General features: G+C 68.2%; 112 protein-coding genes and 1 tRNA gene (1 of these 113 cut by a window edge). 46 read left to right on the top strand and 67 right to left on the bottom strand.

Annotated elements, in window-relative coordinates; all coding sequences use genetic code 11:
* Nucleotides 1–148: 148 nt before the first annotated feature.
* Nucleotides 149–1675: an ABC transporter substrate-binding protein gene (locus tag AAFN88_RS05620; protein ID WP_347518884.1), complete on the bottom strand. Its 1527-nt coding sequence runs from the start codon at nt 1673–1675 to the stop codon at nt 149–151.
* 206 nt (nt 1676–1881) lie between these two features.
* Between AAFN88_RS05620 and AAFN88_RS05615 the strand changes: the two genes are divergently transcribed.
* Nucleotides 1882–2727 (top strand): IclR family transcriptional regulator C-terminal domain-containing protein, encoded by an 846-nt coding sequence (locus AAFN88_RS05615; protein WP_347518883.1) that lies wholly within the window; start codon nt 1882–1884, stop codon nt 2725–2727.
* Between the two features lie 7 nt (nt 2728–2734).
* Here AAFN88_RS05615 and AAFN88_RS05610 read toward each other — a convergent pair whose 3' ends face one another.
* From AAFN88_RS05610 to AAFN88_RS05585, 6 genes are all read right to left on the bottom strand, one after another.
* The gene (locus AAFN88_RS05610) at nt 2735–3808 is read right to left on the bottom strand and encodes an ABC transporter ATP-binding protein (protein ID WP_347518882.1); all 1074 of its coding nucleotides are present in this window, start codon (nt 3806–3808) and stop codon (nt 2735–2737) included.
* Nucleotides 3805–4782: an ABC transporter ATP-binding protein gene (locus AAFN88_RS05605; RefSeq protein ID WP_347518880.1), complete on the bottom strand. Its 978-nt coding sequence runs from the start codon at nt 4780–4782 to the stop codon at nt 3805–3807. The genes AAFN88_RS05610 and AAFN88_RS05605 overlap by 4 nt, the downstream gene beginning before the upstream one ends.
* Nucleotides 4779–5648: an ABC transporter permease gene (locus AAFN88_RS05600; protein ID WP_347518879.1), complete on the bottom strand. Its 870-nt coding sequence runs from the start codon at nt 5646–5648 to the stop codon at nt 4779–4781. The genes AAFN88_RS05605 and AAFN88_RS05600 overlap by 4 nt, the downstream gene beginning before the upstream one ends.
* Nucleotides 5645–6583, bottom strand: a complete 939-nt coding sequence (locus AAFN88_RS05595; RefSeq protein WP_347518877.1) for an ABC transporter permease — start codon at nt 6581–6583, stop codon at nt 5645–5647. The genes AAFN88_RS05600 and AAFN88_RS05595 overlap by 4 nt, the downstream gene beginning before the upstream one ends.
* Before the next feature lie 20 nt (nt 6584–6603).
* The gene (locus AAFN88_RS05590; protein ID WP_347518875.1) at nt 6604–7545 is read right to left on the bottom strand and encodes a proline iminopeptidase-family hydrolase; all 942 of its coding nucleotides are present in this window, start codon (nt 7543–7545) and stop codon (nt 6604–6606) included.
* A 290-nt stretch (nt 7546–7835) separates the two neighbouring features.
* Nucleotides 7836–7922: transfer RNA gene (locus AAFN88_RS05585), tRNA-Leu, on the bottom strand.
* Nucleotides 7923–8562: 640 nt separating this feature from the next.
* Here AAFN88_RS05585 and AAFN88_RS05580 point away from each other — a divergent pair.
* Nucleotides 8563–9069 (top strand): cold-shock protein, encoded by a 507-nt coding sequence (locus AAFN88_RS05580; protein ID WP_347518873.1) that lies wholly within the window; start codon nt 8563–8565, stop codon nt 9067–9069.
* A 38-nt stretch (nt 9070–9107) separates the two neighbouring features.
* Here the strand turns inward: AAFN88_RS05580 and AAFN88_RS05575 are convergent, their stop codons facing one another.
* On the bottom strand, nt 9108–9524 hold the full coding sequence (locus AAFN88_RS05575) for a nuclear transport factor 2 family protein (RefSeq protein ID WP_347518872.1): 417 nt from the start codon (nt 9522–9524) through the stop codon (nt 9108–9110).
* Between the two features lie 180 nt (nt 9525–9704).
* Between AAFN88_RS05575 and AAFN88_RS05570 the strand changes: the two genes are divergently transcribed.
* From AAFN88_RS05570 to AAFN88_RS05560, 3 genes are all read left to right on the top strand, one after another.
* The gene (locus AAFN88_RS05570; RefSeq protein WP_347518870.1) at nt 9705–10286 is read left to right on the top strand and encodes a YqaA family protein; all 582 of its coding nucleotides are present in this window, start codon (nt 9705–9707) and stop codon (nt 10284–10286) included.
* A 39-nt stretch (nt 10287–10325) separates the two neighbouring features.
* A complete protein-coding gene (locus tag AAFN88_RS05565; protein ID WP_347518868.1) occupies nt 10326–10835 on the top strand; it encodes a disulfide bond formation protein B in 510 nt (169 codons plus the stop codon).
* Between the two features lie 107 nt (nt 10836–10942).
* On the top strand, nt 10943–11431 hold the full coding sequence (locus tag AAFN88_RS05560; protein ID WP_347521637.1) for a demethoxyubiquinone hydroxylase family protein: 489 nt from the start codon (nt 10943–10945) through the stop codon (nt 11429–11431).
* 145 nt (nt 11432–11576) lie between these two features.
* Here the strand turns inward: AAFN88_RS05560 and AAFN88_RS05555 are convergent, their stop codons facing one another.
* Nucleotides 11577–12137 (bottom strand): HNH endonuclease, encoded by a 561-nt coding sequence (locus AAFN88_RS05555; protein WP_347518867.1) that lies wholly within the window; start codon nt 12135–12137, stop codon nt 11577–11579.
* Nucleotides 12138–12568: 431 nt separating this feature from the next.
* On the opposite strand from AAFN88_RS05555, the gene AAFN88_RS05550 reads away from it, so the two are divergent.
* A complete protein-coding gene (locus tag AAFN88_RS05550; protein ID WP_347518865.1) occupies nt 12569–14734 on the top strand; it encodes a methyl-accepting chemotaxis protein in 2166 nt (721 codons plus the stop codon).
* 112 nt (nt 14735–14846) lie between these two features.
* Here AAFN88_RS05550 and AAFN88_RS05545 read toward each other — a convergent pair whose 3' ends face one another.
* Both AAFN88_RS05545 and AAFN88_RS05540 read right to left on the bottom strand, forming a co-directional pair.
* Nucleotides 14847–15554, bottom strand: coding sequence for an alpha/beta fold hydrolase (locus tag AAFN88_RS05545; RefSeq protein WP_347518864.1), 708 nt, complete (start codon nt 15552–15554; stop codon nt 14847–14849).
* 30 nt (nt 15555–15584) lie between these two features.
* Complete coding sequence (locus AAFN88_RS05540) at nt 15585–16241, bottom strand: DNA-3-methyladenine glycosylase 2 family protein (protein WP_347518862.1); 657 nt, start codon at nt 16239–16241, stop codon at nt 15585–15587.
* Between the two features lie 39 nt (nt 16242–16280).
* On the opposite strand from AAFN88_RS05540, the gene gluQRS reads away from it, so the two are divergent.
* From gluQRS to AAFN88_RS05525, 3 genes are all read left to right on the top strand, one after another.
* Nucleotides 16281–17153 (top strand): tRNA glutamyl-Q(34) synthetase GluQRS, encoded by an 873-nt coding sequence (gene gluQRS, locus AAFN88_RS05535; protein WP_347518861.1) that lies wholly within the window; start codon nt 16281–16283, stop codon nt 17151–17153.
* Nucleotides 17150–18121: a DUF3137 domain-containing protein gene (locus AAFN88_RS05530; protein WP_347518860.1), complete on the top strand. Its 972-nt coding sequence runs from the start codon at nt 17150–17152 to the stop codon at nt 18119–18121. Before gluQRS ends, AAFN88_RS05530 begins: the two co-directional genes overlap by 4 nt.
* Before the next feature lie 118 nt (nt 18122–18239).
* Complete coding sequence (locus tag AAFN88_RS05525; RefSeq protein ID WP_347518858.1) at nt 18240–19700, top strand: alkaline phosphatase family protein; 1461 nt, start codon at nt 18240–18242, stop codon at nt 19698–19700.
* A gap of 25 nt (nt 19701–19725) precedes the next feature.
* Here AAFN88_RS05525 and AAFN88_RS05520 read toward each other — a convergent pair whose 3' ends face one another.
* The 4 genes from AAFN88_RS05520 to AAFN88_RS05505 all read right to left on the bottom strand — a co-directional run bounded on the left by AAFN88_RS05520 (nt 19726) and on the right by AAFN88_RS05505 (nt 23954).
* Nucleotides 19726–20517 carry an IclR family transcriptional regulator gene (locus tag AAFN88_RS05520; RefSeq protein ID WP_347518856.1) on the bottom strand — a complete coding sequence of 264 codons (792 nt, stop codon included), beginning with the start codon at nt 20515–20517 and terminating at the stop codon, nt 19726–19728.
* 83 nt (nt 20518–20600) lie between these two features.
* Complete coding sequence (locus tag AAFN88_RS05515) at nt 20601–21992, bottom strand: TRAP transporter large permease (protein WP_347518854.1); 1392 nt, start codon at nt 21990–21992, stop codon at nt 20601–20603.
* Between the two features lie 7 nt (nt 21993–21999).
* On the bottom strand, nt 22000–22518 hold the full coding sequence (locus AAFN88_RS05510) for a TRAP transporter small permease subunit (protein WP_347518853.1): 519 nt from the start codon (nt 22516–22518) through the stop codon (nt 22000–22002).
* 206 nt (nt 22519–22724) lie between these two features.
* Entirely contained in the window at nt 22725–23954 is a 1230-nt protein-coding gene (locus AAFN88_RS05505) for a TRAP transporter substrate-binding protein (protein ID WP_347518851.1), read from the bottom strand.
* A 205-nt stretch (nt 23955–24159) separates the two neighbouring features.
* On the opposite strand from AAFN88_RS05505, the gene AAFN88_RS05500 reads away from it, so the two are divergent.
* Nucleotides 24160–25875 carry a choline dehydrogenase gene (locus AAFN88_RS05500; protein WP_347518849.1) on the top strand — a complete coding sequence of 572 codons (1716 nt, stop codon included), beginning with the start codon at nt 24160–24162 and terminating at the stop codon, nt 25873–25875.
* A 120-nt stretch (nt 25876–25995) separates the two neighbouring features.
* Here the strand turns inward: AAFN88_RS05500 and AAFN88_RS05495 are convergent, their stop codons facing one another.
* The 3 genes from AAFN88_RS05495 to AAFN88_RS05485 form a co-directional block, all read right to left on the bottom strand.
* Complete coding sequence (locus AAFN88_RS05495; RefSeq protein ID WP_347518847.1) at nt 25996–26862, bottom strand: DUF4743 domain-containing protein; 867 nt, start codon at nt 26860–26862, stop codon at nt 25996–25998.
* A 71-nt stretch (nt 26863–26933) separates the two neighbouring features.
* Nucleotides 26934–27377: a VOC family protein gene (locus tag AAFN88_RS05490; RefSeq protein WP_347518845.1), complete on the bottom strand. Its 444-nt coding sequence runs from the start codon at nt 27375–27377 to the stop codon at nt 26934–26936.
* A 78-nt stretch (nt 27378–27455) separates the two neighbouring features.
* Nucleotides 27456–28268 (bottom strand): helix-turn-helix domain-containing protein, encoded by an 813-nt coding sequence (locus AAFN88_RS05485; RefSeq protein ID WP_347518844.1) that lies wholly within the window; start codon nt 28266–28268, stop codon nt 27456–27458.
* A gap of 406 nt (nt 28269–28674) precedes the next feature.
* Here AAFN88_RS05485 and AAFN88_RS05480 point away from each other — a divergent pair, with 406 nt between their 5' ends.
* Nucleotides 28675–29430: a GNAT family N-acetyltransferase gene (locus AAFN88_RS05480; protein ID WP_347518843.1), complete on the top strand. Its 756-nt coding sequence runs from the start codon at nt 28675–28677 to the stop codon at nt 29428–29430.
* 14 nt (nt 29431–29444) lie between these two features.
* On the opposite strand, the gene AAFN88_RS05475 is transcribed toward AAFN88_RS05480, so the two are convergent.
* From AAFN88_RS05475 to AAFN88_RS05465, 3 genes are all read right to left on the bottom strand, one after another.
* A complete protein-coding gene (locus AAFN88_RS05475; RefSeq protein WP_347518841.1) occupies nt 29445–29786 on the bottom strand; it encodes a hypothetical protein in 342 nt (113 codons plus the stop codon).
* 295 nt (nt 29787–30081) lie between these two features.
* A complete protein-coding gene (locus AAFN88_RS05470) occupies nt 30082–31179 on the bottom strand; it encodes a TRAP transporter substrate-binding protein (protein ID WP_347518840.1) in 1098 nt (365 codons plus the stop codon).
* Between the two features lie 290 nt (nt 31180–31469).
* Nucleotides 31470–33530, bottom strand: coding sequence for a protein meaA (locus tag AAFN88_RS05465; RefSeq protein WP_347518839.1), 2061 nt, complete (start codon nt 33528–33530; stop codon nt 31470–31472).
* A 443-nt stretch (nt 33531–33973) separates the two neighbouring features.
* Between AAFN88_RS05465 and ccrA the strand changes: the two genes are divergently transcribed.
* The 3 genes from ccrA to AAFN88_RS05450 are packed head-to-tail and all read left to right on the top strand — an operon-like array spanning nt 33974 to nt 37745.
* Nucleotides 33974–35272, top strand: a complete 1299-nt coding sequence (ccrA, locus tag AAFN88_RS05460; protein WP_347518837.1) for a crotonyl-CoA carboxylase/reductase — start codon at nt 33974–33976, stop codon at nt 35270–35272.
* Nucleotides 35273–35294: 22 nt separating this feature from the next.
* The gene (locus tag AAFN88_RS05455) at nt 35295–36020 is read left to right on the top strand and encodes a phytanoyl-CoA dioxygenase family protein (RefSeq protein ID WP_347518836.1); all 726 of its coding nucleotides are present in this window, start codon (nt 35295–35297) and stop codon (nt 36018–36020) included.
* Nucleotides 36021–36065: 45 nt separating this feature from the next.
* On the top strand, nt 36066–37745 hold the full coding sequence (locus tag AAFN88_RS05450; protein WP_347518834.1) for an acyl-CoA dehydrogenase family protein: 1680 nt from the start codon (nt 36066–36068) through the stop codon (nt 37743–37745).
* A gap of 16 nt (nt 37746–37761) precedes the next feature.
* On the opposite strand, the gene AAFN88_RS05445 is transcribed toward AAFN88_RS05450, so the two are convergent.
* The 3 genes from AAFN88_RS05445 to AAFN88_RS05435 all read right to left on the bottom strand — a co-directional run bounded on the left by AAFN88_RS05445 (nt 37762) and on the right by AAFN88_RS05435 (nt 39975).
* Nucleotides 37762–37962 carry a hypothetical protein gene (locus tag AAFN88_RS05445; protein ID WP_347518832.1) on the bottom strand — a complete coding sequence of 67 codons (201 nt, stop codon included), beginning with the start codon at nt 37960–37962 and terminating at the stop codon, nt 37762–37764.
* A gap of 146 nt (nt 37963–38108) precedes the next feature.
* Nucleotides 38109–38273: a Flp family type IVb pilin gene (locus AAFN88_RS05440; RefSeq protein ID WP_347518830.1), complete on the bottom strand. Its 165-nt coding sequence runs from the start codon at nt 38271–38273 to the stop codon at nt 38109–38111.
* Between the two features lie 196 nt (nt 38274–38469).
* On the bottom strand, nt 38470–39975 hold the full coding sequence (locus AAFN88_RS05435) for a transporter substrate-binding domain-containing protein (RefSeq protein ID WP_347518828.1): 1506 nt from the start codon (nt 39973–39975) through the stop codon (nt 38470–38472).
* A 166-nt stretch (nt 39976–40141) separates the two neighbouring features.
* On the opposite strand from AAFN88_RS05435, the gene AAFN88_RS05430 reads away from it, so the two are divergent.
* The 9 genes from AAFN88_RS05430 to AAFN88_RS05390 all read left to right on the top strand — a co-directional run bounded on the left by AAFN88_RS05430 (nt 40142) and on the right by AAFN88_RS05390 (nt 46600).
* Nucleotides 40142–40864 (top strand): RNA polymerase sigma factor, encoded by a 723-nt coding sequence (locus AAFN88_RS05430; RefSeq protein ID WP_347518826.1) that lies wholly within the window; start codon nt 40142–40144, stop codon nt 40862–40864.
* A 148-nt stretch (nt 40865–41012) separates the two neighbouring features.
* Nucleotides 41013–41576: a ferritin-like domain-containing protein gene (locus AAFN88_RS05425; protein WP_347518825.1), complete on the top strand. Its 564-nt coding sequence runs from the start codon at nt 41013–41015 to the stop codon at nt 41574–41576.
* A 10-nt stretch (nt 41577–41586) separates the two neighbouring features.
* Complete coding sequence (locus AAFN88_RS05420; protein ID WP_347518824.1) at nt 41587–41994, top strand: cytochrome c family protein; 408 nt, start codon at nt 41587–41589, stop codon at nt 41992–41994.
* A gap of 94 nt (nt 41995–42088) precedes the next feature.
* Nucleotides 42089–42718 (top strand): LysE family transporter, encoded by a 630-nt coding sequence (locus tag AAFN88_RS05415; RefSeq protein ID WP_347518823.1) that lies wholly within the window; start codon nt 42089–42091, stop codon nt 42716–42718.
* A gap of 148 nt (nt 42719–42866) precedes the next feature.
* The gene (locus AAFN88_RS05410) at nt 42867–43067 is read left to right on the top strand and encodes a twin transmembrane helix small protein (protein WP_347518822.1); all 201 of its coding nucleotides are present in this window, start codon (nt 42867–42869) and stop codon (nt 43065–43067) included.
* A 35-nt stretch (nt 43068–43102) separates the two neighbouring features.
* Nucleotides 43103–43759, top strand: a complete 657-nt coding sequence (locus AAFN88_RS05405) for a cob(I)yrinic acid a,c-diamide adenosyltransferase (protein ID WP_347518821.1) — start codon at nt 43103–43105, stop codon at nt 43757–43759.
* Nucleotides 43760–43939: 180 nt separating this feature from the next.
* The gene (locus AAFN88_RS05400; RefSeq protein ID WP_347518820.1) at nt 43940–44689 is read left to right on the top strand and encodes an electron transfer flavoprotein subunit beta/FixA family protein; all 750 of its coding nucleotides are present in this window, start codon (nt 43940–43942) and stop codon (nt 44687–44689) included.
* A complete protein-coding gene (locus AAFN88_RS05395) occupies nt 44689–45621 on the top strand; it encodes an FAD-binding protein (protein ID WP_347518818.1) in 933 nt (310 codons plus the stop codon). The genes AAFN88_RS05400 and AAFN88_RS05395 overlap by 1 nt, the downstream gene beginning before the upstream one ends.
* 70 nt (nt 45622–45691) lie before the next feature.
* Entirely contained in the window at nt 45692–46600 is a 909-nt protein-coding gene (locus AAFN88_RS05390; protein ID WP_347518816.1) for a 3-hydroxybutyryl-CoA dehydrogenase, read from the top strand.
* 38 nt (nt 46601–46638) lie between these two features.
* Here the strand turns inward: AAFN88_RS05390 and AAFN88_RS05385 are convergent, their stop codons facing one another.
* Nucleotides 46639–47322 carry a DUF6134 family protein gene (locus tag AAFN88_RS05385; protein ID WP_347518814.1) on the bottom strand — a complete coding sequence of 228 codons (684 nt, stop codon included), beginning with the start codon at nt 47320–47322 and terminating at the stop codon, nt 46639–46641.
* Between the two features lie 196 nt (nt 47323–47518).
* On the bottom strand, nt 47519–48223 hold the full coding sequence (locus tag AAFN88_RS05380) for a TlpA disulfide reductase family protein (RefSeq protein WP_347518812.1): 705 nt from the start codon (nt 48221–48223) through the stop codon (nt 47519–47521).
* A gap of 144 nt (nt 48224–48367) precedes the next feature.
* On the opposite strand from AAFN88_RS05380, the gene argH reads away from it, so the two are divergent.
* The 4 genes from argH to AAFN88_RS05360 all read left to right on the top strand — a co-directional run bounded on the left by argH (nt 48368) and on the right by AAFN88_RS05360 (nt 54128).
* Entirely contained in the window at nt 48368–49735 is a 1368-nt protein-coding gene (argH, locus tag AAFN88_RS05375; protein WP_347521636.1) for an argininosuccinate lyase, read from the top strand.
* Complete coding sequence (locus tag AAFN88_RS05370) at nt 49732–50004, top strand: hypothetical protein (protein ID WP_347518811.1); 273 nt, start codon at nt 49732–49734, stop codon at nt 50002–50004. The genes argH and AAFN88_RS05370 overlap by 4 nt, the downstream gene beginning before the upstream one ends.
* Before the next feature lie 41 nt (nt 50005–50045).
* On the top strand, nt 50046–51440 hold the full coding sequence (gene lysA / locus AAFN88_RS05365) for a diaminopimelate decarboxylase (RefSeq protein ID WP_347518809.1): 1395 nt from the start codon (nt 50046–50048) through the stop codon (nt 51438–51440).
* Nucleotides 51441–51581: 141 nt separating this feature from the next.
* Entirely contained in the window at nt 51582–54128 is a 2547-nt protein-coding gene (locus AAFN88_RS05360; RefSeq protein WP_347518807.1) for a TIGR02302 family protein, read from the top strand.
* Nucleotides 54129–54336: 208 nt separating this feature from the next.
* Here AAFN88_RS05360 and AAFN88_RS05355 read toward each other — a convergent pair whose 3' ends face one another.
* Complete coding sequence (locus tag AAFN88_RS05355; RefSeq protein ID WP_347518805.1) at nt 54337–54714, bottom strand: response regulator; 378 nt, start codon at nt 54712–54714, stop codon at nt 54337–54339.
* 217 nt (nt 54715–54931) lie between these two features.
* Nucleotides 54932–55576: a DUF3426 domain-containing protein gene (locus tag AAFN88_RS05350; protein ID WP_347518803.1), complete on the bottom strand. Its 645-nt coding sequence runs from the start codon at nt 55574–55576 to the stop codon at nt 54932–54934.
* Nucleotides 55577–55721: 145 nt separating this feature from the next.
* Between AAFN88_RS05350 and ftsE the strand changes: the two genes are divergently transcribed.
* The 6 genes from ftsE (at nt 55722) to AAFN88_RS05320 (ending at nt 62504) form a co-directional block, all read left to right on the top strand.
* Nucleotides 55722–56432, top strand: a complete 711-nt coding sequence (gene ftsE / locus AAFN88_RS05345; protein WP_347518801.1) for a cell division ATP-binding protein FtsE — start codon at nt 55722–55724, stop codon at nt 56430–56432.
* Between the two features lie 34 nt (nt 56433–56466).
* Nucleotides 56467–57339, top strand: coding sequence for an FtsX-like permease family protein (locus AAFN88_RS05340; RefSeq protein ID WP_347518799.1), 873 nt, complete (start codon nt 56467–56469; stop codon nt 57337–57339).
* 12 nt (nt 57340–57351) lie between these two features.
* The gene (locus AAFN88_RS05335; RefSeq protein WP_347518797.1) at nt 57352–58002 is read left to right on the top strand and encodes a YdcF family protein; all 651 of its coding nucleotides are present in this window, start codon (nt 57352–57354) and stop codon (nt 58000–58002) included.
* An 18-nt stretch (nt 58003–58020) separates the two neighbouring features.
* On the top strand, nt 58021–58800 hold the full coding sequence (locus tag AAFN88_RS05330) for a lysophospholipid acyltransferase family protein (protein ID WP_347518795.1): 780 nt from the start codon (nt 58021–58023) through the stop codon (nt 58798–58800).
* Nucleotides 58801–59016: 216 nt separating this feature from the next.
* A complete protein-coding gene (locus AAFN88_RS05325) occupies nt 59017–61371 on the top strand; it encodes an adenosylcobalamin-dependent ribonucleoside-diphosphate reductase (protein ID WP_347518793.1) in 2355 nt (784 codons plus the stop codon).
* A gap of 365 nt (nt 61372–61736) precedes the next feature.
* The gene (locus AAFN88_RS05320; protein ID WP_347518791.1) at nt 61737–62504 is read left to right on the top strand and encodes an SDR family oxidoreductase; all 768 of its coding nucleotides are present in this window, start codon (nt 61737–61739) and stop codon (nt 62502–62504) included.
* Between the two features lie 106 nt (nt 62505–62610).
* On the opposite strand, the gene AAFN88_RS05315 is transcribed toward AAFN88_RS05320, so the two are convergent.
* From AAFN88_RS05315 to AAFN88_RS05285, 7 genes are all read right to left on the bottom strand, one after another.
* Nucleotides 62611–63204, bottom strand: a complete 594-nt coding sequence (locus AAFN88_RS05315; protein ID WP_347518789.1) for a DoxX family protein — start codon at nt 63202–63204, stop codon at nt 62611–62613.
* Between the two features lie 10 nt (nt 63205–63214).
* Nucleotides 63215–64018 carry a DNA-binding domain-containing protein gene (locus tag AAFN88_RS05310; RefSeq protein ID WP_347518787.1) on the bottom strand — a complete coding sequence of 268 codons (804 nt, stop codon included), beginning with the start codon at nt 64016–64018 and terminating at the stop codon, nt 63215–63217.
* Nucleotides 64002–64910 carry a DUF692 domain-containing protein gene (locus tag AAFN88_RS05305; protein WP_347518785.1) on the bottom strand — a complete coding sequence of 303 codons (909 nt, stop codon included), beginning with the start codon at nt 64908–64910 and terminating at the stop codon, nt 64002–64004. The genes AAFN88_RS05310 and AAFN88_RS05305 overlap by 17 nt, the downstream gene beginning before the upstream one ends.
* A gap of 90 nt (nt 64911–65000) precedes the next feature.
* Nucleotides 65001–65330: a DUF2282 domain-containing protein gene (locus AAFN88_RS05300; protein ID WP_347518783.1), complete on the bottom strand. Its 330-nt coding sequence runs from the start codon at nt 65328–65330 to the stop codon at nt 65001–65003.
* 70 nt (nt 65331–65400) lie between these two features.
* Nucleotides 65401–65958, bottom strand: coding sequence for a YHS domain-containing (seleno)protein (locus AAFN88_RS05295; RefSeq protein WP_347518780.1), 558 nt, complete (start codon nt 65956–65958; stop codon nt 65401–65403).
* A gap of 213 nt (nt 65959–66171) precedes the next feature.
* A complete protein-coding gene (locus AAFN88_RS05290) occupies nt 66172–67119 on the bottom strand; it encodes a threonine/serine dehydratase (RefSeq protein WP_347518778.1) in 948 nt (315 codons plus the stop codon).
* The gene (locus tag AAFN88_RS05285; RefSeq protein ID WP_347518777.1) at nt 67116–67739 is read right to left on the bottom strand and encodes a gamma-glutamylcyclotransferase; all 624 of its coding nucleotides are present in this window, start codon (nt 67737–67739) and stop codon (nt 67116–67118) included. The genes AAFN88_RS05290 and AAFN88_RS05285 overlap by 4 nt, the downstream gene beginning before the upstream one ends.
* Before the next feature lie 110 nt (nt 67740–67849).
* On the opposite strand from AAFN88_RS05285, the gene AAFN88_RS05280 reads away from it, so the two are divergent.
* The gene (locus tag AAFN88_RS05280) at nt 67850–68929 is read left to right on the top strand and encodes a DUF2125 domain-containing protein (protein ID WP_347518774.1); all 1080 of its coding nucleotides are present in this window, start codon (nt 67850–67852) and stop codon (nt 68927–68929) included.
* Here the strand turns inward: AAFN88_RS05280 and AAFN88_RS05275 are convergent.
* The 3 genes from AAFN88_RS05275 to pheA are packed head-to-tail and all read right to left on the bottom strand — an operon-like array spanning nt 68862 to nt 71790.
* On the bottom strand, nt 68862–69836 hold the full coding sequence (locus tag AAFN88_RS05275; RefSeq protein WP_347518773.1) for a prephenate/arogenate dehydrogenase family protein: 975 nt from the start codon (nt 69834–69836) through the stop codon (nt 68862–68864). The two genes, AAFN88_RS05280 and AAFN88_RS05275, sit on opposite strands and share 68 nt — an antisense overlap.
* Nucleotides 69833–70915, bottom strand: coding sequence for a histidinol-phosphate transaminase (hisC, locus tag AAFN88_RS05270; RefSeq protein ID WP_347518770.1), 1083 nt, complete (start codon nt 70913–70915; stop codon nt 69833–69835). The genes AAFN88_RS05275 and hisC overlap by 4 nt, the downstream gene beginning before the upstream one ends.
* On the bottom strand, nt 70912–71790 hold the full coding sequence (gene pheA / locus AAFN88_RS05265; RefSeq protein WP_347518769.1) for a chorismate mutase: 879 nt from the start codon (nt 71788–71790) through the stop codon (nt 70912–70914). The genes hisC and pheA overlap by 4 nt, the downstream gene beginning before the upstream one ends.
* 425 nt (nt 71791–72215) lie before the next feature.
* On the opposite strand from pheA, the gene AAFN88_RS05260 reads away from it, so the two are divergent.
* The 3 genes from AAFN88_RS05260 (at nt 72216) to AAFN88_RS05250 (ending at nt 76038) form a co-directional block, all read left to right on the top strand.
* A complete protein-coding gene (locus AAFN88_RS05260; protein WP_347521634.1) occupies nt 72216–73325 on the top strand; it encodes a homoserine O-acetyltransferase in 1110 nt (369 codons plus the stop codon).
* A gap of 10 nt (nt 73326–73335) precedes the next feature.
* Nucleotides 73336–73992 (top strand): methionine biosynthesis protein MetW, encoded by a 657-nt coding sequence (gene metW, locus AAFN88_RS05255; protein WP_347518768.1) that lies wholly within the window; start codon nt 73336–73338, stop codon nt 73990–73992.
* A 225-nt stretch (nt 73993–74217) separates the two neighbouring features.
* The gene (locus tag AAFN88_RS05250) at nt 74218–76038 is read left to right on the top strand and encodes a hypothetical protein (protein ID WP_347518767.1); all 1821 of its coding nucleotides are present in this window, start codon (nt 74218–74220) and stop codon (nt 76036–76038) included.
* 20 nt (nt 76039–76058) lie between these two features.
* Here AAFN88_RS05250 and AAFN88_RS05245 read toward each other — a convergent pair whose 3' ends face one another.
* Nucleotides 76059–76817, bottom strand: a complete 759-nt coding sequence (locus AAFN88_RS05245; protein ID WP_347518765.1) for a methyltransferase domain-containing protein — start codon at nt 76815–76817, stop codon at nt 76059–76061.
* 89 nt (nt 76818–76906) lie between these two features.
* On the opposite strand from AAFN88_RS05245, the gene AAFN88_RS05240 reads away from it, so the two are divergent.
* Nucleotides 76907–77377 carry a cupin domain-containing protein gene (locus tag AAFN88_RS05240; RefSeq protein ID WP_347518763.1) on the top strand — a complete coding sequence of 157 codons (471 nt, stop codon included), beginning with the start codon at nt 76907–76909 and terminating at the stop codon, nt 77375–77377.
* Here AAFN88_RS05240 and AAFN88_RS05235 read toward each other — a convergent pair.
* From AAFN88_RS05235 to AAFN88_RS05195, 9 genes are all read right to left on the bottom strand, one after another.
* Nucleotides 77374–78279 (bottom strand): DMT family transporter, encoded by a 906-nt coding sequence (locus tag AAFN88_RS05235; RefSeq protein ID WP_347518761.1) that lies wholly within the window; start codon nt 78277–78279, stop codon nt 77374–77376. The two genes, AAFN88_RS05240 and AAFN88_RS05235, sit on opposite strands and share 4 nt — an antisense overlap.
* Before the next feature lie 49 nt (nt 78280–78328).
* Nucleotides 78329–78766: an NUDIX hydrolase gene (locus tag AAFN88_RS05230; protein ID WP_347518760.1), complete on the bottom strand. Its 438-nt coding sequence runs from the start codon at nt 78764–78766 to the stop codon at nt 78329–78331.
* A gap of 7 nt (nt 78767–78773) precedes the next feature.
* Nucleotides 78774–79190, bottom strand: coding sequence for a carboxymuconolactone decarboxylase family protein (locus AAFN88_RS05225; RefSeq protein WP_347518759.1), 417 nt, complete (start codon nt 79188–79190; stop codon nt 78774–78776).
* 33 nt (nt 79191–79223) lie between these two features.
* A complete protein-coding gene (locus AAFN88_RS05220) occupies nt 79224–79583 on the bottom strand; it encodes a hypothetical protein (protein WP_347518758.1) in 360 nt (119 codons plus the stop codon).
* 14 nt (nt 79584–79597) lie between these two features.
* Nucleotides 79598–80347 carry a DUF4336 domain-containing protein gene (locus AAFN88_RS05215; RefSeq protein WP_347518756.1) on the bottom strand — a complete coding sequence of 250 codons (750 nt, stop codon included), beginning with the start codon at nt 80345–80347 and terminating at the stop codon, nt 79598–79600.
* Nucleotides 80348–80370: 23 nt separating this feature from the next.
* Nucleotides 80371–81096: an acetoacetyl-CoA reductase gene (gene phbB / locus AAFN88_RS05210; protein WP_347518755.1), complete on the bottom strand. Its 726-nt coding sequence runs from the start codon at nt 81094–81096 to the stop codon at nt 80371–80373.
* Between the two features lie 317 nt (nt 81097–81413).
* Complete coding sequence (locus tag AAFN88_RS05205) at nt 81414–82589, bottom strand: acetyl-CoA C-acetyltransferase (protein ID WP_347518753.1); 1176 nt, start codon at nt 82587–82589, stop codon at nt 81414–81416.
* Nucleotides 82590–82779: 190 nt separating this feature from the next.
* Nucleotides 82780–83925 carry an alpha/beta fold hydrolase gene (locus AAFN88_RS05200; protein ID WP_347518752.1) on the bottom strand — a complete coding sequence of 382 codons (1146 nt, stop codon included), beginning with the start codon at nt 83923–83925 and terminating at the stop codon, nt 82780–82782.
* A complete protein-coding gene (locus AAFN88_RS05195; RefSeq protein ID WP_347518750.1) occupies nt 83861–84352 on the bottom strand; it encodes a hypothetical protein in 492 nt (163 codons plus the stop codon). The genes AAFN88_RS05200 and AAFN88_RS05195 overlap by 65 nt, the downstream gene beginning before the upstream one ends.
* A gap of 433 nt (nt 84353–84785) precedes the next feature.
* Between AAFN88_RS05195 and phaR the strand changes: the two genes are divergently transcribed.
* Complete coding sequence (gene phaR / locus AAFN88_RS05190) at nt 84786–85421, top strand: polyhydroxyalkanoate synthesis repressor PhaR (RefSeq protein ID WP_347518749.1); 636 nt, start codon at nt 84786–84788, stop codon at nt 85419–85421.
* 64 nt (nt 85422–85485) lie between these two features.
* Here the strand turns inward: phaR and AAFN88_RS05185 are convergent, their stop codons facing one another.
* Nucleotides 85486–87267, bottom strand: a complete 1782-nt coding sequence (locus AAFN88_RS05185) for an EAL domain-containing protein (RefSeq protein ID WP_347518747.1) — start codon at nt 87265–87267, stop codon at nt 85486–85488.
* Nucleotides 87268–87601: 334 nt separating this feature from the next.
* Here AAFN88_RS05185 and AAFN88_RS05180 point away from each other — a divergent pair, with 334 nt between their 5' ends.
* The gene (locus AAFN88_RS05180) at nt 87602–88102 is read left to right on the top strand and encodes a hypothetical protein (RefSeq protein WP_347518745.1); all 501 of its coding nucleotides are present in this window, start codon (nt 87602–87604) and stop codon (nt 88100–88102) included.
* 25 nt (nt 88103–88127) lie between these two features.
* Here the strand turns inward: AAFN88_RS05180 and AAFN88_RS05175 are convergent, their stop codons facing one another.
* The 3 genes from AAFN88_RS05175 to AAFN88_RS05165 all read right to left on the bottom strand — a co-directional run bounded on the left by AAFN88_RS05175 (nt 88128) and on the right by AAFN88_RS05165 (nt 90978).
* Nucleotides 88128–89159 (bottom strand): GlxA family transcriptional regulator, encoded by a 1032-nt coding sequence (locus AAFN88_RS05175; RefSeq protein ID WP_347518743.1) that lies wholly within the window; start codon nt 89157–89159, stop codon nt 88128–88130.
* A gap of 103 nt (nt 89160–89262) precedes the next feature.
* Nucleotides 89263–90042 carry a class I SAM-dependent methyltransferase gene (locus AAFN88_RS05170; RefSeq protein WP_347518741.1) on the bottom strand — a complete coding sequence of 260 codons (780 nt, stop codon included), beginning with the start codon at nt 90040–90042 and terminating at the stop codon, nt 89263–89265.
* A gap of 45 nt (nt 90043–90087) precedes the next feature.
* On the bottom strand, nt 90088–90978 hold the full coding sequence (locus AAFN88_RS05165; RefSeq protein WP_347518740.1) for a nitrilase-related carbon-nitrogen hydrolase: 891 nt from the start codon (nt 90976–90978) through the stop codon (nt 90088–90090).
* Between the two features lie 612 nt (nt 90979–91590).
* Between AAFN88_RS05165 and AAFN88_RS05160 the strand changes: the two genes are divergently transcribed.
* Both AAFN88_RS05160 and AAFN88_RS05155 read left to right on the top strand, forming a co-directional pair.
* Entirely contained in the window at nt 91591–91953 is a 363-nt protein-coding gene (locus AAFN88_RS05160; protein WP_347518738.1) for a helix-turn-helix transcriptional regulator, read from the top strand.
* A gap of 220 nt (nt 91954–92173) precedes the next feature.
* Complete coding sequence (locus tag AAFN88_RS05155) at nt 92174–92395, top strand: hypothetical protein (RefSeq protein WP_347518736.1); 222 nt, start codon at nt 92174–92176, stop codon at nt 92393–92395.
* On the opposite strand, the gene AAFN88_RS05150 is transcribed toward AAFN88_RS05155, so the two are convergent.
* Nucleotides 92392–92622: a hypothetical protein gene (locus AAFN88_RS05150; RefSeq protein ID WP_347518734.1), complete on the bottom strand. Its 231-nt coding sequence runs from the start codon at nt 92620–92622 to the stop codon at nt 92392–92394. The genes AAFN88_RS05155 and AAFN88_RS05150 overlap by 4 nt on opposite strands.
* A 53-nt stretch (nt 92623–92675) precedes the next feature.
* On the opposite strand from AAFN88_RS05150, the gene AAFN88_RS05145 reads away from it, so the two are divergent.
* On the top strand, nt 92676–93662 hold the full coding sequence (locus AAFN88_RS05145) for a GNAT family N-acetyltransferase (protein WP_347518732.1): 987 nt from the start codon (nt 92676–92678) through the stop codon (nt 93660–93662).
* Here AAFN88_RS05145 and AAFN88_RS05140 read toward each other — a convergent pair.
* A complete protein-coding gene (locus AAFN88_RS05140) occupies nt 93659–94273 on the bottom strand; it encodes a hypothetical protein (protein ID WP_347518731.1) in 615 nt (204 codons plus the stop codon). The genes AAFN88_RS05145 and AAFN88_RS05140 overlap by 4 nt on opposite strands.
* Nucleotides 94273–95619, bottom strand: coding sequence for an FAD-binding oxidoreductase (locus AAFN88_RS05135; protein WP_347518729.1), 1347 nt, complete (start codon nt 95617–95619; stop codon nt 94273–94275). Before AAFN88_RS05135 ends, AAFN88_RS05140 begins: the two co-directional genes overlap by 1 nt.
* Nucleotides 95620–95753: 134 nt before the next feature.
* Between AAFN88_RS05135 and AAFN88_RS05130 the strand changes: the two genes are divergently transcribed.
* On the top strand, nt 95754–96041 hold the full coding sequence (locus AAFN88_RS05130) for an HlyU family transcriptional regulator (protein ID WP_347518728.1): 288 nt from the start codon (nt 95754–95756) through the stop codon (nt 96039–96041).
* A gap of 17 nt (nt 96042–96058) precedes the next feature.
* Nucleotides 96059–96358 carry a hypothetical protein gene (locus AAFN88_RS05125; RefSeq protein WP_347518726.1) on the top strand — a complete coding sequence of 100 codons (300 nt, stop codon included), beginning with the start codon at nt 96059–96061 and terminating at the stop codon, nt 96356–96358.
* 5 nt (nt 96359–96363) lie between these two features.
* Here AAFN88_RS05125 and AAFN88_RS05120 read toward each other — a convergent pair whose 3' ends face one another.
* The 6 genes from AAFN88_RS05120 to AAFN88_RS05095 all read right to left on the bottom strand — a co-directional run bounded on the left by AAFN88_RS05120 (nt 96364) and on the right by AAFN88_RS05095 (nt 103007).
* Complete coding sequence (locus tag AAFN88_RS05120) at nt 96364–97182, bottom strand: ATP-binding cassette domain-containing protein (RefSeq protein WP_347518724.1); 819 nt, start codon at nt 97180–97182, stop codon at nt 96364–96366.
* Nucleotides 97179–98168, bottom strand: coding sequence for an ABC transporter ATP-binding protein (locus AAFN88_RS05115; protein WP_347518723.1), 990 nt, complete (start codon nt 98166–98168; stop codon nt 97179–97181). The genes AAFN88_RS05120 and AAFN88_RS05115 overlap by 4 nt, the downstream gene beginning before the upstream one ends.
* Nucleotides 98165–99028 carry an ABC transporter permease gene (locus AAFN88_RS05110; protein ID WP_347518721.1) on the bottom strand — a complete coding sequence of 288 codons (864 nt, stop codon included), beginning with the start codon at nt 99026–99028 and terminating at the stop codon, nt 98165–98167. Before AAFN88_RS05110 ends, AAFN88_RS05115 begins: the two co-directional genes overlap by 4 nt.
* The gene (locus tag AAFN88_RS05105) at nt 99021–99977 is read right to left on the bottom strand and encodes an ABC transporter permease (protein WP_347518720.1); all 957 of its coding nucleotides are present in this window, start codon (nt 99975–99977) and stop codon (nt 99021–99023) included. Before AAFN88_RS05105 ends, AAFN88_RS05110 begins: the two co-directional genes overlap by 8 nt.
* A gap of 187 nt (nt 99978–100164) precedes the next feature.
* Nucleotides 100165–101655, bottom strand: coding sequence for an ABC transporter substrate-binding protein (locus tag AAFN88_RS05100; RefSeq protein WP_347518719.1), 1491 nt, complete (start codon nt 101653–101655; stop codon nt 100165–100167).
* A gap of 74 nt (nt 101656–101729) precedes the next feature.
* The gene (locus tag AAFN88_RS05095) at nt 101730–103007 is read right to left on the bottom strand and encodes an acetylornithine deacetylase/succinyl-diaminopimelate desuccinylase family protein (RefSeq protein WP_347518718.1); all 1278 of its coding nucleotides are present in this window, start codon (nt 103005–103007) and stop codon (nt 101730–101732) included.
* Between the two features lie 153 nt (nt 103008–103160).
* Between AAFN88_RS05095 and AAFN88_RS05090 the strand changes: the two genes are divergently transcribed.
* Nucleotides 103161–103796, top strand: coding sequence for a hypothetical protein (locus AAFN88_RS05090; protein WP_347518716.1), 636 nt, complete (start codon nt 103161–103163; stop codon nt 103794–103796).
* 8 nt (nt 103797–103804) lie between these two features.
* Here AAFN88_RS05090 and AAFN88_RS05085 read toward each other — a convergent pair whose 3' ends face one another.
* The 6 genes from AAFN88_RS05085 to AAFN88_RS05060 all read right to left on the bottom strand — a co-directional run.
* Nucleotides 103805–104797 (bottom strand): hypothetical protein, encoded by a 993-nt coding sequence (locus AAFN88_RS05085; protein ID WP_347518714.1) that lies wholly within the window; start codon nt 104795–104797, stop codon nt 103805–103807.
* A gap of 2 nt (nt 104798–104799) precedes the next feature.
* Complete coding sequence (locus tag AAFN88_RS05080; protein WP_347518713.1) at nt 104800–105066, bottom strand: hypothetical protein; 267 nt, start codon at nt 105064–105066, stop codon at nt 104800–104802.
* Nucleotides 105059–105826, bottom strand: coding sequence for a DUF2589 domain-containing protein (locus AAFN88_RS05075; protein WP_347518712.1), 768 nt, complete (start codon nt 105824–105826; stop codon nt 105059–105061). Before AAFN88_RS05075 ends, AAFN88_RS05080 begins: the two co-directional genes overlap by 8 nt.
* Nucleotides 105827–105850: 24 nt before the next feature.
* Complete coding sequence (locus tag AAFN88_RS05070) at nt 105851–106672, bottom strand: hypothetical protein (RefSeq protein ID WP_347518711.1); 822 nt, start codon at nt 106670–106672, stop codon at nt 105851–105853.
* Nucleotides 106673–106860: 188 nt separating this feature from the next.
* Complete coding sequence (locus tag AAFN88_RS05065) at nt 106861–107463, bottom strand: DUF2589 domain-containing protein (RefSeq protein WP_347518709.1); 603 nt, start codon at nt 107461–107463, stop codon at nt 106861–106863.
* Nucleotides 107464–107841: 378 nt separating this feature from the next.
* Nucleotides 107842–108287, bottom strand: the 3' portion of a protein-coding gene (locus AAFN88_RS05060) for a C1 family peptidase (RefSeq protein WP_347518708.1). 1507 nt of this gene lie beyond the right edge of the window; only the last 446 of its 1953 coding nucleotides appear in the window; its start codon lies off the right edge, out of view; it ends in the stop codon at nt 107842–107844.

Below are 108287 nucleotides of genomic sequence, written 5' to 3'. Positions count from 1 at the left end.
CGCCAACTGACGGGTGAACACCGCGGCCAAAAAAATGGGCGGCACCGCAATGCCGCCCCGAGTTCGAAAACCGCCCGGCGTGAAGGGAGGGGGCTGCGCCGGGCGGCATTGCTGTGAGACCCGTAAAAGGCTTCAACAGCCTTCCACGTCAGTTGATGGAAATCTCCTGCAGCGGGATCACGCCCATGGGGTTCTGATAGAAGCCCGAAACGCCTTTCCTGGTGATGTTGCTGAAGGGGCTGTAGTAGAGATCCACCCAGTGCACGTCTTCCTTCACCTTTTCCTGGATCCGGTAGTACAGATCGCGCCGCTTTTCCGCATCCAGTTCCGTGCGGGCCTCATTGACCAGTTTGGTGACTTCCGGGTTCTCGTAGCGGGTGAAGTAGCTCTTGTTGTCGTCAGCCGAGACGCTGAAGGCGACCTTCTGATCGGGATCGAGAATATCGTAGGTCCAATAGGCCATGGAGAGGTCGTAGTCGCCATCGACGAAGGTGGACCAGACCTGACCGGGGTCGACCTTGCGGATGTCGACGTCGAGGCCGATGGCCTTGAGCTGTTCCTGGACGATAATTGCTGTCTGCTCGCGCACTTCGTTGCCGGCGGGCACCACGAACTCAAGTGTCTCGCCCTTGAAGCCGGCGTCCTCGATGAGCTTGGCCGCCGTCGCCACGTCATTGGGGTGGTTCTTGTTCGCGGCGTGATAATAGAGCGTCCCTTTGGGCACGAGAGAGTTGGCGACCTCGCCCCGGCCGAAGGTGACGACCTGAACGATGGCCTGCTCGTTGATCGCCATGTCGACGGCCAGACGCACGTCACGATTGGCGAGCAGCTTGTTCTCGTGGTTCAGCAGCAGCGAGTCTTCCCGTGTCGAAGGGTCGAGATGGACCTGGATATTGGGATCCCTCTCGATCGACGGCAGCATCGAGAAGGGAACCCCGAGTGCCACCTCCAGCTCGCCCGCCTGCACCTGCAGGACACGCGTGTTGTCATCCGGCACGACGTGCCACTCGACACGATCGACCTTTGACTGATTGCCGCCGTAGTAGTGCGGGTTCGGCTCCAGGGCCAGATACTCCCCGCGGCGCCATTCGGCCACGCGGTAGGCGCCGGCACTGACCGGCTGGGCGCCGAAGTCGTCGCCCAGGTTGGTGACCGCGCTCTCGGGGAGGATCGAGGCCGCGTACATGGCCAGCGTCGAGAGGAAAGCCGCCGAGGGCTGCGACAGCGTGACGGCCACATGCCGGTCGTCGATGGCCTCGATCGATTCCATCACCTGAAACAGCGAGCGCTGCGTCGACTCCTCGTTGTCCCGCAACCGCGTCAGGCTGAACACCACGTCTCCGACCGTCACCGGGCTGCCGTCGGAGAACTTGGCCTCGCGCAGCTTGAAGGTGAAGGTCAGCTTGTCGTCGGACACCGTCCAGCTCTCCGCCAGGTCGGCCTCGATATCGTTGCCTTCGCGGTTCGAGCGCACGAGGAAGGCATGGACGTTATTGATGACCCAGATATCGACGTTCTGCGTCGTCTTGATCGGATCCAAGGTCGTGCTGTCCTCATCGCGGCCGATCCGCAGCACGTCGGCTGCGAGGGCCGGGACGGACAACGGCGCGGCCACCGCGAATGCCCCAATGGCGAGGGCAGCGGCCGCGAGCGTTCTCGTTACATGTCTCCGCATTATCATTCCTCCTGTTCCGGTTCCGGGACGACCGCCCGGTTGGTCTCGTTCGTTCCCGCCCCTCTCGGGGGCGGTGCGTGCCAGAGCATTTATTCAAGGTACAGTATCGTATTTCAATACGTTGTACCGCTCATCGGTTCCGAGTATAACACCCGCATTTGAGAAAGGAATTGCTATTGTGCGGAGAGAATCAGTAAGGAAGAGCCATGGGATTGAGCACCGACACCTCTGAGCCGCCGCACCGGGCAAAGGGCTTCACGCTGCTTGAAGGCGGTGCGCGGGACCCACTTTTCGTGGAGTCTCTCGCCAAGGGATTGGCCGTTTTGGAAGCTTTCTATGACGAGAGCGATTCCCTCGGCCTGTCGGAGATCGCTGCGAAAACCGGCCTGGGAAAAAGTGCCGCACAGCGTTTTTGCCACACTCTCGGCAAGCTGGGCCTGCTGGAAAAGGACGAGCGCTCGCGCCGCCTGCGGCCGTCGCGCCGGCTGCTCGATTTCTCCTTCATGTTTCTGCACGGCAACCCCCTGGTCGCCATCGCCACGCCCTTCGTCGTGCGGTTGCATGAGGAAGTCGGCGAAGCGACGAACTTCGCCCTGCCGATCGACACCGACGTGATGTACGTGATCCGCCTGCCGAGCCCGGATTCTCCGGTCCCCAATCCGGCGATCGGCGGCCGCGCCCCGATGTTCTGCACCGCCTCGGGCCGGGCCTACCTCTCCGCCCTGGACGCTGCCGCGGCCATGGCGCTGATCGACGCCTCCGACCGCAAGAGCCTGACGCCGCGCACCATCACCGACCGCGAAGCCATTCTGCAGCGGGTCGCCGAGGGACGCGAGAGCGGCTACACCCTGGCCGACCAGGAGTGCATCACCGGCGAACTGACCGTGGCGGCGCCGGTACGGGGGCGCGATTCGATGCCCATGGGCGCCATCAATATCTGCGTGTCGACGCCGACATGGTCGATCGCCCAGGTGCGCAGCAAGCTTGCGCCTAAGGTCACCAGGGCCGCCTTGGACATCTCCCGGGCTCTAGGCGTCGGTACTGCAGGCTGAGCGTGCTTCAGTGCTCCGACGTGCCGGCCTTGAGCCGTGCCGCCGCAAGTTCGGACGGCATTTCCTGATCCGAAGCCGCGCCGTAGAGATGGCAGGCGACCGAGACCGCTCCGGACGGCTGCGCCCGTAGGGTACGCAACGCCGGTGACGGCGCCTCCCGGCAGGCGGCCATGACATGCGGGCAGCGGGGATGAAACGCGCAGCCCGGCGGGACCGAAAGCGGGCTCGGCGGCTCCCCCTGCAGCAGTTCCAGCTCGGCGAGGCTCGCCCCGCCGAGCTTGGGCTTGGCGGCCAGCAGGGCCTGGGTGTAGGGATGCTTCGGCTGCGCAAAGATCTCCTCGGCCGGCCCCTCCTCCACGATCCGGCCCAGGTACATCACGGCAACCCGCTGGCAAAGGTGCTGCACCACGGTCAGGTCGTGGCTGATGAAGATCAGCGCCATGTGGTGGCTGTGCTGCAGCTCCATCAAGAGATTGAGAATCTGCGCCTGCACCGACACATCGAGCGCCGAGACCGACTCGTCGGCCACGATCAGGTCCGGCTTCAAGGCCAGGGCGCGGGCAATGCCGACGCGCTGGCATTGGCCACCGCTGAGGGCACGGGGGCGCCGGTACATCAAGTCCGCCGGCATGCCCACCGTGTTGAGCAGGGCCGCCACGGCGTCCTCCAGGCGCCCCTCCGGCGCCAGGCGATGCACCTTGAGAACTTCCGCCAAGGTGTCGAAGACCGTCATCTTCGGATTGAGCGAGGCCGTGGGGTCCTGGAAGATCATCTGGGCGCGGCGGCGGAATTCGGGCGGCGAACGCGCCAGCAGATCGTCGAGGTCGCGGCCCTTGAACAGGATCTCGCCGGCCTTGCGCGGCGTCAGGCCGAGCAGCGTGCGGCCGAGCGTCGTCTTGCCGCAGCCGGACTCGCCGACAATGCCCAGGGTTTCGCCGGCCGCCAGGCGCAACCCGACCCCGTCGACGGCGCGCACCTCCCTGGCGGGACGCCGACGCAGCACATCGGCGAGGGAGCCGCCGCCGGAAAAGCTGACGACCACGTCGCGGGCGGTCAGCAGGTCGCCGTCCCGAGCTTTCATTGCAAGCGCACCTTACCGGCGAAGTGGCAGGCGCTGACATGCCCCTGCGCGAACTGGTGGGGCTCCGGCACCGTGACTTCGCAGAGCCGTTCGGCGCGAGCGCAGCGCGGTGCGAAGCGGCAGCCCGCCAGCTCCTCCTGCGGGCCCGGCGGCTGCCCGCCGATCGCCGGCAGGGCTTCGCCTGGCCGGGCACGCTCCGGCTGCGAGGCGATGAGGCTCGCGGTGTAGGGATGCGACGGGGCGGTCAGAATCTCCTGCACCGAAGCCGCCTCCATCAGCCGCCCCGCATACATCACCACGACGCGGTCGCAGGTCTGGGTCACCACGGAAAGATCGTGCGTGATGAGAATGATGCCGAGGCTCTTCTCGTCGCGCATCTGCAGCAGCAGCCGCAGGATCTGCGCCTGAATGGTGACGTCCAGCGCGGTGGTGGGTTCGTCCGCGATCAAGACCTTGGGGCGGCAGGCAATGGCGCCGGCGATCATCGCGCGCTGGCGCATGCCGCCGGAGAACTCGTGCGGAAAACTGCGCGCGCGGCTCGCCGGGTCGGGGATGCCGACCTGCCGCAGGATCTCCACCGCCTCGGCCAGCGCCTCGCGGCGGCTCGCCCCCATGTGGACGCGAACGGCCTCGGCGATCTGATCCCCCACGGTCATCACCGGGTCCAGAAAGGACGAAGGGTTTTGGAAGATCATGCCGATCTCGCGCCCGCGTACCTTGGTCATGTCCGCGTCCGACAAGTCCTGGATTTCGCGCCCGCCGAGCCGGATCTTGCCTTCGCTGCGGCGGATGTTGGGCGGCAGCAACTGGGTGATGGCGCGGCAGGTCAGCGACTTGCCGGATCCGCTCTCCCCGACGATGCCCAGGATCTCGCCGCGCTCCAGAGCGAAACTGACATCCTGCAACAAAGTGATCGGCGCGCGCTGGCCGAGCTGCAGGCCGAGGCCGCTGACCTCCAGCAGCGGGGCGCTCAATGCTCCACTCCCAGTTTCTCCGCCAGGCCGTCGGCCAGCAGGCTGAAGCCCAAAGCCATGATGACGATCGCCAGCCCCGGGAAGGCGGCGATCCACCAGGCGGTCGTGATGAAGGTCTGCCCTTCGGCGATCATGACGCCCCACTCCGCGGTCGGCGGCTGGACGCCCATGCCCAAGTAGCTGATCGATGCGCCGGCCAGCAGCACCAGGACCACGTCGGACATCGCGAAGACGATGGAAGAGGCCAAGGCATTGGGCAGGATATGGCGGCACATGATGCGCAGGTGCCCATAGCCGAGATTGCGCGCGGCGAGCACGAACTCGCTGCTCTTCAGCACCAGGACCCGGCTGCGGATCAGGCGCGCGTAGGACACCCAGCCAACGCAGGTGATGGCGATGTAGAAGCTGTGGATGCCCGGCTCCAGCACCGCGATGATCGCCATGAGCAGCACCAGCCAGGGAAAGGCCAGCATGATGTCCAGCAGGCGCATCAGCGCGATATCGGCCAGCCCGCCGAAATAGCCGGCGAAGAGCCCGATGGCGGTGCCGAGCAGGAAGGGCAGCAAGACGCCCAGCACGCCGATCTGCAGGTCGACGACGGTGCCGTGCAGGATGCGCGAAAGGATGTCGCGCCCGAAATTGTCGGTGCCCAGCCAGTGGGCCGGGCTGGGCCCCTGCAGCACCGCCGCATAGTCGTGGGCGTTGGGGTCGTAGGGGCTGATGGCGCCGGCGCCGGCGGCAATCGCGAGCCAGAAGCCGACGATGGCGAGCCCGGCGAGCAGCGCCAGCGGCTGGCCCCGCCAGGCGGGCAAGGCCGGCGGGCGCGCGAAGCGGTGCCGGGCGAGCGGCGGCGTCTGGTTCGTCACATCCGGATCCTCGGGTCCAGGGCCACGGTGATGACATCGACCGTGAAGCTGACGATCACGGTGGCGCCGGCGAAGATCAGCGTCAGGGACTGCACGACGAAGTAATCGCGCGCGAAGATCGACTGCACCATGAACTGCCCGAGACCGGGGACGGAGAAGACCGACTCGATGACCACGGTGCCGCCGATCAGCCAGCCGATGTTCACCCCCAGCAGATTGATCGCGGGGATTACGGAGTTCCTCAGGACGTGGCGGTAGAAGATCCAACGCTTGGGCAGGCCTTTGGAGCGCGCGGCGACGATGAAATCCGCTCCCAGGGTCTCCAGCAGGCTGGCGCGCAGCGTGCGGGTCAGGATCGCCGAGAGCGCCAGGGCGATGGTCAGGGCCGGCAGAAAGAGGTGGTGCAGATGGCCGGTGAAGCCCTCGCCGTAGCCGGCAACCGGAAACCAGCCGACCCAGACGCTGAGCACGATGATCAGCATGATGCCCAGCCAGAAGGGCGGAAAGCCGAGGCCAAGGGTGGAGAAGGTCCGCACCAGTTGGTCCGGCCAGCGCCCCTTGTTGACGGCGGAGACGATGGCGAGGGGCAGCGTGATGGCGACCGCCATAACGGTGCCGTAGGCCAACAGGAAAAGGGTCGCTTCGATGCGCCGGCCCATGAGCTTTGAGATGTCGGTTTTGTAGACGATCGACTGGCCGAGATCTCCCTGCATCAGGTTCTTCAGGTAGATGAAGTATTGAACGATGGCCGGCTGGTCGAGGCCATAGCGCGCCCGCAGGGAGGCCACCACCTCGGCCGAGGCCTTCTCGCCCAGCATGGTGCGGATCGGGTCTCCGGGCACCGCCTGCAGGATCATGAAGGTGATGATGCTGATCCCCAGCAGCACGGGGATCAGTTGAAGCGGCCGGTAGAGAACGAAACCGAAGCGTCCCATGGGTCCGTCTCCGCCGGGTTTCAGGCCGCTCGCTCGGCTCGGCCCGTGACGCCGTCGAGAAAGCCGGTCAATCGCGCAAGGAAGGCGTCCGGCTCCTCGTAGAACGGCACATGCGCGCTGTTCGGGAAGACCGCCACCTCTGCGGAGGACAGCGCTTTGCGCATGTGCAGCGCGCAGCCGGGGGTGATCTCGTCGTGAGCGCCGACCAGGATCAGGACCGGCACCTTGACCTCCGCCAGGTCGTCCAGGCGGGACCAGTCGCGCAGGTTGCCCGTGTAGAGGAACTCGTTCGGCCCCTGCATGATATTGTAGATCTCGCGGTTGCTGTCGCCGATCGACCGGGTGAACGGCTCGGGCCAATGGTCCAGCCGGCAGACGTGGCGGTAGTTCAGCACCGTGATCGCGCCCTTGTAGGCGGGGTGCTCGAAATCTCCGGCGGCCTCGTGCGCCAGCATCATGGCCCCGGTTTCCGGACCCAGGGCATCGCGCAGCCGGCCCAGTTCGCTGACCAGGTGGGGAATATCGGCGCAGGTATTCTGCAGGATGAGGCTTTTCAGGTTCTCGCCGTAGCGCGCCGCGTATTCGATTGCCAGCCAGCCGCCCCAGGAATGCCCGGCGAGATGCACGCGGCCGAGGTTCATCGCCTCGCGCACCGCCTCGACTTCCCGGGCATAGCGCTCGATGGTCCAGAGGCCGCGATCGCGCGGCCGATCCGAAGCGCCGGTGCCGAGCTGGTCGAAACTCACCACCCGATAGCCGCGCCCCGCCAACGGCGCGTGCGGCACCCGCATGTACTCGCAAGGCAGCCCCGGTCCGCCGTTGAGCAGCAGCAGCACCTCTTCACCTTCGCCGTAGCTGTAGGTGACGATCCGGTGGCCCATGACGGTAATCGTCTCGACGACCGGATCCGGCACCTTCGACCAGCGTCCAGCGTCACCCATCTCCACCGGCTCGAGACCCATGCAACCTTCTCCCTGAAAGCATCATCTAAGTATCGATATACAATACATACAATTGCATATCCATACGTGAACTTTGCCTTCATCCACCGGCGAGCGTCAAGCGGCTTAATCGATGGTGCCGCGCCGACGCCGGGAGGATCCGACGAAAGGCCATCCGAAACCGCTGGTGTCAGGTCTTGCACGCGCGCTGGAGGCGCAGGAACCAAGCGGCCCCGGCGGATCGGCCGAGAAGCGTCCAACTCGTCTTATTTTACTTGGAAGGGCCGCGCGCCAAGCGCTCACGTCCGAAATGGTGCCCCTGGCCTGACTCGAACAGGCACTCCCTTGCGGGAAACAGATTTTGAGTCTGTCGCGTCTACCAATTCCGCCACAGGGGCCCCGAGACCGGGGAAAGGGCCGTGGGCGGCGGAGTGGGTCCCGGCGCCCGGCCGGAGCGCATCATAGCCAGGGCCGCGCGCTTGGCAACCGGTGACTTCGCTGCCGGTCCGGTCTGCGGCAAAGCCGCGGAAAACCGCGCCTGCGGCGCCGCCCGCAGGAGGCCGCGCCGGGGCTGCGCGGCGCCACCGACGGCCGCCTCCGCAAGGGTCTCCCTCGCTTTTCTATGGCACTGATCTGACAGACACGTTTAAATGCAACGCGCATATGCTACGTTCAGGACGTATCGCTCAGCGAAAAACTGTCCTTTTTGAGTAGGAAAAGCTGAATGGAACGAACGCTTACAGGGGCGTTGAGCGTGGTACATGAGGGCTAGGTAGAGCTTGGAGTGGGGAACTTTAATGGTGGATGGGCGTGTGGGCCTCACCCCCGCGCCGTAAAGGGAAGAACCTGGCATCGCGACTGCGGGACAAAGACGGTGGGTCCCGCCGGTTTGCCTTCACCGGGCACGAGAGGCGTCTCTCAAGCAATGAGGTTCGGAGATCGCGGACAGGGCGTGGAACGCCGCCGGCTTCCCCGGCGCTGCGATGGCTGCAGGACGTAGGAAGGGGCTCCCCTGCTTGTCTTGGAGTGGCCGTTGTAATGACGAATGATCACGATTTCGATCGAGAAGAAATCACCCACCGTAACGTAAAGGCCGTGGTCAAGTGGTTCAATTCGACCAAGGGCTTTGGTTTCGTCCAGTTGAGCGAAGGCGCGCCCGACGCCTTCCTGCATATTTCGGTGGTGGAGCGCTCGGGCAATCGCGAACTCTATGAAGGCACTACGATCGTCTGCGACCTGATGCAGGGCCGCAAGGGCCTGCAGGTGGCGGAAATCCATACCGTCGAAGCCTCCGCCGCGCCGCCGCCGGGCGCCGCGGCCGGAGACCAGGGTGCCACCGAGACGGTCGAGGGCACGGTCAAGTTCTTCAATGTCGAAAAGGGCTTCGGCTTCGTCATCCCGGACAACGGCGGCAAGGACGTCTTCGTCTCCGGCCGCACGCTGGAGCGTTTCGGCCTGCCGGCGCTGCAGCCGAACCAGCGCGTCCGGCTGCAGACCCGCATGGGCCAGAAGGGCCCGATGGCCGAGCACGTGGAACTGATTTAGCCCGACGGCAAGCGAGCCTACAGACGCCCGGGCGCGGCCTACTGCAGCCGCCCGGCCTCCTCTTCCTCGTCGTCCTCGCCCAGTTCGGGCGGCGTCACATGGCAGGGCCCGGCCTGATGATGCACCATCCTCCAAGCCCCCTCCTCGCGGACGAAAACGTTGGTCGCCGCCAGCAGATTTTCCCCGATAACCTCGTAGCAGGTGACAAAGGCGGTATCGCCGTAGCGGCGCGCCTTGGCGGCCCGGCAGGTGACGGCCACGGCATCGGGATTCTCGAAGATCGCCCGCCAGCTCTTCAGCACCTGCTCGCGCCCGTTCAGGCAGGGCCAGCCGGGGTGCGTGCAGGCCACCGGCGCCGCCTGCGCCCAGAGCCCCTCCATGGCCTCCAGATCCTTCATCTGGAAGGCGACGTAGAAGGCCTCGTTGGCGAAGATGATATCGGCGTGCTCCTGCATGCGCTCCCTTGGGGGTCAGCCGCTGGCCAATGCCGCCAGCCTAGCACCTTCCCAGGGCCGTTGCCCGCAACCTAATTGTCTACAGGCCCTTGCCCTGCTAAAGGAGACGTTCGCCTGCCCCAGCGGTCTGCCGGGGCGGAAGAATCCGGACCGAAACGCACCAGAGGGGTCTGATCGGGCGTGCTGCGGCGACTCTACGATTGGACCATGGACCTGGCCGGGCGCCCCTATGCCCTCTGGGCCCTGGCCGTCATCTCTTTCGTCGAGTCCTCCATCTTTCCCATCCCGCCCGACGTGCTGCTGATCCCCATGATCCTGGCGGCGCGCCAGCGCGCCTGGGTCATCGCCGGGGTCTGCACCCTGGCCTCGGTGGCCGGCGGCGTCGCGGGCTACGCCATCGGCGCCCTGCTGTTCGACACGCTCGGCCAGCCGATCGTCGAGTTCTACGGCTATGTCGACCGCTTCCAGGAGTTCCAGGCCGGCTACGAGGAATGGGGCGCCTGGATCGTCGCCGGCGCCGGCTTCACCCCTTTCCCCTACAAGGTCATCACCATCACCTCCGGCGTCATGGACCTGAACTTCGGCGTCTTCATGATTGCCTCGGTGATCTCCCGCGGCGCGCGCTTCTTCCTGCTCGCGGCGCTGTTGTGGCACTTCGGCCCGCCGATCCGCGGCTTCATCGAACGCTACCTGCCGCAGTTGACCATCCTCTTCTTCGTCCTGCTGTTCGGCGGCTTCATCGCCCTGCGCTATCTGTTTTAGCCTGCAAAGCCCACAAAGAAAGAGAAGCGACACCGGCCCATGGACCTTCTGCTGCGCAACCCCCGCACCCTGCCGGCGCTGCTGGCCGCCGCCTGTCTCGGCGCGCTGGGCGCCGCCTTCGCTTCGCAGTACTGGGGCGGCCTCTACCCCTGCGTCCTCTGCGTCTACCAGCGCTATGCCTACGGCATCGCCCTGGGTTTCGCCGTGCTCGCCTTCCTGCCGGCCGGCAGCGCAGCGGGGCGGCGTCTCGCTCTTCTCGGCAGCGGCCTCGCCTTCCTCGGCGGTGCCGCCATCGCGGTCTTCCACGTCGGCGTCGAGCAGAAGTGGTGGCAGGGCACGGCCGAGTGCCACGCCCCGGCGCTGCCGGAGAATGCCACCGTCGAGCAGCTGCGCGAGATCCTGCTGAACCAGCCCTTCGCGCCCTGCGACAAGATCCCCTGGGAGATCTTCGGCATCTCCATGGCCGGCTTCAACGTCCTGGCCTACGTCCTGCTGGCCGCGCTATCCTTCTGGGCAGCCTTTTCCACCAGCAAGGGAGCCCAGACATGACGGACGCTCCTAAGACAGACGAAGACCGAACCGACACCCTGCCCAATGACTACCTGCCCGGCGACTACTTACCAGGTGACTTGGCGCCGCAGGAACGCCTGGCCCGCATGATCCGCGTCGATCACGCCGGGGAATACGGCGCCCGGCGCATCTACGAAGGCCAGCTCGCGGTGCTGGGCAAGAGCGCCTGCGCGCCGACGCTGAAGCACATGCACGAGCAGGAGCTGCACCACCTGCGCACCTTCGAGAAGCTGATGGTGGAGAACCGCGTGCGCCCCACGGCCCTGCAGCCGGTCTGGCACATCGCCGGCTTCGCGCTGGGCGCGGCCACCGCCATGCTGGGCGAGAAAGCGGCCATGGCCTGCACGGTCGCGGTCGAGGAAGTCATCGACGAGCACTACGCCGGCCAGAACGCCCAGTTGGGCGACGACCAGGCGGCGCTGAAGGACACCATCGAGACCTTCCGCCAGGAAGAGCTGGAGCACCGCGACATCGGCCTGCAGCACGGTGCCGAGGAGACGCCCGGCTACGAACTGCTGAGCGGCGCGGTGAAGGCCGGCTCGCGTCTCGCCATCTGGCTGTCGGAACGCTTCTAGCTAGCGCCGATTCCGACCTCCCATCCTTCGAGACGCGATCCTGGCGGATCGCTCCTCAGGATGAGGCCGAGCCACCTTCCCTCATGCTGAGGAGCGCGCGAAAGCGCGCGTCTCGAAGCATGGCAAAATCGCGAAGCAAGCCGCCTCAGGACTCCAGTTCGCTGTCCCAGTAAAGAAAATCCCGCCAACTTTCGTGAAGAAAATTTGGCGGGAAGCAGCGGCCGTTGTCCTGCAGCTGGTAGGTGGTAGGCTCCTCCACCGGCCTCAAGAGACGCATGCCGGACTCGCCCAGCATTCGGTTCCCTTTCGCCAAGTTGCAGTCCTGGCAGGCGGTGACGACGTTGTCCCACGAAGTCCGCCCGCCGCGCGAACGCGGGATGATGTGATCGAAGGTCAGATCCTCCGCCGGCAGGTCATCGCCGCAGTACTGGCATTCGAAGCTGTCGCGCAGGAACACGTTGAAACGGGTGAAAGCGGGCCGGCGGTCCAGGCTGACGTACTGCTTCAACGAAATGACGCTGGGTAGCTTCATCTCGAAACTGGGCGAGCGCACCACCTCGTCGTATTCCGAGACGATGTTCACGCGGTCGAGGAAGACGGCCTTGATGGAATCCTGCCAAGACCACAGGGACAAGGGGAAGTAACTCAACGGACGGAAGTCGGCGTTGAGGACGAGCGCTGGATAGGTCTGTGCAGCACCGGTCATGTCCGGTCCATCCTTCCTCGGCGTCGTCATCTAGGTCTGGGATGCCAGGCCCTTCGACCCGCTATAAATACTAAATGCCGCCCCCCCATACAAGATATTGGGATTCGCCGGCCTGGAGACTTCACAAAACCGCAACACCGGCGGACCGCCGCCGCGAAAGCCCGCAAGACCCGGATAGATTATCTTCCAAACAACACTACACTTATTGCAAGAAAAATGATCGATAAGATACACGCCACCAAAGATTGTCCGGTTCTATACAATAATCGCTTAAATCATTTCAGTTAAATTTAACAATAAATCTGTAGCTTCCCCTAGGCAGCCGATTGTCGGCTCCAGATGTATCGATCCTTTACTGGGCGCCGGCCCCGGCCGGGAACCAAATGCCGGGTTGATCGATGCTCGCAGGAATCACTTGGGGAACCGGTCACATGGTCAAAGGCACGTCCAATTTGTTTTCGGGGCTGCGCCTCAGCCGCAAGATCCCGGCGGTCATTGTCGCAAGCGCCCTCGTCGCGGCCCTCTCCGTAGGCGTCGCCAGTTACTTCAAGGCAGCCAGCACCATCCGCGAAGAAGCCGAACGGAAACTGACGGCGCTCGCTCAAGTGCGTGCTTCGGCACTGGAGGATTACCTGGCAACCATCCGCCAGGATCTACGCATTCTCTCCACCAACGAGTCCGTGCTGGAAGCCGCCGCCGCCTTCACCGCCGCCTGGGACGAACTGGGCGCGGGCGCCAGCGATCGCCTGCGCCAGCTCTACATCACCGAAAACCCCAATCCGACCGGGCAGAAGGACAATCTCGACCTGGCCCAGGACGGTTCGCGCTACAGCCAGGTGCACGGCAAGTACCATCCCTGGCTGCGCCGCTTCCTGCGCGAACGCGGATACTACGACATCTTCCTGTTCGATACGCGGGGCAACCTGATCTACACGGTCTTCAAGGAACTGGACTACGCCACCAACCTGATGGAAGGCGAATACAAGGACACCGACCTTGGTAAGGCCTACAGGGCGGCGATGGCCGACCCGCAGGCCGGATTCCAGGCCTTCTTCGACTTCCAGCCCTATGCGCCGAGCAACGACTCGCCGGCCAGCTTCATCTCGACCCCGCTGCTTGACCACGCGGGCCAGCCGCTCGGCGTGCTGGTGTTCCAGATGCCGATCGACAACATCAACGCCGTGATGCAGAACACCGCCGGACTGGGCGAAACCGGCGAAACCTACATCGTCGGCGCCGATCTGCTGATGCGCAGCGACTCGCGCTTTCAGGACGAGTCGACGATCCTGAAACAGCGGATCGACAACGATGCCGTCGCCCAGGCGCTCAGCGGCCAGCAAGGCATGGTCCAGCAGCTCGACTACCGCGGCGAACCCGTGGTATCGGCGTTCACCTTCGTGGAGTTCCTCGATGTGCGCTGGGCCATCCTGGCCGACGCCGACCAGTCCGAGGTCTTCGCCGGCGTGACCGAGATGCGCAACAGCTCGCTGATCCTGGCCGCCTTCATCCTGACCTTCTTCACCGTCGCCGGCATCTTCATCGCCCGCGGCATCGTCCGTCCGATCTCCGCCATGACTTTGGCCATGGGCGAACTGGCGGCCGGCAACAAGGCCATCGACATCCCGGCGCGCGAGCGCAACGACGAGATCGGCGAGATGGCCAAGGCCGTCGAGGTGTTCAAGCAGAACGCCATCGAGGCCGAGCGCCTGGCCAAGGAGCAGGCCGCCGAGGCCGAAGCCAAGGCCAAGCGGGCGCAGCAGGTCGAGGACCTGAGCAAGCGCTTCGACGAGAAAGTCACCGTGGTGCTGAACTCCGTGGCCTCGGCGACGGTCGAGATGCGCAGCACAGCGGAGACCATGTCCAGCACGGCCGACCGCACCAACGACCGCTCGGGCGTCGTGTCCCGGGCCGCGGACGACGCCGCCACCAACGTCCGTACGGTCGCCTCCGCCGCCGAGGAACTGTCGAGCTCGATCGGCGAGATCAGCGCCCAGGTGACCCAGTCGACCCAGGTCGCCAACCGGGCCACCGAAGAGTCGACCAAGGCGAGCGAGACCGTGCGGGGCCTGGCCGGCGCCGCCCAGAAGATCGGCGACGTGGTGAACCTGATCCAGGACATCGCCGAGCAGACCAACCTGCTGGCCCTGAACGCCACCATCGAGGCGGCGCGCGCCGGCGAATCCGGCAAGGGCTTCGCGGTGGTCGCCAACGAGGTGAAGTCCCTGGCCAACCAGACGGCCAAGGCCACCGAGGAGATCGCCCAGCAGATCACCGGCATGCAGAGCGCGACCAACGAAACGGTGAGTGTGATCGACACGGTTCAGAAGATCATCACCGAGATCAGCGAGAACGCCACGGCCATCGCTTCCGCAGTGGAAGAGCAGAACGCGGCGACTCTGGAAATCTCGCGCAACACCCAGCAGGTCGCGGCCGGCATGCAGGAGGTGACGAGCAACATCGGCGACGTTTCCGAAGCCACCAAGGAAACCAGCGAGTCCGCCTCGAATGTCCTGGAGGCCTCCGACGAGCTCTCCAAGCAGTCGGAGCTGCTGAGGACCGAAGTCAATACCTTCCTGGAAGGCCTGCGGAGCGCCTGATCCGGGGCCTCGGCGCGCCCTTCGCCCGACCGGGGGCGATCAGAAAAGAAGCGGGCCGGGATGCCAATACCGGCCCGCTTCGTTTCTTTTGCCGGCGGCGGAACGCCGGCCGCTAGCCGTCCTCCGCGCTTCCCCCAGACGGCACCGTCTCCGGAAAGAGATGCTCGATCAGGGCCGCGGCACAGAGCTGCAAGCCCTCCTGATCGATCCCGTGTTGCAGGCCTGGGCGCGGATAGGCGGCGACTGGAACCCCGTTCAGATCCAGCGCCTGCCGGGCGGCGGCCAGGGCCTCGAAAGGCACCACCGGGTCGGCGTCGCCGTGCACCAGCAGCACCGGCGGCCGGCTGACGATTTTCTCGCCCAGTATCTCCGGCGCCAGGAGCGCGCCGGAAAAGCCGACGATGACGGCGCAGGCCTTGGGCCGGCGCAGCATCGTATGCAGCGCCGTCATGGTGCCTTGCGAGAACCCCACCAGGGCCAAGCGGTCGTCGCTCAGGCCATGCCTTTCCAGCTCCGCATCCAAAAAGGCGTTGAGGCTGGGCGCAACGTCGCGCACCCCGGCCAGCAGCACCTCGGGGTCGCGGTCCTGCAGGCTGAACCACTGGCGGCCCATGGGCGCCATGTCGCAGGGATAGGGCGCATGCGGCGACACGAAGGCGGTGTCCGGCAGCAGCGGCTCCAACAGCGGCGCCAGAGAGATGAGGTCGTTGCCGTCCGCCCCCAGGCCGTGCAGGAAGACCACCAGGGCCCGTGCCTGCGCCTGCGGCCCATCGCCCTTGGTCCCATGCCTGGGGCCGTCCAGTTCCATCACGTCGCTCACTGCTGACCAATCCTTCCTGTCGGGGAAATTCTAGGCTGTCTTCTTGACGCCGCGCCCAAGCGCGACGCCGGGATGGCGGTAGAGGTGCCAGAGGAAGCGCGCCGCGGCGCTGCGGTGGGGCCGCCAGGCCTCGCCCAGGGCCAGCATCGCCTTGGGGCCGGGCCGCGCCTCCAGTTTCTTCAGGTGCTGCGCGGCGACGCAGAGCGCAAGGTCGCCCACCGGCCAGACGTCGGGACGCTTGAGGGCAAAGAGCAGGTAGATCTCCGCCGTCCACTGGCCGATGCCCTTGACGCGGGTGAGCGCCGCGACGGCTTCCGCGTCGTCCAGGGCCTCGAGGCCCTGGATATCCAGTGCCCCAGCGGCGATCTCCCCGGCCAGGATGCGCCCGTAGCGCATCTTGGGACGGCTGAGGCCCACGGCCTTCAGATCCGCGTCGCTGGCCTTGAGGAACTGCTCGGCGGTCAGGGGGTCGACGCGCTCTTCCAGGCGCGCGACGATGGCACGGGCCGACTGGACGGAGACCTGCTGGCCGGCGATCATGCGCATCAGCCCGGCGAAGCCCGGCTCGCTGCCGCGCTGCGGCGGCAGGCCGCAGCGCGCATAGGCTTCGGCGATATCTGGGTCCGCCGCCGCCAGGGCGTCCATGGCCGGCCGGAGACATTCGTCGGGCTGCGCGTCGGGGATCATGACTGGACTTTAACGCGGGAGTAGCTTAGGGCCAATCGCATGTCGGCACCCGAAGTCACCCGCTTCGCCCCCTCGCCCAGCGGCTACCTGCACCTGGGCCACGCCTATTCGGCGCTCTTCGCCGCCCGCCAGGCCGGACAAGGCGGGCGTTTCCTGCTGCGCATCGAGGACATCGACGGCGGGCGGGCGCGCCCGGAGTTCGAGGCCGCGATCTTCGAGGACCTGGCCTGGCTGGGCCTGGCCTGGGAGACCCCGGTGCGCCGCCAGTCCGACTGGATGGCCGCCTACGCCGAGGCCCTGGCCGATCTGGAAGCGCGCGATCTGGTCTACCCCTGCTTCTGCACCAGAAAAGAGATCGCCGCCGAGATCTCCCGCGCCTCCGCCGCGCCGCACGGGCCTGCCGGCGACCTCTACCCCGGCACCTGCCGCGGCCTGAGCCCGGCCGAGCGCCAGGACCGCAAGGCAAGGGGGACGCTCTACGCCCTGCGCCTGGACATGGAACGCGCCCTGGCCGAAGCCGTGGCGGACCACGGCGCCCCCCTCACCTGGCACGACCGCGCCCGCGGCAGCCAGGCCTGCGATCCACGGCCCCAAGGAGACGTGGTGCTGGCCCGCAAGGACATTGCCACCAGCTATCACCTCTCGGTGGTGGTGGACGACGCCGCCCAGGGCGTGACCCTGGTGACCCGCGGCGCCGACCTCTTCGAGGCGAGCCACGTCCACCGCCTGCTGCAACAACTGCTCGGCCTGCCGGTGCCCGACTACCACCACCATCGCCTGATTGCCGACGACAAGGGCGAGCGCCTGGCCAAGCGCAGCGACGCCCTGGCGATCCGCGCCCTGCGCGCGGCCGGCCGCAGCCCGGCGGAGGTCATCGCCATGACGGGAATTGCGGAAGAGGCCGTGTCGTGACCGAAACGCAAACAGGGGCGCAAGCGAGCCTGGCGGAGGTCTTCGCCGCGGAGATCGCGCCCCACCTGCCGGCCCTGGAGGCGGCGCGCAAGGGCCGCCTGCGCACGGCCCGGCTGCGCGCCGCCGGCGCCGGCGGCGCCGTCATCCTGGCCGCGGTCGTCATCTGGCTGCAGGAAGTTCCGGCGGCGGCCATCGCCGTTCTGATCCTCGGCGGCGCGGCCGGCGGCTGGTGGGCCTTGGGCCCGGCGCGGCGCCACAAGGAAGCGGTGCGCGCCCTCTTCATCCCGCCGCTGCTGCGCTTTCTGGGCGAGACCGAACATCACCGCGATCCTGGCGGAAACTTCGATCTGTCACGGGTCGAGCGCGCCGGTATCACAGGCGCCTTCAACCGGTCCAAGCTGGAGGACCTCTTCATCGGCCGCCATCGCGGCACCGACTTCCGCATGGTGGAGGCACGTCTGAGGAGACGCAGCGGCGGCCGCCGCAAACGCCAGACAACGGTCTTCAAAGGACTGCTCTGCGAAGTCGGCGTGCCGGTCGCCTTCGAGGGCGTGGTGCTGCTGGTCGGCGACAAGGGCGCGCTGGGCAACTGGGTGGCCGACAAGATCCGCGGCGCCTTCGACGGCGTCGAGGCGGTGACGCTGACTCACGATGCTTTCGAGGCACGCTTCCAGGTCTACAGCGACGCCCCCGAAGACGCGCGCCGCCTGCTGCAGCCCGGCCTTTGCGACACTCTTGTGGCCCTGGCCGACGAGTTGGGCCGGGACGCGGTGAACTGCGCCTTCATCGAGGGCCGCTTCCTCGTCGCCCTGCCGCAGAAGCAGAACCTCTTCGAGATCGGCCGCCTCCACCGCTCCCTGGCGCACGGCGAGGAGGACCTGCGGCGCCTGGCCGGCGAATTCACCATTCCCCAACGGCTGATCGACACCCTGCACGGCGAGCGCAAGCAGGTCTTGCCGGAGAGCTGAGCCGCATCAGTTCGCCCCCTCCTTAAGTGCAGTTGTCCAGCCGCCGGCGAAGTGCGACCTTAGGTGGCAACAAACACGCCCCGAAACTCGGAGGTGTGGCCGCGAAAGGGAGGCCGCCATGGCAGCGACGCGGATCATGGACCAGATCAGCCACGTCGTTCTGGTCATGCTGGAGAACCGTTCCCTCGACAACCTGCTGGGCTGGCTCTACGACGCCGGGAAGCCGCAGCGCATCGTGCCGCCTGGCAGCGGCGATGCTTTCGACGGCCTTTCCGGCGGCGCCTACTACAACGACTACAAAGGCACCAAGCTGCCGGTGGTCCACGGCACCGAGAAGGCCGCGCAGCCGCTGCGCGTGCCGCGGCTGGACCCCAACGAGCCTTTCGAGCATGTGACGGTGCAGCTCTTCGCCGACGGCAACGGCAAGATGCCCGACATAAAGCCGGGCACCCCGGCCCGCATGAAGGGCTTCGCCTACGACTTCGACTCCGTCTACGAAAGCTGGGCCGAGTTGGGCGAGGTCATGGGCGCCTACGATCTGTCGCAGCTGCCCGCGCTCAGCGGGCTGGCGGGCGCCTATGCCGTCAGCGACCGCTGGTTCTCCTCGGTGCCGACCCAGACCAACCCCAACCGCGCCTTCAGCCTCTGCGGCACGTCGCTGGGACGGGTGAAGAACCTGCACCTCTCGGCGGTCGAGCAGTTCAAGACCAAGACCATCTGGAACGCTCTGCCCAAGAACGTGAGCTGGGGGATCTACTACAAGGACATCTGGCACGACAAGAAGTGCTACACCGAGTACAGCTTCCCCTTCATCGACGACGCGAAGAAGGCCGCCGGCTGGGCGGAGATCGCGACGATGGACACCTTCTTCAAGCGCGCCGAAGCGGCCATCTTGCCCGCCTTCACCTACATCGAGCCCGCCTGGGGCTACGGCAAGGGCCTGCCCGACACCTTCATCGGCAAGCAGGGCGACGACTATCATCCGCCGACCTGGGTGGGGCCCGGGGAAGCCTTCCTGAACGACATCTACAACGCGCTGACCGCCAATCCCAAGGCCTGGGCCAACACGCTGCTGGTCGTCACCTTCGACGAACACGGCGGCACCTACGATCATGTCGACCCCGGCTGGGGCGCGGTGAAGCCGGACCAGCACAGCGGCCCCAACGGGTTCCAGTTCGACCGCTACGGCGTGCGCGTGCCGACGGTCCTTGCTTCGCCCTGGATCCCCGCCGGGACGGTGTTCCGCGCGCCGGCCGGCAGCAAGCACCCCTACGACCACACCTCGCTGATCGCCAGCATCCTGAAGTGGCAGGGTGTCGACCCCGCCGGCGCGGGCCTCGGCAAGCGGGTGGCCGTGGCGCCGACCTTCGAGAGCGTGTTGAGCGACAAGGCGCGCAGCGACGTGCCACGCTTCAAGGTGCCGCCGGACTACGCCAAGCAGGGCGGCGGCGCGACGGACTTCGAGGCCGCCGAGGGCGTGCCCATCCCGGTCATCCGCCAGGCCGTCGACGACGGCGGCAGCGTCGAGGAGATCGAGGCGCGCCTGCGCGCCTGGAAGGCGGAACACGGCGGCGGGTGAAGCGCCGCCGGATGATTCGGGAAAGCTAGCTCGCCTCCGTCTCGGCGAGCTTGACGCCGGCGGCAAGGTTGGAGAGCTCGGCCGCCGCTTCCTGCAGCACCGGCACGTGGGTCATGGCCTCTTCCAGGTTCATGCGCATCACCGGGGCGTGGACCGCCAGGGCGGCGAAGAAGCGGCCGCCGCCGTCGGTGACCGGCACCGCCACCGCGACCATGCCCTCCAGGAACTCCTCGTTGTCGACGCCGACACCGGTCTTGCGTATCTCGTCCAACGCCGCGTTCAGGGCTTCTGGATCGGTGACGGAGTTGGGGGTGCGCGCCTCCAGAGTCAGGCTGCGCAGCAGCGCGGCACGCGGCGACGGCGAAAGGCTCGAGAGGTAGAGCTTGCCGGCGGCGGTGCAGTGCAGCGGCACCCTGGTCCCAACCGGCAACTGCAGGCGCAGCGGCCACTCCGCCTCGACGCGGTCCAGGTAGACCATCTCGCCGTCCTGGGGCATGGAGAGGTTGCAGGTCTCGCCGATGCGCCTGGCCGCGACCGAGAGCACCGCATGGCGCGCCGTGGCCAGGCCGGAGCCGCCGATGAGGTTGCGCGCCAGGCTGAGGAGACGCGGGCCCGCCACCAGGCCGCGTCCGCCGAACTCCTTGCGCAGATAGCCGTCGCTCTCCAGGGTCGCGCAGATGCGGTAGGCCGTCGCCTTGGGCAGGCCGCTCAACTCGGTGATTTCCTGCACCGAAGCAGGACGGTCCATGCGCGCCACCAGCTCCAAGAGCTGCAACACGCGGGCCGATCGTGATTTCGCGGCTTGCGGCTTTGCCAAGACTACAGCACCTCCTACGCGACTGTGTTGCTACACTGCCGCCCACGGCGGCGCAACTCTCCCCTCCGCCGGCGGCCCGCCCGCTACTGCAGCTGGTAAACCCCGGCGCCTTTATTCACCAGCAGGATGGTCGAGAGCTCCGGAATGAAGGCGATCAGCAGCCAGGCGGCGACCAGCGCCCCCAGGTAAGGCAGGGTGTATTTCAGCAGCCGGAAGTAGGGAATCCCGGTGATGCCGCTGGCGACATAGAGGTTCAGCCCGTAAGGCGGCGTGATGAAGCCGATGGCGTCGCCGACCAGAAAGATCACCGCGAAGTGGATCGGATCGACGCCGATGCTGGCGGCGATCGGCGCCAGGATCGGCGCCAGGATGATGGTGTTGGGCAGCGACTCCAGCACCGTGCCGGCGACCAGCACGATGGCCATGCAGGCGAAGAGCACCGCGTAGTAGCCGCCCAGGGCGTTCAACATCTCGGTGACGAAGGCGTCGGCCCCCAGCAGCGAGAGGATCTGCTGCATCACCACCGAGACCGCGATCAGGGGCGCCAGCAGGCCGGTGATCTGGCCGGAACGCATGATGATCGCCGGCAGTTCGGGAAGACTGAAACCGGGAATCACCAGGCGCTGGAGGAAGCCGGCGTCGTCCGGCAGCGCCCCCGGCGTCTCCTCCCCCGGCGCATCATGCAGCCGGCGTGCGATGGGATGCATGACGAGGCCGACGATCAGGCAGAAGCCGGCGGTCACGCCCGCCGCTTCGGTGGGCGAGAAGGCGCCGGTGTAGATCCCCCAGATGACCAGCAGGATGGCGAAGAACCCGAGCCAGGCCCCCAGCGCCGTCTTCAGGCTGCGCAGCAGGCGGAATTGGATCAGATGGCCCCACCCGTTCCTGTGGCAGATGATCCAGCAGGCGCCCTGCATGGCGATCACCATCAGACAGCCGGGAATGAGGCCGCCGATGAAGAGATCGCTGATCGACAGGTTCATGAGGAACCCGTAGACGATGAAGATGATCGACGGCGGGATGATGATGCCGACGGTGCCGCCCGCCGCCGCCGTGGCCGCGGCGAAGGTCTCCTCGTAACCGCCCTTCTTCATTTCCGGATGCATGATCGAGCCGATGGTGGCCGTGGTCGCCGAGTTGGAACCGGAAATCGCGGCGAAGAGGCCGCAGGCGCCCAAGGAGGCCATCGCGAGGCCACCGCGCAACCAGCCCAGCACCGAATAGGCGAAGTCGGAGAGCCGCTTGGCGATTCCGGCCGACTTGATGAGGTCGCCGGTCATAATGAACAGCGGCAGCGCCAGCAGGCCGAAGAAATTCAGCCCCTCGTAGAGAGTGACGCCGATGTTGGCCAGGGTGAAGTCGATGACCAGACTGACGCCCACCACCCAATAGCCGATGACCAGGAAGATCGGCACGCCCAGCGCGAAAAGCGCGGTGACGCCCAGCGAGATGAGAAAGATCCAAAGTCCGTCCATGGCGCCGTCAGTCCCCGAAGATGCTGGTTTTGAGATGGAACGGTTCGCCGCGGCGGAACAGCGTCAGGTCGTGATGGAAATTCTGCAGCACGCGGATCACCAGCACGCTCCAGGCGAAAGGCGTGGCCATGTAGAACCACCACTGCATGACGTCGTCGGTGCCCTGGACGATGGCGAAGTTGTCGTAGGACAGCCAGACCTGCTCGCTGGTGTAAACGATGACGATGACAGCGAAGGCGATCCACAGCAGCGCGTCGAGGCAGAGGCAGAGGAACTGCCCGGCGTAAGGCAGGCGCAGCCGCAGTTCGTCGAAGCGCAGGTGGGCGCGGATCTTCACGTTGTAGGCGCAGCCCAGCCAGACGATCCATAGAAAGAGATAGACCGGCACCGTCGTGCTCCAGGCAACCTGCTCGTTGAACAGGAAGCGCCGGATCACCTCTACGAAGATGATCCCGGCCATGACCACATAGCAAACCAGAATGATGATTTTCTCGACGTTCGCGTCGAGCCAGCGCAAGACCGCCATGATCCTCTCGTCAGAATCCCTTGAGCCCGCTGTGGGCCAGCCAGAAAAGAAAAGCGATTCGGGCCCGCCCGCGGCGCGTCGTCGGAACCGCGGCGGGAGCCCGAATCGAGTCTACGGCAAGGGCTGTTGCCCGGGGAGGGCCAGCGGGGGATCGGAAAGCCGGAATCCCCCCGCCGTGGGGTACGCGCCCCTGCCGTAAGAGGGCCTTAGGCCTTCCACCAGCGCCGGGGCTCGACGTTCTCCGGCAGCGTGTCCTTGGGGATCTCGCGGGCGATGTCGTAGATGAACTTGTAGGTGTCCATGCCACCGGCCCAGCCGTTGAGCCGCTCGCGCCACTGCTCCCAGGCCGCCGGCTGGAACTCCGGCGAACACATCTCCTCTGCCTCGCGCCGCGCCTCGTCGCTCATCATGGAGACCCGCGTGCCGTTCTGGTCGAAGATCGTGCCCGGCATCTGCGGGTCCGAGAAGCCGACGGTTTTCACCAGCGCCGCCTCGTTGGCCGCCTGAACGTGAACCTGCGTCAGATAGGCGGATTCGCGCACCGCGTCCTGCAGCTCGCTGCCCAGCTTGTCGAAGACCTTGGTGCTCATGGCCGTATGCTCGGTGCCGCAGAAGAACTCCAGGTTCACCACCTGGGAGACCACCGGCGACATGTTGGCGTAAGCCACGGCGGAGGCCCAGGTCTCGGCGCCGTCGATGAGGCCCTGCTTCAGGCCGTCGAGCGTCTCTTCCCAGGCGATCGGCGTCGGGTTGAGGTTCATCAGCTCCATGGCGATGCGCCCGAGCTGCGTGCCGGTGACGCGGTTCTTGGTGCCGGCCAACTGTCCGATGTTGGTGACCAGCGGCTTGTCCTTCCACTTGAGGCCCAGTTGGATGCCCCGCAGTTCGGCGTGGCTGAACAGGAACTCCACGTTATGGCGCTGGCGCAGCGGCTCACGCAGCACCTTCTCGCTGCCCGGGTGGTAGAGGAAGTAGTACTGCGCGGCGCGGCTGGGGAACATGTAGGCGTAGTCGAGGACGTTGAGATAAGGCGCGCCGCCGGCCGAGTTCTGGGTCGAGGCGGCGAAGATGTCGACGATGCCCTGCTGCGTCTTCTTCACGCAGTTGAGCTGGCCGCAGATCTGGTTGGAGCCGATGAACTCGATGCGGATGGCGCCGTCGGTGCGCTCCTCCAGGTCGGCGGCGAACTGCAGGCAGCCGGCGCGCTCGATCAGCAGGTTGCGTTCGTTGAACCCCGCCGCGCCGAACTTCAGCGTGAACTTCGGTTCGGTCTTGAAGCGCTTTTCGTAAGTCGAGTTGGCGGCTTCGGCCAGGCGCGTGGCGGTGATGAGACCGGTCATGGAGCCGGCCGCCAGCAAGGTGGACGAAATACCGTACCGCTTGGTCAGGCGCAGCAGGTCGCGGCGCGATAGGTGCTTCAGTTTTTCACTCAGCATGAGTTCCTCCCATTTCCCCGATGGCTCCGGCCTGCGGCCGCCAACAATCTTATTTATTCTCATTTAACGAGACTTATAGTTTCATTATTGCGATTGCTTGAGCGGAAATCAAGCGATATGTAATATTCGTGCCCGACGGGCAGCACCATTGATCGAAAGTTGTTCACCCGGAAAGGGCAGGCCCGGGGGACCGCGCGAGGGAGGAATGCACCAGGTGATCGCCGAGGATCAGAGCAGCGCCACGCCCGAGACACCCGGCCGCGGCGCCGCGCCACACGGCAAGGACGGCAGCGGGAGCTACGACTACATCGTCGTCGGCGGCGGCTCGGCCGGCTGCGTGCTGGCCAACCGTCTCTCCGCCGACCCGGCGAACCGGGTGCTGCTGCTGGAGGCCGGCGGACGGGACTGGAACCCCTGGATCCACGTCCCGGTCGGCTACTTCAAGACCATGCACAACCCCAGGACCGACTGGTGCTACAAGACCGAGCCGGACAAGGGCCTGAACGGACGGCGGCTCGACTGGCCGCGCGGCCGCGTGCTGGGCGGCTCCTCCTCCATCAACGGCCTGCTCTACATCCGCGGCCAGAAGGAGGACTACGACCACTGGCGCCAGCTCGGCAACGTCGGCTGGTCCTATGAAGACGTGCTCCCCTACTTCATCCGCGCCGAGGACCAGGAGCGCGGCGCCGACGACTATCACGGCGCCGGCGGGCCGCTGGCGGTCTCCGACATGCGCATCCGGCGCGAGCTCTGCGACAAGTTCATCACGGCGGCGGAAGAGCTTGGAATCCCCCCGCGCGACGATTTCAACGGCGCCGAACAGGAAGGCGCCGGCTACTTCCAGCTCACCTCACGCGACGGGCGGCGCTGCAGCACCGCCGTCGGCTACCTGAACCCGGCGCGCAGCCGCGCCAACCTGACGATCGTCACCCACGCGCAGACCGAACGGGTGCTCTTCCAGGGCCGCCGCGCCGTCGGCGTCGCCTACCGCCGAAGCGGCCGTCACGGGGGCGCGCTGCGCGAGGCGCGCTGCCGCGGCGAGGTGATCCTCTCCGCCGGCGCCATCGGCTCGCCGCAGATCCTGCTGCTCTCGGGCGTCGGCCCCGGCGCGCAACTGCAAAGCTTCGACATTCCTGTGGTGCACGACCTGGCCGGCGTCGGCCGCAACCTGCAGGACCATCTGCAGGTCCGCATGGTCTTCAAGACCAAGCACCCGATCACCATGAACGACCAGGTGCATAACCCCTTCAAGAAGATGCTGATGGGCTTGGACTACATCTTCTTCCGCCGCGGGCCGCTGACCATGGGCGCCAGCCAGGTCTGCGTCTTCGCGCGCACCTCTCCGGAGGTGGCGACGCCGGACATCCAGTTCCACCTGCAGCCGCTCTCCGCCGACAAGCCGGGCGAGGGCCTGCACAAGTTCTCCGCCTTTACCTCATCGACCTGCCAGTTGCGCCCGGAAAGCCGCGGCGTCATCGAGCTGCGCAGCCCCTTCGCCCAGGACCACCCGGCGATCCATCCCAACTATCTCGCCACGGTGAAGGACCAGCAGGTGACGGTGGCCGGCATGCGCCTGTCGCGCGCCTTCGCCGCCACCTCGGTGATGGCGCCGCTGATCGCCAGCGAAATGACGCCGGGCGCCCAGGCGCAGAGCGACGCGGAGCTTCTGGAGGCGGCGCGCAACATCAGCCAGACCATCTACCACCCCACCAGCACCTGCAAGATGGGCCGCGACGAGTCTTCGGTGGTGGACGAGCGCCTGCGCGTCCATGGGATGGAGGGTCTGCGCGTGGTCGATGCCTCGGTCATGCCCTGCGTGGTCTCCGGCAACACCAACGCGCCGACCATCATGATCGCCGAAAAGGCCAGCGACCTGATCCTCTCCGACGGCCGCGAGCGGCGCCTGGCGGCGAGCGTGTAAAGTCAACCGTCACCCTCGGGCTTGACCCGAGGGTCCATTGGGCCGCTGTTCGAGAAGTTGCAGAATGGATGCTCGGATCAAGTCCGAGCATGACAGCAGTGTCGTGTCCGACGGCAGGTTCTAGCCCGTGAGACGCCCCTGCAGACCCTCGGCGATAGCCTGGTACCCGGGCTCCGCGTCGGGCGTCAGCACGCCGTGGCGCAGGGCGAAATCGAGGTTCACCAGGGCGACGTTGAACTTGAAGTCGTCGCTGTCCTTCAGACGCTCCAGGATCTTCTCCATCGGCCAGAGGAAGAATTCCTCCACCTCGTCGTCGTTGGGCGTCGGCACGAAGTCGGCGGGCAGTTCCAGGTCGTAGACGAAGAGCACGTCGTTGCGTTGGCCCTCGGGCCGCGCGCAGAGATAGCCGAGCGCCCCCACCGGGCGGGCGCGGCGGGCGAGGTCTTCGGGCACGCTGGCCTCCTCCGCCGCTTCCTTGACGACGTTCTCCATCAAACTCAAACCATAGGGCTGCCCGCCGGCGACCAGGTGATCCAGTTTGCCCGGCGCCAGCGCCTTGTGGCGCGAGCGGCGTCCGACCCAGAGCCGCGGGCCCTCGGGGGTGCGCACAAAGCCGTTCACGTGGATGCCGTAGGCCGGCACCCCGAAGAGCGGCACCGCGCCGCGCTCCATCTTGAAGATCACCTCATCGTCCCAGCGCCGGCAGATGCCGTAGTCCTCGCCGCGCCAGGCGGGTATCTCGCCGGCGCCGTGCAGTTGTTCCAGCACCGCCTTCAACGCCGCCGAGCGCGACTCGAAATCGCCGAGGCGCGGCGCCAGGCAAACGGCCGCCTCGGTGACGTCGAAGACCTCCGGAAAATCACGCAGCCGGGCGGCGAAGGCCGGCGTCACCCAGCCCAAGGGCCGGGGATCGCCGTCCAACAGGAAGGGAAGATAGTCGTCCGCCCGCCAGCGGTGGCAGGCGCGGATGCGGTCAAGGAAGCTCATGGCGCGGAAGGTACGTCCTCGCGCCGGCGAAGGCCATGGGTTTCGCCGCCGCCGCGTCGCTCAGCCGTCGTTCAGTCGCCGCTCAGCATAGCGGTGTAACGGCGCTGCATCTCCTCCGGCGACACCTCTTCGATGGAGCTGCCGATCAGCCAGTCGTAGCCGAAGGGATCGCGCAGCGCGCCCGAGCGTTCGCCATAGAAGTGGTCCGCCGCCGGCCGGATGACCTCCGCCCCCGCGGCGACGGCTTGCGTCATCACAGCATCGGCGTCATCGACGTGAAGATGGATCGAGACCAGCGCCGGGCTTTGCGGAGAAGGCGCAGAGATGCCGCACTCGGGAAACTCGTCGGAGAGCATGATGGTGGTGCCTCCAAGCACCAGTTCCACATGTCCGATGCGGCCGCCGGGTTCGGTGAGGCGGAACTTCTCCGTCGCCCCGAAGGCTTCCTTGTAGAAGGCGACCGCCTGCTCCGCCGATTTGGCGCGCAGATAGATGAAAACCTCATGAATGGCCACGGGACCTCTCCTTGCCGTAGAAAGCGACCCCATCTAACCGGAGATCGCCCAGGCCGTATTGAACGAAATCGACCTCCGCTAGACCGGCACGTGGCGCGAGGACCGCGGCGCGCGGCGCCGGTAATCCCCCGGCGTCAAGCCCGCGAAGCCGCGGAATTCGCGCACCATATGGGACTGATCGGCATATCCGGCCGCGGCGGCGAGCGCCGCCCAGCCGATATCCCTTTCCCGGTGCAAGCGGTCGAGCGCCTCGCCGAAGCGCAGCAGGCGGCAATAGCTCTTGGGCGCCAGCCCGACGGCTTCGCGGAACGTCGCCGTGAAGTGGCGGTGGCTGACGTCCAGCGCGCCGACCACCTGCGCCACCGGACGCCGCGCCGCGAAACCCGCCAGCGCCGAGGCAATGCGCGGGTCGACCGCCGCCGGCGACGGCAAGCGCGCGGCGAGCGCGGCCTCAAAGATGTCAAGCCGGGCTCCGAGGCTTGCCGCTTCGGCCAAGCGGCTGCGCAGCCGGTCCACCTCCACCGGATGCCAGAGGTCTTCCAGCGCCACATGTCCTCCGGCAATCGCCCCCGCCGGCGCGCCGACCAGAAACCCGGCGACACCCGGGCGCAGCATGGCCCCGACGCAAGGCGCCGGCCGCGAGACATCCCGCAGATAGGACGACGTGCGCAGCCCGCCCACGACCGCCGCGGAGACCGTCGTGCCGCGCAGGTCTTCCAAGTCGCGGTAGACCCGTAGGGGACGATCCTCGAGCCGGATTACGAGATGCAGCGAATCCGCCGGCAGCATGCGCTCGCGCTTGGACGGGCCCGGCGACAGAGGGCCGCCGTGGCCTGCCCAGAGATGGCTGACGAAGGGGCGCAGCGCGGCGCCGAGCGGGCGTCTGAGCATCGTTGGACTTCCTCGACAACAACCGGAGCAGGATAAGAGCCGGCGCCTCACGCGACAAGCCGCCGCCCGCGGTGCCGCCAAGACGCCCTCGCCGGTCGCGCACAGGGTCTCCGCACCCTCGAAAGCGGAGGCTTCCAAAGCCTCCGCCAGGGCCCGGCCCAGACCGCGGCTGGCACCGGTCACCAGCACCGTCTTCCTTCGATCGATCAGGGCATCCTCCTCCATTTCCCTTCCTGACGGCTGTTCACCTTCCAAGGACGTTCGGGAGAGCGCAAAGGATACGCGAGGGCGGGGCGATTCCACCGGACCGGCCCGGCGCCGCGCAGAGGGCAGAAGCAAGGGGTTACGCCGGCTGCTCCCGGCGGCTATAGCTGAACCGGCCCCACTGCCGGAGAAGCGGAAGACGATGTCCAACGATCTGTCCTGGCGCGCCGAGGAAGCCTGCATGGCCGCCTGGCCCGCGCCGCGCGAGCTGCTGCTGGAGGGCTGGCTGCTGCGCGCGGCCGGCGGCGGCCACCGGCGGCCCAACTCGGTGAACCCGATCCGCTGCGGCGCCCGCGACCCCGGCGCGATCCTCCCCGCCGCCGAAGCCGTCTACGGCGCCCTGGGGCAGGCGCCGCTGTTCCGCGTGCTCTCCTTCGTCGAGGGCATGGATGCCGTGCTGGCGGCCAAGGGCTACGACGCCGAGGCCGAGACCTTGACGCTCTACGGGCAGATCGACAGCCTCGGCCTCGCGCGAGACAGCGGCACCGAGCTCGCCATCGTGCCCGGCGCGGAATGGCTGCAGGCGCGCGCCGCGCTGAGCGGGATCGGCGGTGCCGAGTCGCAGATCTACGAAGCCATGCTGGGCAGTATCCTGCTGCCACGCGCCTTCGCCGCGACCCGTGACGAGGGCCGGGCGGACGGCGAGATCGCCGCCCTGGCCTACGGCGTGGTCTGCAACGGCCTGGGCGTGATCGAGTCCGTGGTCACCGACGAGGCGAAGCGCCAGCGCGGCTACGCACGGCAGACCGTCGGGCGGCTGCTGCAGTGGGCCAGGGACGAAGGCGCCTCCGGCGTCTGCCTGCAGGTGGTCGCGGACAACGCGCCCGCGCTCGGCCTCTACCGCGCCCTCGGCTTCACAACCGAGCTGCACCGCTATCACTACCGCCGCAAGGTCTAGTGCGACGCGATGCGTTAGCGGCTCACGTGCTTCTGCGAGGTCAGCACCGTCTCGACTTGGAAGGTCTGGCGCAGGCAGCGGGCGATGTAGTCGCCCGTGGCCACGTCCAGGCCGTCGAGCTGAACATCGATGGCCAGGTCGCGGCCTCCCCCGGGGTGTTTGGGGCCCGTCACGTCGCTGTGCCAGCGGGTCGGCACCAGGCCGCGCTTGGCGAAGAGCTCCAGCACGCGGGGCATGACCCCGGGCGCGGCCTCGGCGAGGATGGAGAAGCAGTAGACGGTCTCGGCGGCCTTGGCAGGCGCCGGCGCGAGGGAACTTCGGTCGGAAAGATCGGAAAGAGAAGGATGAGCGGCCATCGTTTGGCCCTCCTGTACGGACATCACCTAAGACGAATCACAAACTCCCGACTACCCCTTGGGCGCCGGGTCCGTAATTCGAATAATGATGGCGGACAGAAGCTTGCGGCTCATAACGGGGCGATGAAACGCCCTGGCGGCGGGAAAGTCAAGCGGGCCGGGGCGTTAACCAAAGAAGGCGGAGTTCCACCCCCTCCCCAACCCTCCCCCATCGAGGGGGAGGGGGTTCTATGCGGCAGTTTCGAGGCCTCAAAGCATTCCCTCCCCCCTTGTGGGGGAGGGCTAGGGTGGGGGGTCAGCCCTCCCAGACCAGCCGGCGCTGGCGCAGCATGGTCTCGTCGAAGGCGCCCTCGTAGTCGGCGGCCTTCTTGGCGAAGTCCATGAAGGAGGCGTGGATCTTCCGGGTCAGGTCGTCGGTCTCGCCGATCTCCGCCACCACTTCCATGGTGATCCCGCCCAGGCGCTTGATGATCTCGTCGGAGAAGCTGCGCAGTTCCACGTCGTAGTCGTCGATCAGCGGACGGAAGGCCTGGATGTTGTGGTAGGTGAAGTCCGTGGTGGTGTCCTGCGCCGTGGCCGCGGCGGCGTAGCGCACGATGGCCTGCAGGTCGGAGGGCAGAGCCTGGAACCTGGCCTTGTTCACCGAGATCTCCAGGCCCGGACCGGGCTCGTGGAAGGCCGGCACGTAGTAGTACTTCACCACCTTCTGCAGGCCGAAGGCGACATCGTTCCAGGGGCCGATCCACTCCGCCGCGTCGATGGCGCCGGACTGCATGGCCGGCAGGATTTCGCCCGGCGGCAGCAGCACGACGACGGAGCCGGCGCGGCGCATGACCTCGCCGCCCAGGCCGGCCATGCGGATCTTCAGGCCCTGCAGGTCCTCCCAGGTGTTGATCTCGTTCTTGAACCAGCCGCCGGCCTGCACGCCGCTGGAGCCGGCATAGAAGGGCTGGATGCCGAAGTCGGCGTAGGCCTCCTCCCACAGTTCCTGGCCGCCGCCGTAAGTCAGCCAGGCCGGCAGCTCGATGGCGTTGAGGCCGAAGGGCAGCGTGGTAAAATAGTTGAAGGCCTTGGACTTGCCGACCCAGTAGTAGGGCGTGCCGTGCACAACATCGGCGGTGCCGCTCTGCACCGCGTCGAAGCTGTCGAAGGGCGGCACCAGCTCGCCGGCGGCGAAGAGCTTGATGGTCAAGCGCCCGCCGCTCATTTCATTGACCCGCTGGACGAAGCGCTCGGCGTTGACCCCCACGCCCGGCGCGCCCTTGGGCCAGGGCATCACCATGTTCCACTCGATGCGCTCCTGCGCGATGGCCGGCGCGGCCAGGGTCGACGCAGCAGCGGCCCCACCCAACACAAGGGGTCCCGCGCCCTTCACGAAGTCACGGCGTTTCATAACGTCTCCTCTCACAATGGCCGGAATCCCCGTTACGGGCTTCCGCCGTCTTGATTTGGCCGGGAGAGTAGCGGGCTTCGGCCCGGAATGCTACGGGTCGCAATTCGCACGGCAGCAATGGATACCCGCTGTCGTCCCGGGGCTCGACCCCGGGACCCAATGCCGCCGGCAAGCGGTGAACCTCTCAAGGAAGGCCGAGGCGGCGGAAAGGGCGATGGGTCCCGGCATCAAGTGCCGGGACGACAGCCAGAGGATGGCCAAGGCAGCCTCCTCCCCCAAAACCGCTTCCCCTAGGCCGCCTCTTGTGTCGCGCGGTCCACGATGTCGACCACGTCGGCGAGGATGGCGGTGAGGTCGTAGTCCTTGGGCGTGTAGACCGCGGCGACCCCGGCCTGCTTCAGGGCCGCCTCGTCCTCCGACGGGATGATGCCGCCGGCGACCAGCGGCACGCGGCCGAGGCCCGCCTTCTCCATGCGCTCCAGCACCTCGCCGGCCAGGGCGACGTGGGAGCCGGAGAGGATGGAGAGGCCGATGACGTGGACGCCCTCCTCCAGGGCCGCGCCGACGATCTGCGCCGGGGTCAGCCGGATGCCCTCGTAGACCACCTCGAAACCGGCGTCGCGGGCGCGCACGGCGATCTGCTCGGCGCCGTTGGAGTGACCGTCCAGGCCGGGCTTGCCGACCAGCATCTTGAGACGGCGGCCCAAACGCCGGGAGACCGCCTCGACCCGCTCGCGCACCGGGGCCAGGGCGTCCTCTTCCTCCTGGGAATGCGCGGCGGCCGAGCCGCCGACGCCGGTCGGCGCGCGGTACTCGCCGAAGACCCGGCGCAGCACCTCGCCCCACTCCCCTGTCGTCACCCCGGCGTGGGCGCAGGCGATGGAGGGCTCCATGATGTTGGCGCCGTCCCTGGCCGCGGCTTCCAGTTCGGCCAACGCCTTCTCCACCGCGCCCGGGTCGCGGGCAGCGCGCCAGACCTCCAGGTTTCCGATCTGCCCGGCCTCGGCCTGCGGGTCGACCGCCAGGAAGCCGCCGTCGCCGCCTTGCGTCAGCGGCGAGGGTTCGCTGTCCTGATAGGCGTTGACGCCGACGACGGTCTGGGCGCCGGTCTCGATGGCCTCCAGGCGCCTGGCGGCGCTCTCCACCAGGCGCTCCTTCATGTAGGCGTTCTCGACCGCGGCGATGGCCCCGCCCAGGTCCTCGACGCGGGCCAGTTCCTCGCGCGCCTCGGCCTTCAGCGCCGCGACCTTGGCGGCGATCACCGTCGAGCCGTCGAAGATATCGTCGTAGTCCAAGAGGTCGGTCTCGAAGGCGAGGATCTGCTGCAAGCGCAGCGACCACTGCTGGTCCCAGGGGCGCGGCAGGCCCAGCGCCTCGTTCCAGGCCGGCAGCTGCACGGCGCGGGCGCGGGCGTCCTTGGACAGGGTGACGGCCAGGGCCTCCAGCAGGATGCGGTAGACGTTGTTCTCCGGCTGCTGCTCGGTGAGGCCCAGGGAGTTGACCTGCACGCCGTAGCGGAAGCGGCGGTACTTCTCTTCCTCGATGCCGTAGCGCTCGCGGCAGATCTCGTCCCACAGCTCGGTGAAGGCGCGCATCTTGCACAGCTCGGTGATGAAGCGCAGCCCGGCGTTGACGAAGAAGGAGATGCGCCCGACCACGCGGGGAAAATCCTCCGGCGGCACCTGGCCGGAATCGCGCACCGAATCCAGCACCGCCACCGCCGTCGCCAGCGCGTAGGCCAGCTCCTGCACCGGCGTCGCGCCTGCTTCCTGCAGGTGGTAGGAGCAGACGTTGGTCGGGTTCCACTTCGGCACTTCGCGGTAGGTGAAGGCGATGACGTCGGTGATGAGGCGCAAAGACGGCTCGGGCGGGAAGATGTAGGTCCCGCGGGACAAATACTCTTTGATGATGTCGTTCTGCACCGTGCCGGTGAGCTGGCCGCGCGCCGCGCCCTGCCTTTCCGCGCAGGCGATGTAGAGCGCCAGCAGCCAGGGCGCCGTGGCGTTGATGGTCATGGAGGTGTTCATGCGCTCCAGCGGGATCTCCGCGAAGAGCTTTTCCATGTCGCCCAGGTGGCTGACCGGCACGCCGACCTTGCCGACCTCGCCCCTGGCCAGGGCATGGTCGGAGTCGTAACCGGTCTGGGTCGGCAGGTCGAAGGCCACCGAGAGCCCGGTCTGCCCGCGCGCCAGGTTCTTGCGGTAGAGGGCGTTGGAGGCCTCGGCGGTGGAATGGCCCGCGTAGGTACGGATCAGCCAGGGCCTGTCGCGCTCGCGCGCAAGAGAAGGGTCGCGCTCGCGCGCAACAGATGGGTCTTTCGTGCGCGCCCCGGCGGGCTTGCTGTCCGTCATGTCGCTCGTCTCACTCTCACCACCACTGTCTCATACCCGGCGCCTCAGGCGGGATCAAACCCGGGGCCGCGGCCGGTCCCCCGGATGCCCCCGGATACCCTTGGGGGCGGGGCCGCAAAGAACGTGCTGCAATGCACTCTAAGCCTCCGGAACCCCCTGGAAGCAACCGATTTCAGGTTATCATATTTCGTTCTGCCGTTGAAACAGACAGATAATTGCAAAAAAATCTGTCTGAACGTAAAAAACAATACCATTGTGCATTGCAAAAAACCGCCCGAACGTCTATGAGTCAAGAAAAATGCCGCACTGCCAAAGGGGATTTCCGTTCGGAGAGCGCAGTTTTCCGCCGATTCTCCACCGGAACAATGAGCAGCTGCGAAGGGACAGGCAGAGCGGCCCCCGGCCGGGACCGGGCGCCGAGAGCAGACTGGAGGAGTTGAGACATGGCCGAGACGCTTGAAGGGTCGGCTGAAGGCACCGCGACGGAAACACCGGAACGGCCGGTGAAGGACCTCTATGAGGTCGGTGAGATTCCCCCGCTGGGCCACGTGCCGGGCAAGATGCACGCCTGGGTCATCCGGCGCGAACGCCACGGCGAGCCGGAGCAGGCCATGCAGTTGGAGGTGGTCGACACCCCGGCCCTGGACAGCCACGACGTTCTGGTCATGGTGATGGCCGCCGGCGTGAACTACAACGGCGTCTGGGCCGGCCTGGGCGTGCCGATCTCGCCCTTCGACGTGCACAAGGCGCCCTATCACATCGCCGGTTCCGACGCGACGGGCATCGTCTGGGCCGTGGGCTCCAAGGTGAAGCGCTGGAAGGTCGGCGACGAGGTCGTGGTGCACTGTAACCAGGACGACGGCGACGACGAGGAGTGCAACGGCGGCGACCCGATGTTCTCCACCTCGCAGCGCATCTGGGGCTACGAGACGCCCGACGGCTCCTTCGCCCAGTTCGCCCGCGTGCAGGACCGCCAGCTCATGACGCGCCCGCGCCACCTGACCTGGGAGGAGAGCGGCTGCTACACCCTGACGCTGGCGACCGCCTACCGCATGCTCTTCGGCCACCGCCCGCACATCCTGCGGCCGGGCCACAACGTGCTGGTCTGGGGCGCCTCCGGCGGCCTGGGCTCCATGGCCATCCAGCTCATCGCGACGGCCGGCGCCAACGCCATCGGCGTGATCTCCGACGAGGACAAGCGCGACTTCGTCATGTCGCTGGGCGCCAAGGGCGTCATCAACCGCAAGGACTTCGACTGCTGGGGCCAGCTTCCGCCGGTCAACGGCGAGGGCTTCGGCGACTACATGCGCCGGGTGCGCGAGTTCGGCAAGGCGATCTGGCAGTACACCGGCAAGGGCAACGACGTCGACTTCGTCTTCGAGCATCCCGGCGAGCAGACCTTCCCGGTTTCCTGCATGGTGGTGAAGCGCGGCGGCATGGTCGTGTTCTGCGCCGGCACCACCGGCTACAACCTGACCTTCGATGCGCGCTTCGTGTGGATGCGCCAGAAGCGCATCCAGGGCAGCCACTTCGCCAACCTGATGCAGGCCAGCCAGGCCAACAACCTGATGGTCGAGCGCCGCATCGACCCCTGCATGTCGGAGGTCTTCGCCTGGCGCGACATCCCGCGCGCCCACACCAAGATGATGAAAAACCAGCACCGCCCCGGCAACATGGCCGTGCTGGTTCAGGCGAAGCGCCCGGGCCTGCGCACCCTGGAAGACGCGGCCGCCGAGGACTGAGACGGCCGAAGGGAGCAGAACCATGGCGCTTGCCTGTCTGGCAGCGGAGGCGGAGCAGGCCGGCGACAAGCTCGCCCAGCAGGGTTTCGCCCTGCTGGACGGTTCCGACGTCGACCGGACGGCCGCCGTCGCCGCCTTCGACGCCCTCTGCGTAGCCGGCGGCCGCGAGGTTGGCAGCGATGATCGGGGCTCCGCCCGCATCGCGCCCGGCGCCCCGCTGATCGGCACCTTGATGGCGCAGCCCGCCGTGCGCGACCTGGTCGCGGAGACCCTCGGCCCCGCCGCCAGGCCGGTGCGGGCCATCGCCTTCGACAAGACCGGGCATCGCAACTGGTTCGTGCCCTGGCACCAGGACCGCGCCATCGCCGTGAAGACGCGCGATGACTCGGCGCCGGCCCGCAACTGGACGGTCAAGGACGGCGTTCCCCACTGCGAGGCGCCGGTCAGCCTGCTGGAGGGGATGTTGACCCTGCGCTGGCACCTGGACCTCATCGGCCCGGCCGACGGCGGCCTGCGCGTGCTGCCCGGAAGCCACACGAAGGGCCGCCTGACCACGGAAGAAATCGCGGTGCTGGCCGCCGAAACGCCGGCGGTGGAACTGGCGGTCTCCGCTGGCACCGTGCTGGCGATGCGCCCGCTGCTGGTCCACGGCTCACGCCGCCGCACCACCCGGGGTCACCGCCGCATCCTGCATGTCGAACTGGCGTCGGGAAATCCGCCGCCGCCGCTGGAATGGGCTTGGGCCTGAACCATCCCTCAAGTGATATGATCGTTGGGCAAGAAGGTTAGAGAGATGACCGCCGTGCAAGCCGAAGTCCGGAGCGAAAGCCTGATCCTTCCCAACCTGCTCCCGCTCTGCGCCGAGGCGCTGGCCGCCGCCGAGAGCTTCGGCGCCGCCGCGCGCGCCGCCGTGGCCGCGCTGGTCGCCCCCGGCGGAAAGGTCGATACAGCCTTGCTGGAGCGCGAGCAGTTCGCCGCCCACGGCTATGCCTGGCTGGCCACCTACGTCGCCGCCCTGCGCGAGATGCTGCACTGGGCCGAGCGCCTGGAGGCCGCGGGGCAGTTCGGCGAGCTGGAGCAGATGATGCTGCAGGCCGCCTACGGCGAATACCTGAACCAGCTCTCAGGCGGCATCGCCCTCAGCCAGGTGGAGGTGCTGCGTCCGGCCGACCTGGGCCTCGGCGAAGCCGCGCTCGCCGCCCTCGACGCCCCGGCGGTGAAGACATTCAGGACCGAAGGCAACGGCTCTGCCCTGCGCATGGCCATTGCCGGCTATCTGGCCGAGGGCAAGTTCGGCGAAGCGGGGCTGGCCGACGAGATGCTGGAGATGATCCGCGACCAGTTCCACAAGGTCGCCGAGGACCACAAGGAAGCCGCCCACGCGTGGCACCTGAAGGACGAGCTGATCCCCCTGGAGGTGGTGCAGCAAATCGCCGAGTTGGGCGTCTTCGGCCTGACGGTGCCGGAGGACTTCGGCGGCGCCGGCCTCGGCAAGCTCGCCATGTGCGTGGTGACCGAAGAACTGTCGCGCGGCTATATCGGCTTGGGATCGCTCGGCACCCGCTCGGAGATCGCCGCCGAGCTGATCCGACTGGGCGGCACCCCGGCGCAGCAGGAAAAGTGGCTGCCGCTCATCGCCTCCGGCGAGATCCTGCCGACCGCCGTCTTCACCGAGCCCAACACCGGCTCCGACCTCGGCTCTCTGCGCACCCGCGCGGCGCGGGACGGCGATGTCTACAAGGTCACCGGCAACAAGACCTGGATCACCCACGCCGCGCGCAGCGACCTCATGACGCTGCTGGCGCGGACCGACCCCGACGAGGCCGGCTACCGCGGGCTTTCCATGTTCCTGGCCGAGAAGCCGCGCGGCACGGAGGCCGACCCCTTCCCCGCGCCCGGCATGACCGGCGGCGAAATCAAGGTGCTGGGCTACCGCGGCATGAAGGAATACGAGCTGGGCTTCGACGGCTTCGAGGTGAAGGCCGAGAACCTGCTGGGCGGCGTCGAGGGCCAGGGCTTCAAGCAGCTCATGGCGACCTTCGAGTCGGCGCGCATCCAGACCGCGGCCCGCGCCGTGGGCGTCGCGCAGTGCGCCCTGGAGCTGGGCCTGGAATATGCCCAGGACAGGAAGCAGTTCGGTAAGGCCATCGTCGCCTTCCCGCGCGTCGCCGGCAAGCTGGCCTGGATGGCGGTGGAGACCATGATCGCCCGCCAGCTTACCTACTTCGCCGCGCGCGAGAAGGACAGCGAGCGGCGCTGCGACATCGAGGCCGGCATGGCCAAGCTGCTGGGCGCCCGCGTCGCCTGGGCCAACGCCGACAACGCCCTGCAGGTGCACGGCGGCAACGGCTACGCCGAGGAGTACAAGATCTCGCGCGTGCTCTGCGACGCGCGCATCCTCAACATCTTCGAAGGCGCCGCCGAGATCCAGGCGCAGGTCATCGCCCGCGGCCTGCTGGCGGGGCGGAACTGAAAGCCCAGAGGACTCGTCAGTCGAGCGAGATGAAGTAAAAGAGCTCGTGCAACAGCCGGTCCGAACCGGCGCCGGCAAGCCGCACGAGGATGAAGCTCGCCACCACGACACAGGCCGCGATGAAGGCGTAGCTCATCACTGCCGCGCCCCCGTCGTCGCGGGCGAGCCGCTTCACTCCATCCAGTTTCAGCTTGTCCAGGATCAGCCTGTCCCACATGACCTGATCCCTCCTTTCTTCCGCAGCCTTCAGCTTGCGCTCAGGCCCTTAGAAAGAGATGAACCCGGTGTGGCATCTCTGTGTCACCGCGCGCGATGCGTGACCGGAGATTGTATCGAAGGACACGGATGGGTTGCCGCGGCCGCCTAGGGCGACGGCGGCAGCATCACGTCGGCCACCTGGGTCAGCATCTGATCCAGAGCGTCGCCGGCCAGGCCCAGCGCGACAAGGCCGGCAACCGACACCAGGGCGCCGATCAATCCGTATTCGATCGCCGCCGCGCCCTTCTCGTCATCGACAAACCACGTCACGGCATTGTGCATTTCCCGATCCACTCTTGCCTTCCGCAGGCGTCCAGCTTGACCCGGGAATTTTGCCAATCCGTGAAAATTCGCGGCCATTTAGCGGGCATTCGCGGCGAAGGCGAAGGGCCGCGGCAAGGCCCTTGCGATCAGCGGGCCGAGCCGCGCGGGCCGGAGGCGCCGGCCTCCGCACCGAGGGCGGGGGCTAATTCCCGGCGGCATCCCCGGCGCCGCCGTTCAGGATATCGCGGCGGGTCTGCAGGCTCTGCAAGCTGCCCTGATAGGCCAGGTAATATTTGAAGATGTTGCTGACATAGCGCACCGGCTCGCGCCCCACTTCCTTGGCGACGACGTGCTCCACGTTGTGAAACCAGCGGTTTGGATCGTAACCCTGCTCGGCCGCCTTCTCGCGCAGCCTGGCGATACGGTTGGGCCCGGCGTTGTAGGACGCCAGGGCGAAGAGCCCGCGGTTGAGAGCGTCCAGTTCCTCCGGCTTCATGTAGGTGTCCAGCATGAAGCGCATGTACTTGGCGCCGGCATGGACGTTGTTTTCCATCTTGTCGATGTCCGCGACGCCGACGTTGGGATCGGCCGCCGTGGAAGGCAGCACCTGCATGATGCCGACGGCGCCGGCCTTGGACTTCGCGTTCTGGTCCAGGCCCGATTCCTGATAACCCTGGGCGATGAGCAGCAGCCAGTCGAAGCCGTACTCCCCTGCGTACCGCTGGAACACCGGCGCCGTCTCGTGGAAGCGCTCGACGCCGTCCTCCGAGAGCGCCTTGCCGAGCCACTTGGTGGTGCCGTAGTAGCGCTTGATGAAGATGTTGCCGAGCTGCGTGCCCTTCTTCGCGCCCTTCACGAAGCCGTTGACCGCCGCGGCGAGCTGCGGGGAGTCCTGGCGGAATGCCCAGGCGATCCGGCCGCCCTGGCGCAGGGGAACGGCTTCGTGGATCTGCAGGTTGTCCAGGACGCCGGCCCAGAAGTCGGCCTGGTGGCGGTCGACGAGGGTTGCCGGAATCATCTCCGCCTGCACCATCTCCAACAGGTCTTCCACGGTCAGCAGTTCGTTGGCCTTGCGGATCCGGACCGGGGCCTTGCCGGCCGCCGCCAGGCGCTCGTTCAGGGCCAGCAGGCTCTCGTAATAGCTGCTCGACTCGCGGACATGGATTTCCAGGCCGGCGAGATCTTCTTCGCGCGCGATCGGCGCGGCGGAGCCGGCCGTCACCACGACCTCGCTGACGTCGCTGAAGAAGGGATCGCTGAAGTCGACCCGCTTCAGGCGCTCCTCGGTGATGGTCAGGTTGCCGGCGGCGATGTCGCCATAGCCCTCGGCCACGCCGGAGAGCAGACGGTCGGGCGGGGTCGGGATGATCACCACCTCGACGCGCAGGGACTTGGTCTTCAGCCGCGTGTTGAGCTGCTTTTCGAACTCCCGCGCGTACTCGTAGGTGATGCCCCGCTGGGTCGCCCCGTCCAGGAAATAGAACGTCGGGCTGTAGGGCACCAGGAAGCGCACGGCGCGGCGCTGGACCATCGCGTCCAGATCGCCGGTCCAGGGCTTCAGGGCGGGCAGCGTCTCCGGTCCCGCCGCGGCCGGCGCCGCCAAGGGGGCGAGGACGGCGAGCAGCAAAGCCAGCGGCGGCAAGCCCAGCGGCAGCCCGCGCCAAGGCGCCGGGCCCAGCGCCCCGAGAAAACGGACAAGGACGAACATTGGCGCCTCCGGCAGCAGAGCTCCATAATCCCCCGGCAGGTTAGCAGACCTGCGGCCGCTTTGGTAAGGCGCCCCGGCCGCGAGAAAAAACGGGAACCGATTGGGCGCCGGGCGCATCTAATGGTCAAATAGCCGAGAGACCACCCGCAAGCCGAGGGACCCTGCCATGGAGCCAGCAAGCGAAAGCCCCACCGCCGCGCCGGTCGAAAGCGACCTCCTCGCCCGCCGGGACGATGGCGACGCGGCGCTGCTCGCCGCCGCGCGCCAGGGCGATGTCGGCGCCTTCGAGGCGATCATGCGGCGCCATAACCGGCTGCTGTTCCGCACCGCCCGCGCCATCGTGCACAACGATGCCGATGCCGAAGAGGTCGTGCAGGAAGCCTATCTGAAAGCCTTCCTCCACCTCGCGGGCTTTGCCGGGACCGCGCGCCTTTCCACCTGGCTGGTCAAGATCGCGGTCAACGAAGCGCTCGCCCGCCTGCGCCGGCGCATGCCCGCCACCCCCTTGGAGCTGGGCGCCGAACCCGCGACGGAGGCCAGCATGATCATCGACCCGACCATGGCCGACAGTCCGGAAGCCAGGGCCGCGCAGGGCGAAATCCGCCGCCTTCTGGAAGCGGCCATCGACGACCTGCCCCAGGCCCAGCGCGCCGTCTTCATGCTGCGCGCCGTCGAGGAATTCAGTACCGAAGACACCGCGGTCTGCCTGGGCATTCCGGCGGACACCGTGAAGACGCGCCTGCACCGCGCCAAGCGCCAGTTGCGCCGGCGCCTGCAGCGCGGCGTCGCCAGCGCCCTGGCCGACACCTTCCCCTTCGCCGGGGCGCGCTGCGACCGCATCGTCGCCCAGGTGCTGGCGCAGATCGCCCAGGCTCCGCCGGACGGCTGAGCCCCGCCCCGGCCAGCCGCCTCCGACTCACCGCCCCATAGGAAACACCCTAAGCATCGCCGTGCCCCGCGCCCGGCGCCAGGGAGGCGCTGTGCCTTCGCCTCCACCATCCCGAAGCAAGCAACCCAACCGTTCCAGGAGAAGATTCATGCCAGAAACCATCGTCAGCCTGCCCCGACGCTCCTTCCTCGCCGCGGGGGCCAAGTCCACGCTCTCGGCCGGCGCCGTCCTGCTGCTGGCCGGCTGCAGCGGCAACAAGGCGGCCATGGCCGCCTCGTCCGAAGACGACATCAACATCCTGAACGCCGCCTTGGGCGCCGAGCAGGAGGCCATCGCCGCCTACCAGGTCGGGGCCGAAAGCGGGCTGCTGACCAAGCCCGTGCTGGACCTCGCCGTGCAGTTCCAGGGCCACCACAAGGAGCACGCCGACGTGCTGGCCAAGACCGTGCGCGATCTGGGCGGCGCCGCGGTGGAGCCGCTGGCGCGCTACGACTTCCCCACCGGGGATTTGAAGTCGGAGGCCGACGTGCTGCGCTTCGCCGCCGGGCTGGAGAAAGGCGCGGTGAGCGCCTATCTCGGCGCGGTGCCGCTGTTCAACGAGCGCGAGCTCGCCAAGGCCGCGGCCAGCATCCTGGGCGACGAGGCCATGCACTGGGCGGTGCTGCGCGGCGCCCTGGGCGAGAATCCGGTGCCCGTGGCCTTCGTATCCTGAGCCCCCCGGTATGACCTTGCGAAAGGCATACCTTGCCGCGGCGGTGCTGCTGGTCCTGCCGGCAGTATCCGCCGCGGTCCCCACGGCGGCGGCCGGCGAACTGCCGCCGGGCGACGCGCAGCGCGGGCAGGCGATCTACGAACGCTGCCAGGCCTGCCACTCCTTCGAGCGCAACCGCAGCGGCCCGAAGCATTGCGGCCTGCTGGGCCGCGAAGCGGGCAGCCAGCCCGGCTTCAAATACTCCAAGGCGCTGCGCGAGTCGGGCATCGTCTGGACCGAGGCCAGCCTCGACCGCTTCCTGGCCAATCCCTTCAAGGCCGTGCCCGGCACCCGCATGGGCTATGCCGGCGTGAGGGACCCGCAGGAGCGCGCCGACCTCATCGCCTTCCTCGCCACCGCCGCCCCCTGCCCGCAATAGCCCGCCTTCAAAGGGGGCTGTACTTTCCGCGCCGAAGCTGTCTTTGCTGGGGTCCGCCGCATCCCGATTTCGCCGGACCCCAGGAGACCGAGACATGCTGGCCGTCAACCCGGACCTCTTCGCCGCCTATCTCTTCGCCACGGTCGTCCTGATCCTCATGCCGGGGCCGATCGTCACCCTGGTGATCGCCAACTCCCTGGCCTACGGCCAGCGCACGGGCCTGGCCACGGTGGCGGGCTCGACCAGCGGCAACGCCCTGCTGGTGGCCGCCGGGGCGCTGGGCCTGACCACCCTGCTGGCGCTGGCCGCCGACGTCTTCGAGGTGCTGCGCTGGGCCGGCGTCGCCTACCTGATCTACCTGGGGCTGAAGCAGTGGCGCGCGGCCCTGCGCGCCGAGGCGGCGCCCGGGATGCCGGCGACGCGCAGCGCCCGCCGGGCCTTCGGCCAGGCCGTGCTGGTGGCCATCACCAACCCCAAGACGATCTTCTTCTACGCCGCCTTCTTTCCGCAGTTCATCGACCCCGCACTGGCCGCCGGCCCGCAGCTGTTGGCCATGTCGCTGGCCTTCGTGGCGATCACCGTCCTGCTGGACGGCGCCTATGCCCTGCTCGCCAGCCGGGTGCGCGGCCTCTTCGCCTCGGCCCGCGCCAACCGGGTCCGCCACGGCATCACCGGCACCCTGCTGCTGGGCACCGGCCTGGGCCTCGCGCTGGCGCGGCGCTGACGCGCCGGGCGCTGCCTGTCCCTTGGGGGCGCGGTGCCAGCCGCGGCCCGACGCGGCCCGACGCGGCAATGAGTCGCGCCGCTGACAGCCCGAAAAGTGTCGGGAAATTGCTGGTCTTGCCCCCGGCGGCGGGTTTAAGGTCGCGGCCATGAAAACCTTCTTCTTCGTTCTGATGCTGATCGCCATGTTCATCACGCTGGGCGTGCTGGCGACCGGCATCATCGGCATGGCCCGCGGCGGCGAGTTCAACGCCAAGTACGGCAACAAGCTGATGCGCGCCCGCGTCATCGCCCAGGGCTGCGCCCTGCTGCTTTTCGCGCTCGCCGTGCTGGTCGGCAGCGGCGACTGAGCCGGTAGACGGCGGCAGGGAGCACGGTCCGGCGCATGGTCAAGCTCACCCGCATCTACACCAAAGGCGGCGACAAGGGAAAGACCTCCCTGAGCAGCGGAAAACGCGTGGTCAAGCACCACCCGCGCGTCGCCGCCTACGGCACCGTGGACGAGACCAACGCCGCGGTCGGCCTGGTCCGCCTGCACACGGGCAGGCCGGACGGCCGGGAGGCCGACGCCACGATCGATGCGATCCTGGGGCGCATCCAGAACGACCTCTTCGACCTGGGCGCCGACCTGGCGACGCCGGAGCCCGACCCCGAAGCCGGCCCCCCGGAGTTTCCGCCGCTGCGCGTCGTGGCCGAACAGACCCGGCGCCTGGAGGCGGAGATCGACGAGTTGAACGCCGAGCTGGCGCCGCTCAACTCCTTCGTGCTGCCCGGCGGCAGTCCGGCCGCCGCCCATCTGCACCTGGCCCGCACCCTGGCGCGCCGCGCCGAGCGCGATATCACCGCGCTGGCCGAGAGCGAAGCCATCAATCCCGAGGCCGTCCGCTACATCAACCGGCTGTCCGATCTGTTCTTCGTCATGAGCCGCTACCTGAACGACAAGGGCGCCGGGGACGTGCTCTGGGAACCAGGCGCGACCCGGGACGCCACCCGGGGCGCGGATCAGGCTGCGAATCGGGGCGCGAATCGGCGGAAACCCTAGGCCGAGGGCGGGTCTGGTGACGTTGACAGTGTACTATCATGCTCCTATTGTGCGGCTGCGAGATAGGCAGCACACGTTTCCGTACGCCCGTCGTCCCAGGGCCTCGCGCAACAATCTTGCGCAGGAACGCTCGGCGGGCTCTTTGACAGCTTCAAGACAAAGGGTGGTCGCAGGGTTGCGATGAAGGTTCTCGTTCCGATCAAGCGCGTCATCGACGCCAACGTGAAAGTCCGCGTCAAGGCGGACAACACCGGGGTGGAAACGGCCAACGTGAAGATGGCCATGAACCCCTTCTGCGAAATCGCCGTCGAAGAAGCCGTGCGCCTGAAAGAGGCCGGCACCGCCAGCGAGGTCATCGTCGTCTCCGCCGGCGCCGCCCAGGCCCAGGAAACCCTGCGCACCGGCCTGGCCATGGGCGCGGATCGGGGCATCCTGATCCAGTGCGACAGCGACCCGGAGCCGCTGGCCGTGGCCAAGCTGCTGAAGGCGGTGGTCGAGAAGGAAGGCCCGGAACTCGTCATCCTCGGCAAGCAGGCCGTCGACAACGACAACAACCAGACCGGCCAGATGCTGGCGGCGCTGCTGGGCTGGCCGCAGGGCACCTTCATCTCCAAGATCGAGAAGACCGACGGCAGCTTCGCCATCACCCGCGAGGTCGACGGCGGCCTGGAGAAGCTCGAACTGAAGGCCCCTGCGGTGGTCACCACCGACCTGCGCCTCAACGAGCCGCGCTACGCCTCGCTGCCCAACATCATGAAGGCGAAGAAAAAGCCGATCGACACCCTGACCCCGGCGGATCTGGGCGTGGACGTCGCCCCGCGTCTCACCGTGGTCTCGGTCACCGAGCCGCCGGCGCGCAAGGCCGGCGTGAAGGTCGCCTCCGTCGCCGAGCTGGTCGATAAACTGCGTAACGAAGCGAAGGTGATCTGATGTCCACGCTGATCGTCGCCGAGCACGACAACGCGGAGCTGAAGCCCGCCACGCTCAACGCCGTCACCGCCGCCGGCCGGCTGCCGGGCGAGACCCACGTCCTGATCGCCGGTTCCGGCTGCGACGCCGCCGCCGAAGCCGCCGCCAAGGTGGCCGGGGTCGACAAGGTCCTGAAGGCCGACGACGCGGCCTACGACCATCACCTGGCCGAGAACCTGGCACCGCTGGTGGCCAAGCTGGCGGCCGGCTACAGCCACGTCATCGCCGCCGCCACCACGTCGGGCAAGAACGTCATGCCGCGCGCGGCCGCGCTGCTGGACGTGCAGCAGGTCTCCGACATCTCGGCCATCGAGGGCGAGGACACCTTCGTGCGGCCGATCTACGCCGGCAACGCACTGGCCACGGTGAAGTCGGGCGACGCCGTCAAGGTGCTGACCATCCGCGCCACCGCCTTCGACGCTGCGCCGGCCGAGGGCGGCTCCGCCGCCGTCGAGGCGGTCGAGAGCACCGGCGATGCCGGGCTCGCCGCCTTCAAGGGCCAGGAACTGACCAAGTCGGAGCGCCCGGAGTTGACCACCGCGGGCATCGTCATCTCCGGCGGCCGCGGCATGCAGAGCGGCGAGAACTTCGCCATGCTGGAGCGCATCGCCGACAAGCTGGGCGCCGCCGTCGGCGCCAGCCGCGCCGCGGTCGACGCCGGCTACGTGCCCAACGACTACCAGGTCGGACAGACCGGCAAGGTGGTGGCCCCGGATCTCTACGTCGCCGTCGGCATCTCCGGCGCTATCCAGCACTTGGCCGGCATGAAGGATTCCAAGGTCATCGTCGCCATCAACAAGGACGAGGAAGCGCCGATCTTCCAGGTCGCCGACTATGGCCTGGTGGCGGACCTCTTCGAGGCGGTTCCCGAGTTGGAAAAGGAATTGGGGTAGGGTCCAGGGCCACACGTCGTGGGGACGGCGGCCCGACCCGGCTCATAAGAACAAAGGTATCTTGAACCTCATGGCAGATCAGGACGCGCCCGCGGCGGGCTTCAGCGACATCAAGTCCATCGGCGTGATCGGCGCCGGCCAGATGGGCACCGGCATCGCGCATGTCTGTGCCCTGGCCGGCTACGACGTGAAGCTCTCCGACGTCTCCGCGGAAGCGGCGGCCAAGGCGATGGACATCATTGCCAAGAACATGGACCGCCAGGTACGGCGCGAGATTATCAGCGAGGCCGACAAGACCGCCGCCCTGGGCCGCATCTCCACCGGCAGCGGCCTGGAAATGTTCGCCGACTCCGACATCGTCATCGAGGCGGCCAGCGAAAACGAAGAGGTGAAGCGCACCATCTTCAAGGCGCTCTGCCCGGTGCTGAAGCCGGCGGCGCTGATCTGCTCCAACACCTCCTCGATCTCCATCACCCGCCTCGCCTCGGTGACCGACCGCCCGGCCAAGTTCATGGGGATGCACTTCATGAACCCGGTGCCGCTGATGCAGCTTGTCGAGCTGATCCGCGGCATCGCCACCGACGAGCCGACCTTCGAGACGGTGCGCCAACTCTCCGAGAAGCTGGGCAAGACCACCGCTCCGGCCGAGGACTTCCCGGCCTTCATCGTGAACCGCATCCTGCTGCCGATGATCAACGAGGCGGTCTACACCCTCTATGAGGGCGTCGGCTCGGTGAGCTCCATCGACACGGCGATGAAGCTGGGCGCCAACCATCCCATGGGCCCCCTGGAGCTGGCCGACTTCATCGGCCTCGACACCTGCCTCTCCATCATGCACGTGCTCTACGACGGCCTGGCCGACAGCAAGTACCGGCCCTGCCCGCTGCTGGTGAAGTACGTGGAGGCCGGCTGGATCGGCAAGAAGGCGGGCCGCGGCTTTTACGACTACTCCGGCGACGAGCCCGTCCCGACGCGCTAGGGCGCGTCCCTCAGCGCCTCACGCATGAGCCGGCCGCTCTAGCGGCGGATGTATTCAAACGTCTCGCCTGCGGCGCCTTCGTACTGCACCTTCAGGAGCTCGCCCGAGGCGGCGTACCAGAGGTCGCGCTCGACCTCGCCGGAGAGCTTCACGTGCTCGGCCTCCATGGATCCGCCCTTCGCCTCGATCGTCTCCCAGCCCAAGAGGTTGGAGCGCACGCGGTAGGTCTCGCCGCTGGCCACCGAGAACAGCTTGCCGGCGGCGAGGCGGTCCTTGCTCCACAGGCTGTCGATCGAGAGCGGCTCCCTGATCTCCTCCTCGGCGCCGTTGACGGTGCGGCTGTAGAAGCCTTCCTTGCGCACGATGGAAACCTCGAACTCCTCGCCGTCGTCGTTGGTCATGCCGGCCAGCGACTCCAGCTGGCCGTCGCGCCAGCGCTCGACCCGCTTGTGTTCGTAGCGGAACAGGGTGACGAAGGCGAAGCTCACCTTCATCTCGGTTTCGACGGAGACCTTCAGGGTGTCGTCCAGGCGCTCGAAGTCCAGGCGGTGCTCGCCGACCTTGTCGCCGTCACGCAGCACGTCGAAGACCATGGCGTCCTGCGCGGCCTCCCCTGTGGTGGCGTTGCGGATCGCCTCCTGAGCCGCCGCCTGGGCCGCCGCCCCGGGGGCGGTCAGCGGCGCGGCGAGCCCCAGAGAGGCCGTCAGCAGCAGCGGGAGCACGGACGTCGGCAGTCGGAACGGCCGAAGAAGCGGGCGGGCAGGTCGATACCCCATGGCCAACACCTCCTTCCCCAAGCGGCCCGCCCAACATGCTATGGCAGGCGGCGGGCCGGACTGTTCGCAGGCCCCCTATATTCGCCAGAGCCGGCGCCGACTACAAGCCTGCCGTGCAATTGAGTGTTATACTTCTACTTTTTCAACCAGGAGTGTTTGTTTGCGGCAGAGGCTGCCGGGTGTCTTGGGGCATCGCGGCCGGGGCCTGCTCCGCCCCTGGTTGTCCCGGCCCCGCCTGGCCCAGGTAATGGCGCATGAAGGCCAGGGATTGTGGGGAGTCCCACTCCGCCGGGCCGACCAGACCGGCGACCACGCGGCCCTGGCGGTCGATGACGAAACTGGTGGGCAGGCCCTTGAGGGCGAAGGCGCGGGCCAGCTTGCCCTTGGGGTCCAGGTAGACCGGCAGGCGCTGCAGGTCGAGACGGGCCAGGAACGGCGCGACCACGCCGGCCCCGCCGCGGTCCTGGGAAACCGCCAGCACGGTGAAGCCCTCGCCCGCCAGGGCTTGGTGCAGGCGCTCCAGGCTCGGCATTTCCCGCACGCAGGGCGCGCACCAAGTGGCCCAGAAGTTCACCAGCACCACCTTGCCGCGGAAGTCGGCGAAGCTCGTCTCACCGCCCTCAAGGGCCTGGAAAACCGCGCTCGGCGCTGGCACCGGCGGATCGGAGAAGGTAAAGTCCTCGGCGAAGGGGCCCTCGGGAACCGTAGGCGCGCCGCCGGACTCCGCCAGCCGCTCTTGTTCCGAGGCAATGGGGGCCGAAGCCACCGGGATCCAGAGGACGAAGGCCAGCGCGGCGAGCCGGACGGCCGCGAAGGTTCTTTCTGTGACCCCGAACTGAACGATCATGAACGCGAAAGCCTCCTAGGGCATATGAACGCAAAAACCGAAAAGCTGGCCGCGGACAGCGGATCCAACCAGACGACAGACGCCCCCGGCGCGAACACCCCCGGCGCGAACACCCCCGGTGCCAACACCCCAGGTGCGAATACCATGTGGGGCGGGCGCTTCGCCGCCGGCCCGGCCGAGGTGATGGAGCGGATCAACGCCTCCATCGGCTTCGACAAGCGACTCTACGCCCAGGACATCGCCGGGTCCAAGGCGCACTGCGCCATGCTGGTGCATCAGCGCATCATCAGCCAGGAAGACGGTGCGGCCATCCTCGCCGGCCTGGACGCCATCCTGTCTGAAATCGAGGCGGGACAGTTCGAATTCAAGGCCAGCCTGGAAGACATCCACATGAACGTGGAGGCGCGCCTGGCCGAATTGATCGGCGAGCCCGCCGGGCGCCTGCACACCGCGCGCTCGCGCAACGACCAGGTCGCCACCGACGTGCGCCTCTGGACGCGCGCGGCGGTCGACTCCCTGGAGAACTCGCTCCGCGACCTGCAGGCGGCGCTGATCGGCCAGGCCGAGGCCGAGGCCGACACCGTGATGCCGGGCTACACCCATCTGCAGGCCGCCCAGCCGGTGACCTTCGGGCACCATATGCTGGCCTACGTGGAAATGCTGGGCCGCGACCGCGGGCGGCTGCAGGACTGCCGCCGGCGCATGAACGAGTCGCCCCTGGGCGCCGCCGCCCTGGCCGGCACCTCCTTCGACATCGACCGCCAGGCCACGGCCAGCGCCCTGGACTTCGACCGCCCCATGGCCAACTCCATGGACGCCGTCTCCGACCGCGACTACGTGCTGGAATTTCTCTCCGCCGGCGCGATCATCGCCATGCACCTCTCGCGCCTGTCGGAGGAAATCGTGCTGTGGTGCTCGGCCGGCTTCCGCTTCGTCGAACTGTCCGACGCCTTCACCACCGGCAGTTCGATCATGCCGCAGAAGCGCAACCCCGACGCCGCCGAGCTGATCCGTGGCAAGGCGGGGCGCGTGATCGGCGCGCTGAACAGCCTGCTGGTGGTCATGAAGGGCCTGCCGATGACCTACGGCAAGGACATGCAAGAGGACAAGGAGCCGCTGTTCGACGCCGCTGACACGCTGCAGCTCTGCGTCACCGCCATGACCGGCATGGTCGCCGACATGAAGGCCAACCGCGGCGCCCTGAAGGCCGCCACGGCGCACGGCTTCCTCACCGCCACCGACCTGGCCGACTGGCTGGTGCGGGTGCTCGATATGCCCTTCCGCCGGGCCCATCACGTCACCGGCAGCATCGTGAAGCTGGCCGAGGAACGCGGCTGCGGCCTGTCCGATCTGTCGCTGGCCGACATGCGGGAGATCGAGCCGGGCATCACCGAGGACGTCTTCTCCGTCCTGACCGTCGAGAACGCGGTGGCCAGCCGCACCAGCGCCGGCGGCACCGCGCCGGAGCGGGTGCGCGAAGCCGCCGCCGCCGCCAAGGAGCGTTTCCTATGACCCCCTGCCTTCCGGCCAACCTTCCGCGCATCCTGCTGACCGCCGCCCTCGCGGGCGGTCTGCTGCTCGGCCTTGCCGCCTGCGGCAAGAAAGGCTCGCCCAAACCGGTCGTCGGGGAGGAAGAGGCCTACACCTATCCTCACGACTACCCGGCCCCAAGCACCGTGACGCCCGGCGCCGCGGGTGAAGAAGAATCCAGCAAGCGCAACGACCCCTTCTGGATCTTCACCAACGGCGACGAGAAGCGCACGCGCACCAAGACTTATTGAACGAGGCGGCCGCCGCGGGCGGCGCCAGGAAAGACGATCAGATGAGCAGCCATTTCTTTTCTTACCGGGAGGGGCGGCTCCACGCCTCCGACGTGGCGCTGGAAGCACTGGCCGCGGAGGTCGGCACGCCCTTCTATTGCTACTCCGCCGACGCCCTGGAGCACGGCTACCGCTTCTTCGCCGAAGCGCTCTCCGGCCTGCCGGCCACCATCTGCTACGCGCTCAAGGCCAACTCGAACCAGGCGGTGATCCGCACCTTCGCGGCGCTGGGCGCCGGCGCCGATGTGGTCTCGGAAGGCGAGCTGCGCCGCGCGCTGGCCGCCGGCGTGCCGGCGCAGAAGATCGTCTTCGCCGGGGTCGGCAAGACCGGCAACGAGCTGGCCGCCGGGCTGGACGCCGGGATCATGCAGTTCAACGTGGAATCGCTCTCGGAGCTGAAGCTGCTGTCCGAGGTCGCGACGGCACGCGGCGTCACCGCGCCGGTCGCCCTGCGCGTCAATCCGGACGTCGACGCCGGCACCCTGGAGAAGATCACCACCGGGCGCGCCGACAGCAAGTTCGGCATCGACGCCACGCAGGCGCGCGACTTCCTGCTCGCCAACCGGGAGATCCCGGGCATCCGCGTCGAGGGCCTGGCCGTGCACATCGGCTCGCAGCTCACCGACGTGGCGCCCTACCGTCTGGCCTTCGAGCGGCTGATCGCGCTCTACAAGGATCTGCGCGGCGCCGGCCTGCCGTTGAAGCGCCTCGACTTCGGCGGCGGCATCGGCATCGACTACCGGCACCGGGTGCCCGGCCTCGACGCCGCGGACCGTGCCGACCACGCCGTCAGCCAGGCCGACGCAAGGGTCAGCGCCTATGCCGAGATGGTGCGCGGCCTGATCGAGGACCCCAAGAACGGCGTGGGAGACGCCGAACTGGTCTTCGAGCCCGGGCGCCTGCTGGTCGGCAATGCCGGCATGCTGGTCACCCGCGTGATTTACGTGAAGGACAACGGGCCGCGGCGCTTCGTCATCATCGACGCGGCGATGAACGACCTGATCCGCCCGTCGCTCTACGAAGCCTGGCACGAGATCATTCCGCTGCGCGCGCCGGCCGCCGGCACCCAACTGCGGCCCGTCGACGTGGTCGGGCCGGTCTGCGAGTCGACCGACACCTTCGCCAAGCAGCGGCCGCTGCCGCCGGTGGGCGAAGGCGATCTTCTGGCCTTCTCCTCGGCCGGCGCTTACAGTTTTGTGATGGCCTCGACCTACAATTCCCGGCCGTTACCCCCGGAAATCCTCGTGCGCGGCGGTCGCCACGCGCTAGTGCGCGCGCGCATGGACTATGACACAATGATCGGACAGGACCGGCTGCCGGACTGGCTGGAGGCGGAGAGCCCGGAGGGATCAGATCCTAGCGCGGGCCTCGCCCGGGAGCGGCGCGGCGCCGCCTGAGGTCTGTAGAGTTTTTTTTCGGAACTGGGTTTACGGTCGCAACGGCCTAGTTCCGCACAGAGGGGGATGTTTGTTGGACCGCCCGCGGCCTCGCTAAGGGGTGGGGGCCGCAGGTGCCTGGACGAAGGACAGGAAACGCGCATGACCGATCGACGGCCCGACCGTTCCCCTTCCGCCCCCCGCCCGGACCACACCCAGGGCGTAGACCCCAGGCGCGCGCTCGCCCATTTCGGCCTGCTGCTGGCCTTGGCGCGCGGCGCCGTCGCCTGGGAGGTTCTCTGGCCGGCGATCTGGCCGCTGCTGGGCATCCTCGGACTTTTCCTCGCCCTCGCGCTCTCCGGGCTTCTGCCGGAACTGCCCGGCTGGCTGCACAGCGTCGTGCTGGCGGCCTTCGTCCTCGCGGTCCTTGGCGCCCTGGCGCAGGCCCTGCGCCGCAGCGCGCTGCCCGACGAACAGGCCGCCAAGCGCCGCCTGGAGCGCGACAGCGGCCTGGACCACCGTCCGCTGGCGGCGCTGGAAGACCGCATGGCCAGCGGCGGCGACATCGAGTCCCGGGTGCTGTGGCGCGCCCATCAGCGCCGGGTCATCGCCCGCCTGGGCCGGCTGCGCGTCGGCCTGCCGCGCCCCGGCTTGGCCGCTTTCGACCCCTGGGCCCTGCGCGGCCTGGTCGTGCTGCTGGTGCTGGTTGGCTTCGCCGCCTCCGAAGGCAATGTGGGCAGCCGCCTGGCCGGGGCGGTCACCCCCAGCTTTACCCGCGAAACACGGCTGCCGCCCAGCCTGGACGCCTGGATCAATCCGCCGGCCTACACCGGCCTGGCGCCGATCTACCTGGAAGCCCGGATCGGCGCCGGCGAGAGCGAAGCCGAAGCGCAGGCCGCCGCCCCGGCGCGCGAATCGCTGCGCGTGCCCGCGGGCAGCGTGCTGCTGGCCCAGGTGCAAGGCGGCAGCGGCACCCCCAGCCTGCGGATTTCCGGAGCCGCCAAGCCTTTCGAGAACTTCGCCCACGAGGCTTACCGCCTGGAGCACGCCCTGACCGAGGGCAGTCAGCTCGCCATCGAGCAGGACGGCCGCACCCTGGCCGCCTGGCCGCTGGAGCTGGTGCCCGACAATGCGCCGGAGATCGCCTTCCAGTCGCCCCCGGCGCGCACCGAGCGCTCGGCCCTGCGTATCACCTATCAGGCCAGCGACGACTACGGCCTGGCCGACGCCACCGCGGTCGTGCGCCGTCTCGACCAGCCCGAGGCGCCCGCCATGGAACTGGAGCTGGTGCTGCCGGGCATCGGCCCCAAGACCAGCGAAGCGACCACCTATCACGACCTGACACCGCACCCCTGGGCCGGCTTGCCGGTGGAGATCGAGCTGGTGGCCAAGGACCGTCCCGGCCAGGAGGGCCGCAGCGAGAAGCTGCGCACGGTGATCCCGGAGCGCATCTTCAACCATCCGGTGGCCCGCGCCCTGGTGGAGCTTCGCAAGGAACTGACGATCAATCCCGACCGCCGGCTGCCGGTGGTGCAGGCGCTGAGCGGCATCTCCGAACATCCCGAGCATTTCTATCACGACATCGTGGTCGCCCTGGCGCTGCGCTCGGCGGAGCGGCGGCTGATCTACGACGCCACCGGCAAAGCCATCGCCGAAGTGCAGGAGCTGCTGTGGAACACCGCCCTGCGCATCGAGGACGGCGAGCTGGCGATCGCCGAGCGGCGCCTGCGCGAGGCCCAGGAGGCCTTGATGGAGGCCCTGGAGCGCGACGCGCCCGATGAGGAGATCGAGCGCCTGATCGAAGAGCTGCAGCAGGCGCTGAACGACTTCCTCGACGAGATGATCGAACAGATGCGCGAACAACTGGCCCAGCAGGAGGGCCAGGAGACGATGAGCCAGGAGCTGCCGCCGAACAGCCAGCTGCTGAACCGCCAGGACCTGCAGGAGATGCTGGAGCGGGCGCGCGAGCTCGCGCGCTCCGGCGCCAAGGACGCGGCCCGCGACCTGCTCTCGCAACTGCGCGACATGCTGGAGAACCTGCGCGCCAACCCCTATGCCCAGCAGATGAACCAGGACATGCAGGAAGCCTCGCGCATGATGCGCGACCTGGAGCAGATGATGCGCGAGCAGCAGGAGCTGCTGGACCGCAGCTTCGAGCGTTCCCAACAGGGCCAGCAGGGGCAGCAGGGCGAGGGCCAGCCCCGCCAGGGCGGCGAGAACCAGGCCGACGCCCAGCGCCAGGAGCAGCTACGCCGGCAGCTCGGCGAGCTGATGCGCCAGCTCGGCGATGCATTGGGCGACATTCCACGCCCCCTGGGCCGGGCCGAGCGCGAGATGCGCGACGCCCGCGACGCCCTGGGCAACGAGCAGCCGGGCCAGGCGGTCCCCTCGCAGACCCGCTCGCTCGACCAACTGCAGCAGGGCATGCAGGCCACGCTCGACCAGTTCATGGAGATGTTCGCCCCCGGCGAGGGCCAGGGCGAAGGCCAGATCGGCGCCCGCCCCAACGGCAACCAGCGCGACCCCCTGGGCCGCGAACCTCAGGGACCGGGCCAGGGCCAGGTCAACCGCGAGGGCGTGCAGATCCCCGACCAGATGGAGCTGCGCCGCACCCGCGAGATCGTCGACGAGCTGCGCCGCCGCCGCGGCGAACGCAGCCGCCCGACCATCGAGCTGGACTACCTCGACCGCCTGCTCGACCAGTTCTGAGAAATGAGAACGGCGACTCCAATGCGGAGTTGCCTTGGTGCGCTTGGGCGAGTCCCCGCATTGTCATGCTCGGGCTTGTCCCAAGCATCCATTGTGCCACCCGCCGGCTGGTGCCGTTGAAGAATGGACCCTCGGGTCAAGCCCGAGGGTGACGATTTGAGAAAGCTGAGAAAACCGGGCCTATTGAGAATCCGGGGATCTGCCTCACTTAGTGGCAGGTCATCTCCTCGGCGCTCAGCGCCGCCTCGGCGGCCTCGCAGATCTCCTGCAGGGTGAAGGGCTTGGTGATGACCTCGCAGATCAGCTCTTCGAGGTTGTGGGCGCGCTGGCGCTCGGCGGAATAGCCGGTCATCAGCAGCACCGGCAGGGCCGGAAAATCCTTGGCCACCTTCAGCGCCAAGCCGATGCCGTCCAGGCTGGGCATGACGATGTCGGTGATCAGCAGGTCGAAGCTGTCGCGGTCCAGCGCCTCCAGCGCCTGCACGCCGTCTTCGACCGAGGTGACGCGGTGCCCCCGGTGCACGAGGGCGCGGCTGACAAAACTCTGAACGGCGGTATCGTCTTCTGCGACCAGAATGCGCGCCATGGCGTCTTCGTCTCCTGCGGACCTGAATATCGAGACGGACAAGCCCGATTCCGGCGCTTTCGCGCCGCGGAATCACGGCTGCAACGCAGCCCGTCCCTCGCCGTTCAAACTGCCACCGGCGTGGTTAAGCAACGCTTAATTTGGCTTAACGGGCTGTGTATCAAAGGGAACGCCGGGCCGGCGTCCGGCGGCGCCGCCGCGGCGATGGCGCGAATCGTCAGCGGGCGCTTTCGACGAAGAAGACGCTGACGTTCTGCGCCTCGGCGGGCGGGTTCCTGGTCTGGGTCACGAAATCGACGCTGCCCCCGGCGTCGAGTGCCGGCTGCGGCGTCTCGAATACCCACTCCGTCAGAACCTCGCCGGTCCCGTTGACCAACTGCGCGCGCAGGCGGGGAACGTCCTGCTTGCGGTCGGAGATGTTGGTCACCGTCCCGCGCACGGTGATAACCGTGTCGCCCTCGACCACGTCGCTGGTGGGCGAGAGGACCTTCAAGTCCAGAACCGGGCCCGGCCCGGTGACGGGAACGCCCAGCAGCGCATAGGCATCGGCGAGCTGAGGGAACTGGGCGACGATCCGTTCGCGCTCGAACCAGCCGCCGGCGGCGATGCCGGCGATGAGCAGCAGCAGGAGCAGCCAGCCCACGGCCACGCCGCGGCCCTTCTTCTTGGGGGGCGGCATGGGACGGCGGCGCGGCGGCGGCCCCGGCTCTTCGGCCACAGCCACGGCCACGCGCGGGTCGTCGTCCGGCATCTGGTGCCAGCAATTCCCGCATTTGCCGCAGCGGACGATTCGGCCTTTGTAGCCGAGCTGTTCCTGATCGACCTCGAAGCGGCTTTCACAGGCAGGACAAGAAACAATCATGGACGACTTCTGCCCTCCGGGGAGATGTCACGCTAACCTTATATGAGTGAGGTATGGGCAAAGCAAGGCAGGAGCAGAACCCTTTACGGGACTGACTTGCCTATGCCATTTTCGATTCGAGCTTCCGGAAAAGGGAAAATGTGCCTTGGTTCGCTTCGAGGACGTCGTGCTGCGCTACGGAAACGGGCCGGAAATCCTGAAGCGACTCTCCCTGCAGTTCGACCCGGGATCCTATCATTTCCTGGTCGGCCCCAGCGGCGCCGGCAAGTCCTCGCTGCTGCGCATGATGTACCTCGCCCAGCACCCCACGGCCGGCAAAGTGGCTCTTTTCGGCCGGGACGTGGCCGGGCTCTCGCGCCGGGAAACCGCGCTGCTGCGGCGACGAATCGGGGTCGTGTTCCAGGATTTCCGCCTGCTGGACCACCTGACGGCGCGCGAAAACGTCACCCTGCCGCTGCACATCGGCGGCCAGGCTGCCTCCCGGGCCGACAAGGGACGCAGCGCCAAGGATGTCGAGGAACTGCTGGCCTGGGTCGGCCTGGCCGACCATATGGACGCCCTGCCGCCGACGCTTTCCGGCGGCCAGAAGCAGCGCGTCGCCATCGCCCGGGCGGTCATCGCGCGGCCCAGCCTGCTGCTGGCCGACGAACCGACCGGCAATCTGGACGACCGCATGGCCGTGCGCCTGCTGTATCTTTTCGAGGAACTGAACAAGATCGGCACCACCGTGGTCATCGCCACCCACAACGAATCGCTGGTGCAGCGCTTCCGCCACCCGGTAACGCGCCTGCGCGACGGCGAGGCGGTGGACTCGGACGCCGGACCGGCGCCCAGCCCGCAGGCCGGAACCGCCTGACGTCATGGCCGCCTCATCCAAGACCAGAAGGCGCTTGCGCAAGCCCGTTCCCCTGGACCGCGACGTCTCCGGGCGCTACCTGCCGCTGCTGGTGGCCATCATGGTCTATCTGGCCGTCCTGGCCCTGGCCGGCGCGCTGTCGGTGAACAGGCTGGCGGAGCGCTGGGACAGCGGCCTGGCCGGCGCCCTCACCCTGCAGATCCCCGCCGAGGCCGCGGCGGCCGCGGACGGCCCGCCGCTGAACGCGCTCATCCAGGCCTTGGCCGCGACCCCCGGCGTGCTGGCGGTCGAGCCCATGGATGCGCAGGAGATGACGGCGCTGCTGGAACCCTGGCTCGGCGACGCGGTGACCGCCGGCGACCTGCCGCTGCCGCGGCTCGTCGCCGTCACCGTCGACACGGCTGGCCCGCCGGACATGGAGGCGCTTCGGGCGACGGCCGAGGACCTGGCCCCCGGCAGCCTGCTGGACGACCACCAGCGCTGGCTGGCGCGGCTGCTGGACCTCGCCCGGGCGGTGGAGATCATGGCCGCGGTGGTGGTGCTGCTGGTGGTCGCGGCGGCCTGCATCATGGTCGCCTTCGTGACCCGCATGGGCCTGGCCGCCCATGATCGGGCCATCGAGCTGCTGCATCTCATCGGCGCGCAGGACTCCTACGTCGCCCGGCAGTTCCAGAACCACGCCCTCAGCCTCGGCCTGCGCGGCGGATTGCTGGGCTTTCTCTGCGCCCTGCCAACCCTCTACCTGGCGCGCTTCCTGCTGCAGCGAATCGACAGCGGCCTGCTACCGGAGCTGGTACTGGAACCTTTCGAGTGGTCGCTGCTGGTGCTGCTGCCCCTCGCCGCCGCCCTGGTCGCCATGCTGACTGCGCGCGTCACCGTGTTGCGCACCTTGGCGCGCATGCCTTAAAGAAGGCGGGCGATGCGGGTGCGAAGCCTCAGACACGACAGAGCCAAGGCGCCGGGGCGCGGCTGGCGCCGCCTCAGATGGCTGATCGCGGCGACTCTGCTGCTGGCCCTGGCTTACGGCATCGGCTTCCTGTGGTTCGCCACCCTGATGCCGACCCGGGCCGACGACGGCCAGCGCCGGACCGACGCCATCGTGGTGCTGACCGGCGGCAGCGACCGCCTGAGCGTGGCCCTGGACCTGCTGAGCGCCGATAAAGGGCGGAAACTCTTCGTCTCCGGCGTCTATCACGGGGTCGACGTGCGCCAGCTCCTCGACCTGTCCCAGCATTCTCCCGAGGACCTCTCCTGCTGCGTGGTCCTGGGCTACGAGGCCGACGACACCCGCGGCAACGCCGTGGAGACTGCGGCCTGGATGAAGGAGCAGGGCTTCACTTCCCTGCGCCTGGTGACCGCCACCTACCACATGCCGCGCTCGCTGCTGGAATTCCGCCGCCTGATGCCGGACATCGAGATCGTGCCCCATCCGGTTTTCCCCGAACATTTCAAGAGCGACGACTGGTGGCGCTGGCCGGGCAGCAGCAGCCTGCTGATTACGGAGTACAGCAAGTACCTGGTGGCTCTGCTGCGCGGCCTCTTCGATCCGCTCTTCGCGGTCTTGGCGTAACGCGAGCATGGATCCGGCATGACCGCGCTACGCTCTCTGCTGTTCAACCTCTTCTTCTACGGCTGGACGGCGTTCTGCTGCATCGCCGGCCTGCCGCTGCTGCTGGGCCCGCGCAAGGGCATCTACGTCCTGGGCCGAATCTGGGCCCATCCGGTCCTGGCCGCCCTGCGCCTGCTCTGCGGCCTGAAGCACCAGGTGCGCGGCCGTGAGAACCTGCCCCAGGGACCGGTGCTGATCGCCGCCAAGCATCAATCGGCCTGGGATACGATCGTCTTCTCGATCCTGCTGTGGGATCACAGTTTCGTCCTGAAGCAGGAGCTGATGCGCATTCCCTTCTTCGGCCTCTACCTCTGGCGCGCCGGACTCATCCCCGTCGACCGCCGCGGCGGCGCCAAGGCATTGAAGAAGATGGTGGCCGCCGCCAAGCGGGTCGCCGCGCAAGGCCGGCCCATGGTGATCTTTCCCGAAGGCACCCGCGTCGCCCCGGAACAGCAGCGCCCCTACCACCCCGGGGTGGCCGCGCTCTACGGCCAGCTTGGCGTCCCGGTGGTGCCGGTGGCGCTCAATTCCGGCCTCTACTGGCGCCGCAACAGCTTCTGGAAGCTGCCGGGCACCATCACCCTGGAATTCCTGCCGCAGATCCCGCCCGGCCTGCAGCGCAAGGACTTCCTGGCCCGCCTGGAAAGGGCCATCGAGGGGCGCAGCCGGGCCCTCGCCGGGGGCCCCACCCCCTCCCAAGCCCAGCCATCGCCCGAGTCGGCTGCCGAAACCGGAATCGAAAGCAAGCCCCCCGTCTAAAAATAGCTGTGCGCAAAGTTGTGGACAGTTCACGCCGCCGGCGCGAAGGCCCGGGAATCCGTCATCCGGCGGCCGAATCCGGCGGCGGCCCGCACCGGCGAAACGAAGAGGGAACAGCACCTTGACCGGCCCCCGGCCGGGACCTATCGTCAGCCTTGTATTTCCGCCAAATATTGAGGCCTGGACTGCTTTTAGCAGCAGGCGAAAGGCGCCGAAATGACCAAGTTGCCGGCCTTGTCCCAGGAAATCTGGGACATGAAATACCGCCTGAAGACCGCCTCGGGCGAGCCTGTGGACAAAACCATCGCCGATTCCTGGCGGCGGATCGCCCGGGCGCTGGCTCAGGCGGAGCCCGATCCGGCGGCCAGAAGCTCAATTGAATCAAAGTTCTTCGAGGCGCTGGAGGATTTCCGCTTCCTGCCCGCCGGGCGCATCCAGGCCGGCGCGGGGACCGAGCGCAAGGTCACCCTGTTCAACTGCTTCGTCATGGGAGCCATCCCCGACGACATGGGCGGCATCTTCGAGCATCTGAGGGAAGCCGCCCTGACCCTGCAGCAGGGCGGCGGTATCGGCTACGACTTCTCGACCCTGCGCCCCAGGGGCGCCGTGGTCCACGGCATCGGCGCCGACGCCTCCGGCCCCTTGAGCTTCATGGACGTCTGGGACGCCATGTGCCGCACCATCATGTCCGCCGGTTCGCGGCGCGGCGCCATGATGGCGACGCTGGCCTGCGACCACCCGGACATCGAGGCCTTCATCGCCGCCAAGCAGGAGCCGGGGCGGCTTTCCATGTTCAATCTCTCGGTGCTGGTCAGCGACGCCTTCATGCAGGCGGTGCGCGAGGACCAGCCCTGGGAGCTGGTCTTCGGCGGCACGGTCTACCGCACGGTGCAGGCGCGCGATCTGTGGGACAGGATCATGCAGGCGACCTACGCCGCCGCCGAGCCGGGCGTGATCTTCATCGACCGCATCAACCAGCGCAACAACCTGCACTACTGCGAGACCATCCGCGCCACCAACCCCTGCGGCGAGCAGCCGCTGCCGCCCTACGGCGCCTGCCTTCTGGGCTCGATCAACCTGGCGGCCCTGGTGAAGAACCCCTTCGGGAAGAACGCGGCCCTGGACATGGAGGCGCTGGCCGAGCTGGTGCCCACGGCGGTGCGCCTGCTCGACAACGCCATCGACGTCTCGCGCTTCCCCCTGGAGGCGCAGCGCCAGGAGGCCATGGCCAAGCGCCGCATCGGCCTGGGCATCACCGGCCTGGCCGACGCCCTCATCTGCTGCGGCCTGCGCTACGGCAGCGCCGAGGCGGTGAAGACGACGGAGCGCTGGCTGGCCGCCCTGCGCCGCCACGCCTATCTCGCCTCGGTGGAGCTGGCCAAGGAGAAGGGCCCCTTCCCGCTCTATGACCGCGAGCCCTACCTGGCCGGCGAGACCATCCGGGAGCTGGACAAGGACGTACAGGAAGCCATCGCCCAGCACGGCATCCGCAACGCCCTGGTGACCTCCGTCGCACCCACCGGCACCATCTCGCTCCTGGCCGACAACATCTCCTCCGGCCTGGAGCCGGTCTTCAGCTTCGTCTACAAGCGCCGCATCCTGCAGCCCGACGGCAGCCGCCGCGAGGAGGAGGTCAGCGACTACGCCTACCGCCTGTTCCGCCGCCTGAAAGGCGAGGACGCGCCCCTGCCGCCCGCCTTCGTCAACGCCCAGACCCTGGAGCCGGCGGCCCACGTGGTCATGCAGGCCGCGGTGCAGCGCTACATCGACAGCTCGGTCTCCAAGACCATCAACCTGCCGGCCTCGATCTCCTTCGACGCCTTCAAGGACGTCTACCAGCAGGCCTACGACCTGGGCTGCAAGGGCTGCACCACCTACCGGCCCAACGAGATCACCGGCGCGGTGCTCTCGACCGGCGCCGGCGAAGCACATCGCGACACCGCGACCAGCGAGCGGGTGCCCGCCGAAGCCGCCGCCGCGGCCACGCCGGACCTGGGCCCGCCCCCGGCCAGCGGCGACGTGGTCTATATGACCGAGCCGCTGGGGCGCCCCGAGGTGCTGCCCGGACGCTCCTACAAGCTGCGCTGGCCGGAGAGCGACCACGCCATCTACATCACCCTCAACGACATCGTGCAGGAGGGGACCGGGAAAGAGCCGCGCCGCCGCCCCTTCGAGATCTTCATCAACTCCAAGAACATGGAGCACTACGCCTGGACGCTGGCGCTGACGCGCATGATCTCCGCCGTGTTCCGGCGCGGCGGCGACGTCTCCTTCGTGGTCGAGGAGCTGAAAGCCGTCTTCGACCCGCGCGGCGGCGCCTGGATGGAAGGGCGCTACGTACCCTCGCTGCTGGCCGCCATCGGCGGGGTCATCGAGCGCCACATGATCGACATCGGCTTCCTGCAGCCGAAGGAGACGCCGCAAGGCGAGGAGCAGAAGGCGGTGGTGAACCTCGGCGGCCCCGATGACGGCACCCGCTTCGCCCAGTGCCCCAAGTGCGCCGGCGCCAGCCTGATCCGCCAGGAAGGCTGCGACCTCTGCACCTCCTGCGGCTATTCCAAGTGCGGGTGAGCGACAGGGTTGGAACAGCCGCAATCGCAGGCTACATAGGGAATGTGGCGTGGGATGAGATCAACATGCCGGTCAGCCGCAAAGCCGCAATCGCCTTTGCGCACCAGCTCCAAGCATGGTTTGAGAACAGCGGCAAAAGGCCGAACGAATAGTCTCCAATGAACCACCAACGCGTCATTGCCGGGCTTGACCCGGCAATCCATTTCTATGACGTACTGGTTCGTGCGGATTGGATCATGGACCCTCGGGTCAAGCCCGAGGGTGACAGTCGGGAAGACGGCAAAGGTGTGCGAGCACAGACTACTCACATGTCATGCTCGAGCTTGTTCCGAGGGTAACGGTATCAGAATGAAGAGGAAGAATGGATGACTGACGAACTGCAAGGCAAAGCCGCCATCGTGACCGGGGCTAGCAAGGGCATCGGCGCCGCCACCGCCGAGGAACTGGCGCGCCAGGGCGTGGCCGTGGTGCTGGCCGCGCGCAGCAGCGGCGCCATCGAGGAAGTCGCGGGGAAGATCACCGCGGCTGGCGGCAAGGCCAAGGCCATCGCCTGCGACGTCGCCAGCTACGACGACGTCGCCGCCGCGGTGGACCTCTGCACGTCGAGCTTCGGCAGCGTCGATATCCTGGTGAACAACGCCGGCGTCATCGAGCCCATCGCACGGCTGGCCGAGTCCGACCCCGCCGGCTGGGGCGAGGCCATCGACATCAACGTGAAGGGCGTCTACCACGGCCTGCGCGCGGTGCTGCCGCTCATGGAGGCGCAGGGCGCCGGCGTCATCGTCAACGTCAGCTCCGGCGCCGCGACCTCGGCGCTGGAAGGCTGGAGCCACTACTGCGCCTCGAAGGCGGCGGTACTGATGCTCACCCGCTGCGTCCACAAGGAATACGCGGACAAGGGCATCCGCGTCGTCGGCATGAGCCCCGGCACCGTCGCCACCGGGATGCAGATCTCCATCAAAGCCTCCGGGATCAACCCGGTGAGCCAGCTCGACCCCTCGGTGCACATTTCCCCGGACTGGCCGGCCAAGGCCATCGCCTGGCTCTGCACGAAAGAGGCTTCGGAGTACGATGGCGGCGACTTCTCCCTGAAGACCGAGGAAGGCCGCCGCAAGGTCGGACTTGTGGCCTAGACGCCTAGGTTGTCATGCTCGGGCTTGTCCCGAGCATCCAGGGCGGGCGCGGAGGTGTTGCCCTGGACCCTCGGAACACGTCCGAGGGTGACAGGCGAGAAGACCGTCAGGCCGCGACCTGCTGGCCTGACGGCGCCGCCAGCTTCCGCCCCAGCACCCAGTCCAGCGACACGGCGCCCGCGCCCTTCACGACAAGATAGACCAGCAGGAAGACCCAGAGCGCGCGCTGATCCAGGATCGCGGCGTCGGAGAAGCGGTCGAACCAGGCGCCTATGGTCTTGGCGTCGACGCCGTGGAAAGCGATGTCGACGTAGCTCTGCACCAGGGTGAAGCCGATCATGCCCAGCGCCGCCAGGCGCGTGAAAAGCCCCAGCACGATGAGGATCGGCAGGATGAACTCGGCGTAGGTGCCGGCGATGACGATCAGGTCGTAGGGAAAGAAGGGCACCTGGGAAGCGTCGTAGTTGTAGGCCTCCACCACGCTGGGCAGGATCTGGAAATAGGCGTTGTCGCCGACCGAGAAGAAGCCGGCGATGCCCTCGCCCACCTTGGTCGCGGCCGAATTCAGATAGTAGACCAGCAGCACGGCGGCGAAGAAGAAGCGCGCGGTCAGGCCAAGGAACCAGCCGTCGAGGCGCGCCTCGGCCAAGGTCGTGGTGCAGTGGTAGAGGCGCAGGGCGCGGGAAATCGCTTGAGTCATCGTTCCAACTCTATGCCTGTTCTTGGATCTGATCGGGCGTATGGAGGGCGGCGACGGCGCCGAGCTGGAACAGCCCTTGCAGGTGGCGGGCAAGATCGAAGTCCGCCACCGCCTGCGCCGCGTGGTCCGCCGCGTCGCCCAGGGAGCGGCCCGCCGCCAGCGCGGCCATGAAGGTATGGCCGCCCGGCGGCAGCAGCCGCAGGTCGACCGCCAGCATGGGGCGCAGCACCGCCGCGTCCTCGCCACGCTTCATGTCGACCTCAGCCTCGGGGTCGGCGCCGCTGGTCGCCGCCCAGAGAGAGGCGGCCGGATACTTCGAGCTGACGAGCCGCAGCGAGGGGTGCAGCGTGAAGCGCGTTTCCGTCAGAAGCCCCTGCGGCACCGCCGCCAGGCGCTCTATGGGCAGAGGCTCCGCATCGGCGGCGTGGTAGGCGGCGACGCGCGCCCACTCCAGGCGCGCCACATCGCCCAGGTAAGGCACGCCGGCCGCCGGCTCGAAACCGTCGAGGAAATCGCCGAAGGTCTCGCCGTAGAGCAGCAGCACCGGCGAGCGCGGCGGCGCCTGCCGGATATAGACCTTGGCCGCCGCCTTGAAGAAATCGGCGCCCACCAGGCGCTTGACCGCCGGGAAGGTAGCCTCCAGCGCTTCGATGAGGCTGACCATCATGTTGTTGCGGTAAACGTCGAAGCGCCGGCTCTGCGGCCGCTTCACCTGCTCCCGCCTTGCCGCTTGGCGGACGCCCGCCGGCACCGGCAGGGCCGGGTCCCTGAGCGCCGCCGCGAAGTCCGCCTGCAGATCAGCCAGCCGTTGCATGTCCGGCCTCCCGGCCCGTTCGAACGCCATTGGCGCGGCTGCGGCGCAGGGCGTCCTGCGCCGCCATCAGGCGCTCGGCGGTGCGCGCCTCGGCGAAGAGCTCGCGCCAAGCCGGCACGTCGTTGTCCCATTCGATGAGCGTCGGCCTGGCCCCGGCCCGGGCGATGGCGCGCGCATAGAGCGTCCAGACCTTGTCGTCGACCGGGCGGTCGTGGGCGTCGATCAGCAGCGTCTGCCCGGCGTCGTCGCGGTCGCGGGCGTGGCCGGCCAGGTGGATCTCGCCCACCGCGGACATGGGGAAGGCATCGATATAGGCCTCGGCGCTGGCGCCCTGGTTGGTGGCGCTCACCAGCGCGTTGTTCACGTCCAGCAGCAGCCCGCAGCCGCTGCGCAGGGAGACGGCCTGCAGGAAATCCAGCTCGCTCATCTCGCTGGCCTCGAAGGCGACGTAGGTAGAGGGGTTCTCCAGCAGGATGCGCCGGCCCAGCACATCCTGGAGGCGTTCGATATGCTCGCTGACCCGCGCCACGGCTTCACCCGTGTAGGGCAGCGGCAGCAGGTCGTTGAAAAAAACCTCGTTGTGGCTCGACCAGGCGAGGTGCTCGCTGACCAGCCCCGGCTGGTAGCGGTCGTTCAGCGCCTTGAGCCGCGCCAGGTGATCCTCGTCCAGGGGCCGGTCGCCCCCGATGGAGAGGCCGACACCGTGCAGCGACAAGGGGTAGTCGCGGCGGATGGCCTCCAAGTAGTGATGCGGCGGGCCGCCGGCGCCCATGTAGTTCTCGGCGTGCACCTCGAACCAGCCGACATCGGGGCGGCCGCCCAGGATGGCATCATAGTGTTGGGCCTTCAGCCCCACGCCCCCGCGTGCCGGAATTTCCGCCGAAACCGCCATGCTTGCCGTCCTCCAAACTGCGATGCCAGGAAAGCCGGACCCGGCCGCGATGGAACACGGCCGGGTCACGGGACTCCAAGAACGCCTGCCTCAGGCCGGCAGGTCGCGCTCCAGCGCCTCGAGCGAGCCCTTGCGGTCGCCGGGCAGCTCGTACTTGGCCTCGCTTTCCTCGATGCCGTACTTGGCGCAGTCGCCGGCGGGCACCAGCTTCCAGGCGTTGCCCTGGTAGTCGATCGTCGAGGTGCCGGCGCAGGTGGTGCCGGGGCCGGCCGAGCAGTCGTTCTGACCGGCCATCGAGATGCCGTAGCACTTCTCCTTGGCCTGCGCCGCAGCGGGGTTCACTTCCGCAGTCGCGGAAACCGCCAAGGCCACCGCACCGGCGATCATCGCGGCGCTCATCAATTTCGTCTTGTCAGCCATATGAGGGCTCTCCTTGTTACACTCGCATGCAGTCCGATTGCGTTCGAGGCTGTGCTGCCCGAAACGCGGTTCAGTTGGTCAGCGCTTCCGGAATCACCGGCGCTTCGACCGAATAGGTGCCGCTATTGTCTTTGATCTTCTTCCAGCTCTGGGACGAGGCCGGCTTGGATTCCTGCGATTTCCAATTGCTCTCGGAAGTTTTCAGGAAGCCGTCGATGTCCTTCTCCCAGAAGCCCACCACCGTGGGGGTGATGTTCAGATAGAGCTTGCCGTCGAGAATGCGCCACAGGTTGGGGTTGCCCGGCACCTTGCCGTCCTTGGCAACGCCATAGGCGCAGTGGCCGTCATAGGCCGGGGCGTACTTCTCCGGATCGGCAAGGAACTTGTCGCGGTTGGCCTCCGAGGCGAAGGCCCACTTGGCGCCGTTGTACTCGGCGGTGATGCTCGCCTTGCCGGGGACCGCTTCCGGTTGCTTCTCGCCGACCGGGTTCTGCTTCAGATCGAAGAAGGCGACGGGGTCGTAGCCGCTGACCGCGTAGCCGGTCTCGTCGACGTACTGCTCACCGGCCTGGGCCGCGCCCAACGTCAGGACCGACAGGGCCGAGGCCAGAAGGAGTTTGCGCATCATGGGGGAAACCTCACATCTCCTGTTGCACCAATCCCCTCAACGGGGCGCAGACCACTGCCTGCTGGCTTAGAGATATTTGGCCGCGCCGGGAGCGATCAAATCACGTCACTACACGAGAATGTGACGGCCCGGCGCGGCGGGCAGCTTGCGGCCTTGCGAGGCAAGAAATTCCGCGATTCCCAAGGGTTTAGCTGAGAAAGGGCCGCCGGGCCGTCACCCGAAGTCGACGGCGGTGGTGTTGGCCCCGCAGAGCAGCACGGCCACCCTTTCCTCCGCTGCCGGGCGGTATTTGCCGCTGAGCAGCGCCGCCATGGCCGCCGCCCCGCCGGGCTCCGTCACCACCCGCAGCGTCTCCCAGAGGGCCCGCTGGGCGGCGCGGATGTCGTCGTCGCTGACCAGGACCGAGCGCGCCACATGGGCCTTGGCCAGGGGGAACATGAGCCGACCGACCTGGCGCGGCGCCAGGGAGTCGGCGGCGATGCCCTCGGCCTCGGCGTCCACCGGATGGCCCGCCGCCAGGGCCTTGTAGAGGGTCGGCGCGCCCTCGGGCTCCACCGCCACCACCTTGATGCGCCCGGCGAACCAGGCGGCGATGCCGCCGATCAGGCCGCCGCCGCCGGTCGCCACCAGCAGGCTGTCGATCTGCGGTAACTGCTCCTCGATCTCCAGGCCGACGCTGCCCTGGCCCAGCAGGGTCTCCGGCTGGTCGAAGGCGTGCACCGGCAGAGCGCCGCTCTCGGCGACGAAGATCTCGCTGGCGGCAAGGGCGTCGGCATAGCGCTCGCCGCCGACCACCAGCTTCGCGCCGTAGCGCTCGATGCGCTCGGCCTTGGCCGGCGAGGTGACCGAGGGCAGGAAGATGGTCGCGGGAATGCCCAGCTTCCGGGCCGCGTAGGCCACGGCGGCGCCGTGGTTGCCGCCGGACGCCGCCACCACGCCCGCCTCCGGCACCTTGCGGGTCAGCAGGTTGGCGAAGGCGCCGCGCGCCTTGAAGGAACCGGAATGCTGCAGGAACTCCAGCTTCAGGTCCAGCGGACGCGGCGCCCCTTCGCAGGCGGGCCCGAAGTCCTCCAGGCCGACCGTCAGCACCGGCGTGCGCCGGACGTAGGGGCGGATCAGCCGTTCGGTCTCGGCGACGGCTTCGCGGGTGATCGGTTTCATCGGCCGTTCTCCTTGCGGCGGCGGGCGACCTCCTTCAGCAGGCGCTCCAGGCCGCGGTCCTTGAGGCCCAGGTTGCGCAGGTGGTGCACGGTGTTCTCCAAATACTCCATGCAGGGCCCCCGGTTGCCGCAGCCCTGCAGGATCAGTTCGACCATGTCGTCGCGATCCAGGCGCCCGGCGTACTGGCGGTGGTCGCGGTCGACCACGAAGGTGATGGCGCTGACCGGCCCCTGCTCGGTCTCGGCCCGGCGCCAGGAGGGCCGGTAGACGCCGGTGACCATCTCGCGCTCGTAAAGATAGTCCAGCACCCCCTCGCCTTCGGCCGCCGGCACCCGGTAGACCATGCCGTGGCAGGAGCCGCCGCGGTCCAGGCCCAGGACCAACCCCGGCGCCTGCGGCGTGCCGCGGTAGCGGTGGGAATAGATGCAGAAGCTGCGGTGGAAGCCGCGCAGGCGGGCGAGGCGCACCTCTACATGAGCAAAGCCCGGATGCCACATCAGCGAGCCGTAGCCGAAGACCCAGAAATCCTTATCGGCCGGCAAGCTGAGACGGCACGCAGCCAGCTCCTCGGCCGTGAGGTTCTGAAGGTCGTCGAGCGTCGGCGGCTTGGGGGGCGTCATCGGGACCCTTTCTGATGGGGCGGTCAACATGTTAGAGGCCGCGCCCGCCGATGCAAGCCGCCCGCCCCGGCCCGAATTGGGGGCTGCAAGGGGCCCGGCGGAGACCTATCATGCCGCCCATGAACCGCTATCGCCTTGCCGTCTTCACCACCTTTGCGCTGCTGCTGCTCGCCGGCGCGCTCTCCGGGTATTGGCTCTGGGCGCGCCAGGCGCTGGACGGCGGCATCGCCAAGTGGCGCGCCGAACAGGCCGCGCGCGGCTACGACATCGCCTACCAGGGGCCCGAATTCGCCGGCTTTCCCTTCGCGCTTTCCGTCACCTTCCGCGAACCGCGGGTGGTGACGCCCCAGGGCCTGACCTGGCAGGGGCCGCCGGTCAGCGGCGAGGCCAAGCTGTGGGCGCCTTTCACCATCGACCTGCGCTATCCCGGCCTGCACCGCCTCAGCCTGCCGGCGGAACTGGCCAGAGAACTGACTGGAGAACCGGACGGCACGCCGGAGCCCAAGCAGGTCGACGTGGCCGCCGAGGAGGCCAGCGGCCGCGTGGTGCTGCGCCGCGACGGCAAGGTGGAGAGCGCCGCGGTCGACCTGGGCGTGCTGCAGGTCAGCGGCGCCGCTATCGAGACGATCACCCTGCAGCGGCTCTCCGCCAGGCTGGGGCCGCTGCGCGAGGGCGCAAGACAGGCCGGCGGCGAGGCGCTGGACGAAGTCGACCTGGTGGGCGAGGCGCTCTTCGTCGAACTGCCGCCGGGCCGCGGCGGCCTGCTGGGCGACGCGGTGGCCCGCCTCTCCTTCGATTCAACGCTGATCGGCGGTATTCCGCCGGGCAAGCCCGAAGAAGCCCTGCCGGCCTGGCGCGACGGCGGCGGGCGCTGGCGCTTCCATCACCTCGTCGCGCTCTGGGGGCCGCTCGACCTGCGGGCCGAGGGACGCCTGGGGCTGGACGAGGCGCTACGCCCGGCCGGGCTCTTCGAGGCGGAACTGAAGGGCGCCAACAAGATCATCCGGCGGCTGATCGACAGCGGCAAGATCAAACCCGAAGCGGCGCTGGCCGCGCAGATCGCGGTGGCCGCCATGGGTCAGACGGACGGGGAGACGGGGGAAACGGTGCTGGCGGCGCCGATCAGTCTTCGCCAGGGCCTGCTTTACCTGGGGCCGATCCCGCTATTCCCAGTCGCTCCGGTTCTCTAGCATCGAAGGTGCCGGCCTGATGGGCCTCGATGACGCCGCTGCGGATCTCGCGGGTGCGGCGGAACAGGCCCTCCAAAGTCTCTCCCTCGCCCCAGCGGATCGCCCGCTGCAGGGCGGTCAGATCCTCGGAGAAACGTTGCAGCATCTCCAGCACCGCCTCGCGGTTGTTGAGGAAGACGTCGCGCCACATCACCGGATCGGAGCCGGCGATACGGGTGAAGTCGCGGAAGCCGCCGGCGGAGAACTTCACCACTTCGGCACGCTCGCTCTCTTCCAGGTCGACGGCGGTGCCGACGATGGTATAGGCGATGAGGTGCGGCAAGTGAGAGGTGATGGCCAGCACCTTGTCGTGGTGGCCGGCGTCCATGAGGGTGACGGTGGAGCCGCAGCGCTCCCAAAAAGTCTTCAGCCTGTCGACCGCCGGCTCGGGCGTGCCGGGTACCGGCGTCAGGATGCACCAGCGCTGCTCGAAGAGGTCGCCGAAGCCGGCCTCCGGCCCGGAGTGTTCGGTGCCGGCGATGGGATGGCCGGGCACGAACTCGACGCCTTCGGGCAGATAGGGCCCGATGTCGCGCACCACCGCCTGCTTGACGGAGCCGACGTCGGTGACGATGGCGCCGGCGGCCAGGTGCGGGCCGACCGCCTTGGCGACCGCCTCGTTGGCGCCGACCGGCACGCAGAAGATCACCAGGCCGGCGTCCTTCACCGCCTCGGCGGGGTCGCCGTGGACGGAATCGGCAAAGCCCAGCTTCTCGATGGTGGCGCGGGTCTCCTCGCGGCGCGAATAGGCGGCGACGTGGCCGGCCAGGCCGCGGGCGCGCACCGCCCAGGCCAGGGAGGAGCCGATGAGGCCGGCGCCGAGCAGCGCCACCTTGTCGAACAGCGGCCCTTCCGCGGGCGCGCTCATGACATCACCTCCGCCAAGGCCTCGGCGGTGGCGCGCAACTCCTCTTCGGTGCCGATGGTGACGCGCAGGCAGTCGGGCAGGCCGTAGCCGGCCATGCCGCGCAGCAGGATGCCCCGGCGCTTCATCTCGGCCAGCACGGCTTCGGCCTGGGCGCCGCCGCCGGGAAAGCGCAGCAGCACGAAGTTGCCGACGCTGGGCAGCGCCTCGATGCCGGCCTTGGCCGCTTCCCCGCTGAACCAGGCGAGCCACTTGCTGTTATGGGCGATCGAAGAGGTCACGTGGTCGCGGTCGCGCACGGCGGCGATACCGGCGGCCTGGGCCGCCTGGCTGACGTTGAAGGGGCCGCGCACCCGGTTCAGCACGTCGACCACCGCCGGCGGGCAGTAGGCCCAACCGAGGCGCAGGGCCGCGAGGCCGTGGATCTTGGAGAAGGTGCGCAGCATGACGACGTTGCCGGCGCTCTCCACCAGGTCCGCCACCTGCGGGTAGTCGGGCGCCGAGACGTATTCGGCATAGGCCATGTCGACCACCAGCAGCACGCCGTCCGGCAGGCCCTTGTGCAGACGCCGCAGCGCCGCCTCGGAGATGTAGCTGCCGGTGGGATTGTTCGGATTGGCGACGAAGACCAGGCGCGTGCGCTCGGTGACCCGCGCCAAGAGGCCGTCCACGTCGGCGGTCAGGTTGGCCTCCGGCGCCGCCACCGGGGTCGCGCCGGCGGTCTTGGCGGCGATCGGGTACATCAGAAAGCCGTGCTCGCTGTACAGCACCTCGTCGCCCTGGCCGGCATAGGCGCGCACCAGCAGGCCGATCAGCTCGTCGGAGCCGGCGCCGCAGACGATGCGGTCCGTCTGCAGGGACTGCGTCTCGGCGATGGCCTGACGCAGCTCCCTGGCGCCGCCGTCGGGGTAGCGGTGGAGCTGCGACTTCTCCGCCTCGTAGGCGGCGACGGCCAGCGGGCTGGGCCCCAGCGGGTTCTCGTTGGAGGCCAGGCGGATGACGCGGTTGACCCCGGCCGCCTTGGACTCCCCGCCGACGTAAGGGGCGACATCCAGAATGCCGGGACGCGGCCTCGGGCTCATGACGCGGCCCGCGGCGTCGCGGCCAGATCGTCCGCGCTCAGCGGCACCGCGAAGCTGCCCACCGACCAGGCGTGCTTCACGCTCTCGGCCTCGGCCAGCAGCGTCTCAATGCGGTCATCGTCGGCGGCAAGAAAGCCCTCGACCTCGACCAGGTGCAGGGTGCGGTCCGGCGAGTCGACCCAGGCCTGGATGTCGCAGACCTGGAAGCCGGCTGCCGACAGCATCGTCTTCAGCGCGCCGCGGGAGACCGCCTCGTCCAGTTCGACGATCATGTAGCCGTGGTCGTCGCCGCTCTCCTCCGCCTCGGCCAGGGAAATCACCACGCCCTGCGGGGCGTCGCCGCGGCCGCCGTCCAGCGGTGCGAAAGGCAGGCGGGCGATGACCTTCGGCGTCACCTTGCCGTGGCGCGCCAGCTTGGGCCACCAAGGGGTGCCGCGGTCGGCCTCCGGCAGCGGCAGCACGCCGATGTTGGCCTTGCCCCCGGAAACGGCGCGCAGCACACCCATTTCCGACTCGAAACGGGTGATGGGGGTCAGCGAGCCGAAATGGTCGCGCGTCAGGCCATAAAGATCGGGCCCTTCCTGCGGCGAAAAGACAGCCGCGGCGAAGGGCCCCTGCAAACGGGTGAAGACGGAGACGATCTCCCGCCAGATACGCGCAATCACCGGTTTCGGAAAGGCGCCCTCGTGGCGCGCCACCAGGCGGCGCAGCACCCGCGCCTCGCGGCCCGGACGCATGAAGACGGCGCCCTGGCCCTTGGCGACGCCAATCTCCCGCGCGAGCTCGGTGCGGCGCATGAGCAAGTCGTGAATGGAATCGTCGATTTCGTCGATCTGGCGACGCAAGTCGTCCAGGGATGGCGTCTGGTTAGTCATCTGGGCCCGATACCTGCATCCAAGGCGGAGCTACTGATAGTCGTTGAACCCGGGAAAATCAAAGAAAACCTGAGGTTCGGCCCCGCCCCGGGCGGGGGCCAGCCATGGCCAAGAAAGCGTTGACAGCCGGACGCCCGGCTCCCTAGCTAAGGGGTTCCGGGCACCCCCCCGCGGCGGCCAAACGGCGGCTACGCGGCGGCGCCTGCGGCGCGAAGAGAGCGGATAAGCCTGCGGCGCGGAGAGAGCGGATAATCCAGGGTTGGGCCCGGGCCCGGCCCGGATCCGCACCGGGCCTGGCGCGAGGCGGCTTCGGGGCCGCGATTTTGAGGACTTGGCCTATGGCGATGGACCACCCCCGCTGGGAGGGTGCCCAGACGGAAAACCCGGCGGCGGTGGAGGAGTCTCCCTCGAAAGCGGGGCTCAGCATGACCTTCGGCGGCGACACGCCCCTGATGCTGGACTGCGGCGTCGCCCTGGGGCCCTTCTCCCTGGCCTACCAGACCTACGGCGAACTGAATGCCGAGAAGTCCAACGCCATCCTGGTCTGCCATGCCCTGACCGGCGACCAGTTCATGGCCAGCCGCCATCCCGTCACCGGCAAGGAAGGCTGGTGGAGCCAGGTCGTCGGCCCCGGCCTGCCGCTCGACACCCGGCGCTACTTCGTCATCTGCATCAACGTGCTGGGCGGCTGCATGGGCTCGACCGGGCCGAAGTCGGTCAATCCGGCCAGCGGCGAGCCCTGGGCACTGGACTTCCCGGTCATCACCATAGCCGACATGGTGCGCGCCCAGAAGCTGCTGATCGACCACCTGGGCATCGACAAGCTGTTCTGCGTGATCGGCGGCTCCATGGGCGGCATGCAGGTGCTGGAATGGGCCGCCAGATACCCCGAACAGGTCTTCGCCGCCGTGCCCATCGCCACCGCGGCGCGCCACACGGCGCAGAACATCGCCTTCCACGAGGTCGGCCGCCAGGCCATCATGGCCGACCTGGACTGGTGCGGCGGGCGCTACATCGCGGAAGGCAAGAACCCCGACCGCGGCCTGGCCGTGGCGCGCATGACCGCGCATATCACCTACCTGTCGGAACCGGCCCTGCACCGCAAGTTCGGACGCCGCCTGCAGGACCGCAACAGCCTGACCTTCGGCTTCGAGGCCGACTTCCAGGTGGAGAGCTACCTGCGCCACCAGGGCGCCGCCTTCGTGCAGCGCTTCGACGCCAACTCCTATCTCTACATCACCCGGGCCATGGACTACTTCGACCTGGCCCAGGAGCACGGCGGCAAGCTGGCCAACGCCTTCCGCGACACGCCGGTACGCTTCTGCGTCGTCTCCTTCACCAGCGACTGGCTGTTCCCCACCTCCGAGAACCGCGACATCGTCCACGCCCTCAACGCCGTGGCCGCCGACGTGAGCTTCGTGGAGATCGAGAGCGACGCCGGCCACGACGCCTTCCTGCTGGACGAGCCGGAGTTCCGCCAGACCCTGGCAGGCTTCATCGCCGGCTGTGCCGAGCACCGCGGACTGAACGGGTGATGCTCCGCCGATGAACCCGCTCGACGCGCCTCGCCCCGCAACCGCCCCGACAGCGCTGGCCAAAACGCCGCTGCGCGCCGACCTGCAGCTCATCGCCGACATGGTCGCGCCGGGCAGCCGGGTGCTGGACATCGGCTGCGGCGAGGGCGCGCTGCTGGAATACCTGGCGCGCGAGCGCAGCGTCGCCGCCCGCGGCATGGAGCTGTCGCAGAAGAACGTGAACGCCAGCGTCGCCCGCGGCCTCTCGGTCATCCAGGGCGACGCCGACAGCGACCTAGCGGAATATCCGGCCGGCGCCTTCGACTACGCCATCCTTTCGCTGACCTTGCAGGCGACGCGCGACCCGCGAAAGGTCGTGGAGCAGATGGTGCGCATCGGCCGCCACGCCATCGTCTCCTTCCCCAACTTCGGCCACTGGCGGGTGCGCCTGCAGCTTCTGATGAACGGCCGCATGCCGGTCACCGAGGCGCTCTCGGAAGCGTGGTACGAATCCCCCAACATCCATCTCTGCACGCTGCGCGATTTCATCGCCCTCTGCGGCGATTGCGGCATCGAGATCGAGGAGGCCCTGGTCCTGAACGGCCGCGCCCACCGCGCCAGCCTGAACAGCCCCCACCTGGCCAACCTCTTCGGCGAGAAGGCGATTTTCCGCCTGCGCAAGGACTAGGGCAGATCAGGGTCGGCTGGAATCGGCGAAGGCGATCCACCGGCCCTGAGTATCCGCCGAAAGGCGGGAGCTGACGGCCCGCTCTGACAGCGCAGGGCCTTGCGGCCAAGAAAGGACTTGGGTCCTGCCCTCTGGCGCCGACTGAACCATTTTCCTCCCCGCAGCGACCCAGAATGGCGATACTGGACCCGTTCCTATGTCGTTCCCCAGCAGGAGGAGCCGATAATGGACGTTTTCCGAAAAGCTTTTCGCGTCTCACAAAGCCGGCGCTCAGCGCTCGCCGCAGCCGCGGTCTGGCTGCTCGCCGCTGGATCGATCGAGCCGGCGCTGGCCAAGAGCGACGAGGAAGCGACGCTGGTGAGCGTGGTTCCCCTGGAGATCAGTGTCGCCAGCAATGGCGTGGCCTACACCACGACGCCGCCGAACGGGAATATCGTGGCCAACGTCCATGTAGAAATCGATTCCGGCTGGTCCGGTCATGTGAAGAGCTGGGAGGTCTGGCTTGAACTGAAGGCCAGCGACGCCCTGGGCCTCGAATTTCCGGAGCACGGCGCCGACGAGAGCTACCCGGTGTTCCAGCGGCCGCACAGCGTCGACGAAGTCGAGCAGTTGCTGCTCCCTTCCGCTGCCTACAACAGCTACATCGTCGCCCAATGCAACAACCTCGCCGACTCTCTGCGCGAGCAAGGCTTGTCCGATCAAGAGATATTCGACGAAGACCGGAACATCGGGCTCTGGGTGATTCCGCAGTTGGATGTCGACTACAGCGGGATCGTCAACCCCGGTCTTGCGGAGGCGGCGGCCGGGTCCCCCCCAGATATCCAGATCATCTGCAAGAAGTGGACCGGCAGCGCCATGCCGATGGCCGGGGCGCTTCAGTCAAACTTCCAGGTGACCGGCGCCAAGCTCGCCATCTCGCCGGCCTACCGGAACCTCGTGGCCGACTGCCCGGTCACGGTGCCCCTGGTCGCCGAGTTCACAGCCACCAACGCCGGCAACCTCAAGTTCCGTTTCGTCTCTGCAAGCGGCAAGGCCTCGCAGCTACGCTCGGTGAACATCACCAGCCAGACCAACGGCGTCTTCAAAGCGCTCCACGAAGAGCATATCCAGGTTCCTCTGGCCCAGGGCGGAGGTCCCGCCGGGAACCCGAGCGGCGCCGGCGGCATCGTCAATCAGCAGCCCGGTGGCGGTCTCGCCGTCCAGACTCAGCCGGAAGACCCGCTATTCCCGGGTTCCGCATCAAGTAGCGGGATGGGGCAGGTGCAGGTGAACCCACTGGCCGGCAACATCCACAGCGAGTCCTTCCGCGTCGAAGTCATGGACCCGGCAACCGGCATCGTCTCGGACTACGCCGGCTACCGCATCACCTGCAAACCCCAATCCGCCGGTATCGCCACGCCCAAGGCGCTGCAGATGCAGCCCAAGCCGCCCCAGCCTCAAACCCAGCCCGGCACCGCCGCGATCCAGCCCGGCGGGCTGGCCGCGAGCCGCGAGCCGGCGGCGCCGCGCCGGCAGGCGCAGGTTCCGGCGCTGCCGCGCGCCGGCCTCACCAGCGGCCTGAAGCCCGACATCAGGGCCACGACCCTGGGCTTCGTGCTGGCCGGCGGTCCCAATCCCTGGGGCTCGACCGTGGTGATCGACAAGCCGCAGCTCGCCGCCGCCACCGGCGTCGGGCCGAAGCACAACCTCTGCCGCTTCACCCAGGCGGCCTATCGGCCCTTCAACAAGGGCGACGTCCAGAGCGGGCCTTTCAAGAACAAGGTCTATCGCGGCTCGGCGACGGTCGACCAGTCGGTCCACAACCTGGCGCCCAAGCAGACCGACGGCTGGCGCAGCTTCGCGCTGGAGCTGCCCAGCGGCCTCAGCGTCATCCGCGTGGTCATGGACGCCGACAGGCAGGTCGACGAAAGCGACGAGGACAACACCTTCGCGATCCGCGTGAACGTGAAGCTGGACTGCGGCGGCGCGCCCAGGCGCACGACGCCGCAGCGCGAGCTTCAGCCGCAGCGCGCCACGCCGCCGCCGCGCCAGCCGCTACGTCAGTAGGCCGGTTCAACGCGGGAAGATCAGGACTCGTCGGAGAGGTCGCGGTGCAGCCGCCCGGCGGCCTGCGGGAAGGAGACCACCACGGGGCGGCGGAATTTGCGCTGCTTGGCGGGGGTCATGGTGCCGGCGTAGAGCTGCTTGCCGGATTCGATCATCACCACGCCGGCGAAGGTGGGGAAGAAGCGCGCGCCCATGCGCTCCCAGGCCGGGGCGGAGCGCAAGAAGGTGAAGTTCGCGATCGGCGGCACATAAAGCGCCCGCTCGGTGCGCGCCGGGATGAACAAATTGTCGCGCAGCACACGGGAAAGCTGGGCACCGCTGTAGGGATGGCCCCAGCCCAAGGGCGTGCGGTCGGAGCGCGCCCAGATGCCGCGCCGGTTGGGCACGACGACCAGGAGCCGGCCGTCGCCGGTCAGCACGCGCCAGATCTCGCGCAGCAGGCCGCGCAGGGATTCGCTGTTCTCCAGGCCGTGCACCAGCAGCACCCGGTCGACCGAGTAGTCGGGCAGCGGCAGCTCGGTCTCCTCCACCAGGCTGACCAGCCCCGGGCCTTCCGGCGGCCAGTGCATGACCCCTTGGGAGGACGGCATGAAGGCGAGAGTCCGCTCAGCCTCGCCTTTAAACTGGCGCAGGTAGGGGGTGGCGAAACCCAGGCCGAGGACGCTCTGGCCGCTCACGTCCGGCCAGAGCGAGCGCACCGCGCGGCGCACCATATGGCGCGCCACCTGGCCGCGGCGGGTCTCGTAGAACTCCCGCAGATCGACAACGTCATGCCACATGGTGTGGATAACTTAGCACAGGGCCCTGGACCCCGTGAATGGCCGATCTGCTATGGTCAACCGTGGGTTAATTGCGAAGGAACCGCCCTATGCCGGAGGCCACGGACGCCCTCTCGGCCGCCGACATCATCCGTGAGCTGGCCCTGCAGCCGCACCCGGAAGGTGGCCACTTCCGCGAGACTTTCCGCGACCCCGTCACCCTTGGAGAAGGAAAGGCGTCGCGCGGGGCCTCGACGGCGATCTACTACCTGCTGCAGGCCGGTGAGGTCTCGCACTGGCACCGGGTCGATGCGGCGGAGGTCTGGCACTGGTACGCCGGCGCGCCCCTGGAGCTGACGATCTCCGCGGACGGGCGCGAGGCCGCGACCCACCGCCTGGGTCCCGAGGTAACCGTCGGCCAGCGCCCGCAGGTGGTGGTGCCCGCCCAGGCCTGGCAGGGCGCACGCAGCCTCGGTGCCTGGACGCTGGTGGGCTGCACCGTGGCCCCGGCCTTCCGCTTCGAGGGTTTCGAGATGGCGCCGCCGGGCTGGCAGCCGATGTCTCTGCGCGGCAAACGCTAACGCGCGCGCCGGCGCCGCAGCATTTCCTTGGAAGCCAGCATTGCGCCGGCAACGATCAGCAGGCAGGCCAGGCCCACCTGCCAGGTCGCCTCGGCCTGGCCGAAGGCGATGAGGACGAGGGTGGAGAGCAGCGGCGCGGCGTAGGCCAGCGCGCCCAGCACCTGGATGTTGCCGTGCTTGGTCCCGTAGTCCCAGACGAAGAAGGCGGCGCCCACCGGCCCCAGGCCGAGGCCCAGCACCGCCAGCCACTGCAGGCCCTGGGGCGTTACCGTGGTCTCGACCGCCAGATGGCAGAGGAAGGCGAGCAGCGCCACCGCGCCGCAGAAGCCGCCCACCACCTCGGTCGGCACCGCGCCGAAGCGGCGGTTGGCGACGGAGTAGCTGGACCAGGTGAGCGCGCAGGCCGCCGCGGCCAGGTAGCCGAGCGAGTAGCGCGCGTCGAAGCTGAGCGAGCCGCCCTTGGTGACCAGCAGCCCGGCGCCGAAGAGACCCATGGCGGCACCCGCCAAGTGGAACCAGCGCAGCCGCTCGCCGGGCAGCAGCGCCGAGAAAACCACGATGAGCAGCGGCCAGAGATAGGCGATGAGGCTGGCATCCACCGCCGGCGCATTGCCGAGAGCGACGAAGTAGAAGAAGTGGTAGCCGAAGAGACCGCCGACGCCCAGCGCCCAGACCGCCGGCCGCTGGCGCCAGGCGGCGAAGGCGCGCCGGCCGCGCGCCGCCAGCACGGCGAGGCCGAGGACGAAGGCCACGGCGAAGGTCATGGCCAGGAGCTGGAAGGGCGGAATACCTGCCGCCCCGGTGGTGAAAAGCGCCAGCAGCGCCCACAGCAGCACGGCGATACCGCCGATCAGGGTGGCCCGCACGCGGTGGACGCCGCTGTCGCTTGCGATAGAAGTCATGCCAGGGGGAATAGCCGCCCCGGCGCGCCGAGGCAAGCGGCGGCGGGTTTCAGTCGCTTCGGGTGTTTCGCTTCCGTATCGCGAGACCGATGATCCGCAGGGTTTCCTTCCACAGGTCGTAGGGCGCCAGGTCCGCCGGGTCGGCCCAGACAACCTCGGCCGCGTCGTGACCGGCTACCGCCTCCCCCGAGCGCCACTCGGCCAGCAGGTCGACCAGGGTGTAGTGGTACTGCACCGCGCCCTGGCCGTCGCGGGTGATGGAGTCCACCACGTCGACCAGCGTGCCGACATCGACCTCGATGCCGGCCTCCTCCGCCACCTCGCGGCGGGCGGTCGCCTCGATGCGCTCGCCCAGGCGCTGACGGCCGCCGGGCAGCGACCACTGGCCGGCGCGCGGCGGTTTGCCGCGGCGGATCAGCAGCACACGATCATCCTTGAACACAACGACGCCGACCCCGATGAGCGGGCGGTTGGGATAGTCGTTCACGTGAAGCCTAGTCCGCTTCGCCGTGGGCCACGGCGCGCAGCCGTTCGTCCACCGGCACGCGGTAGCCGTTGACCAGGCTGTTGGTCTCGTTGGCCATGCCGACCACGGCCAGCAGCTCGTTCAGCATCTCGTCGGTCATGCCCTTCTGGATGGCGCCCGCTGTGTGCGAGGTGATGCAGTACTCGCAGTTGTTGGTGACGCTGACGGCGATGTAGAGCATCTCCTTGGTCAGCGGGTCGAGTGCGCCCGGCGCCATGACCTGCTTCACGCTCTCCCAGGTGCGCTTCAAGGTCTGCGGGTCCTGGGCCAGCGCCTTCCAGAAGTTGTTCACCCAGTCGGTCTTGCGGGTCGCCATGATGTCGTCGTAGACGGCGCGCACCTCGTCGCTCGCGTCCTCGTACTCGATGAGCTGCCCCAGGGGCATGGTGTTTCCTCCCCGTTCTTCGCGGCGGCCATTCTAATCCAGATAGCGGAAGCTGTCCGCGCCGTCGAAATGGCGCAGGGGAATGCCGGCGACATCCTTCGGATCGAGCAGCCGGGTGTTCACCGCCATCCGGGCGTCGGGCTTCGGCTCCAGGCCCTGCCAGTGGGTGATGCAGCCGCAAGCGCGGCAGCGGTGGAAAGCCAGCAAGCGGTCGCCCCAGACATAGGCCTCGGTGGCGTCTGGCCGACCGGTGAAGCGCACCTCCCGTTCCTCGAAGTAGCCCCAGAGCGTGCCGAGCCGCCGGCAGATCGAGCAGTTGCATTCATTGCGCCATTCCGGCGGCCGCGGCAGCTCGAAGGTGACGGCGCCGCAGTGGCAGGATCCGAGCAGCATGAGGCTTCTCCTTCTCAGTCGTCCAGAAGCCAGCGAAAGGCGCGGCGCAACTCCGCCGCCCCGTCGCGTTCGTAGCAGCGTCCGTGGGCCAGGATAACGCGCTGCGGGTCCCAGGCGATCATGGTTTCGACGGCCCGGCGCAGCTCCGCCCGGCGCCCTTTGAAAGTCAGGCGCATGTCACGGGGCATCTGGCCGTCGGGATCCAGGATGCCGGCCCAGCGCGTCAACCGGCGCATGACGAAGCCGAGTTTCCGCGGCTCGAAGTTCTCGATCAGGTCGGTCAGGACCAGGGTGCGGCTGGGACGGTGGAAGAAGACGACCTCGGTCATGTAGCTGCCGGGCACCGGCAAGGTGGCGATCTCGCCGTCCCAGGGATAGCCCGCGGCGGCCTCCAGCTCACAGGCCGGGAAGTCGATGCGCCCGCCCGCCTGCTCGCGCACGCGCGGGGCCAGGTAGACCTCGGCCGCCGGAAAGGCCGCGTGCCAGTCCGGCACCCACCAATAATGGATGCGGTTCGGCGCGACGATCCAGCGCGGCGGCCCCAGCACCTCGACCGCGCCTCGCAGCGCCGGGCTCAACGCCGTCGGCGAATGGATGAAGAGCCCGCCGCCGATCAGGCGGAGGATGGTCATGCGGGTGGGGAAGCGCAGCTTCAGCCAGCCGAGGCCGAAGCGGATGGCCGGGCCGTCGACGGTCCAGACGTTCTCGGCCAGCGGCTTCAGGCTGCCGAGCGGCGGATAGGTGATCTCACCACCGCCGCTCATACCTCTTCCCCGGGCCGCCGGCCTCAGGTCATGTACTGGCCGCCGTTGGCGGTCAGCGTGGCGCCGGTGATGAAGCCCGCGTCCTCGCCGGCCAGGAAGACCACGCAGCGCGCGATCTCCTCCGGCTCGCCGAGCCGGCCGACCGGGATCTGCGGCAGGATCTTGGTGTTGAGGATTTCCTCGGGCACCGCGCGGACCATCTCGGTGCCGATGTAGCCCGGCGCGATGGCGTTGACGGTGATGCCCTTGGGGGCGTTCTCCTGCGCCACCGCCTTGGTGAAGCCGAAGACGCCGGCCTTGGCGGCAGAGTAGTTCGCCTGTCCGAGCTGGCCCTTCTGGCCGTTGATCGAGGAGATCGAGATGACCCGGCCGTAGTTGCGCGCCCGCATGCCTTCGATGACGTTGCGCGTCATGTTGAACAGCGAGTCGAGGTTCGTGGAGATGACCGCGCGCCAGTTCTCGGGCGTCATGCGGTGCAGGGTGCCGTCGCGGGTGATGCCGGCATTGTTGACCAGCACGTCGACGGGCCCCAGATCCGCCTCGACCTTGGCGATGCCCGCCTTGCAGGCCTCGAAATCGCCGACGTCCCACTTGTAGACGTGGATGCCGGTTTCTTCCTTGAACTTGTTCGCCGCCTCGTCGTTGCCGCCGTAGGTGGCGGCGACCGTGAAGCCGGCGTCTTTCAGCCCTCTGGAAATCGCCTCGCCGATCCCTCGGGTTCCCCCCGTTACCAGAGCCACGCGCGCCATCTTCTAGCCTCCCCGTTTGACCATTCCTAGCCGTCTGAAACGACGGTCTGCTCGCCGTGTCCAATCAAATCACGGAACAAGCATACCGCCAACCGCTGCACCGCCGCCCAGGGGCAAAAAAGCCGGATTCCCGTTCGGCGGTACCGCCAAATCGCAGCGGCTGCCGAACGACAAAACGGCCTGCCCCTCAAAAAAGGCAGGCCGCTCTGCGCAGCATCGTTACCCCAGCGCCGCGGGGTCCGCCCAGCGTCACAAGGTCGCGGGCGGCGCTGTTCTCCGCCCGACCTCAGCCGCGCTTCCGGTCGCTCCCGCTCCCTTTACCCGCGCTCGAGGCACATGGCGATGCCCATGCCGCCGCCGATGCACAGCGTGGCCAGGCCTTTCTTGGCGTCGCGCTTGGCCATCTCGTGCAGCAGGGTGACCAGCACCCGCGCGCCCGAGGCGCCGATGGGGTGGCCGATGGCGATGGCGCCGCCGTTCACATTCACCTTCGCCGGATCCCAGCCCATGTCCTTGTTCACCGCCAGGGCCTGGGCGGCGAAGGCCTCGTTGGCCTCCACCAGGTCGAGGTCGTCGACTGACCAGCCGGCCTTTTCCAAGGCGCGGCGGCTGGAGGGGATCGGGCCGGTGCCCATGATCGCCGGGTCGACGCCGCAGGTCGCCCAGGAGACGATGCGCGCCAGCGGGGTGACGCCGCGCGCCGCGGCGTCGTCGCCCGACATCAGCACCACCGCGGCGGCGCCGTCGTTGATGCCGCTGGCGTTGCCGGCGGTCACCGTGCCTTCCTTGTCGAAGGCCGGACGCAGCCCGGCCAGGCTCTCCTGCGTGACGCCGTGGCGCGGATACTCGTCGCTCTCCACCACCACGTCGCCCTTGCGGGTCTTGATGGTGACGGGGACGATTTCCTCGGTGAAGCGCCCGGCCTTCTGCGCGGCCTCGGCCTTGTTCTGCGAAGCGGTGGCGAAGGCGTCCTGCTCGTCGCGGGTAATCTGCCACTGCTTGGCGACGTTCTCCGCCGTGTTGCCCATGTGGTAGCCGTTGAAGGCATCCCAGAGGCCGTCCTTGATCATGGAGTCGACCATCTTCAGGTCGCCCATCTTCTGGCCGTTGCGCAGGTGGGCGACATGCGGCGCCTGGCTCATGCTCTCCTGGCCGCCGCAGACGACGATCTTGGAATCGCCGACCTGCACCGCCTGGGAACCGATGGCGACGGCGCGCAGGCCGGAACCGCAGAGCTGGTTGATCTGGTAGGCGGTCTTCTCGTAGGGAATGCCGGCCTCGACGGCCGCCTGGCGGGCCGGATTCTGACCGGCGCCGGCGGTGAGGATCTGACCCAGGATCGCCTCGTCGACCTCGGCCGCCTCGACCTTGGCGCGTTTCATGGCTTCCTTGATGGCCACCGCGCCGAGATAGGAGGCCGCAACGGAGGAGAGCCCCCCGCTGAAAGCGCCAACGGGGGTACGGGCGGCACCTGCGATTACGACATCGGTCATCTTCGGATATCTCCCTTGTGGCGGACAGGAATCGCCGTGTTTCGACACGGCCAGCCGCTTATGCGCGCACCGCCGCCCGGCGGCAGTCCGCACGTTCATGTATCGCTCTCAACACCGATATAAGAACAGACGACCGGCCGGTGCAAGCCGCGCCTGGAGACTGTTAGATGACAAAGAATTCAACGACGGATTAGCCTGCGCGCGCGGCCCGCGCCTTGATCCAGGTCAGCAGCGGCCGCCACACCTCCTTCTCGGCCCGCGCGCCCACCACCATGCCGATGTGGCCCGCCTCCGGACAGAGCCGCTCGACGCCGGGAATGACCTCGGCCAGCGCCGCGGCGGAGGCGGGCGGGACGATACGGTCCTGGGCCGGGATGACGCAGAGCGTCGGCAGCTCGAGCCGCTTGGGATCGACCACGGAACCGGCAAGCCGCCAGCGCCCGGCGGCGGTCGCGTTCTCGCCGTACCACTGGCCCAGGCACTCGCGCGCCACGGGCGCGGCCAGCGGCACGCCGTCGTTGAGCCAGTCTTCCAGGGCGACGAAGTCACGCGCCTTGGGGCTGTCCGGGTCCAGCCGTCCGAAGGCCAGGAACTTGCGCACCACGAGATGCGGGTCCAGGCTGGCGAACAGGGTCTGCAGCAAATCTACCGGCATCTCCCCCGCGACCTCCAGCAAGGGCGCGACCAGCGGCAAGGCGGCGGCGGCCATGCGGCTGTGCGGCGCGTTCTCGGCATGGAAATCCCAGGGCGTCGCCAGCAGCACCAGGCCGGCGAGATCGGGCTGGCGGCGCAGCGCCAGGCCCAGCGCCAGCAGCCCGCCCATGCAATAGCCCATGACCAGCGGCGGCCTGTCTTGCGCGTCGGCGCGCAGCGCGTCGAGGGCGCGCTCCAGCCGCCCGGCGACGTAGTCGGTCAGGGTGAAGCCGCGCTCCTCGGCGCCGGGACGGCCCCAGTCCATCAGCAAGGGGCGCACCCCCCGGCGGGCCAGCCAGCGCAGGAAGGAACGCTCGGCGGTGATATCCAGCACGTAGGCCCGGTTGATCAGCGAGGGCACCACCAGAACCGCCGGGCCGTCCGCCCCAGCCCCGGCGCCCTCCGCTTCCGGCAGGGCGCCGTAATCCAGCAGGCGGCAGGCGCCCTCCTGCCACAGCACCGGCGGATCGGCGAGGTCGCGGCGATAGGGATGGTGACGATAGGCCTCCAGCCCGGCGGCCAGCGCCGCCATGCGCCCCGTCACCTCGCGCTCCACCGCCGCCGCGACGGCGGCAGGGTCACGCCCGTCGAGACTTTGCCTTAGTGCCTCCGCGCGCCCGGCCAGATCCCCCTTCCAGGTCACGGATCCGCTGCTCCAGAGCGGCAAGGCGCTCCTCGAGGAGGCCCAGGTCAGCCCCGCCGCCATGAGATGCAGCGGCAGCGGCCTCGGCCCCAGCCTCGGCGGCCCTTGGTCCCGAGGCTTGCCCGCTCCCGTCGTGCTTTGCGCCTGCTGGCTTTTCATCTGTCTTTGGTTCCTGCGGGTTCGTCCTGCCCGTTTGGGTCGCGGGCTGGGCGGCGCTCATCAGTGTCGACATGGCGGCGGGCCAGGCCGACCACATGGCCGGCAGGCCGCTGGCGGCCACTCCCATGGCGGCCATGACCTTCTGCAGGGATTCCGCGAACTCCGGATCGGCGGCCAGGGCGGTCATCTGGTCCTGCCAGAGGTCGACGTAGCGCCGCGCCAACTCTTCCAGATCCTCCGGCGAACCTGCCTGCTCGTCCTTCGCCATAGTCGCTTCCCGGCGTCCTCTTCCCGGGGCCTGCGCCCCTGTTTTCCCGGCGAAGTATAGCGGCCGGCGACGCGCCCTGACCAGCGGGCCGGCGCTCCCGGCGGGCGAAATGGTCCGGAAAACCGTCCAAATGGCGCCTTGGCGGGGCCTTCGAGACTAGACGTTGACAGTGCGTGACGCGGCGCAGCAATATCCCCTTAGCACGTGCGGTAATGATTTCCGGCGATTCCGGAGCCCCTGGCGGGCCGAGACGGCGACGACCACAGGCCCTTGCAGCCGGCACTAGGAACCAACGGCCCGGAATAGGCCTGCCAAAGGTTGCCGGAGACCGATACCGCAAGGGAACACGCATTCGCAGAGCTCGCTGCAGGGCGCCGCTCCGGGAAGCCGGAAGGTGAAAGCAAGCTGCGAAGGACGGGAAAGGCATTGGAACTTGGCTGGCACCGAAAAGAACGGCAAGAAGCAGGGTGACGGCAGCGGGCCGATCACCATCAAGAAGTACGCGAACCGCCGCCTCTACAACACGGCGACCAGCAGCTACGTCACGCTGGACCATCTCTGCCAGATGGTGCAGGACGACGTCGACTTCGTCGTCTACGACGCCAAGTCCGGCGAGGACATCACGCGCTCGGTGTTGACGCAGATCATCGTCGAGGAGGAATCGAAGGGGCAGAACCTGCTGCCCATCAACTTCCTGCGCCAGCTCATCTCCTTCTACGGCGATTCCATGCAGTGGATGGTGCCGCAATACCTGGAGCACATGATGGGTGCCTTCGCCCAGAACCAGGACCGCATGCGCCAGTCGATGCAGGAAACCTTCGGCGGCATGTTCCCCTTCAGCAATCTGGAGGAAATGAGCAAGCAGAACATGGCGCTCTTCGAAAGCGCCATGCGCATGTTCTCCCCCTTCGGGGCCACCGAAGGCAAGGAGGGCGAAGGCAACGCCGCCGCCTCGGCCGGCGGCGCGGGCCCCGCCGGCGGCCAGGCCAAGGAATCCCTGGACGCCCTGAAGGCGCAGATCGACCAGCTGCAAAAGCAGATCGACACCCTCAACAAAGACAAGCCCTGACGGGCAAAGTAGACGGAGTCCGACCGGCGGAGAATGCCCCGGCGTTGGCCGGAGCGGGGCCGCTTCAGTCGCTGCCAACGGCCCCCAGGGTCGCCGCCGCCAGCAGAGCGGCCGGCTGCACCGCGCCGCGCAGATGGCCGTCGATCTCGGGGCGCCCGAAGTAGTAGCCCTGCAGCAGGTCGATCCCGGACTTGGCCAGATAGTCGGCGTCCGCGCGCGTTTCCACGCACTCGGCGACGGTGGACACACCCAGCGCCCGCGCCAGGGCCATGAGGTTGTGAATGAAGATCTGGTTTTCGGTGTCCGAGGTGATGTCGCGGACGAAGGAGCCGTCGATCTTCACCACGTCGACCGTCAGGGCCTTCAGATGATGGAAGGTCGTGAAGCCCGAGCCGAAATCGTCGAGCGCCACCTTGCAGCCGAGGGCACGCAGCGCCGAGACGAAACGCGAGGTCTCGTCGATGTCCTGCAGAGCCGCGGTCTCGGTGATCTCGACGATGAGCCGCTTGGCGATGTCGCGGCGCTCCTTGAGGCGCGCGACCAGGCCGCGGAACCAGGAGCGCTCGGTGGCGGTGAGGCCCGAGATGTTGATCGCCAGGGAGACCTGCGGATTGCGCTCCAGTTCCCGGATCGCCAGATCGCGCACCCTGTTGTCGATGGAGCGCATGAGGCCGAGCTGCTCGATGGCGGGCACGAACTGTGCTGCCGGCACCAGCTTGCCCTCGCGGTCGTACATACGCACCAGGCATTCGTAGTAGCTGACCCGGTGCGTGCCCGCGTCGACCACCGGCTGGTGGGCCAGGACGATACGGTCTTCCTTCAGCGCCAGCTGAACCTCTTCGCCGATATCCATGCTGGCGCGATAGCCCTGGCGCTGCTCCTCGGAGAGGGCGAAGAAGCGCAGGCAGTCGCGGCCCGCGGCCTTGGCCTGCTGCATGGCGCTTTCCGCCTTGGTCATGGCGTCGACCGCGGTCTTCGATTCGGCGGGGAAGAACACGGCGCCGATGGAGACCGTCACGTGCACCTGGTCGGCGCCGACGGTGATGGGGTCGTCGCGCATCGACTGCAGCACGCGCTCGGCGGCGATCTGCGCGGTCTCTTCGGTGCAGGCGCTGAGGATGGCGCCGAAGAAGTCGCCCCCGGGCCGGCCGATGACGTCGGCGGCGCGCAACCGGTTGTCGAGGCGGCGGCCCAGCTCCACCAGCACCGCGTTGCCGGTTTCGTAGCCGTAGCCGGTGTTGATGCGATCCAGGTGATCGACGCCGATCACCATGTAGACCCCGGACTGGCCGAAGCGCGTGGACTGCGCCAGGGCATGCTCCAGCGCCTCGCGCAGGCGCACCTTGTTGAAGTGGCCGGTCAGGTCGTCGAAGTTTGCGAGATATTCCAGGCGCTCTTCCTGCTGCTTGCGCAGGGTGACCAGGCGGATGACGCCGGACATGCGCGCCGGCGTGCCGGCCGGCGAGTACTCCACGGCGCCGCGGTCGTGCAGCCATTGGAATTCGCCCTGGCGGATGCGCAGGCGGAACTCGCAGTCGTAGTCGCAGGTGCCGGCAAAGTGGTCGGCAAGGGCGCGGCGGCGGCGCGGCACGTCCTCGGGATTGATTCGTGCCTGCATCTCCTCGCCGCTGCGCGGCATGGTTTTGCCCTCGGCGTCGAAAAGCGAGGTGATGTCGCCGCTGAAGACGATCTCGTCGGTCGCCAGATCCCACTCGTAGACCACGTCGCCCGAGGCATGGATCGCCGTCTCCAGGCGCGCCAGCGCCTGAAGGCAATCTTCCCTCATCCCTGGTTTGCCGACGCTCACTCCATCGACAGGGGAGGTGTTGACGCGGGACTTGGTCACGGCTTGCGGTCTCCTACCTGAAGTCGAACCCTGGCACGAAGCCGGGGTTCCAGCCGACCTGGGCGTCTCTTGATGCCCGGAACTAAACGAATTTGGCAGGCGACCCTTAAGGAACGGTGAAATACCACCTAAGGAACCCCGGTCCTGAAACAACATCTATAGTGAATATTTGATGAAATCAGTAATTTGACAGAAACTCACAGAAAATATGGTGAATATAATTGGTTAATTTTTAAACCATGATAGATTCAATGCTTGATAAATTTCTCACAACCTGCATTTATTGTAGGCAGTAGGGATAGAACCTCGTGGAGCCTCCTGGGAAACCCCTGGCATGACCGCTGTTCCAAGGCTACAGCTTCTTCCAGCCCCCGGCACCTTGCCGGGCACGGCGGCTGTCGCCCTGCCGGGCCAGGGTGAACCGCGGGTCCAGCCGGTGGTCCCGGTCAAGGCCACGCGCCACAACCGGCCGGAGATCCAGCAGCCCACCATCGACGAGCGCCAGGCGCGCCGCCAACTCGGCAACGAGCGCGCCGCCGATCACGGCCGGACCGGCGACGAGCGCGTCGGCCGCGGCCGGCAGGACGCGATCCCGGCGCGCGGCGAGGCCGCCAACGGGCGGCTGATCGGCTTCTCACGCCTCAGCTCGATGCCCTTCATGGTGCAGGTGCTGGGCCAGCAAGCCACGGCCGGACGGCCCCAGGCCGCCACCCCCCAAACCAGCCTCAGCGGGCACCGCGATGCCGCGCAGCTGGGCAGCGACGTCTACCGCAAGGCCGGCGGCGAGCCGGAGATCCTGCCCGACGACGCGACCTTCGTACGCCTGGCCGTCTAATCCCCGACCATCTTGCTGAAGAGAGTCAGCCGCCCTTGGGCAGGCGGGCGCTTTGCGGCTGCGGCGCGCCCGGCTGCGGCGCGCCCCTCTCCGCCTGCCGGCGCTCCTCGCGCGGCATCTTGTTGAAGAACTCGCGATAGCATTTAGAGAAGTGCGAGGCCGAGACGAAACCGCAGGCCAGCGCCACGTTGAGGATCGACATCGCCGTCTGAGTCAGCAAGGCGCGGGCGCGGTGCAGGCGCAGCTCCAGGTAATAGCGGGTCGGCGTGCGCCCCAGGTAGCGGCGGAAGAGCCGCTCCAACTGGCGCGTGGAAAGCCCGGCCAGGCGCGCCAGCTCGGCCCGTGCCAAGGGATCCTCCAGATGGTCTTCCATCAAGGAGACGACCTGCAGCAGCTTGGGATGGCTGATGCCGAGACGCCCCTGCAGGCTCATGCGCTGATGGTCGTGGGTATCGCGGATGCGTTCATGGATGAATTGCTCCGCCACCTGGGCCGCCAGGTCGCGGCCGTGGGTTTCCGCGACGAGGCTGAGGATCATGTCCATGGAAGCGGTGCCGCCCGAGCAGGTCAGCCGCGCGCCGTCGACCTCGAAGAGCTCGCCGGTGACGTCCAGGTCCGGAAAGTCCTCGCGGAAGGCGTCCAGGTTCTCCCAGTGCACGGTGCAGCGGAAGCCCTCCAGCAGGCCGGCCCAGGCCAGGAGGTAGCTGCCCGTCGACAGCGCCCCCAGGCGGCAGCCGCTGCGGGCCAGACGGCGCAGGGCGGCGATGACGCCGGGCTCGCGCAGTCTCTGCACCTCCAGGCCGGCGACGACGATGAGGAAATCGGGCCGCCCGATGTCGTCCAGCCCGCCATCCGGCAGCAGATGCATGCGGCTGGAAGAGTGGATCGGACGGCCATCGGCGGTGAGGATGCGCCAGTCGTAGAGCGCCTCGCCGGACAGCCGGTTGGCCGCGCGCAGCGGCTCCACCGCGGAGCTGAAGGCCAGCATGGAGAACTGCGGCAGCAGCAGGAAAGCGAAGCTCTGGCGCGCCGCGCCGCCATTCCTTCCTGTCGCCATCACGTCCACTCCGGCACTCCTTTCCCCGGCCGGCCCGCTGCCGGCGCCCCGGAAACGCCCGCCTCGCCGATCCTGCCGGACCACAGCTTATCCGGTGGCGCGGTCATGAAAGCCGCCGGCAATCGAAGAGAACGTTGTCGTTCAGCCGGTAGAAGCGCCGCCGCTGCGGCGTCAACAGCCGCTTCACGCGGACCGGAGTGACCTCGAAGCCGGCCGCCGCCAGGCGGGCCGGAAAGTCGCCGCCGTAGTTCCGATAGTGATAGGGATGGCCGAAGCGGGCCATGCGCTCGGCCGGGCAGGTCACCTGTCCGCCCTCCTCGGTCACCGGCAGCTCCGCATCGTAGGGCACCATGACGATGGCCCGCCCGCCGGGGCGCAGCACCCGCGCCAGTTCGGCAAGCGCCGGGCCGTCGTCCGGCAGATGTTCCAGCACGTGGCTGCTGAGCAGCAGGTCGAAGTGTCCCGCGTCGAAAGGCAGATCGCAGAGATCGGCCTGCACGTCTGCCGCCGGGTCGAAGAGATCCACGCTTTGATAGCGCAGATTGGGCAGCGCGCGCAGCCGCGGCTCCAGGCAGGGTTCCGGCGCCGTGTGCAGCACCCGCGCCACCTGGCGCAGCAGCCGCGTGTAGCCCGTGAGGTAAAGCCAGAGGAAGCGGTGGCGCTCCAGCGAACCGCAGGTCGGGCAGAAGGCATTGCGCCGCCGCCCGAGCCCGAAAGGCAGGAACGCGGCGGCGCTGCGCCCGCAGACCGGGCAATGCAGCATCCCCGGCGCCACCGGGCGCGACGGCCGCCGGCGGTGCAGGTCCTCGCGGCGATAGACCTCGGCCGCGGAGAACCCCTCGGCGGCGATGGCTTTCACCTCTTTGTCCAGTCGCAGCAGCATCCCGGCAAGTTACCACAGGCATCTGTGAAGAATCACGGAGGGTTGCTACACGCGGCGGCTTTCCGGCGGGACGCCCACCTGCCAGGTCAGGCGTCCAAGTTCGCGGTAGACGAGATCCAGATTGGAATCGCGCAGCGTCGGCAGGTGATAGCGCGCCGCCAGCACGGTCTGGAAGTCCAGCTCGGCATGGATCAAGGCTTCCTTGTCACCGGCCTGGGCCAGGCACTTGCCGAAAGGATCGAGGATGCGGCTGCCGCCCCAGAAGGCGGCGCCGTTCTGCAGGCCGGCGAAGTTGGCCATGGCCAGCGGCATGCCATAGACCATGGCGTAGAAATCCAGCACCCGCTGCCAGCCGAGAGGATTGTCGAACTCGCCGCCCACGACGTCGCGGGCCGAGGCCACCGGCAGCAGCAGCAGCGTCGCGCCCTGCACCGCCGCCAGGTGCACCAGCGCCGGGTTCCAGCAGTCGGCGCAGATCAGGCTGGCGGCGCGCCAGCGGGGCCCCAGATCGAAGGTCTCCAGATAGCGTCCCCCGGCGAAGTGCTTTCCCTCCTCCAGCTTGCCGAAGGTGGCGAGGTTCAGCTTGCGGTGCAGGAAGCTGACGCAGCCCCGGTGCAGCACCGCCAGGGAGTTGTGGATCTGCGCGGCCACGCCTTCCTCGATGAAACCGACGAGGGTCCACATATCGCCGCTGGCCGCGCCGAGGCGCTGGATGAACTCGTGGTCCCGGGCGATCGCCAGCTCCAGGCTCTGCTCGCCGACGCAGTAGCCGGTGAGCGAGAGTTCCGGAAACAGCAGCGCCTCCGCCCCGGCGGCGCGGGCGGCGTCGATCACATCGAGGTGCTTGCGCAGATTGGCCTCGATATCGCCGTGACCGGCCTCGATCTGCGCGACGGCGAGGCGCAGCTTGCGGTCCGCCTGGATGGTCTTGTCCAAATCGCCTTCCTTCCCTCCCTCGGTCCGCGGCGCCGGGGCCGGGGACAACCCGGGCCAGTCAGCCGGGACGGGCGGGGACTGTCCCGCGCGCAGGCGACCTTGGCTGTCGCAGGGAACCAAAAACCACGTGGAGATCAGGGTTTGGCCCCGAAATTGTCCCTGGCGGCGAGCCGCAGCGGCCCCACCTAATAAACGTAAAGCGGCAATGCGCGGCGCAGCCTGGCCGGCCGCCCGGGGCCCGCCCCAGCCGGGCCCGTTGCTCAATCATTTGGGGAAATCGTGCGGCCCTGGGTTGAAGCCTCTGCCTCGCGGAATAGGTTCAAGTGACAAGGCGGCACTTCGCCATGGCGGCGGACAAGACGCCTTCCACCCTCACGAAGAGAGCGCTATCCAATTGTTTTTGAACTATGTTATCTAATCCTCCGAAGACGCCCTTTCGACACCGGGTCCACCGAAGGCCGGCATCTTGATGAGATGCTCTCACGATCCTGGCGAAAAACCCCTTGCCTTATTTACCTGATGAAGTGATTATGTTAAGCATCATTATGATTAATCTTGTTGATGAAATTTGGGGTTAATCCTCAACTGCAACGGTGGAATCTCGTGGAAACTGTGTCTGCAAATATCCAGAGCATCGAGAAGTATGTCGGTCAGCGCATTCGTGAGCGCCGCACCATGCTGGGCCTCACCCAGCAGCAGCTCGCGGAGATGATCGGGGTGACCTATCAGCAGGCCCACAAGTACGAGCGTGGGATCAACCGCGTGTCCGCGGGCCGGCTGTTCGAGATCGCCAAGGTTCTCGGCGTGGACATCGGCTTCTTTTACGAAGGGCTTAACAGCGAAGACAGCCGGCTGAACGAGCGCCAGCGCATGTGCCTCGATCTGGCCCGCAACTTCACACGGATCAGCAATGACCGTCACCAGGAGGCGGTGAGCCAGCTTTGCCGCGTTCTGGCCGACGGGGTACAGCACTGATCCGGCGTTAGCCCGCAGGCGGGCGACCGACGCCACGGTCCTGAGTGCCGGCCCGCTCCGGCACCAGGCGGAGGAGAGAGGCCGGCCGGAAAAGACCGCCCTCTTCCCCATCCCTCTCGTCGGGCGCCCGCAAAGCAGGTAACCTGCGCGCATGCCCGGGGCGGTTACCGTCGCCACTACGGCGGTCCGCCCAGACAACGTTGCAGGAAACCTATTCGACGTGCCCCTCCTTCCCCAACAGCAGCTTGTCCTTGAACTGCTCCGCATGTCCGGCGAGATCGCCGTATTGGAGTCGGCCGAGGGCACCATCCTCTGGCGCACCATGCAGGAGTGCCGTCACAATCACTGGATCACCTGGAAAGAGGTGAGCCCGGGTGTCCTTTCCGTCTCCCTGACCGCCGCCGGACGCCGCGCCCTGGAAACCGCCGGCTCCAAGGCTTAGCCGAACAGGCAGAGCAGGGCATAGCAATGCCCGAAGAGGCCGGTGAAGACGGCATAAAGCAGGACATCGACGGCCAAGCCCAGCGCCAATACCGGCAGGCAGACGTAGAGCAGGAAGTAGAAGGCGGCCCAGCGCGTGAAGCGGCGCCGGGGAATGACGTGGCCCAGCACGGCCGCGTCGTCGTCGCCCCCGGCGCGGCTGTCGTCTTCCCGGCTGTCTCGTGTCATGCGGCCGAGACTAGCCGTTGCCGCGGCATCGGAAAACCGGGAAACTGCCGCCCATGCTGGCACCCTCCCTGGACGATATCGGCGACGACCTGATCTGGCGGCCTTTGGCGCGGGATGCCTGGGAGGATGTTTTCCGCCAGACCGGCAGGAGCAGCCTGGAACAGTCCTGGGCCTATGGCGAGGCGGTGACCGCCCGGCACGGCTACGCCATGGAGCGCCACGTCATCGCCGCCCCCGGAGCCCACGCGGAGCGGGACGCAGGCTCCGGGACGCCGCTCGCCCTGGTGCAGGCCTACCGCAAGACCTACTGGGGCATCGGCGTCACCCGCATCCTGCGCGGCCCGCTGTGGCTGATCGACCCGCTGGCCGACCCGCGCAGCGCCGCGGTCTGCGCCGCCGTCGCCCGGCGCTACCGCGGCCGGCGCCTCGACTTCCTGTCCTGGCTGCCGGAACTGCCCGACGACCCACGCAGCCAAGCCGTCCTGAACGCCCTCGGCTTTCGCCGCGTGGTCACCGGCTATGCCTCGGCCTGGCTCGACCTGCGCCAGAGCCCGCAGGCCCTGTTGGCCGGCCTGCACGGCAAGTGGCGCGCCGCCCTGCGCAAGGCCGAACGCGAGGGCCTGGACATCTCCCTCGACGACAAGGCGCGGCAGAAGCAGGCGGCGCTGCTGCTCTACGACACCTTCCGCCGCAAGAAGCGCTTCGTCGGCCCTCCGGGAAACTTCATCGCCGCCATCGACGCCGCCGACGGCAAGGCCCTGCTCTCCCTCTCCGCGCGCCAGGGCGGCAAGCTGGTGGCCGGCGTCATCCTGCTGCGCCACGGCACCAGCGCCACCTACATGGCCTCCTGGACCAGCGATGCCGGGCGCGCGGGACAGGCGCACAATCTGCTGCTGTGGCGCGGCATCGAGACGCTGCAGCGAGACGGTATCCAGTGGCTCGACCTGGGCGGCCTCAACACCGAAAGCCAGCGCGGCCTCGCCCGCTTCAAGCTCGGCCTGGGCGGCGAAGTCTTCACCCTGACGGGGAGCTACCTTTAAGAGCAGCCCGGATCGAGGTCCGTCCGTCCGGCGCTGTGAAAGCGCAGCAGGATGCGCCTGGGCAGGAAGCGCCTGAGGTTGCGGCGCACCTTGCGCTCGACGACCAGCGGGTCCAGCTCCGCTTCGGGATCGCGCGAGAAGACCGCGGTGGTGGAGAAGTCGAGGAACTTGGCGTGCAGGATGGTGGTGGGGAAACGCCAGGTAACTTCGTAGTCCAGCGGCTGCCCGCCGGTCTTGGCCTGGGGGCAATCGCCAGACGGCGGACCGTAGCGTTCGGTCAGGGCGTCGACGACCTGTTCAAAGGCCGCAGGCACCGCCCCCGTGCGGCGGCGTTCCAGCAGCACCTGCTGCAGGCGCTCCGTCCGGTCGTTCATCTGCAGATAGGCGGTGAAGACGAGGCCGCCGATCTCGACCTCTTCCACCGCCAGCTCGGCGTAGGCGCCGCCGTAGACCCAGCGCCCCGGCAGCTCCGCCGCCCGTTCGCCCAGCACCGCGCGCAACTCCTCGCCGGTCATGCCCCAGCGCGTCGTATCCCAGCCCGGCAGATCCTCCAGAGCTGCGGCCGGCGCCGCCCAGCAGAGAAGGCCGAGCAGGAGCGCCGCCGCGCGCATCAGGTCAGCGCGTCCTGCGCGCCGTAGACCGCGTAGGCGCCGGTCAGATAGGTCTTGCGCAGAAAGGGCAATGGAAAGCGCGGCAGCGGCGCGCGCAGCACCGCCGGCAGGGCCTCGGCGCCCTGCACGCCGGCCACCTGGGCCGCGACGGCGCGCCCGGCCCAGGCGGTGAAGGAGACGCCGTTGCCGTGGTAGGCCAGCGCGGCATAGAGCCCCTCGCCTTCCAGCCTGCCGACGAAGGGCACCAGGGGCTTGGTCAGGCAGACCAGGCCGCGCCAGAAGTACTCCGTCTCCACGTGACGCCAGGCCGGATAGTGATGCTCGAAGCTGCGGCGCAGGCGGGCCTCAGAGCGCGCCGCCGCCGCCGGCGAGCCGGAGATGCCGCCGCGCCCGCCCCAGAGGAAGCGGCCGTCGGGCAGCAGGCGGAAGTAGTGCAGCAGGCGGCGGCTGTCGGCGCACATCACCGTGGAGGTCCAGCCCTGCGCCCTTTGCTCCGACTCGCTCAAGGGCCGCGTCACCATGATGCTGGAGAGCGCCGGCATGAGCTGGCCGGCCAGGGGCCGCAGAATGTCGTCTTCGGTATAGCCGTTGGTGGCGAAGATGACCTTGCGCGCCCGCATGCGCCCCGAAGGCGTGACCAGGATATGATCCTGCCCGTCGCGCTGCAGCGCCGTCACCGGCGAGCGGCCGTAGACCGTCACCCCGGCATCGAGCGCGGCGCGGGCCAGGCCGCGCAGGTACTTCAAGGGGTGCAGGCCGACGCCCGGCGGCAACTCCAGCCCACCGTGGAAGCCGGCGCCGGCGAGACCGCGCGCGGCCAGGGCGTCGCTGTCCAGCACCGGGCAGTCGAGGCCCACCAGGTCGCGCAGCTCCTCGCGCTCCGCCTGCAGCGCCGCGCCGCCGCGGCTCGCCCGGTGCGCCAGGATAACCTCGCCGCCGCCGGTGATGTCGGCCTCGATGCCGTGCTCGGCGCAGGTCTGCCGCACCAGGTCGATGGCCTCCATCTGAACGGCGAAGAAGCGGCGCGTTTCCTCCAGGCCGTAGCGCCGGGCCATGACCGCGTAGCCGAGCTTCGCCCCGCCCAGGCAGCAGAAACCGCCGTTGCGCCCGGAGGCGCCCCAGCCCGGCGTGCCAGCCTCCAGCACCGCCACCCCGGCGCCGTGCCGCTCGGCCAGGGTCAAAGCGGCGGTCAGCCCCGTGTAGCCGGCGCCGACGACCGCGATCTCGCAGGTGGCGGTATCGCGCAGCGGCGGCGTTGCGCGGTTCAGCGGCGGGGCCGAGGCCTCCCAGTAGCTGTCGACGGGAGCGCTGCGGTCATAGAGGGCGGGATGGTAGAGACGGCTCAAGAAAAAGGCTCCTGCAGGGATCCCCCAAGGGGGCCGACGACGTGGCGTCAGCATAGATTACAGGAGGAGGTAGGAAGAAGGCCTTGCGCGCGCTACCCTGTCATGCACGACAAGCAGCCGGGAGGAGCGGCAAGATGGGCCTGTTCAGCAAGTTATTCGGCGGCGGAGGCGGCGGGGCCGGCGGCGCCCGGGAAGGCGACGAGGTCGACTACCAGGGATTCAAGATCACCCCGGCCGCCCAACCGCAGAGCGGACAGTGGCTGACCGCCGGCGTGATCCGCAAGGAAGTGGGCGGCGAGGTCAAGGAGCACCGCTTCCTGCGCGCCGACACCCACGCCTCGGCGGAGGCCGCCAACGACTTCGCCGTCATCAAGGCGCGCCAGATCATCGACGAGCAGGGTGAGCGGATGTTCCGCGACTGAGCGCAGGAGACGACGCAATGCACTTCGAGGCTTTCCGCAGCAGCCTGGCGGAGGCGGCGCCTCCGGTGGGCCAGCCGCCCCTGCTGGCGGCCTTATGGCACGCCGCCAAGGGCAACTGGGACACGGCACACGGCATCGCCCAGGACGACGGCAGCGCCGAGGGTGCCTGGGTGCACGCCCATCTGCACCGCGTCGAGGGCGACGAAAGCAATGCGGGCTACTGGTACCAGCGCGCCGGCAAGCCGCACTGCCGTCTGAGCCTGGAAGAGGAGTGGGCCGAGCTGGCCCAGGCCCTGCTGCACGGCGCGCCGCTGTAGAAACCTTAGCCAAGACGCCGTCGCGGCCCGCCGATGCGCGGCACCGCCGCCAGCAGCGCCCGGGTGTAGGGGTGCTGCGGGGCGCGGAACACCGCCTCCGTCTCCCCTTCCTCCACGATCCGGCCGTCGCGCATGACGATCACGCGGTCGGCCACCTGGCGGACCACCGCCAGGTCGTGGCTGATGAAGAGGTAGCTGAGGCCCAGGCTCTCGCGCAGGTCCATGAAGAGGTTCAGCACCTGGGCCTGCACCGAGACGTCGAGGGCCGAGACCGCTTCGTCCGCAACGATCAGGTCGGGCCGGGTGATGAGGGCGCGGGCGATGGCGATGCGCTGGCGCTGACCGCCGGAGAACTCGTGCGGGAACTTGTCGGCGTCTTCCGCTCTTAGACCGACCGACTCAAGCGCCTCGGCGATACGTACCCGGCGCTCTTCACGGCTCACCCTTTCCAAGGCGTCCAGCGGCTCGGCGACGATCCAGCCGACCTTGCGGCGCGGGTCGAGGGAGCCGTAGGGATCCTGGAAGACCATCTGGGCGTGGCGGCGCAGCTTGCGCAGTTCGCCGGGCGAAGCGGCGAAGACGTCGTGGCCGCAGAGCATGACGCGGCCGGCGCTGGACGCCTCCAGGGCGAGGATGGCGCGGGCCAGGGTCGACTTGCCGCTGCCCGACTCGCCGACCACCGCCAGGCTCTCGCCGCGCGCCAAGGTCAGGGAAACGTCGTCGAGGGCGCGGTGATGCGGCGCCGCCGCAAAGAGCCGTTGGCGTGGCAAGGCGTAGTCGAGGGTCAGGTTCTCGACCTTCAGCAAAATGTCACCGCCGCTCATGGCACAGCCTCCTCTTCCAGGTGAGGATGCAGGCAGGCGACGCCGTGGGCGGCATCGAGGACGTGCTCCGCCGGCTGAGCCGGCAGGCAGTCGTCGCGCACGCGCGGGCAGCGCCCGGCGAAGACGCAGCCGGCCGGGCGCTGGCGCGGATCGGGCACCTGGCCGGGAATAGTGGCCAGACGTCTCCCCGGTGGCAGCGCGGCGTCCAAGGCCCCCGGCGAGGCGGCGAAGAGGCCGCGGGTGTAGGGATGGGCCATGCGCTTGAAGACGGCCTGGGTCTCGCCGCGCTCCACCACGCGCCCGGCGTACATGACCAGCATGCGCGCGGTGTTCTGCCAGACCACCGCCAGGTCGTGGGTGATGAGCAGCAGCGCGAGCCCCGCCGCCTCCGTCACCTCGGCCAGCAGGTCGAGGATCGCCGCCTGGCTGGTAACGTCCAGCGCCGTGGTCGGCTCGTCGGCGATGAGCAAGGCGGGATCGCAGGCCAGCGCCATGGCGATGACCACGCGCTGGCGCTGCCCCCCGGAGAGCTGGTGCGGATAGAGGCCGGGGGAAAAGCGCGGCTGCGGCAGGCCGACGCGGTCGAGCAGCGTCACCGCCCGCGCCTCGGCCTCGGGGCCTGACAGACCGAGATGCCAGCGCAGGCCCTCGGCCACCTGGAAGCCGATGGTCTTCACCGGGTTGAGCGCCGTCATGGGTTCTTGGAACACCATGGCGAGACGCCGGCCGCGCACCTTGCAGAGCTCGGCCTCCGGCAGCGCCAGCAGGTTCTCTCCCTCGAAGGAGATCTCGCCGGCGGCCCGCGCCTGGGCGGGCAGCAGGCCCATGAGCGCCAGGGCGGTCATCGACTTGCCGCAGCCGGACTCGCCGACGATGCCGAGGCTCTGCCCCGCCGCCAGCTCGAAGGAGACGTCCTGCAGGATGGGCGCCGGACCGTCGGGCGTGTCGAGGGTGACGCAGAGACCGGCGACGGAGAGCAGGGTCATCGCTGCCTCCTGAGACGCGGGTCCAGCAGGTCGCGCAGGCCGTCGCCCAAGAGGTTGAGGCCCAGCACCGTCACCATGATGGCGAGACCCGGGAAGATCGCCAGGTGCGGGGCGAGGCTCATGAGGGTCTGCGCCTCGTTCAGCATCTTGCCCCAGGAGGGCGCCGGCGGCTGGGTGCCGAGGCCGAGGTAGCTCAAGCCCGCCTCCGCCAGGATCGCCAGCGCGAACTGGATGGTCATCTGCACGATAAGCAGGCTGGCGATGTTGGGCAGGATGTGTTCCACGGTGATGCGCGCCCGGCCCTTGCCGGCGACCCGCGCGGCCAGCACGAAGTCGCGCTTCCACAGGGAGAGCGAGGCGCCGCGCGTCAGCCGCGCGAAGACGGGGATGTTGAAGATGCCGATGGCGATGATGGAGTTGATGGCACCGGGGCCGAGCACGGCGGTGATCATCACCGCGGAGAGCAGCGCCGGGAAGGCGAAGGTGAAGTCGTTGAAGCGCATCACCACTTCCTCGACCAGCCCGCGCCGCGCGGCGGCCAGCGCACCCAGCGGCACGCCCAGCCCGGCGCCGATACCGACGGCGACCAGGGAGACGGCGATGGAGTTCACCGCCCCGGCCATGAGCCGGGACAGCACGTCGCGCCCGTAGAGGTCGGTGCCCAGCCAATGACCGGCCGAGGGCGGCTGCATACGGTTCGGGATGTCGATGGCGTCGATGGGATGGGGCGTCCAGACCAGGGAGACCAGCGCCATGGCGACGAGCAGCAGGGTTACCGCCAGCCCGAAGATGAAGGCGGCGGAACCGCGCCCGCGCGCCCAGTATTCGCGCCAGACCTCAGTCGACCCGGAATCACTCATGGGATCGGCCTCCGCGCAGGCGCGGGTCGATGACGGCATAGGCCAGGTCGACCAGGAAGTTGACCACCACCACGGCGGCGGCCAGCAGCATCACCAGGTCCTTCACCACGATGAGGTCGTGCTGGGCGATGGCCTGAAAGATCAGGCGCCCCAGGCCCGGCAGGTAGAAGACGTTCTCGATGATGATGGTGCCGGCCAGCAGGAAGGAGAACTGCAGGCCCATGATGGTTACCACGGGAATGAGGGCGTTGCGCACGGCGTGGCGCCACAGGGCGGCGGAGCGCGTCAGGCCCTTGGCGCGGGCGGTGCGCACGAAGTCCTCGCCCAGGGTCTCCAGCACCGAGGAGCGGGTGACGCGGGCCAGGATCGCCGCCTGCGGCAGGGCCAGCGCCACTGCCGGCAGGATCAGCGTCTTCAGCGCCGGCCAGGCCCCGGCGTCCCAGCCGGCGAAGCCGCCGGCCGGCAGGATCTGCCACTGCACGCCGAACAGCAGGATCAGCAGGATGGCGAACCAGAAGTTGGGGATCGCGATGCCGAGCTGGGTAAAGCCCATGACGCCCGCGTCCGCCGCGCGGCCGCGCCGCGCCGCCGCCAGCACGCCCAGCGGAATGGCCAGCAGGGTCGACAGCGTGATCGCCATGAGCGCCAGCGGCAGCGAGAGGCCGAGGCGCTCGCGCACCAGCTCCCAGACCGGAACGCCGTAGGTGTAGCTGGTGCCCAGATCACCGGTGACGAGGCCGCCGAGCCAGAGGAGGTAGCGCTGCGCCGCCGGCTGGTCGAGGCCCATCTGCTGGCGCAGGGCCGCCAGGGTGTCCGGCCGCGCGTTGACGCCCAGCATGACCGCCGCCGGGTCGCCGGGCAGCACCTCCATCACCAGGAAGACCACCAGGCTGGCGACCAGCAGGGTGACGGCCAGGGCGGTCAGGCGCTGCAGCAGGAAGAGGGTCATGACGCTTTATACGCGACGAAAAGAATGTCCCCTCCCCCCCAAAGCCCATTTGGGTGGGGGAGGGTTAGGGTGGGGGGGATGCGGTGGTTCCGCTTGATCAATCGCTGGCGGCTTACGCCGACCCCCCTCCTCAATCCTCCCCCGCAAGGGGGGAGGAGGAACTTTCTAGCCGAGGCCAGGTCGGATCTTACTTCCAATAGACTTCCGTCAGGTCGTTGGCCTGCACCGGGCTGTTCTCCCAGAGGCCCATGACGTCCTTTTTCCAGACGCCGTGCTTGGCGAGCTGGAAGAGGAAGACGTTCACCGAGTCCTCGGACAGCTTCTTTTGCGCCTCGGCGAGGATGGCATAGCGGTCCTTCTCCGCCACGGTCGCGTCCAGCTTTGTCATCAGCGCCTTGAAGTCCGCATCGTGGTAGTCGAAGTAGTAGTCGTCGCGGGCGTAGATGCCGATGTCCATGGGCTCGGTATGGGAGACGATGGTGAGGTCGTAGTCCTTGGCCTTGAAGACCTGCTCCAGCCAGCCCTTCCATTCCAGTTGCTCGATCTCGGCCTTCACGCCGACGGCGGCGAGCTGGGCGGCGATGATCTCCCCGCCGCGGCGCGCGTAGCTGGGCGGCGGCAGTTTCAGGCTGAGCGTCAGGCCGTCGCCGTAGCCGGCCTCCGCCAGCAGCGCCTTGGCCTTCTCCGGGTCGTAGGGATAGCGCCCGGTGAGATCGACATAGGCCGGGTGGTGCGGGGCGAAGTGGGTGCCGATGGGCGTGCCGTAGCCGAACATGGCGCCGTCGACCACCGCCTTGCGGTCCACCGCCTGGGCGAGCGCGCGGCGCACGCGGAGATCGTTCAGCGCCTCGCGCCCGTTGTTCATCGCCAGGATGGTCTCGCCCTCGGTGGAGCCGACCTTCACGGCAAAACGGGGATCGCCCTCGAACTGGGCCAGGGCCTCCGGCGCCGGGAAATTGGCGAAGACGTCCACGTCGCCGGCCAGCAGCGCCGCGGTGGCGGCCGCCGGATCGGGGATGATCTTGATGGTCGCCTTGGCGAGCTTGGCCGGCGTGCCCCAGTAGTCCGGGTTGCGCGACATCTCGATGCGGTCGCCCTTGACCCAGCGCTCGAACTTGAAGGGACCGGTGCCGACGGGATTGCTGTTGTTGGTCGCGGCGCTTTCCGGCGCCACGATGACCGCGTCGCCCCAGCCGAGGTTGAAGAGGAAATTGCCCGCCGCCTGCTTCAGGGTGATGACCACGGTGGAAGCGTCGGGCGCCGCGACCGACGCGATGGGCGCGAAAAGACCCTTCTGCGCGTTGGTGCTGTCCTCGGCCAGGGCGCGGTCGAGGGAGAACTTCACGTCGGCGGAGTCGAAGGCCGTGCCGTCGTGGAAGGTCACGCCCTGGTGCAGGGTGAAGGTATAGGTGAGGCCGTCATCGCTCACCGTCCAGCTCTCGGCCAGCGCCGGCTTCACCGCGCCCTTGCGGTCGATGCGGGTCAGGCCCTCGAAGATGTTGGCGTAGACCACCTCGTCGATGGCCGCCGCCGCGCCGGCCGTCGGGTCGAGGTGCGGCGGCTCCAGCACCATGGCGAGAACCAGGCTGTCCTTGGCAGCCTGCGCCGCGGAAGCCCCCGCAAGGGTCCCACAGGCGACGAGAACGGCTGCACACGCACGCACAATAGTCGGTCTCATGAGTCCTGCTTTGCCTCCGTGATTCTTCGCGGTCCGGTGAGAGAACCAACCGCTTTTCCTGTCCTGGCAGGAGTTTAGCGACCCCCTGCCTGCCCCAAAAGCGCCAAAGTCGCGGCGGCCATGACCTTGGCCGAGGCCACCATGTCGTCGATGCCGACGTACTCGTCGGGCTGGTGCGCCAGGTCGAGGATGCCGGGACCGTAGGCGATACAGTCCTCCAGGTGGCCGACGCGCACGATGTGCTTTTGGTCGTAGGTGCCGGGGGAAACCACCTTCTCGGCGGGTCTGCCCAGCACTTCCTCGATCGCTTCCGAGACCGCGCGCACTACCGGCGCTTGCGGATCGGTCATGGTCGGCTGAAAGGCCAGCACCTCGCGCAGGGCATAGTCGAAACCTTCTCGGTCGTGCTTCAACCCTTCCAGCAGGGCGACGATCTCCCGCTTCACCTCCTCCGGGTCTTCCTCGATGAGGTAGCGGCGGTCCAGCACCAGGCGGCAGGAGTCCGGCACCAGGGGCGCCGGCAGGCCGTCGAAGTCTTCGCCGAGGCCGCCGTGGATGGAGTTGATGTTGAGGGTCGACTGGCGCGCGCCCTCCGGCACCACCGGCATCTCGGTGCGCTTCTCAGCCAGGGCCGGGTAGAGCTCGCTCTCCAGCTTCTGCAGGAAGGCGCCCATGTGGCGCACCGCGCAGTCGCCGAGGAAGGGCATGGAGCCGTGGGCGATATGGCCGTGGGTTTCGATCTCGGCCCACCAGACGCCGCGATGGCCGATGCAGACCCGGTCGACGTTCAGCGGCTCCGGGATGATCACATGGTCGACGCGCGGGCGCGAGAAGAAGCCCTGCTTGGCCAGGTAGCCGACGCCGCCGTAGCCGCCGGTCTCCTCGTCCACGGTGCCGGAGACCTCCAGCGCGCCGGGCAGGTCGTCATGTTCTTCGAGCAGCGCCTCCACGGCGATGACCGCGGCGGCGAGGCCGCCCTTCATGTCGCAGGCGCCGCGCCCGTAGACCTTGCCGTCGCGCAGCAGGCCCTCGAAGGGCGGCACGGTCCAGCCGTGCCCGACTTCCACCACGTCGATGTGGCCGTTGAAGTGGATGCAGGGGCCCGGCCGCCTGCCCTCTTTGCGCGCCACCACGTTGGTGCGGGGATACCTGTCCGAATCGCCCGCCGTGCCCTCGCCGCGGTGATAGCCGACCTCGAAGCCGCGCGCCGCGAGGCGCTGGCCCAGAAACTCGGCGCAGGGCGTGTAGGCCTCGCCCGGCGGATTCACCGTGGGAAAGCGGATGAGGTCCCGGGTCAGCGCGACCAGGTCGTCGCGCTTGGCCTCGATACGGGCGAAGAGGGAATCGTGCATACCGGGTCCATCTAGCCACAAGCAAAGATTCCAGGACAACATCATTCTACCCGCGACTCCCGGTTGCGGTAAGATGACGGTCCGGCCGTAGCATCCGCGCCAGAAGCGGCGAAGCCCGACATCGGCTCACCCTCGTCTTGGGGAGACACAACCTTGACCAAGATTCGCGATATTCATGCCTATGCAGCGGCATTCCCGAGCGATACCATCGATAGGAAGAGGGCCCTGGATTTCGCTCTCGACATCCGAAAGTTCGAGATCGGGCTCTACTGGCGCCGCGCCACCTATTTCTGGACGCTGATCGCCTCAACCTTGGCGGGGTACTTCGCTCTCGCCAGTTCGGGACCCGGCAATGTCCATCTCACGATCATCGTCGGCTGCATCGGTTTCCTTCTTTCCATAGGCTGGTTCCTCGTCAACCGGGGCAGCAAGTACTGGCAACAGAACTGGGAACGCCACGTCGACTGTCTTTCAGACGATCAAGTCGGCCCCCTCTACCGAACCGTAATCTCCAAGGAACTTTTCAGGCCGCTCAGCCTGACCGGCGGATACCCCTATTCGGTTTCGAAAGTGAACCAAGCGACCAGCTTCTTCGTCATGCTGCTGTGGCCTTCGATCGTGCTGCCGGAGCTCGTGGCGTTGTGCATTCCCCTGCCTGTTCAGTTCTTGCAGTTGGCGCTCGTGGTCACCGCCACGGCCGTCTTCGCGATCATACTCTTCTTCTTTTGCAAGAGCGGCGAGCAGGGCGAGGATCGAGAAGTCCGCTTCGTACAGGCCGGACTTTCCTGAGCGGCGCCTCAAGCGGGAGCGCGGCCGAAGCGCAGCAGCCAGAGCCGCTTCAGCCACCAGAAGACGCCCCAGGGGTGGGCGCGCCCGAACCAGCGGCGCCAGCCGAAGCGCGGCGGGTCGCCGGGCTCCAGCTTGACGAGGCGCAGGGCCTTCACCGCCGCGCCGGCCTCCGGCGCGGGGCTCTCCACCGCCTGGATACGGTCGTCGGCCAAGGTAACGCGCAGGCTGACCGGCACCGCGCCGCGGCGCGGGTCGTAGACCCAGAGACGCACGCGTTCCACCCCGTCGCGGCCCAGGCTCAGCTCGTCCTCCAGGCGCCAGGCCACCACCCACTGCGGCGCCGCATCCTCGGCATCGCGGATCAGCTCCACCAGGCAGGGTGCGCGTTCCCGGAGACGTTTGCGCAACTCGGCCAGAGCGCCGCGGCACTGCATGGCGATCCAACGCCCGCCGCCGGCCACCGGCGGATTCAGCTCCAGGGTCACCTCGACCTCGGAGAACAGGCCGCTGGCGTTGAGTTCCTGCTGCAGGGCGCGGGTGAGCTGCGCCGCCGGCAGCCAGTTGTCGGGCACCCGCCCCAGGATCGCCCGCCACTGCAGCGCCTCGGCGCCGCCCCCCGCCAGCGCCGCCCGGCAGCGCGCCAGCAGGTAGGGCCGGAGCGCTTCCCAGACCGGCTTGTTCGTTGGGTTGGTCAGGCCGCCGGCGGCGGCCCGCGGCACCGTCAGCCGCCGGCGGTGGTAGTCGGCAGCAGCGATGGAGAGGGCCACGGCCTGCAGGTCCGCCTCGTCCAGGGGCTGCGCCGCCAGGGCCGCGGCAAGATCCGCCGCACCGAAGGTGTCGGCCTGCTCGCCGTAGAGATTGACGAGCCGCTCCCCCGCCTCGGCGCCGGCGGCGGCGAGATCGGCTGCGAAGTCCGCCGCCTCTTGCGGCGTCAGACTCCACGAAGGCCACCCCGCGGGATCGTCCAGCCAGGGACGAAAGCGGCTTTCGTAGACCGACAAGGCTAGCGGCGGCGGCCGGAGGACTTGGGCGGCGAGGATCGAGCGCCGGCGGCGGCGGCGCGGGCCGTCGCGGTCTCCTCGTACCAGCGCCCCAGCGCCGCCAGGGCCTCGGCCGAATCTTCCCGCTTTGCCTGAAGCTCCAGACCGCAGGCGGCGCAGACGATCGGCTGACCGCTCAACACCGCGGCGATCGGCAGCGCCAGCGCCTGGCCGCAGTCGGGACAGGGGATGCGGCCCGGCGTCGTCGCATCGGGTTGCGGCTCAGCCATTGCCGCGGTTCCGGCGATCGCGATTGCCCGCCGCAGCCGGCGGCGTCTCGGAGGGCGGCGGCGGCAGCGGCGTCTGCCGCGTGGTCTCCGCCGCCAAGGCCAGCAACTGCGCCAAGCCGCCGGGCATGTCGGCCTGCTCGATGCGCAGCTTCATCTTCACCAGCATGTCGACGGAGCGGCGGTCGCCCGCGCGCGGCTCGCGCGCGAAGGCGGCGCGCAAGGTGGCCGGCGGCTCCCGCAAGGGCCCGGCGCCCCGCGCTTCGATGAGCTGGTTCACCTCCGCCTGGCGCTGGGGCAGGGCCTCGGTCTGGACGATCTTCACGGTGTAGTCCAGCTCCGCGTCCTTGATCTGCAGCGCCGGGATCGGAAGCATGGAGAGCAGCGGGATCTGCACCTCCACGTCTTCCTCCGTGCCGTCGGCGCTGCGGCGCCTGCGGGTGAAGCGCGCCATCTGCAGGTCGCCGAGGTCGCCCATGCCGCCGGGCTCGCCTTCTTTCGGGCCGGTGAAGCCGACGGCGCGCACGAAGCGGGCCGTGGCCATGGCCGACTGCGCCTCGGCATCGACCAGCGCATGGATCGGCGCGCCGATAAGCTGCGCCAGCGACAGCACGCCGCTCTGCGGCTCCGGCAGCTCAGGGGCGCCGCCCGGCAGGACGCCGTTGCCGCTTCCGCCGTTGCCGTTCCCACCGCTTGCGGCCCCACCGCTTTCGGCCCCGCCGCTTCCGGAGGCTGCGGCGGCCTTGTCGGTGTCGTCAGACATATTGCCCTCCCTACTCCGATGCCCCTATTCCGACGTGAGGGCGTGGCGCGTGGTCCTCTCGCCGACCTTCACCTCGGTCCACACCATGTTGCGCACCACCGCCTTGATCTTCACGCTGGACAGCGCCGCCTCGCCGAGCTGCGAGAGCTGGCCGCCTTCCACCATGATTTCCAGGCGCGCATCGCTGTTGCCCTGCCAGATGGTTTCGATTGCGGGCGTCATGGCGCCGACCGCCTGACGGATGTCGCCCTCTTCCATCAGCGGCAAGACCATGGCGCGCAGGTCCCGTTTCATCTGCTGCTCGGCCTCGCTGCCAGGGGCGGTGTAGGCCTCCTTGGCGTAAGGCTCCATGGCCCAGCGGATCGGCCGCTCCAGTTCCTGCAGGGCGAGCGCGGCGTTGAACCTGCCTTCGTCGTCGATCAGGTGCGTGTAGGACTCGATGAAATAGCGCAGCACCTTCTGGCGCATCTCGATGCGCAGCGCGGAGGAGTTGGTTCCCTTGGTCAGGTAGGTCCACCAGGTCTCACGGAAGGCTTCGTCGCTTTCGTTGCGCGCCCGCGCGATATCCAGGAAGGTGGCGACAAGACGCTCCACCGAGCGCTCGAAGAGCACCGCCGCGTTGGCTTCCTGGCTTTCGTGATTGACCTCGCTGTCGGGCACCCCGGCGATGGAGAACTTGAGATCCAGTTCGACCTCCTCCACGTCGGCGCGCGGCACCGGAAAGCGGCGCAGAAGATAGTCGTTCTCGTAGTAGCGCGAGATCGAGCGTGAATAGAGATCGGCGCTGAAACGCGCCTTCGCCAGGTCGCGCAGAATTGCGCCTACGATCTGCTGAAGATCGGCCATTCGGTCCTGCTTTGCCTCCCCTCGGCGCCGGCTCTCCGCCCCGCCGTTCCGCTAGACTACGCCGGAGAGCGTTCCGCCAGCCAGCCAGCCCAGCACCCCGCGCCACAGACGGGTCTGCACCCGGCGGAAACGCGTGAGGACGCTGGGACGGCCCGGCAAGCTGCCGTCTTCCGGCGGCCCCAGCGCGATCAGTTTCCCCCGCTGCGGCCCCCACCGCCGCCACCGCCGCCGCCGCCGGCCGGCTGCTCGGCCACCGCCGGGGGCGCCTGGATGGTATCGGCCAGGATGTTCAGCATCTTGGCGAGGCCCGCGGGCAGTTCGTCCTGAACCGCGTGGACGTGCACGTCGATGGTGGTCTCCACCGCGTACTTGGAATTCTTGGTCGACTCCGAATCCTTCTTGGAGGAAATGGAGGCTTCCAGGCTCGCCTTGAAGAAAAGGTAGCGCGCGCTGGCGTTGACCTTAGCCTGCTTGTTCACCGACTGGACCGTCTTGTCCTCGCTCTCGGTGCTGGACGACACGTTGGCCTTGAAGTCGATGGTCATCTCGTCGATGCGGATGAAGGGGATCGGCACGATGGTGAGCAAGGGCACCGTGATCTCGCTCTCGGTCGCGCCCTTCTTGGCCGTGAAGGTGATGTTCTGGACCGCGCCCTTGTCGTCGAAGCCGATGTTGCGGATGAAGTTGACCGACGACATGGCCGCGCGGGCCTGGGCCTCGATCGCCGCGTCCAGCGGCCCGCCGATCAGCGAGCCGAACGGAAGTGCCTGAAGTTCACCTGCGACTGCCATGCTGTCCCCTCCACCCTTTGTCTACCGTCCCCACACGGTCCCGGGAAAATCCCCAGCCTAGGTGCGGCGTCCTATTTGCCTGCAAGTATAGCCAGCGGGTTTTGCGGCAGCAATTAGCTTTCCAGCACAAAGGGATTACTTCGAATCGGGGAGCCTCGGAATAATACTGTGATATTAATGTGGCGCACGAGAAATCAAGGCGCCGAAATTAACCATACTGTACTATTGAAAAGCTGAATAATACGGCGACCCCAATGCCCCGCCGCCGGCGACTTGGCGGGAGAGACGCGAAGCGCCCCTCTCGCCGCGCGAATTCTCCCGGCGGCCGCCGGCTTCTAGAATTCACGCCGGAGGCCAGCGGGCTGAACTGCGGGCCGCCTAGAATTCCTTCGCCAGCTTCTGCTTGCCGGTGATGATGCGCAGCATGGAGTTGAGGGTATCCTCGTCATTGTCGAAGCCGCCGTGGCTGGTGCTCTTGGACTTCGGCTTCACCGCCTGGGGCAGGCCCAGGGCACGGACCACCGTCTTCTCGTTGCCCGGCTTCACCTCGTTGCCGATGGACCGGCGCACCCGCTCGACGAGCTTTCTTTCCTCCTCTTCCGCCGCGCTCGGGCTGTGCGTCTTCTTGCGCGCCTTGATACCGGCTTCCATGCCCAGCAGCGGCACGCGGTGGCGCGTTTCGAAGGCTTCGGTCACCAGGTAGAGCAGGCTCTTGTGGTAGACGCCGCCGACGTTGTCGTCCTGCTCCACCTCGTCGGTCAGGTTGAAGAGGGCGAAGCGCTCCACCTCCCGGCCCAGGTGCTTGGCGATGTTGGCGTCGAAAA

The sequence above is a fragment of the Pelagibius sp. CAU 1746 genome, from assembly GCF_039839785.1.
Taxonomy (GTDB): Bacteria; Pseudomonadota; Alphaproteobacteria; order Kiloniellales; family Kiloniellaceae; genus Pelagibius.
Note: the sequence above shows the minus strand (reverse complement) of the source record. Positions and strands in the feature narration are given on the sequence as shown.

Excerpts from the sequence above, each read along its gene's own strand:
- AAFN88_RS05310 (WP_347518787.1), bottom strand. The coding sequence starts at position 64,018 with ATGCAACGGCTGGCTGATCTGCAGGCGGACTTCGCGGCGGCGCTCAGG.
- AAFN88_RS05300 (WP_347518783.1), bottom strand. The coding sequence starts at position 65,330 with ATGGCTGACAAGACGAAATTGATGAGCGCCGCGATGATCGCCGGTGCG.
- AAFN88_RS05320 (WP_347518791.1), top strand. The coding sequence starts at position 61,737 with ATGACTGACGAACTGCAAGGCAAAGCCGCCATCGTGACCGGGGCTAGC.
- AAFN88_RS05515 (WP_347518854.1), bottom strand. The coding sequence starts at position 21,992 with ATGGACGGACTTTGGATCTTTCTCATCTCGCTGGGCGTCACCGCGCTT.
- AAFN88_RS05370 (WP_347518811.1), top strand. The coding sequence starts at position 49,732 with ATGACCCCCTGCCTTCCGGCCAACCTTCCGCGCATCCTGCTGACCGCC.
- AAFN88_RS05110 (WP_347518721.1), bottom strand. The coding sequence starts at position 99,028 with ATGAGTGATTCCGGGTCGACTGAGGTCTGGCGCGAATACTGGGCGCGC.
- AAFN88_RS05355 (WP_347518805.1), bottom strand. The coding sequence starts at position 54,714 with ATGGCGCGCATTCTGGTCGCAGAAGACGATACCGCCGTTCAGAGTTTT.
- AAFN88_RS05225 (WP_347518759.1), bottom strand. The coding sequence starts at position 79,190 with ATGCCCCTGGGGCAGCTCATCGAGTACGAGGACGCGAGCGACGAGGTG.
- AAFN88_RS05360 (WP_347518807.1), top strand. The coding sequence starts at position 51,582 with ATGACCGATCGACGGCCCGACCGTTCCCCTTCCGCCCCCCGCCCGGAC.
- AAFN88_RS05445 (WP_347518832.1), bottom strand. The coding sequence starts at position 37,962 with ATGTGGGACAGGCTGATCCTGGACAAGCTGAAACTGGATGGAGTGAAG.
- AAFN88_RS05130 (WP_347518728.1), top strand. The coding sequence starts at position 95,754 with ATGGGCCTGTTCAGCAAGTTATTCGGCGGCGGAGGCGGCGGGGCCGGC.
- AAFN88_RS05065 (WP_347518709.1), bottom strand. The coding sequence starts at position 107,463 with ATGGCAGTCGCAGGTGAACTTCAGGCACTTCCGTTCGGCTCGCTGATC.
- AAFN88_RS05430 (WP_347518826.1), top strand. The coding sequence starts at position 40,142 with ATGGAGCCAGCAAGCGAAAGCCCCACCGCCGCGCCGGTCGAAAGCGAC.
- AAFN88_RS05095 (WP_347518718.1), bottom strand. The coding sequence starts at position 103,007 with ATGCACGATTCCCTCTTCGCCCGTATCGAGGCCAAGCGCGACGACCTG.
- AAFN88_RS05420 (WP_347518824.1), top strand. The coding sequence starts at position 41,587 with ATGACCTTGCGAAAGGCATACCTTGCCGCGGCGGTGCTGCTGGTCCTG.
- AAFN88_RS05620 (WP_347518884.1), bottom strand. The coding sequence starts at position 1,675 with ATGCGGAGACATGTAACGAGAACGCTCGCGGCCGCTGCCCTCGCCATT.
- AAFN88_RS05115 (WP_347518723.1), bottom strand. The coding sequence starts at position 98,168 with ATGACCCTGCTCTCCGTCGCCGGTCTCTGCGTCACCCTCGACACGCCC.
- AAFN88_RS05525 (WP_347518858.1), top strand. The coding sequence starts at position 18,240 with ATGGCAGCGACGCGGATCATGGACCAGATCAGCCACGTCGTTCTGGTC.
- phbB (WP_347518755.1), bottom strand. The coding sequence starts at position 81,096 with ATGGCGCGCGTGGCTCTGGTAACGGGGGGAACCCGAGGGATCGGCGAG.
- AAFN88_RS05555 (WP_347518867.1), bottom strand. The coding sequence starts at position 12,137 with ATGACCGGTGCTGCACAGACCTATCCAGCGCTCGTCCTCAACGCCGAC.
- AAFN88_RS05575 (WP_347518872.1), bottom strand. The coding sequence starts at position 9,524 with ATGCAGGAGCACGCCGATATCATCTTCGCCAACGAGGCCTTCTACGTC.
- AAFN88_RS05080 (WP_347518713.1), bottom strand. The coding sequence starts at position 105,066 with ATGGCTGAGCCGCAACCCGATGCGACGACGCCGGGCCGCATCCCCTGT.
- AAFN88_RS05500 (WP_347518849.1), top strand. The coding sequence starts at position 24,160 with ATGCACCAGGTGATCGCCGAGGATCAGAGCAGCGCCACGCCCGAGACA.
- AAFN88_RS05290 (WP_347518778.1), bottom strand. The coding sequence starts at position 67,119 with ATGAAACCGATCACCCGCGAAGCCGTCGCCGAGACCGAACGGCTGATC.
- AAFN88_RS05140 (WP_347518731.1), bottom strand. The coding sequence starts at position 94,273 with ATGCGCGCGGCGGCGCTCCTGCTCGGCCTTCTCTGCTGGGCGGCGCCG.
- AAFN88_RS05550 (WP_347518865.1), top strand. The coding sequence starts at position 12,569 with ATGGTCAAAGGCACGTCCAATTTGTTTTCGGGGCTGCGCCTCAGCCGC.
- AAFN88_RS05100 (WP_347518719.1), bottom strand. The coding sequence starts at position 101,655 with ATGAGACCGACTATTGTGCGTGCGTGTGCAGCCGTTCTCGTCGCCTGT.
- AAFN88_RS05410 (WP_347518822.1), top strand. The coding sequence starts at position 42,867 with ATGAAAACCTTCTTCTTCGTTCTGATGCTGATCGCCATGTTCATCACG.
- AAFN88_RS05285 (WP_347518777.1), bottom strand. The coding sequence starts at position 67,739 with ATGACGCCCCCCAAGCCGCCGACGCTCGACGACCTTCAGAACCTCACG.
- AAFN88_RS05505 (WP_347518851.1), bottom strand. The coding sequence starts at position 23,954 with ATGCTGAGTGAAAAACTGAAGCACCTATCGCGCCGCGACCTGCTGCGC.
- AAFN88_RS05275 (WP_347518773.1), bottom strand. The coding sequence starts at position 69,836 with ATGAGCGCGCCCGCGGAAGGGCCGCTGTTCGACAAGGTGGCGCTGCTC.
- argH (WP_347521636.1), top strand. The coding sequence starts at position 48,368 with ATGTGGGGCGGGCGCTTCGCCGCCGGCCCGGCCGAGGTGATGGAGCGG.
- AAFN88_RS05475 (WP_347518841.1), bottom strand. The coding sequence starts at position 29,786 with ATGGCCGCTCATCCTTCTCTTTCCGATCTTTCCGACCGAAGTTCCCTC.
- AAFN88_RS05120 (WP_347518724.1), bottom strand. The coding sequence starts at position 97,182 with ATGAGCGGCGGTGACATTTTGCTGAAGGTCGAGAACCTGACCCTCGAC.
- AAFN88_RS05175 (WP_347518743.1), bottom strand. The coding sequence starts at position 89,159 with ATGGCGACAGGAAGGAATGGCGGCGCGGCGCGCCAGAGCTTCGCTTTC.
- AAFN88_RS05280 (WP_347518774.1), top strand. The coding sequence starts at position 67,850 with ATGCCGCCCATGAACCGCTATCGCCTTGCCGTCTTCACCACCTTTGCG.
- pheA (WP_347518769.1), bottom strand. The coding sequence starts at position 71,790 with ATGACTAACCAGACGCCATCCCTGGACGACTTGCGTCGCCAGATCGAC.
- AAFN88_RS05465 (WP_347518839.1), bottom strand. The coding sequence starts at position 33,530 with ATGACGGACAGCAAGCCCGCCGGGGCGCGCACGAAAGACCCATCTGTT.
- AAFN88_RS05610 (WP_347518882.1), bottom strand. The coding sequence starts at position 3,808 with ATGAAAGCTCGGGACGGCGACCTGCTGACCGCCCGCGACGTGGTCGTC.
- AAFN88_RS05390 (WP_347518816.1), top strand. The coding sequence starts at position 45,692 with ATGGCAGATCAGGACGCGCCCGCGGCGGGCTTCAGCGACATCAAGTCC.
- metW (WP_347518768.1), top strand. The coding sequence starts at position 73,336 with ATGAACCCGCTCGACGCGCCTCGCCCCGCAACCGCCCCGACAGCGCTG.
- gluQRS (WP_347518861.1), top strand. The coding sequence starts at position 16,281 with ATGTCGGCACCCGAAGTCACCCGCTTCGCCCCCTCGCCCAGCGGCTAC.
- AAFN88_RS05335 (WP_347518797.1), top strand. The coding sequence starts at position 57,352 with ATGCGGGTGCGAAGCCTCAGACACGACAGAGCCAAGGCGCCGGGGCGC.
- AAFN88_RS05540 (WP_347518862.1), bottom strand. The coding sequence starts at position 16,241 with ATGATCCCCGACGCGCAGCCCGACGAATGTCTCCGGCCGGCCATGGAC.
- AAFN88_RS05215 (WP_347518756.1), bottom strand. The coding sequence starts at position 80,347 with ATGAGCGGCGGTGGTGAGATCACCTATCCGCCGCTCGGCAGCCTGAAG.
- AAFN88_RS05295 (WP_347518780.1), bottom strand. The coding sequence starts at position 65,958 with ATGATGCGCAAACTCCTTCTGGCCTCGGCCCTGTCGGTCCTGACGTTG.
- AAFN88_RS05250 (WP_347518767.1), top strand. The coding sequence starts at position 74,218 with ATGGACGTTTTCCGAAAAGCTTTTCGCGTCTCACAAAGCCGGCGCTCA.
- AAFN88_RS05510 (WP_347518853.1), bottom strand. The coding sequence starts at position 22,518 with ATGGCGGTCTTGCGCTGGCTCGACGCGAACGTCGAGAAAATCATCATT.
- AAFN88_RS05565 (WP_347518868.1), top strand. The coding sequence starts at position 10,326 with ATGGACCTTCTGCTGCGCAACCCCCGCACCCTGCCGGCGCTGCTGGCC.
- AAFN88_RS05205 (WP_347518753.1), bottom strand. The coding sequence starts at position 82,589 with ATGACCGATGTCGTAATCGCAGGTGCCGCCCGTACCCCCGTTGGCGCT.
- AAFN88_RS05485 (WP_347518844.1), bottom strand. The coding sequence starts at position 28,268 with ATGCTCAGACGCCCGCTCGGCGCCGCGCTGCGCCCCTTCGTCAGCCAT.
- AAFN88_RS05615 (WP_347518883.1), top strand. The coding sequence starts at position 1,882 with ATGGGATTGAGCACCGACACCTCTGAGCCGCCGCACCGGGCAAAGGGC.
- AAFN88_RS05075 (WP_347518712.1), bottom strand. The coding sequence starts at position 105,826 with ATGTCTGACGACACCGACAAGGCCGCCGCAGCCTCCGGAAGCGGCGGG.
- AAFN88_RS05425 (WP_347518825.1), top strand. The coding sequence starts at position 41,013 with ATGCCAGAAACCATCGTCAGCCTGCCCCGACGCTCCTTCCTCGCCGCG.
- AAFN88_RS05560 (WP_347521637.1), top strand. The coding sequence starts at position 10,943 with ATGATCCGCGTCGATCACGCCGGGGAATACGGCGCCCGGCGCATCTAC.
- AAFN88_RS05240 (WP_347518763.1), top strand. The coding sequence starts at position 76,907 with ATGCCGGAGGCCACGGACGCCCTCTCGGCCGCCGACATCATCCGTGAG.
- AAFN88_RS05480 (WP_347518843.1), top strand. The coding sequence starts at position 28,675 with ATGTCCAACGATCTGTCCTGGCGCGCCGAGGAAGCCTGCATGGCCGCC.
- AAFN88_RS05305 (WP_347518785.1), bottom strand. The coding sequence starts at position 64,910 with ATGGCGGTTTCGGCGGAAATTCCGGCACGCGGGGGCGTGGGGCTGAAG.
- AAFN88_RS05260 (WP_347521634.1), top strand. The coding sequence starts at position 72,216 with ATGACCTTCGGCGGCGACACGCCCCTGATGCTGGACTGCGGCGTCGCC.
- AAFN88_RS05330 (WP_347518795.1), top strand. The coding sequence starts at position 58,021 with ATGACCGCGCTACGCTCTCTGCTGTTCAACCTCTTCTTCTACGGCTGG.
- AAFN88_RS05450 (WP_347518834.1), top strand. The coding sequence starts at position 36,066 with ATGACCGCCGTGCAAGCCGAAGTCCGGAGCGAAAGCCTGATCCTTCCC.
- AAFN88_RS05580 (WP_347518873.1), top strand. The coding sequence starts at position 8,563 with ATGACGAATGATCACGATTTCGATCGAGAAGAAATCACCCACCGTAAC.
- AAFN88_RS05105 (WP_347518720.1), bottom strand. The coding sequence starts at position 99,977 with ATGACCCTCTTCCTGCTGCAGCGCCTGACCGCCCTGGCCGTCACCCTG.
- AAFN88_RS05245 (WP_347518765.1), bottom strand. The coding sequence starts at position 76,817 with ATGTGGCATGACGTTGTCGATCTGCGGGAGTTCTACGAGACCCGCCGC.
- AAFN88_RS05415 (WP_347518823.1), top strand. The coding sequence starts at position 42,089 with ATGCTGGCCGTCAACCCGGACCTCTTCGCCGCCTATCTCTTCGCCACG.
- AAFN88_RS05395 (WP_347518818.1), top strand. The coding sequence starts at position 44,689 with ATGTCCACGCTGATCGTCGCCGAGCACGACAACGCGGAGCTGAAGCCC.
- AAFN88_RS05235 (WP_347518761.1), bottom strand. The coding sequence starts at position 78,279 with ATGACTTCTATCGCAAGCGACAGCGGCGTCCACCGCGTGCGGGCCACC.
- AAFN88_RS05195 (WP_347518750.1), bottom strand. The coding sequence starts at position 84,352 with ATGGCGAAGGACGAGCAGGCAGGTTCGCCGGAGGATCTGGAAGAGTTG.
- AAFN88_RS05590 (WP_347518875.1), bottom strand. The coding sequence starts at position 7,545 with ATGGGTCTCGAGCCGGTGGAGATGGGTGACGCTGGACGCTGGTCGAAG.
- ccrA (WP_347518837.1), top strand. The coding sequence starts at position 33,974 with ATGGCCGAGACGCTTGAAGGGTCGGCTGAAGGCACCGCGACGGAAACA.
- AAFN88_RS05315 (WP_347518789.1), bottom strand. The coding sequence starts at position 63,204 with ATGACTCAAGCGATTTCCCGCGCCCTGCGCCTCTACCACTGCACCACG.
- AAFN88_RS05470 (WP_347518840.1), bottom strand. The coding sequence starts at position 31,179 with ATGAAACGCCGTGACTTCGTGAAGGGCGCGGGACCCCTTGTGTTGGGT.
- AAFN88_RS05180 (WP_347518745.1), top strand. The coding sequence starts at position 87,602 with ATGACCGCTGTTCCAAGGCTACAGCTTCTTCCAGCCCCCGGCACCTTG.
- lysA (WP_347518809.1), top strand. The coding sequence starts at position 50,046 with ATGAGCAGCCATTTCTTTTCTTACCGGGAGGGGCGGCTCCACGCCTCC.
- AAFN88_RS05125 (WP_347518726.1), top strand. The coding sequence starts at position 96,059 with ATGCACTTCGAGGCTTTCCGCAGCAGCCTGGCGGAGGCGGCGCCTCCG.
- AAFN88_RS05495 (WP_347518847.1), bottom strand. The coding sequence starts at position 26,862 with ATGAGCTTCCTTGACCGCATCCGCGCCTGCCACCGCTGGCGGGCGGAC.
- AAFN88_RS05220 (WP_347518758.1), bottom strand. The coding sequence starts at position 79,583 with ATGCTGCTCGGATCCTGCCACTGCGGCGCCGTCACCTTCGAGCTGCCG.
- AAFN88_RS05150 (WP_347518734.1), bottom strand. The coding sequence starts at position 92,622 with ATGACACGAGACAGCCGGGAAGACGACAGCCGCGCCGGGGGCGACGAC.
- AAFN88_RS05380 (WP_347518812.1), bottom strand. The coding sequence starts at position 48,223 with ATGATCGTTCAGTTCGGGGTCACAGAAAGAACCTTCGCGGCCGTCCGG.
- AAFN88_RS05325 (WP_347518793.1), top strand. The coding sequence starts at position 59,017 with ATGACCAAGTTGCCGGCCTTGTCCCAGGAAATCTGGGACATGAAATAC.
- AAFN88_RS05400 (WP_347518820.1), top strand. The coding sequence starts at position 43,940 with ATGAAGGTTCTCGTTCCGATCAAGCGCGTCATCGACGCCAACGTGAAA.
- AAFN88_RS05405 (WP_347518821.1), top strand. The coding sequence starts at position 43,103 with ATGGTCAAGCTCACCCGCATCTACACCAAAGGCGGCGACAAGGGAAAG.
- AAFN88_RS05070 (WP_347518711.1), bottom strand. The coding sequence starts at position 106,672 with ATGGCCGATCTTCAGCAGATCGTAGGCGCAATTCTGCGCGACCTGGCG.
- AAFN88_RS05170 (WP_347518741.1), bottom strand. The coding sequence starts at position 90,042 with ATGCTGCTGCGACTGGACAAAGAGGTGAAAGCCATCGCCGCCGAGGGG.
- AAFN88_RS05455 (WP_347518836.1), top strand. The coding sequence starts at position 35,295 with ATGGCGCTTGCCTGTCTGGCAGCGGAGGCGGAGCAGGCCGGCGACAAG.
- AAFN88_RS05145 (WP_347518732.1), top strand. The coding sequence starts at position 92,676 with ATGCTGGCACCCTCCCTGGACGATATCGGCGACGACCTGATCTGGCGG.
- hisC (WP_347518770.1), bottom strand. The coding sequence starts at position 70,915 with ATGAGCCCGAGGCCGCGTCCCGGCATTCTGGATGTCGCCCCTTACGTC.
- AAFN88_RS05350 (WP_347518803.1), bottom strand. The coding sequence starts at position 55,576 with ATGATTGTTTCTTGTCCTGCCTGTGAAAGCCGCTTCGAGGTCGATCAG.
- AAFN88_RS05595 (WP_347518877.1), bottom strand. The coding sequence starts at position 6,583 with ATGGGACGCTTCGGTTTCGTTCTCTACCGGCCGCTTCAACTGATCCCC.
- AAFN88_RS05435 (WP_347518828.1), bottom strand. The coding sequence starts at position 39,975 with ATGTTCGTCCTTGTCCGTTTTCTCGGGGCGCTGGGCCCGGCGCCTTGG.